The sequence below is a fragment of the Microvirga sp. GN3 genome (genome assembly GCF_055792825.1).
The window spans coordinates 113,788-227,790 of record NZ_JBVVAK010000001.1 but is presented as its reverse complement, the minus strand read 5'-3'; the positions used below and the strand labels follow the sequence as shown (position 1 = coordinate 227,790).

The following is a 114,003-nucleotide window of genomic DNA, read 5'->3' as shown; positions in this document are numbered from 1 at the left end:
CGTCGGCGGAGTTGGAGAAGATGGCATCCCGGCAGCATCCGGATCACGATTGAGGCGCTGCTCTCCAACCGTCATCCCGGGGCCGCGTAGCGGAGCCCGGGATCCATAACCGCTGACGATGCAAGGAAAGCGAAGCGGATACCGCTGTGCAATTCCTCTGAATGTCGTGGTTATGGATCCCCGCCTGCGCGGGGATGACAGTGTTGAGTGTCTGACGCCTATTCTGCCGACGATCCCGGATCGGCTTTCGCCGTCCGGGATAACAGGTGGTCTCAAGCAGCCGCCAGCGCCGCCTCGATGGCAGCGAGCGCGGCTTCCGCCTGGGCACCGTCGGGGCCGCCGGCCTGGGCCATGTCGCGACGTCCGCCGCCGCCCTTGCCGCCGAGCTTTTCCGACCCGACGCGCACGAGGGCGACCGCATCGACCTTCGCCGTCAGGTCCTCGGTCACGCCGACGACGATGCCGGCCTTGCCGTCTTCCCCAACGCCGACGATGGCGACGACGCCGGAGCCGAGGCGCTTCTTGCCCTCGTCGGCGAGGCTCTTGAGGTCCTTCATCTCGACGCCGGTGACCGCACGAGCCATGAGCTTGATGCCGGCAATGTCCTTGACCGGATCGTCCCCGCCCGCACTACCGCCGCCCATGGCGAGCTTGCGGCGTGCCTCGGCCAGATCGCGTTCCAGCTTGCGGCGCTCTTCCAGAAGGGCCGTGAGGCGCGCGGAGACTTCGTCCACCGGAGTCTTCAAAAGACCCGCGACCTCGCGCAGCTTGCGGCTTTCCTCGGCGAGGTGACGGCGTGCGGCCTCGCCTGTCATGGCTTCGAGACGGCGCACGCCTGCGGCGACCGCGCTCTCGCCGACGATGGTGACGACGCCGATATCGCCGGTGCGGTTCACATGGGTGCCGCCGCAAAGCTCAATGGAGAAAGCCTTGTTGGTCTCGCCCTTGCCCATGGAGACCACGCGGACCTCGTCGCCGTATTTCTCACCGAAGAGCGCGCGGGCGCCGGACTCGATGGCCTCGTCCACTGCCATGAGCTTGGTGACGACCGGCTCATTCTGCAGCAGCACCTTGTTGGCGATCTCCTCGACCCTGGCCAGTTCCGCATCCTCGATGGGCTTGGGATGGCTGAAATCGAAGCGCAGGCGGTCGGGCGCCACCAGCGAGCCCTTCTGGGCCACATGATCGCCGAGCACCTGGCGCAGCGCCTCGTGCAGGAGATGGGTCGCCGAATGGTTGGAGCGCACGGCGAAGCGGCGCTCGTGATCAACGATCAGCTCCAGTGACTGATTGAGCTTCAGGGAGCCGTGCTCCACGGTGACGCGGTGCACGAAGAGGTCACCGAGCTTCTTCTCGGTGCCGGTCACGAAGACTCGCGCGCCCTCGCCCTGCATCACGCCGGTATCGCCGACCTGACCGCCGGATTCGCCGTAGAATGGCGTCTGGTTAAGGACCACGAGGCCGGTCTCGCCAGCCTTGAGCTCGGTCACCTCCTGGCCGTCCTTCAGGAGCGCCAGGACGATGCCCTCGGCCGTCTCGGTGTCATAGCCGAGGAAGTCGGTGGCACCAGTACGCTCCTTGACGCCGAACCAGACGGTCTCGGTCGCCGCCTCGCCCGAACCGGACCAGGCCGCGCGCGCCTTCTCGCGCTGGCGCTCCATGGCGGCGTTGAAGGCATCCGTGTCGACGCCGATGCCGCGGGGCTTCAGCGCGTCCTGCGTCAGGTCAAGCGGGAAGCCATAGGTGTCGTAGAGGGTGAAGGCCGTGTCGCCGGAGAGGTTCTGCCCCTTCGTGAGCTCACGGGTTTCCTCGTCGAGGATGATGAGGCCGCGCTCCAGGGTCTTGCGGAAGCGGGTCTCTTCCAGCTTCAGGGTCTCGGTGATCAGCGCCTCGGCGCGGATGAGCTCCGGATAGGCCTGTCCCATCTCGCGCACCAAGGCCGGTACGAGGCGGTACATGAGCGGATCCTTGGCGCCCAGAAGCTGCGCATGGCGCATGGCGCGGCGCATGATGCGGCGAAGCACATAGCCGCGACCCTCGTTCGACGGCAGCACGCCGTCGGCCACGAGGAAGCAGGAGGTGCGCAGGTGGTCTGCAATCACCCGGTGCGAGGCCTTGCGGTCACCCTCGGGTGCCACGCCGGTGGCATGGGCCACGGCCTCGATCAGGGTGCGGAACAGGTCCGTGTCATAGTTCGAATGCACGCCCTGCAGGATCGCGGAGACGCGCTCCAGACCCATGCCGGTATCGATGGAGGGCTTGGGCAGGGCAATGCGGTTGCCGGGCTCGATCTGCTCGTATTGCATGAACACGAGGTTCCAGAACTCGAGGAAGCGGTCACCGTCCTCCTCCGGGCTGCCGGGAGGGCCGCCCCAGAGCGCCTCGCCCTGGTCGATAAAGATCTCCGAGCAGGGGCCGCAGGGCCCGGTATCGCCCATCTGCCAGAAATTGTCCGAGGTCGGGATGCGGATGATCTTGGAATCCGAGAAGCCGGCGATCTTCTTCCACAGCTCCGCCGCCTCGTCGTCCGTGTGATAGACGGTGACGAGGAGCTTGTCCTTCGGCAGGTCGAACTCCTTGGTGATCAGGTTCCAGGCGAGCTCGATGGCCCGCTCCTTGAAATAATCCCCGAACGAGAAGTTGCCGAGCATCTCGAAGAAGGTGTGGTGGCGCGCCGTGTAGCCCACATTGTCGAGATCGTTGTGCTTGCCGCCGGCGCGCACGCATTTCTGCGACGTCGTGGCCGTGCTGTAGGGGCGCTTCTCGACACCAGTGAAGACGTTCTTGAACTGCACCATGCCGGCATTCGTGAACATCAGGGTCGGGTCGTTGCGCGGCACGAGGGGGCTCGAGGCTACGACCTCATGGCCGTTCTTGGCAAAGTAATCGAGGAAGGCCGACCGGATTTCGTTGACGCCGCTCATGGGTTTTCAAACTCAGGGATAGGGGCTTTTCAGGCCCGAAAGGTCTTGGTGGTGGCCGGTTTTAGCCGCCCGCGCCCGCCCTGTCGAGGCGGCGCGTCGTCTAATCCCTTGCGTCATCCCGGACGCCGACAGGCGATCCGGGATCGCAAGACGAGTGTGGCACTTGGACTTCAACCTCGTCATCCCCGCGCAGGCGGGGATCCATAACCGCTGACGGCACCGAACTGGTCGAAGATCGTGGTTATGGATCCCGGGCTCCGCTGCGCGGCCCCGGGATGACAGTGCCAAGCTGGTTTGCACGATCCTGGATCTCCGCTGCGCTTCGTCCGGGATGACGTTCAGTCAGGGAAAACAAACGAAAAGACCGCCGCGATCTCTCGCGACGGCCTCTCTTTGCCCTTGAAGGAGAGCAAACTTAATCCGCGGGTCCCTCATCGAGGTCGTCGGCGGTCGGGGTCGCCTGCTCCAGGATGCGATCGGCGAGCAAGCCGGCATTCTGGCGGATGAGGGCCTCGATCTTGCCGGCGATCTCGGGGTTGTCGCGCAGGAATTGCTTGGCGTTCTCGCGACCCTGTCCGAGGCGCTGGCTGTCATAGGAGAACCAGGCGCCGGACTTGTCGACGATGCCGGCCTTGACGCCCAGATCGATGAGCTCGCCCACCTTGGACACGCCCTCGCCGAACATGATGTCGAACTCGACCTGCTTGAAGGGCGGAGCGACCTTGTTCTTGACGACCTTGACGCGCACCTGGTTGCCGATCGGATCGTCGCGATCCTTCAGGGTCGAGACGCGGCGGATGTCGAGGCGCACGGACGCGTAGAACTTCAGCGCGTTGCCGCCCGTCGTGGTCTCCGGCGAACCATACATGACGCCGATCTTCATGCGGATCTGGTTGATGAAGATCACCATTGTGTTCGAGCGCGAGATCGAACCGGTGAGCTTGCGCAGGGCCTGGCTCATCAGCCGAGCCTGGAGGCCCGGCTGAACCTCGCCCATCTCACCATCGAGTTCGGCCTTGGGGGTCAGAGCCGCCACCGAGTCGATGACGAGCACGTCGACCGCGCCGGACCGCACCAGCGTGTCGGCAATCTCGAGCGCCTGCTCACCCGTGTCGGGCTGGGAGATCAGGAGATCGTCTAGATTGACCCCGAGCTTGCGGGCATAGACCGGATCGAGCGCGTGCTCCGCGTCCACGAAAGCGCAGACGCCGCCCTTCTTCTGGGCCTCGGCGATGGTGTGCAGGGCGAGTGTCGTCTTGCCCGACGATTCCGGCCCGTAGATCTCGATGATGCGGCCGCGGGGCAGACCGCCGACGCCGAGCGCGATGTCGAGGCCGAGGGAACCCGTCGAAACGGTCTCGATTTCCACGGGCTGCTGGCCTTTGCCGAGCCGCATGATCGAGCCTTTGCCGAAGGCACGCTCGATCTGGGAGAGCGCCGCGTCGAGAGCTTTCGATTTATCTTTATCCATTGATGAGCTTTCCACCAGTCTCAGAGAGGACTGTGACATGACCGACATCCTTATGGCACGGAGGGGAGTTGAATCTCAACGCGGTGTTGAGGAAATATATGTACTTACTTTGTTCTCTCTCGCAAGTTCTTTTTTTGTTCTCATGGAAAAATTCACAACCCTCTCGCAGGGCACGATGCCGCAGGGTTAAAACTGAGTTAATTCAGGAGCTTATCGCCCCATCACCTGCTTCACGATCTCGACCAACTGGCGCAGGCTGAAGGGCTTGGGCAGGAAGTTGAACTCCTCCCCTTCCGGCAGGTTCTTGCGGAAGGCTTCCTCGGCATAGCCGGAGACGAAAATCACCTTCAGATCGGGATAGAGCTTGCGCAATTCGCCAAGCAGGGTCGGTCCGTCCATCTCCGGCATGACCACGTCGGAGACCACGAGATCGACGGGCGCGCCACGTTCCTGGATGATCTCCAGCGCCTCGATGCCGGAGGCCGCCTCCAGCACCGTGTAGCCGCGGGCGGAGAGCGCTCGGGCATTGACGGCACGAACCGGATCCTCGTCCTCCACGAGGAGGATGGTGCCCTGCCCCGTCATATCCGCGGCTGGCTTCTTCGGCGCGTCGGCCTTCGTTTCTTCGGGAGCTTCCTGAACCTCCGGAATGTGGCGTGGCAGATAGATGCTGAAGGTCGTGCCCTCGCCGGGCTTCGAGTTCACGTCGATATAACCGCCCGACTGCTTGACGATACCGAAGACGGTAGAGAGCCCAAGGCCCGTGCCCTTGCCCACTTCCTTGGTTGTGAAGAAGGGCTCGAAGATCTTTTCCAGAACCTCCGGCGTCATGCCCGAGCCCGTATCGGACACTTCGACGACCACGTAATCGGCCGGCGGCATCGCACTCACATTGAGGCGTGCGGCCTCAGTCGTGGAAATGTTCGCCGTGCGGATCGCGAGCTTGCCGCCATTGGGCATGGCATCGCGCGCATTGACGGCAAGATTCACCACGACCTGCTCGAACTGGTTCACGTCCGCCTTCACAAACCACAGATCGCGGCCGTGGCTGAGATCCAATTCCACACGCTCGCCGAGCAGGCGCTTGAGCAGCATGGAGAGATCGTAGAGCCGGTCATTGAGGTTGAGCACTTCCGGCCGCAGGGTCTGGCGGCGCGAGAAGGCGAGCAGCTGCCGCACCAGGCTCGCGGCCCGGTTCGCGTTCTGCTTGATCTGCATGATGTCCTGGAAGGACGGATCGGTCGGCCGGTGGTTGGCAAGCAGCAGATCGCTGTAGCCGATGATCGCCTGCAGCACGTTATTGAAATCGTGCGCCACGCCGCCGGCGAGCTGACCCACCGCATTCATCTTCTGCGATTGGGCGAGCTGCTCCTCGACTTTACGGAAATCGGTGGTGTCGAGGGCGTAGAGGATCGCCGTCTCGCCCTCCGCGCCCGTATCCCCGACCGGCGTCACCCAGACCCGGACGGAACCGCCATTTTCTCCCGCGGTCTGAAGCTCCAGGGGTGGAATGTCCCCCTTGTTCTCCGCCGCCGCCTTGAGGGCGGCCTCAATGGGACCACGCTCGCGGAACGTGTGGAGAATGGACGTGCCGTTGCCGCCGCTCTCGCCCGGACGCGCCAACGTGCCGAACAGTTTGGAGAAAGGTGCATTGGCGTGGACGATCCGGCCCGCCTGATCGACCGTCGCGATGGCGATAGGCGTGTTGTTGAAGAAGCGAGCGAAGCGCACTTCGGCGGCGCGCTGTCCTTCATCGACCTCTCCACCCGCCGAGCGGTTGAGAACGAGAGTCCGGGAGGCGCCCATCCGGCCGTCCTGTCCGAAGGCGATGCGGTGATAGAGGCGCACGGGAAGGAACTGACCGTTGCGGCGGCGCAGGTCGAGATCGAAGGTCTCCGTGCGCACGCTGCCCGGCTCGCCGGAGAACGACGTCATCATCGCGACGACGTCGCGCGGCACGATGTCGGTAATGTTCAGCCCACCGGAGCCGACCTGGGCAAGATCGTAATCGAGCCATGAGGCGAGGGTCGCGTTGAGATAGATGATCGAGCCTTCGGGATCGACCGACAGGAAGCCCGCCGGGGCGTGATCGAGATAGTCGATGGCGTGCTGGAGCTCCTGGAACACGTTCTCCTGGCGCTCGCGCTCATGCGTCACCTCGCAGATGACCCAGAGCGCCGCCTGCCGTCCGTTGGGGCGCGGCACCGGACGCACGCGCACGCGATACCAGCCGAATTCCTGCGCGCCGTTCAACGAGGGCGACAGGCGGATTTCCTCCGTGCCCGTGCGATGCTCGCGCGCGGCCTGGGCCAGCCTATAGATCGCCTCGGAAACTTCAGGCGCGCCCATGAACAGGCGCTCGACGGGACGCACTTCCCCGCCCTGCAATCCGGCGAAGGAGAGATAAGCCTCATTGGCGTAAGTAATACGCCCGTCTTCCTCAACCACCACAAGGCCATCGGTCGATGTGTCGGCCATGAGCTTGGTGATATCGTTGCGCGCTGTTTGCCCTGAAAACCGCACGACACCGATGGCCATGGCGAAGAGGAAGAAAACTCCGGCCATGGCGAAGAAGGCGAGAAGCCCGAGGATCAGAGGCTGAGCCTGCTCCATGCCGAGGAAACGCAGGCTCAAAGTGGCGCCGACCAGAATGCTGGCCAGAAGCAGGACCCACCCGATATGGCCGTGACGGTCAGAACGGTCGATGGCCGAGCCTTTTGGCGTATCGCCCTCGTAAGCCATGAAATATCAAAATCCTCAACGGAGGCGGGTGTGCCTTACGGCACCGGATGCAACATTGCAGCCAGCCGCTCGATCTTTGTCGTTCATCTTACACGCTAATTGTTGATCGACCTCTAAGGCGGAGCCGCGAGCGGATGCAAGGGCCGAACAGCCCAAGTAACGCCCTTGCGGGACGATTTCGCCATACGAAATCCCCATTTTCCTTGATGAAGGGGCGAACAGACCCATTTTGGTCCCATCGTTGAGGACCTTTCCTCACCCACATGCCCGCTCTCGGAAGCCAGCCCCTGTTAACCATCTGTTAACCTTGCCGCTGGCTTTGACGGTCAATGTGGTACAACCACCACAGAACTGGCCTGCATAGGCCTGCCAACACTTGAGAGTACATCGTGTCATCTCTTTTCGGTCTCGAAGCGTCTCGGGCAGTCCAATTTGCGATTGCATTCGCGATCATTCTGATCCTGCTCGTGCTCTTCGGTGTAGTCTTCCGCAAGCTGACAGGCGCCCGCCTCATGATGCCGGGCAGCGATCGCGGTCGCAGCAGCCGTCAACCGCGCCTCGGCATCGTCGACGTCTATGATCTCGACCGGCAACGGCAACTTCTTCTTCTCCGTCGCGACAACGTCGAGCACCTTCTGCTCATCGGCGGTCCCAACGATGTGGTGATCGAGACCAACATCGTTCGCGTTGCTGGCGCCCGCATTCCCGCCCCGTCCAACGATACGGGTGTCGAACGTTTCGAGCCGACCCTGGATCAGCCTCCCCGTGCTCCGCAGGTCGAAGCCACTGGTCGCCCATCCATCGAGAGCCAGCTCGCGGCTCAGCTCGGCGCCTTCGTGCGGCGCCCCTCGGAAGAGTCCGATATCGACGAGGAGCTCTCCCCAGTCGCCACGGTGAGCGCCCCGGTCCCGGCTCACCCGGAGCCCGTGCTCAAGCCTGACGCCGTTGCGGTCTCGGCCGCTCCCGCCATCCAGGGCCTGCGCGCCGAGGCACGGACATCCTCTTTCCAGAATGTTCCCCAGAGCACTCCATCCGCGCCCGCACCGACTATGGATCGCCCGGAGCCGCGTCCGACCTTTTCGCCGCCGCCGTTCCAATCCCGTGCCACACCGGTTCCGCCTGCCCCTCCGGCGCGGCCGGAACCGGTCCGGGAGCCTGAGCCGGCCCCGGTAGAACAGCCGACCCCGCCTCAGCGCTCGACCCCCGATGCGGGCCTGCTGTCGAATATGGCCAAACAGCTCGAAGAGGCGCTGAAGCGTCCTGCAAGCCCCGTGCCTCCTCCGGTCTCCCCTGTCGCTCCGGTGCCGGTCGCGGCTCCGATAGAGCCTGAGGACATTAGGGATGAGGAAGAGCTCCCCGAGCCAACTTCAGCCGATGCGGACCATGTCGCTGCTCATGACGAACAGCAGGACGAGGAGGATCTCACTGAGGAGCCGGAAGCTACTCCTCCGGTCAAGCCTGCCCCGGCTCCGGAGCCGCTCCGCCCGGTGCCGCCTCCCCCGCCGGTGACGGCGCCTCTGCCGCCCCAGGCCAAGGAAGCGCCTGCGGCAGCCCAGAAGCCGACAGACCCGTTCTCCGTCGAGGATATCGAGGCGGAATTTGCCCGCCTTCTCGGGCGCCCGCTCGATCCGACCAAGAAGGGCTGAGGCCCCTAGGACACGTCAAAGTGAAAACAAAAAGGGCTCCGCAAGCGGAGCCCTTTTAATTTAGTGGCGGAGGATCTCAGTCGTCCCGGTAGACCCGCTCGTTTCTCTCGTGGCGCTCCTGCGCCTCGAGAGAAAGCGTTGCGATGGGGCGAGCCTCCAGGCGCTTGAGGGAGATCGGATCGCCGGTCTCCTCGCAGTAGCCGTAGCTGCCGTCCTCGATCCGCGCGAGCGCGGCATCGATCTTGGCAATGAGCTTGCGCTGGCGATCCCTGGCGCGAAGCTCAATGGCGCGATCCGTTTCCGAGGAAGCGCGATCCGCAAGGTCAGGATGATTCTCGTTCTCGCTCTGCAAGGTGGCGAGAGTTTCCTGAGCCTCTTTGAGGATGTCGTGCTTCCACCGGATCAGCTTGCGCCTGAAATACTCCCTTTGCCGTTCATTCATGAAGGGCTCGTCTTCTGTCGGACGATAACCCTCATCAATCACGATATCTGTCATGTTCAGCCGTTCTTCCCCGATGAACCGTGGCGCCCCTATATAGGCAAGCAGGGTCGGCGACAACGAGATTAAGCGTCATCGATTTGTCTAAGTGGCCAGGGCACCTCTTATGAGCTCTGGAAAAGCCGGCTAAGAACGATTTGCCGCACCTCTTAAGAGGCCGCTGCTTCGGCTCGGCTGATCAGTTCGCCGGCCACGTCGCCGATCTTCGGCATCTCCTCGCGGATGAAGGGGAGCGGCCGGCAGACGGCGATGGCCGCGAGGCCGAAGCGGGCGGTCATGAGCCCATTCAGGACCCCCTCCCCGAGCTTGGCCGAGATTCGCGCCGCGAGACCCAATCCAAGAACCTGCTGCATGAGGCTGTCGCCTACGGCCACGCCTCCCGTCACTGCGAGATGGTTGAAGGCAGCCTTCGCCAGTCGCAGGAATCCGAACAGGCCGGGCCGTCCGCCATAGATTCGCGAGAGCGTTCGCAGGAGCCGTACCGCCACGAAGATCACGAAGGCCACGTCGACGATGGCCCGCGGACTCACTGCCGTAACGAGGGAAACCTGCTTCGCCGCACCGGCGATCGCCCGCTTGGCCTGGATATCGAGCGGGGCGAGAAGCTCACGCTCTGCAATGGCGAGACGGTCGTCCGCATCGATGATCTCGTCGGTCAGCCCGCGCAGGCGTGCGCTCCCTTGAGCCGCCGAGGCCCGGCCTCCGTAAAGGCTGAGGAGATCGGACACGATACCCTTGGCGGCCTTGTGGTCCTTCACCGCAAGTGCATCGACGGCCGCCTCGCGCAGGTGCTCGATCTTCTGCTCACGCCAGATCCCTGCTGCTTCCCGCCCGACGATGGCGAGAAAAGCCAGGACGGCGAGGACGGCGAGCGCCAACGCCACCCAGCCGAGCCAGGGCGCGATGGCATAGAGATCGACGATCAGGTTCTCGACCGCGAGCCCGAGCCCCAGCAGAAGCAGGCCCGACAGCGCGGAGAGCAGGATGGCGAGCCAGGGCGCGCGGCGCTTCTCGCCCATGGGTACCATAACGCCGTCAGCGGCCTCGATGGCATCGAAGGGCTCCTCCGTCACCTGCACGGCGCCGGCCGTGACGTTCGGATCGTCGAGTCGATAGGCGCGAGGTTGGCGGCTCATGCGAAGCGATCCCCCAGCAGGAATTCAAGGGCCCGGTCGAGGCGGATATGGGGCATCTTGGCCATGCGGCCCGCCGCGTCGACCGGTAGTTTCGGCGGACGGAAGCGTGGGAACCGGAAGGAGCCTGGCGGAATGGCACCCTGGAACACGGCCTCCGGCGTCTCCGGCAGCTCGCCCGGGAAGATCGCGGCCTCCGTCTCGCCGTCGAAGATCTCGTCCCCGACCCGCTCACCTGCCTCGGGAACGCCCGCGACCGCGCGCAGGGTTTCGCGGCCCTCACGGATGGTCGTCTCGCGGGTGGCCCGCACCGAGGCGAGCGCCACCGTCCCGACCCTGGCCCCGGCCGCCTCGGTCCGGCGCGAGGCGCGATTCACGAGGAGGCGCAGGATTGCGTCGAGCCGGTCGTGGTCGGTGTGATGGATGTGATCGGCCTTCGTCGCCGCGAACAGGACCCGGTCGGCGCGAGGAGAGAAAAGGCGCGACAGGAGCGTATTGCGGCCGATCCGGAAGGCCATGAGCACCTGATCGAGCGCCTCCTCCAATTCGGCAAGCGCCACCGGCCCGGCGTCGATGGCAGCCAGCACGTCAACGAGGACGATCTGGCGGTCGATGCGCTGAAAATGATCACGGAAGAACGGCCGGACCACATGGGTCTTATAGGCTTCGAACCGGCGTTCCATGAGCGCCGCGAAACTCCCCAGAGCGATGGGCTGTCCACGCGGAAGATCGAGAGGCGCGAAGGTCAGCGCTGGCGAGCCTGCAAGATCGCCCGGCATGAGAAAGCGGCCCGGCGGCGTGGTCGCAACAGCCTCGGAACCGGCGCGCAGGGCGGTGAGATAACCCTTGAAGGCCTCGCTTGCTCTCAACGCGAGCATCTCGTCGGAAGCGCCTGCAGCATCAAGGGTTTTCAAGGTCTCATGCCAGGGCCCCGCAGCGACAACCTGGTCGCGCTTGCGGCTCGCCTCGATGGTCTGGCGGGACCATTCAGCGTAACCGGCATCGAGGAGTGCAAGATCAAGCAGCCATTCGCCGGGATAATCGACGATGTCGAGGGCGAGCGAGGCCGGCCCCGTGCGCCAGCCGGATTTGCGCTCATATTCAACATCCACCCGCAACTCGCTGATCCTGTTGGTGGATTGCGGCCAGCGGCGGCTCTCCGTGAGCGCCGCCATGTGTTCCTCATAGGGAAAGCGCGGCACCGCATCGTCGGGCTGATGTGCCAGATGGGCACGCCGGATCCGCCCCTCGGCGGAGGCGCGGAAGGCAGGCAGGTTCGTGCCGCGCGTGAGATGATGCACGAGAGCCGTGGTGAAGACAGTCTTGCCGGAGCGGGCAAGCCCCGTGACGCCAAGGCGGAGGGAGGGCTGGATCAGCTGGCCGGAGACCTCCCAGAGCGATTGCGCAGCGGACCCGGCGCGGGAGGCAAGATCGGTGATGACGGACACGAAGATGAACCTAATGCTCTCAAGCCAAGCTTGAAGGTGGGGCTTGAAGTCCTAACCTGCAAGGCAGCTTCAACGCTCTATGCTCTGCGCCGGCACCTGAGATAGGTCCGCCTTCCTCTCTTCAGCCTTCACGCCGTCCTTCAATCTTGCGGCGGCCCGCTCGATGGCTTGCTCCACCAGATCGGGGCTGGCGCGCAGAGCCCCCAGCTCGAAGGCCGACATCGCCAGCATCACATGGGTCAGGTTCGGCTGCGGCGCGCCATCCTGGGCAAAAAGCTTGAGGTCGTCGCTCGGACTTAATCCCAAACCTTCGACCATCCGGCTCGCATAATTGCGGTGGCGCTGTTCCTCGGAGGGGCAGGCCGCAGCGACCTGCACCTTCGGGGCAGGCTTCGGCGTCGCCGAGGCAGCACTCATCGATTTGCTGCGAGCGACGATCGGCGGCCGGGATGGCCTTAAGGGTTTCGGCTTCTCGCCCATGCCCTCGGCAATGCTGGGCACGCGATATTGCGGCGTCTTCGGCTTCATCGGGATCACCATGGAGACCCGACCGGGCTTGCCGCCTGCGCTGGCTTTGGCCGTATAGCGAACCGCCCCGCCCTTCTTCCTGCGAGAAGCGAGATATTGCGCCCGCACGGTGCCGCCGATGCCCCTCACCGCCAGCACCGCAATACCGCCGATTCCTGTCGCGACATTGCATTCGGCCGGCGCCCAGCGGCGGACGATGTCGAGGGCGGATTTGCGGTTGAATTCCAGATAATAGCGCCGCAGCAGGATGGCTGCCGCATCCGCTCCGTGATCGGCGGAGGCGAAGCCCACATGGCCCTCGTTGTCGGTGGCCAGTTCACCGTTCCAGCGGGCGCTCTTGATACACCAGTAGTTATTGAGCTTCACGCAGCGAGTCACGAAGGGGCGCTCGGCCTTCAGCAATGCCGCCAGCACCACGACCGGTTTCGGCTCGAGCGCATCCATGGCCTCCCGGCGCCAGTTGCTGACCTCGCGGGTGTCGGGCTGGTACTGCACGGCGAGGGTCCGTGCTTCCTGTTCCGGCTGCGGGAGGTTGTTGTCCGCGACGCGGGTGTCACCGGGGAGAAGTGCACGGGCAGCAAGAGCGAGCGCGAGAAACGTCTGAGGCATCATGATAAGGATCAGCCCCGCTTTGGCCGGAAACTATCGAGAAGGTTTCAGGCAGAACGATGGTAGGGCTGATCGGTTCAGACTCAACGCCTGATGCCTGGCTCTCTTACAGGATTTGAAGTCTGTTGCTCGGACCGTTCAATGGACCGCCACGAATCGCTCACACGCTATCACACCGCAGGAAGCCATGGCCGCCCCTCCTTCAATTCGACTTCTGCACCCGACTGACGCGCAGGCTTATCAAGATCTGAGGCTGGAGGCGCTGCATGGTAGCCCGGAAGCCTTCGGTTCCAGCTATGAGGAAGAGGCGCCGCTCCCGCTCGAGACAATCAAGGCCCGCATTCCATCCGCCGGCCCGAATGCGATCTTCGGCGCCTTCGCAGATGAAGCTCTCGTCGGCATGGCGGGCTTTGCCGTCTATGAGCGGGTGAAGGCTCGGCACAAGGGCTTGATGTGGGGTGTCTTCGTACGGCCGGAATGGCGGAAGCAGCGCGTCGGGAAGGCCCTGGTCCAGCGTGTGATCGGTCACGCCGCCCGGCATGTGATCATGCTCGAAGCGGCTGTCGGCATCACGAACGAGAGCGCCCGGCGCACTTATCACGGCCTCGACTTCAAGCCTTACGGCATCGAGCGCAAGGCGATCCGGGTGGGCGATCAGTTCTATGATGAGGAATTGTTGTACCTGGATCTTCCGGGCGCCTAATCGTCCTCGCCGTTCCCGAGCGATTTCGGCGTCACGAAGCGCTCGAGTCTTCCGGATTTGTGCGCAATATCGGACCAATCGCCCAACGCGAAGTCGATCACGGCGAGACCGGCGGTCGGGTATTTCTGGCCGAGCCGCAAGATCCCATCCATATCGCCCTCCCCGATGAGAAGTTTCGCGAGTTCCTCGAAGCCCGGATTGTGACCGATCATCAGAAGGGTGCGGATCCCAGGTTCCACCTCGCGCAGAACCTGCATGAGCCTGCCGACCGGAGCTTCGTAGATCCGCCCGTCCCGGCGCGCCTCGATTTCGCCAAGGAAAGGCTGGACCCGTTCCCAGGTCTCCTGCGTCCGCCGGGCTGGCGAGACGACGACGAGATCGGGCTCGAGCCGCTCACTCTTCAGGTAATTCCCTATCACGAGGGAAGCCTCCTGCCCCCGTTTGGCAAGAGGCCGGTCGAGATCGAGGGTCCCGGATGGCCAGGCGGACTTGGCATGACGGAGGAGAATGAGACGGAGCATCAGCGACCTTCCCTCCTGGCGATGAAGGCCAGCTTCTCGAAGAGGCTCACATCCTGCTCGTTCTTCAACAGCGCCCCATGGAGCGGCGGAATGAGCTTGCGGGTGTCGCGCTCGCGCAGTCGCTCTGGGCCGATATCCTCGGAGAGCAGGAGCTTGAGCCAGTCGAGCAGTTCCGAGGTAGAGGGCTTCTTGCGCAGGCCCGGCACGTCCCGCACTTCGAAGAAGATTTTCAGGGCCTCCTCGACCAGACGATGCTTGATGCCGGGATAATGCACCTCGACGATCCGGGCCATGGTCTCGGCATCCGGGAACTTGATGTAGTGGAAGAAGCAGCGGCGCAGGAACGCGTCCGGCAGCTCCTTCTCGTTGTTGGAGGTGATGATGACGATGGGGCGCTGCTTGGCCTTGATCGTCTCGGCCGTTTCGTAGACGAAGAACTCCATGCGGTCGAGTTCGAGAAGGAGGTCGTTGGGAAACTCGATATCGGCCTTGTCGATCTCGTCGATCAGCAGCACGGGCCGGGTCTCGGATGCAAAGGCCTCCCATAGCTTGCCGTGTTTGATGTAGTTGCGGATGTCCGAGACCCGGGGATCGCCGAGCTGGCTGTCGCGCAGGCGCGAGACCGCATCGTATTCATAAAGCCCCTGCTGGGCCTTGGTGGTCGACTTGATGTGCCAGGTCAGGAGCGGGGCGTTCAGACTCTTGGCGATCTCCTCCGCCAGAACCGACTTGCCCGTGCCGGGCTCGCCCTTCACCAGGAGCGGGCGCTCCAGAGTGATGGCGGCATTGACCGCTACCGTCAGGTCCTCGGTCGCCACATACGATTCAGTTCCGGCAAAACGCGCCATTCTCACCATTCCTCGAATTCATCCAGACCCTAAGTCGTGTCCCCGCCTTTCGGCAATCGCCTTCATAAGGTAAGCCCATGACAAACAATCCGGAGGACGATGACCTATGGCTTACAACCGCTATCACAAGGACCGCATCGGCAATCACAAGCTGAAGCCCGAGACCCTGATGCTGGGCTACGGCTACGATCCGACCCTGTCGGAAGGCGCCGTGAAGCCCCCGGTCTTCCTGACCTCGACCTTCGTGTTCAACAGCGCCGAGCACGGCAAGGAATTCTTCGATTACGTGGCAGGCCGCCGTGAGCCGCCTAAGGGAGAGGCTGCGGGGCTCGTCTATTCCCGCTTCAATCACCCCAATTCCGAGATCGTCGAGGACCGGCTTGCCATCTTCGAGGAAGCGGAAGCCGGCCTTCTCTTTTCCTCCGGCATGTCGGCCATCGCGACGACGATCCTGGCCTTCGCCCGGCCCGGAGACGTGATTCTCCACTCGCAGCCCCTTTACGGGGGCACGGAGACCCTGATCGCCAAGACGCTCGCCAACATGAACATCGGCGCCGTGGGCTTCGGCGACGGCGTGGACGAGGCCGGTATCCGGGCGGCCGCGAAGGAAGCCCAAGCCAAGGGCCGCGTCTCGGTCATCATGATCGAAACGCCCTCCAACCCGCTCAACACCCTGGTAGATATCGCCCTGATCAAGAGGATCGCGGACGAAATCGGAGCGGCCCAGGGCCATCGCCCGGTCATCGTCTGCGACAACACCCTGCTCGGCCCCCTCTTCCAGAAGCCGCTCAAGGACGGCGCCGACATCTCGGTCTATTCGCTGACGAAATATGTCGGCGGCCATTCGGACCTGATCGCCGGCGCGGCGCTCGGCTCCAAGGAGCTGATGAAGACGGTGCGCCTGCTGCGCTCGGCCATCGGCACGCAGCTCGATCCCCATTCCTGCTGGATGCTCGGCCGCTCGCTCGAAACGCTGGCGCTACGCATGAACGCGGCCAATCGCAACGCGGAAATCGTGGCGCAATTCCTCCACGAGCATCCGAGCATCGTGAAAGTGCACCACCTCGCCTATCTGCCGGAAGGCTCGCGGGCGAAGGAGGTTTACGACGCTCAATCCGACGCCCCCGGCTCTACCTTCTCCTTCGACGTGAAGGGCGGCGAGGCCGAGGCCTTCCGGGTGCTCAATGCGCTGCAGGTGTTCAAGCTGGCGGTGAGCCTGGGCGGCACCGAGTCGCTGATCTCGCATCCGGCCTCCACCACCCATTCGGGCGTGCCCAAAGCCACCCGCGACCGCCTCGGCGTCTCCGACGCCACGATCCGCGTCTCCATCGGCATCGAGCACCCGGATGATCTGGTGGCAGATCTGGCACAGGCGCTGGCGACGTTGGGGTAAGCTAGTTCGTCATCCCGAGGCTGCGCAGCAGAACCCGGGATCGCAAGACGAGAATGGCGCCTTATCCTGATAACGATCCCGGATCGGCTTCGCCGTCCGGGATGACGCGTATGGAGGTCTCGCAGCGGCACCCATGCGTTCTTGTCGCGCCCGCCATTCCGCCTTGCGCGGAATTAACCCCTTGCGCACTTCCTCCCGGTAGAACGACAATACTTTCAACCGGAAGGAAGCAATGGCCGCTGCGATAGACCTGCAGTCCTATCAGGAACCCATTCTTTTTCTGGCAACGGCAGGCATCGTCGTCCCCCTGTTCCACCGGCTCAAGATCAGCCCGGTTCTGGGGTTTCTGGCGGCCGGTGCGTTGCTGGGACCCTATGGGCTTGGGCGATTGGTTCCGGCTTACCCTTGGGTCAACTGGGTCACCTTCACCAATCCGGAGGGCACCTCGCGCCTGGCCGAGTTCGGCGTGGTCTTCCTGCTGTTCACCATCGGCATCGAGCTGTCATGGCAACGCCTTCGCACCCTGCGGCGCCTCGTCTTCGGGTTCGGCTCCCTGCAGGTCTTTCTGGGCGCCTTCATTCTCGGTCTGGCGTTCTACGCGTTCAAAACCGTGAATACGATCACGGCCGCGACCATCGTCGGCCTGGCCCTTGCTCTGTCGTCCACCGCCATCGTGATCCCGGTCCTGGCGGAGCAGAAGCGTCTCAACACGGCAGCCGGACGCGCCAGTTTCTCGGCCCTGCTGTTCCAGGACCTGCTCGTGGCGCCGATCCTGTTCGCCATCGCTGTGCTCGACACGAGCAAGCCCGAGGTGACGCTGTCGTCCTTTGCAGTCCTGCTCCTTCAGGCAGTCATCGCGCTGGCTCTGATCGTCGGCCTCGGCCGCATCATCCTTCGACCCTTCTTTCAGCTCGTCTCAGCCACGAAAAGTCCCGAGCTTTTCATGGCGGCCTGCCTGCTCGTCGTGATGGTGACCAGCGTGATCGCAGCCGTCAGCGGCCTATCGATGGCGCTCGGCGCCTTCATCGCCGGCATCCTTCTGTCCGAGACGGAGTACCGACGTGCCGTCGACGTGACGATCCAGCCCTTCAAGGGATTGCTTTTGGGCGTGTTCTTCGTGTCAGTCGGCATGAGCCTCGACCTGTTCCGCTTCCTTGAAGCGCCACTGCTGATCCTTTCACTCGCGGCCACTGTCGTGATCATCAAAGGAATGACCATCGTCGCGCTCGGACGCCACTTTAGCCTGAATACGGCGGAGGCAGCCGAGACAGGGCTTCTCCTGGGCCCCGGCGGCGAGTTCGCCCTCGTGATCCTGGGCGTCGCGATGATTGCCGGCCTCGTGCCGGGCGGGATCGGCCAGAACCTCCTTCTCGTGACAACCCTCACCATGGTCGCAATCCCGCTCCTGGCCCGCCTAGGGCAGCGCCTGAGCCGTAAGCTCGAAGTGCGCAAATCGCTCGATCCGCTGGCCACCATCGCACCTCCGACAGACGAGGTCGGACGCGTGATCATTGCCGGCTATGGGCGTGTCGGCCAACTCGTCGCGGAGATGCTCGAACGCCACAAGGTACCCTATCTCGCCGTCGACCTGGACCCTGCCCGGGTCGCGACGGAGAGAAAGGCCGGAAAGCCGGTTTATTATGGTGACGGGTCCCACCCGGAGTTCCTGCGGGCCTGCGGCATCGACCGGGCTCTCGCCCTCGTCATTACGCTGGACACCCTCAGCTCCATCGAGGCCGTCGTGTCGGCTGCCCGACAGGAATGTTCCGACCTCACGATCGTGGCTCGGGCCCGCGATGCGCGTCACGCCACCCAGCTCTACGAGCTCGGCGTAGACGATGCGGTGCCGGAAACCATCGAGGCGTCTCTCCAGCTCAGCGAGGCGGTCCTGAGCGATATCGGGGTTCCGATGGGTCTCGTGATCGCATCGATCCACGAGCGGCGGGATGAATTCAGGGAAATTCTCAGGAAAAAGAACCCGAAGCGCGATCCGAGCCGGGTCGTATTTCAGGCGCGTCGGCGTGTCGGCAAGCCGGCTCCTTCGGCGGTAGCCGGACAGGCGACGCAGGTCGATACCTGACCAACTCTCCCCTATTGACCTTCCTAGGGTTTGCCGGACACTGGCGCGATGTTCCTCACCTTCTTCACAGAGCTGCGCGCGGCCAAGGTGCCTGTCTCCTTCCGGGAGTACCTATCTTTGCTGGAGGCGCTTGATCAGGATCTGGCCGACAAGAGCGTCGAGGAATTCTACTATCTCTCCCGCACCTGCCTGGTGAAGGACGAGCGCCATTTCGACAAGTTCGACCAAGTCTTCGCCCATGTGTTCAAGGGCCTTGAGAGCATGGGCCATGCGGTCGACGAGACCGGGATTCCGGAGGAATGGCTACGCAGGCTCGCGGAGCGCTATCTCACGGACGAGGAGAAGAAGCAGATCGAGGCCATGGGCTGGGACAAGCTCTGGGAAAACCTGAAGGAGCGCCTCGAAGAACAGAAGGGCCGCCACCAGGGCGGCAACAAATGGATCGGCACCACCGGTACCTCGCCCTATGGCGCCTACGGCTACAATCCGGAAGGCATCCGCATCGGCCAGGATAAGAACCGCAATTTCCGCGCCGTGAAGGTGTGGGACAAACGCGAATTCAGGGATTTCGACGACAGCGTCGAGCTCGGCGTGCGCAACATGCGCATCGCCCTGCGTCGCCTGCGTCGCTTTGCCCGCACCGGCTCCGCGGAAGAGCTCGACCTCGACGAGACGATCCACGAGACCGCTCACAAAGGCTATCTCGACGTGCGCCTGCGCCCCGAGCGCCGCAATGCCGTGAAGGTGCTGCTTTTTCTCGATGTCGGCGGCTCCATGGACTGGCACATCGAGATTGCCGAGGAACTGTTCTCGGCCGCTCGCCTCGAGTTCAAGCATTTCGAGCACTTCTACTTCCACAACTGCGTCTACGAGAACCTGTGGAAGGAAAACCGCCGCCGCTTCGACGAGGTGATCCCGACCCTCGACGTGATCCGCACCTACCCGTCCGATTATCGTCTGGTCTTCGTCGGCGATGCGTCCATGAGCCCCTATGAAGTCACGCATCCCGGTGGCTCCGTGGAGCACTGGAACGAGGAACCCGGCCAAGCCTGGCTCCGGCGCATCCTCGACCATTTCCCGAAAGCCGTGTGGCTGAACCCGGTGCCGCAGCCGCATTGGGGCTATACCCAATCCATATCCCTGATTAGGCAGCTGTTCGGAGAGCGGATGTATCCGCTCAATCTCGAAGGCATAGACCACGCGATGCGCGAATTGGTGCGGTAGGCACCATCGTTTGCCGAAAAGATGATGCGAAGATAAGAAGCCGCATGACCCAGACCTACACCCACAGCCCCAAGCCCTTCGGCGGGCCGATTTCCTTCACGCTCAAGGATGAGAAACTCACCGTAGATTCCGGCCGCAAGGTGCATGAAGTCCAGCTCGGCGCCGTCAGCACCGTGCGTATGACCTTTGAACCCGGCCGGCTGGCGCAAAAGTCCTTCCGGACGAAAGTGATCATGAAGGACGGCAAATCCTTCACATTCAACTCGCTCGATTGGAAGAGCTTGGTCGAGGCCCAGGAGCTAACGCAGGAATACCGCGCTTTCACCCTAGCCCTCTGCGATGCCATCGCGCGCGCCAATCCGCAGGCGAAGTTCGTGGCCGGAAAGCCCCTAGGGCTCTGGATCCCGACATCCGGGCTTGCCATCGCATCGCTGTTGGCCATGGCCTACCTGATCTGGCAGGCCTTCCAGAGGGGGGCCACGGGCGTCGCCCTGATGGGCGCGCTGTTCGCCATCGTGGGCGTGTGGCAGATCGAACCGATGATCCGCCTCAACAAGCCCCGGCCCTTCCGCGCGGGAGAACTGCCGGCAGAGCTTCTGCCGAAGGCGCCTTGACGTGACATTCCCGGCCGGAGTGTAGCGGAGGAGAAGAAGATCCATGGCGCCGCGCTCGTGAGCGGATCCCCTTCCCAATCCTGCGGACCGCCGGGGATGACACAGTGCACTTCCGCCAACACGGTACTTTCTTCATCGGGATGGCCGGGACAAGCCCGGCCATGACAGGTGAGGAGTGCAACTTAAGCCCGCACCACCAGCACAGAGCACTTGGCGTGGCGCACGATGGTGGCGGCGTTGGAGCCGAGCAGGTAGGTCGCCATGGTCGGCCGGTGTGAACCGACGACGACGAGATCGGCGCCGGTCTTTTCGGCCTCATCCAGCACCTCATTGTAGACCGAACCCAACCGGACCACGGCGGAGACACGCTCGGAGGGAAGCTTCACCTTGGCGGCGAGTTCCGCCAACTTCTTCTCCGCCTCGCCCTGCTGATCCTCGTCGAAGGCCGGCGGCATGAACTCCATATAGGTGACGGGCACGATGGCGCGCACATAGATCAGGCGGAGGGAGCCGGCCGAGATTTTGGCGAGCTCGACCGCCTTATCAATGGCGGACTGAGCCGCTTCCACTTCACCGAGATCGACGGGGACAAGGATCGTCTTGAACATGGCGCTTTCTCCTGATCAGCCTTGGCGGGTGGGAGTGTGAACGACGAGCCCGTCGAGTTCGGGCCGGACGCGGATCTGGCACGAGAGCCGCGAATTGGGACGCACATCATAAGCGAAGTCGAGCATGTCCTCCTCCATCGGCTGAGGCTGGCCCGTCGCGGCCTCCCATTCTTCTGCGACATAGACGTGACAGGTGGCGCAGGAGCAGGCACCGCCGCATTCCGCCTCGATACCTGGAACGCCATTGCGAATGGCGGTTTCCATGACGGTTGCGCCCTCCTCCGCCTCGACGGTGCGGGCAGTCCCTTCGGCATCGATGAACGTAATATTGATCATTGCGGACCTCTGCTTGTCGGCGCATACTTAAGACAGACTGCGCCGGAAGACGAGAGACGGGCGCAATACCTGCCGTCTTTTCGCCGCAATTTCCCCGGTAGAGCAGGTTACTAAGCCGTTAACGACGTTCATAAATGACAGGGGACATCGGGTTTCCTTGTTTCAGATCGGCCGCTAGACTTGCTTGGTAAATGACAGATTACCGTGCGGAAATCCTTGAATGGGGCTCCGTACCGGTTGAAGCCACGCATTCACCTCCTTTTTCAGAGAATGAGGCGGCTTCAACCATCAGCAGTTGCGTCACGAGGGCGGATCATGGCGACCGAGAACAAGAAGATGAAGGACCCGGCCGAGGCAGCCTTGTCGGCTGTCGAGCAGGCGCTCAACCTTGACGAGACATTCGTGATCCACACCCCGGGGCGCGCGGGCAGCAAACCTTATGAAGAGCCCAAGCTGCCGGATATCGACGATCACGACTTCACCAAGGGTCCCTTCGGTCTTGGCTCCGATTCCCTGTCCGCCCAGGCAGACGACCACGACCCCAGGCTCGACGACATGGCCCGTTCCGGCTTCGTCGCGCCCGACCGGAATGCCGTCGCCAACGATGACCGCCAGAATGTCGGCGTGATGCTGCAGGCCCTTCAGATTCGTCCCTCCCGCCGCGCTTACTGGATGGCCGCCCTTGCCTCCCTGCTCTGGCTCGGCGGCGTCGGAGCTCTCGTTTACACGCAGGGCATCACGACTCCCGAGCAATTGCTCACCACCTTCTCGACTTCCCAGCTGGCCCTCGGCGCCGTCGGACTCGTGGCTCCCGTCTTTCTGTTCTTCATCGCCGCGATGATGACCGTTCGCTCGCAGGAGATGAAGATGGTAGCCCGGGCGGTCGGCGAAGTCGCCGTGCGTCTGGCTCAACCGGAAAACTTCTCTACCGATGCGGTTCTCTCCGTCTCGCAGGCCGTGCGCCGTGAGGTGGCTGCCGTCGGCGATGGCGTCGAGCGTGCCCTGGCCCGTGCCGGCGAGCTTGAGACGCTCGTGCGCAGCGAGATCTCCACGCTGGAGCGTGCCTATTCCGACAACGAAATCCGCATCCGCTCGCTCATCGATGAGTTGGTGGCGCAGCGCGAGGCTATCGTGTCGAATGCGGAGCGCGTGCGCGGTTCCATCACTGGCGTGCACCAGAACCTGATCCAGGATCTCGACGGCGCCAGCGAGCGTGTCGTGTCCGCTGTCAGTGGCGCAGGCGACAAGGTCACCGCCTCGCTCGAAAAGCAGGGCGATCACATCACGCAAGCTCTCGGCCGCGCCGGCGAGCGCGTCGTCGAGGAGATGGCGAGCCGCGGCGTCGAGCTGGTCGAGCGCCTCTCGGGCTCCAGCGAAGAGATCAAGAACGGCATCTCGGAGGTGGGCACCACCATTACGAGCACCCTCGAGAGCAAGGCGCAGGACATCACCGGCGCGTTCGAGCGCACCGGCGACCTGCTGACCCGTCACCTGCAGGACGGCGCAAGCCAGGTCACCCGCACACTTGCCGAGACCGGTCGCGGTGTGATCGATGCTCTCGCCGAGCAGGGCAACGACGTGCGCGAGGCCTTCGAGCAGACTGCGCGCAGCCTGGAAGACAGCTTCACGCAGCGCGGAGCCGAGATCACCGAGAAGCTGGCGGCCACCGGCGGCGTGATTGCCGACGACATTTCCGCCCGCACCGCGGAGATGCGCGATCAGATCGCCGCGGCAGGCACCGCCGTGAGCGAAGAGATCACGACCCGCGGCACACAGGTACGCGAGCAGCTCTCCACCACTGGCGCTACGCTCGTTCAGGAGCTCACCGCCAGCAGCAGCGGCCTGCGCGAGGAATTCGCCCTCACCGCCGGCTCTCTCATCGAGGAGTTGTCGACGCGCGGCACGAGCCTGCGCGAGCAGCTCGCGACCACCGGAACGGGCGTCGTCGACGAGATTGTTCTGCGCGGCAACGAATTCCGCGAGCGTCTTGCAACGACAGCCGCCGATGTTACCCGCGAGATAAGCGAGCGCGGCGGCGAAGTGCGCGAGCAGCTCGAAGGCGCCGTGCGTCTTGCCGACGAATCCATCGGCAACCGTGTCGAAGACCTTGCGAACCGCCTCGAGACCGCAAGCCAGCGCGTCAGTGAATCCGTCACCGTCCAGGGCCTGGCCCTGGAGACCAGCCTCGCTCAGGCCGGCGAGCGCGTCTCGACACTCATGGGCAGCCAAATCGAGGAATTCCGCACCGCCTTCGAAACGCGCGGAAAGGATTTCTCCGAGACCCTCTCCCTCCATACCGACGAAGCGCAGACCCGTCTGGCCACCACCGCCAAAGACATCGTTCTTGCCATCGCGGCCCAGGGATCGCGCGTCAACGAGGTGCTCAACCGGACGGCGGAAACCCTGTCCACAACGGTCGATACCCGCAGCCGTGAGATGGAAGAGACCCTCGGATCCCGCCTGACCGCTTTCGAAGGCGTCATGGCCCGCGGCGGCGAGATGGCCGAGCGCATGTCCCGCGACGTGGGCAACCTGACCGAGACGATCAGCAGTCGCGTCGAGGAGATGGACCGCCTCATCTCCGTCCAGGGTCGCACCGTGGCCGAGTCCTTTGCCGAGCGTGCGCGCGAGGCGACCACCGCCATCGAAACCCGGCTCGCCGCTCTCGAGGAGCACGCTTCTCGTCGCAGCTTGGAGATCACGGGCAACTTCGACACCATCGTCGAGCGCGTCGACAGCGTTCTCGGCGCCCGGTCCACGGCCCTCAACGAGGCTTTGGTCATACGCACCGGCGAGATGGCCCGCGTCATGGCCGAGGGCGGACGCGACGTGGCGACCGCGCTTCAAGTGCGTGTGGACGAGATCAGTCAGGCGATCACCGCCAAGACCAATGCGATTGCCGATACCCTGTCCTCCAGGGCCGAGCAGATCGGTGAGTCGCTCGATGGCCGCATCGCCTCGATCAACGAGGTTCTCGGCAGCCGTGCCGACAGAATCACGGAAACCCTCGGCACCCGTGCGTTCGAGATCAACCAGACCCTGGGAACTCGCGCGGAAGAGATTGCCAACGCTCTCAACCAGAGCGTGACGATGCTCGAAGACCGGGTCGTCAACCGCCTGAGCGGCGTGGCCGAAACCATCGACGAGCGCGGACAGGCCGTCCTCAGCTCGCTCACCGGCCGCGTCGGCGAGATTCGCTCGATCTTCGACACCGAAGGCGCGTCCCTCGTCGAGAACCTGGGCAACCGGGGCGACGTCATCGGCCGCGAAGTTGCCGCCATCAGCGAGACGACCCTGCGCAACCTTGAAGAGCGCAGCAGTACCCTGCTCTCCTCTCTCCAGGAGCGCACCATGGAGCTGACCGCCTCCTACATGCAGTCGACCGAGGCCATGCGCAGTGCCATCGACGACGGCACGCAGCAGACTGTCGAAACCCTCACCGGCGCCAACGAGCGTCTGCGCGGCGAACTCACCGACGTTCTCGGCCGCCTGCAGGATGCCAATCGTCTGCTCCAGCAAGTTGCGGCCTCGGCCAGCAGCAATCTCGGCGCCGTCGAGGATGGGTTGGCCGGACGTGTCCAGCACATCGAGTCGCTCCTGTCCGAGATCGCCACGCAGACCGGCCGTGCTTCCGATCAGGTTGCCGATCAGGTCGATGCCCTGCGCAGCGTGTCCTCCGGCGCTATCCAGCAGGCGCTGGAACTGGCCCAGAGCCTTGAGGAGCGTGGCCGTACGCTCACCGACACCACCGGCGAGCAGATGCGTACCCTTACCGAGGCTGCAAACGCACTGGAGCGCGTCGAGGCTCGCATGGGCGAGGCCCTCTCCAGCCGCCAGCAGGCCCTGGACGAACTTCTTGGCCGGATCAACGATCGTTCGCAGGATCTGGTGTCCGTCACCCGCTCCTTCACGACTCTGCTGGAAGGTTCGCTCGAAAGCGCCGACGCCAAGGCACGCCAGCTCGGCTCCGTCCTCGCCGCTGCCGCGCAGACCACGACGAATGCCATCGGCGAGCAGTTCGAGCGCATCCGTGCCACCACGGGCGAGGAAAGCGCACGCACAGCCGCCGCCCTGCGCACCAACTACGAGCAGGCCGCGGCCGAAATGACCGAGGCGCTCAGCAATGCCACCGCGAAATTCCGAGACACGATGGGCGAACTGCGCGGCATGACGGGCCAGATCCAGCGCGAGCTGGAAGCCACCCACGCTGAACTCCGCCGCGGCGTCGTCGAGCTGCCGCAGGAAACGCAGGAAGCGAGCGCCAATATGCGCCGCGTCGTCGCCGACCAGATCAAGGCTCTCAACGAGCTGTCCGCACTGGTCTCGCGCTCCAACCGTCTGGTCGATGCCGCTCCGGCCGCCCAGCCGCGCAAGGCCGCAGTCAACGAGACTCCGGTCGCCGCCACCATGGCTGCTGTTGCAGCCGCGGTCGAGCAGCGGATCGCGCAGACTCCGGCCCCCACCCCTGCTCCGACGGTCGCTCGTCAGGCCGAGCCCAAGCCTGCGCCCGCTCCGGCCCCAGCGCCCACCCCGACGCCCGCTCGCCAGGCTCAACCCGCTGTGGAGCGTCCGGCTCCCCGTCGGGAGGAGGCTCCCCGCGATGCCGGGACTCGTGGCGGCTGGCTGTCGGATCTCCTGAATCGCGCCTCCCGGGACGAGAATGTGGAGCCGACCCGCACGCCGGCCCGCACCGACCGCGCTCGCACCAACAGCCTCGAATCCCTGGATTCGATCTCGGTCGATATCGCCCGCATGATCGACCATGACGCGGCCGTCGAGTTGTGGGACCGCTACCGCCGCGGCGAGAGCAACGTGTTCACCCGTCGCCTCTACACGCTGCAGGGTCAGCAGACCTTCGACGAGATCCGTCGCAAGTACCGCCGCGACGAGGAGTTCCGGCAGACCGTAGATCGTTATGTGGAAGAGTTCGAGCGCCTGCTTGCCGAAGTCTCCCGCGACGATCGCGACTCCATGATGACGAAGACCTACCTCACGTCGGAAACCGGCAAGGTCTACACCATGCTGGCCCACGCGAGCGGCCGGTTCGACTGAGGCGGCAGAGCTTCAACTAAAACATGAAAGCGCGGCTGCCAGGCCGCGTTTTTTGTTGGGGAGCCGGCCTGACAGAAGAGTGTCATTCCCGGCCGGAGCGTCAGCGGAGGGGAAGGGAATCCACCTACAGGCTAAGCATTTGGATCCCCTTCCCTCGCTGTGCTCGCCGGGGATGACACTCTCCGTCATCATGGCCGGCCACGTCCCGGCTATCTTGATCGGAAAAGCGAGACGCCTCGATCAATCGGGATCATCGGCACAAGGCCGGTGATGACGAGGCTTTGGCGCTCAAAATCGGGGTGGCCTTAAAAGACGCCTCAAGCCGGCGGTCGTGTCTCGCCCATGGCGGTGCTCGGGTCGTCCCGCCGTGGCAGATGGCTTCCGCTCACCCAGCGCACGATGTCGAGCATGACCACTGACAGGGCCTCGTCGAGGGCGCGGGCTGCGTTCGGCGCATCGACGGCGCTGGCGGGAACGCTGGCGCGGAAGATGCGGCCGTTGACGATGCGGCCGTTCTGATCGCTGACAATCTTCACGGAGATTTCGGCCACCGCCTCGTTGTCCGGTGTCGCGATCTCGAACCGGCGCAGCTCGGAAATGAGCTGAACATCAGCTACGGTACCGCTGCTCGGCCGGGAGACGCCCCGGAGCTGGGAGGCATTTTCGAAAGTGTTGATCAGGCGAGTCTGGATCAGGCGGGGCAGATTGTCGGCCCACTGCCCCCCTCCGATGAACGACACGGAACCGCTGGCATCCTTCACCAGGATCTGCTGGGTCGAGAGCGGCTGCAGCGCCGCAGGCTCGTTGACCAGCACCTGAACACCGGAAGCCCCCCGGATCCGGGACGTGGGTGCCGAGAGATCATAAGTCGCCGGTGCGGGACCTGACGAGCAGGCGCCGGTCAAGGCGGCCAGAACCAGCACCGGGGCAAAGCGCCAGAGCAGGCAGGCTCGGTCAGTCAGGGAGGGCAACACGGAGGGTCCACGCATACTGGTTACTTAACGGCGTCCACTATACTCGGGGAGGTTTGGACGGCCACCGAAAAGAAACTGCTGTGGATTACGCTCAATGCTGCGAACCGCGCGACTGATATCGCCCAGCGTCCTACGCCCTTCCACGGCCAGAGCCTCGTATTCCCGCAATCCCGATTCCGTGAACCGGTTGACACCGCTCAGAACGCCCTCGGTCCTGGTATTGAGATCATTGGCGAGTTCGCGAACGGCCACAGCTGCCTCGCGAATCTCGTCAAAAGCACTTTTGCCTGCCTCGCCGGAAGCCGAGCCGAGGAATTTCTCGGCACTCGCCAGTACTCCGTCGATCTTATCGGCGGATTTGTTGAGCTTTTCGGTGATCGAACGTGCTTCCTGGATGGCCTTGTCGATGTCCGGGCTGCGCTGGCTCAGGGTCTGAGTGAAGGTATCTACATTGTCGACCGTCCGGCCGATTTTGGCCGGATCGATAGCCTTGGTGATCTCTGCAATCTCGGCCACCGCCGAATCGAGCTTCGGCGCCGTCTCGTTCAACCGGTCGATCAGGCTCGCCGCATCCTTCAGCGCGTCGCTCACGACCTGCCGGTTTTCGCCAAGTGCCGCTGTGAAGTTGTCGACGTTCTCGACGATGCGGGCGACCCGCTGGCGGTCGACGGAACGCACCACCTCATCGACGTTGGTCGCCAGGGTCTCGAGCTTCTCGGCCAGCGGGCCCACTTTTTCGGCCGCCTGTCCGATCTGGGCCAGGAAGCGGTCGATGCCCTCTGCGTTCTCGCCCAGGGCCTGGGAGAAGCGCTCCACGTTCTGGATCGTACGGTTGATGGAGCCTTCGTTGTCGGTGATGACCCGACTGACGCGCTCCAACACGTCGTCGGCCCGCCGGGCGATGTTGCGCGCGGTCTCGATAAGGTCCTGGAAGTCGGAGCGGTCGGCAAAGATCGTCGGCATGGGCTGGCCCGGACCGGCCACCAGCGGCGGGGCACCCGGCTCACCGCCCGACAGGCCGACATTCGCCACGCCGGTCAGGCCCTGGTATTCCAGACGGGCGCGCGTATCGGAACGGATGGGCGTATTGCTGTTGACGGTGGCGATGGCGACCACGCGGCGGGGATCTTCCGGGAGGAGGTCGAGGCTTGATACCTCGCCGACGCGCAGTCCATTGAAAGACACACTCGACCCCTGGGAAAGCCCCGAAACCGAGCCGGAAAACACGATGCGGATGGTCTGGCGCGCCTGTCCCCGCTCACCCCCGGAAAACCAGTAGACGAAGCCGAAGGCGGCCGCGATCACCGCCAGGGTGAATAGGCCGATCAAGGCATAGTTTGCGCGCGTTTCCATCGTTACCCTTACGCGCCGCCGGCCATGACCGCGCGTGCCCGTTTCCCATGAAAATAAGAGCGAAGCCACGGGTGATCCGATTCCAGCATCACCTCGATGGGACCCTCCGCGAGAATTTTTCCCTCGCCCAGAGCCGCTATGCGGTCGCAGACCGAATAGAGGCTGTCCAGATCATGGGTTACCATGAATACGGTCAGGCCTAAAGTCCGCTGTAACGTCGCAATAAGGTCGTCGAACTCGCCGGCGCCGATGGGATCAAGGCCCGAGGTTGGCTCATCAAGGAAAACAATCTCAGGGTCAAGAGCAAGCGCCCGCGCCAGGGCTGCGCGCTTGATCATGCCACCTGACAGCTCGGAGGGAAGCTTGTCGGCCGCATCCGGATTGAGGCCTACCATCTCAATCTTGAGCATGGCCAGCTCATCGAGCAGTCGGTCGGACAGGTGCAGATATTCCCGCATCGGGACCTGAATGTTCTGCTTCACGGTCAGCGCCGAGAAGAGCGCGCCCTGCTGGAACAGCACACCCCAATGACGCTCCAGCTGGCGGCGTTCCTCGGGAGAGAGCTCATCGAGATTCTGGCCCAGCACCTCGATGGTGCCGGCCCGCTTGGGCACAAGCCCGAGGATGGCCCGCGTCAGCACCGACTTGCCCTGGCCCGATCCGCCGACGAAGCCGAGGATCTCGCCGCGATAGACGTCGAGGTCGAGGCCTTTCAGGATCGTTCTGTCTCCGAAGCCGACCTCGACGTCGCGGACGCAGATGATCACGTCGCGGTTCTTGGTCAGGTCAGGGTGGCGCCGTTCGAGCATCATCTCAGTAATTAATCGCTGCAAAGAACATGGCGAAGAGACCATCGAGCACGATGACCATGAAGATGGCTTTCACCACCGAAGACGTCACGTGGCGCCCCAGGGACTCGGCGGAGCCCGCGACCGCCAGACCTTCCAGGGTCGCGATGATGCCGATCACCAGCGCCATGAAGGGCGCCTTGATCATGCCGACGAGGAAGGTGTTCATGCCGACGGCGGCCCGAAGACGGTTCAGGAAGATGTCCGGGCTGATATCACCATAGACCCAGGTCGTCAGGCCACCGCCGACGAGCGCCGCGATGGAAGCGATGAATGTGAGAAGTGGTAGGCCGATCACCAAAGCCATGATGCGAGGAACGATCAGAACCTCGATCGGATCGAGCCCCATGACCCGCAGGGCATCGATCTCCTCGCGCATCTTCATGGAGCCGATCTCAGCCGTGAAGGCCGAGCCCGAGCGGCCCGCCACCATGATCGAGGTCAGCAGCACGCCCAGTTCGCGCAGGACCAGGATGCCGATGAGGTCGATGACGAAGGGCGTCGCGCCGAACTTCACGAGCTGGAAGATGCCCTGCTGCGAGACGATACAGCCGACGAGGAACGAGATCAGAACGATGATCGGCACGCCACGATAGGCGATCTGCTCGAGCTGGTTGATGACAGCCGTGCCACGGAAGCGACGGGGGTGGATAACGACGCGGATTAGCGCCGAGATGAGTTCGCCCAGAAATCCGACGCCGCCGACCATGTCCTTGCCGGCCCCGGCAACGGTCTGGCCTACATCGACGAGAAAATCGACCACGCGGGAATGCCGCGGCTTCGGTGCTCCTTGAAAGTCGCGATAGGCCGCCTCGTCCAAGAGGATCTTCTGCTCCGGCGTCGGATTGACGAAATCCACCTGCCCCTTGGCGGACAGTTCATGCCTCGTGCGATTGAGGGTCCAGGCGCCAAGGGTATCGAGACGTTCGACGCCGCTCAGGTCGAGGGTCAGAGGAAAGCTCTCGGCTTCCGTGGCGATTTCATCGACCAGAGCCTCGACCTTCTGGGCATGCGGCGCCGTCCAGGGACCGGCCAGCCGGACCACCGTCTGCCCCCCGGCACGGTCGATTGTCACTTCCGGCTCTCGAGCCAAGGTGCTCTGCGCCACGATCATCCCTTCGGCATTGATTCCGCTTGGTGATAGCGTGTCATTGCGCCACAAGTCGAGACGAAGTTCAGAAGAGACCTAAGAGAATGCGCAAGCTCACCGTTTCCATCGACCGTTTCCCCATTGCCGGAAAATTCACGATCGCCCGCGGCTCCCGCACCGAGGCGGTGGTGGTCACGGCGACAATCTCAGAGGACGGGGCTGTCGGGCATGGGGAATGCGTACCCTACCCTCGCTATGGCGAGACAGTCGAGGGCGTCGCGGGGGCTATCGAGGCCATTCACCCTCAGATCGAGGCAGGCCTGACCCGTGAGGCGCTGCAGAACCTCATGCCCGCCGGAGCAGCCCGGAACGCCGTTGACTGCGCTCTGTGGGATCTCGACGCCAAACGCTCCGGCATCCGCGCCCACCTGACCGCAGGCCTGACCCGCTGGCCGCCCGCGACCACGGCCTACACGATCAGCCTCGACACGCCTGAAGGCATGGCTGAGGCTGCCGCCAAGGCCGCGGAGAGGCCGATCCTCAAGGTGAAGTTCGGTGCCCCCGATGGCGATATCGAGCGGATCAGGGCCGTTCGTCGGGCCGCCCCGCAGGCAACCCTGATCGCCGACGCGAATGAGGGTTGGACCGAAGAGAACCTGGAACGGCACCTCGCGGCCTGCGCGGATGAGGGCTATGCCCTGGTGGAGCAGCCCCTGCCCGCCAAGGCGGACGATTACTTGAGCCGGATCTCACGCCCCGTCCCGACCCTGGCGGACGAGAGCGTTCATGACCGGGCAAGCCTCGACCGGCTGGTCGGCCTCTACGAAGTCATCAACATCAAGCTCGACAAGACCGGCGGGCTGACGGAAGCTCTGGCGCTCGCCGATGCGGCGGAAGCCAAGGGCTTTTCGCTCATGATCGGCTGCATGGTCGGCACCTCGCTCGCCATGGCGCCGGCCCTGGTGCTCGCCCCCCGCGCCCGCTTCGTCGATCTCGACGGCCCGCTCCTTCTCGCCAAAGACCGGGAGCGCGGCCTGCGCTATGAGGGCAGCATCGTCTATCCGCCGGAGCCTGCCCTCTGGGGCTGATCCTTCTGCAACCTGACGACCACCAGCATCAACACGAAGCCGATGGCTCCCAAGGGGGCCATCGCGGCAAAGACGCCGGCGCCTGCCTCGGCATAGATCATGCCGCTCACGATCGTCGCCCCCGCGATCGTCAGGGCAGCAAGCGAGCCATAGATTCCCTGCGCCCTTCCCCTCGCATTCATGGGCGCCAGCGCCGCAAGCGCCGCCATGGTGCCGATATGGGTGGCAGCGAAGGACAGGCTGTGCATGGTTTGCAGCACGAGCATGATTTCGGTCCCCGGCTGCAGGGACATGATGGTGAAGCGGATGACGGCTGCGGCCGATCCGATCAGGATCAGGCCGACGCCCGAACTGCGGCCGACATGGCGGCCGAGATAGATGAAGACTATGATCTCAGCGATCACCGCAGCGGCCCAGAAATACCCAATGGCCTCGTCCGAAAAGCCAATGGAGCGCCAGTAGATGCTGGAGAAGGCGTTGAGAGCGCCATGGCTCCCTTGGGTGACCGCCCCCGCGATCAGCACGATCCAGAGGATCTTCGACAGCTTCGGCGTCGCCACTTCCTGTTTGGGCGCCTCGTGGATCGCAAGTTCCGAAGCTTCGTGCGGAACCGCGATGAGAGTGGCGGTGAGTCCCAGGATTGGGATGAGGGTCAGGGCGACGATCACGATATCCGCCCCGAAGGCACCGACCAGATAGCCGCCGACAATGTTGGTGATGAAGAACGCCACGGAACCGGCGCCCCTGATCCGGCCATAGTTCAGGCCGGGATGTTTCTGGACCGCGTTGGTAGACACGAGATCGTTGCCGGGAATGACGCAGGATTGCACGACGGCGATGAGCGCCACCAGGGCCATGATGGCCCAGGGACTATCGACCAGCAGGAAGAGAGGAAAGCCGATCAGCTGCCCCAAATGGCTCGCCAGAAGCAGCCGGCGGGCCCCGAACGACCGGTCCGCCAAGCTCATGAGCGGTGCGGTCGCGAGGATCCGCACGATGATCGGGATGGCAATCACGAGCCCGATCAGGGTCGGCGACAGCGCCTTGCTCTGCAGCCAGAGCGGGAAGAACGGAAGATACATCCCGTGGCTGGTGAAGCTGGCGGCCTGTAATGCACCCAGGCGAAATTCGAGAGCTTTGAGCGGATGCATCAGGAATAAGGTCTTCTCAAATCGAGAATTGGAGCCAATGGTGCAAGAACGCAGTGCATGACCACTCCTGAAAGCCTTACAGGGGTTGAGCTTGCGAGCGCTTTGCACACATCTGTTGGAGACAGGAATCAAACCCGGCAGAGATGGATTTTGTCACCATGCCCGATGAAGAGACCAACGTCACGTTCGGCGACCTGGATTTCGACACCATCGAAGCGGCGGTCATGGAGACAGTTCGCGGCCGCTGGTTCCTGAAGGAATACGCCCGTCGCAATCGCAATGCGGACACCCAGGCCGTTCTCGAAGCCGTGGATCGTCTGAAGGAGCCGGGCCTCGACGGGGCGACCCTCGCGCATCTCAAAGCCGAGCTCCAGGAGATGACTGCAGCCATCCGGCAAACGAAGGAAGCGATCCGCTCCCTCCCCATGGCAGATTCCGATGGCGCTTCGAGCAACGTGTCCGAAGCGGAGCTTCAGGCCGCCGCCGAACAGCGCATCCGGCAAATGATCCGGACCTTCCTCTACCTGGAAAGTCATATCAACGACATGCTCGCCCTCTGCGTCGCAGAGGCTGATCGGAAAGACGGCTCCTCAGGAGCCGGCCCTTTCGAGGGTGAGAAAGCCCAGCATCTCCACCCGCACCCGGCCTTCCTGATGTAGGACAGGCTATTTCTCGGAATGGGCTTTCTCGATATTGGAGAAGAACTGCCTGGCACTTTCGTGCCAGGTGAAAGTCTCGCCATAAGCCCGGCAGCGATCCCTCGGAATATCGAGTGCCGCGAGTGCGGCTTCCCGCAGATCAACGTCGAGAACGCCGCAGCCTGAGGCGCCGATTACGTCCAGCGGACCTGTGACCGGAAAAGCCGCAATCGGCAGGCCGGAGGCCAGCGCCTCGATCAGCACGATGCCGAAGGTATCGGTCAGGCTCGGGAAGACGAAGGCATCCGAGGAGGCATAGACCCGCGCCAGATCCTCGCCCGTGAGAGAGCCGAGAAAGCGGGCTTCCGGGTATTTCCGCTCAAGGTCGATACGTGAGGGGCCGTCGCCGACCACGACCTTGGTCCCCGGAAGATCGAGGCTCAAGAAAGCGTCCAGGTTCTTCTCGACGGCCACTCGCCCGACATAGAGGAAGATGGGCGCAGCCGCGTCCAGGATTCGCTCGTTTCGCGGCCGGAACAGAGTGGTGTCGACACCGCGGGTCCAGCGCATGATGTTCTTGAAGCCACGCCCCGTCAGCTCGCGCTCTAGAGAAGGGGTGCTGACCATCATGGCGCGAGATGCCCGGTGGAATCGCCTGAGCGCCCCATAGGACCATGCCTCGGGGATCTTGGTTCGCGCAGCCACGTATTCCGGAAAACGGGTGTGGTAGCTCGTGGTGAATGCTCGCCCTTGGCGTGCACAGGTCAAGCGCGTGGCGAGCCCGATAGGGCCTTCCGTGGCGATGTGGACATGGGTCGGCCGGATCTCCTCAAGGATTGCGGACAATGACCCGGGCGCGACTAAAGACAGACGGATTTCAGGATAGGTCGGCATGGGAACGGAGCGGAAGCGCTCGGGCGTCAGGAAAACCACCTCCGCGCCAAACCGCGGAGCCTCCTCTGCCATGTGTTCTAAGGATCGCACCACCCCATTGACCTGGGGCCGCCAGGCATCGGTCACGATCAGCAGGCGCATCAGGCCGCCCTCTCGCTGATCTTCGCAGAGACCAGGTTCTGCTCGCTGATCTTTGCCAGCTGAACCTCGGCCCAACGGATCAATTGGAAAGAGCCGTCGTAATGCTCGACCACAGCAGTGCAGGACTCGACCCAATCGCCTGTATTCACATAAGCCACGCCGAACTGATCGTGAATGACGGCGTGGTGGATATGCCCGCAAATCACGCCGTCGGCCTGCTGACGCTGAGCCTCTGCGGCAAGAAGCTCCTCGAACCGGCTAATGAAATTCACCGCATTCTTAACCTTCAGCTTGGCCCAGGATGAGAGCGACCAATAGGTCAGACCAAGCCGCCGGCGCACCATGTTGAGGTAGGTGTTGACGAAGAGGGCTGCCGAGTAAGCGCCGTCGCCCAGAAGAGCCAGCCACCGGGCATGCCGGACCACGAGATCGAACTGATCGCCATGGATCACGAGATAGCGCTTACCATTGGCAGCCTCGTGGACGGCGTAGTCAGCCAGTTCGATGCCACCGAGATTGACACCGATATAGTCGCGCAGGAACTCGTCGTGATTGCCGGGAAGGTAGATGAGGCGGGCCCCCTTTCGGACCTTGCGCAGAAGCTTCTGCACCACATCGTTATGGGCCTGGGGCCAGTACCAACCCGACTTCAGCTTCCAGCCATCGACGATATCGCCGACGAGGTAGATGGTATCCGCGTCATAGACCTTGAGGAATTCCAGCAGAGCGCCAGCCTGGCATCCCTTGGTGCCAAGGTGGAGATCAGACAGGAACAATGTCCGCACCCGAATAGCATTCATGTCCTGAGCCATGGGTCTCCTCGACGAGCTTACCATTCCAGCCAAACCGGATTCGCATCTCGTCCCCATGACGGTTTTTCTGCAGTTTTGTGACCTTGGCAGTAGCCCTTCATTCCTCAGATCAGGCAAAAAGCCCGATTCTAAGACGGATCGATTTGCCACGGCGCATCTTGCACCCCCCAAGAGCCACGCCAGTGAAAAGTAGACCCGGTTTTACGCTCCAAACCATGCGCCAGCGTAAAGAATGATCATCGAATTGATCCCAAGTATGGATTCCACTTTTGGGTTCGATGCTCTAGAGGCTCTGCATCGGATCGGGCGGAGATCGTCGATGAACGTACCTGATTTAGTTGGACTGATCGGAGTTGCAGCCTACCTATCGGCGTATGGGCTGTTGCAATTAGGCACCCTGAAAGTCGAGGATAATCGTTATGCGCTTCTCAATGCATTAGGCGCAGTGCTGATTCTCTATTCATTGCTGTTCGACTTCAATTTAGCGTCCTTCGTGACCCAATCCGCATGGCTGATGCTGACTGCAATCGGCTACATACGCTCTCACATCAAGCGCTCGCGGGCAGTCCAACCCTAAACCTATGCGTCCGACGCGGGGGTTTTCGCACCGATTAGGGGTTCACGGGGCGGCTCGTCCGTGATTGGTTGCGTACCTTCCTTCAAGCGACGCCACCCGTGAAAACCCTCGTCCCGTGAAACCTCTTCTGGGGATCTCCCTCAAAGTCCTCTCCGCCGTCGTCTTCACGATGATGTCGGCGACCCTCAAGACGCTCGCCGCCCGCTATCCCGTCGGAGAGATCGTCTTCTTCCGCTCGGCCTTTGCGCTACTGCCGCTGCTGCTGTGGCTGAAATGGCAGGGGGACCTCATCAACGCCGTGCGGACCAAAAATGTCGTCGGACATTTCAAGCGCGGCTTCATCGGCACGAGCGCCATGTATCTGGGCTTTGCCGCCCTCTCCTACCTCCCTCTCCATGATGCCATCGCCATCGGCTATGCCTCGCCCCTGATCGCCGTGATCCTGGCGGCGCTTCTCCTCAAGGAGACGGTACGCGCCTATCGGTGGACGGCGGTCGGCATCGGCTTCGTCGGCGTCCTGATCATGCTGTCGCCCTACCTGAAGGCCAGCACTTTCGGCGGAGACCTGAATGCAGGACCGACACTCGGCGCCATGCTGGCCTTCGCCGGAGCGTTCTGCTCGGCGGGCGCCATGATCCAGGTAAGGCGCCTGACCCAGACCGAGAAGACCGGCGCCATCGTCTTCTATTTCTTCATCATGGCATCCGGTCTTTCCCTCTGTACCATCGCCCTGGGCTGGCGCATGCCGGATGCCATGGACCTTGCCCTCTTCATTCTCATCGGCATCCTGGGCGGCGTCGGACAAATCCTCGTCACTCAGTCTTACCGCTACGCAGATACCTCGGTGATCGCGCCGTTCGAATACACCACCATGATCTGGGCGCTTCTGTTCGGCTGGTTCATGTTCGACGATCTGCCCACCATGACCGTACTGATCGGCGCGATCATCGTCGCCGCAACGGGCCTCTTCATCGTCTGGCGCGAGCATCGACTCGGGCTCCTGCGAACGAAGGAGCTTCAGGCCACCCCCCAAAGACCAGGGGTCTGAGCCGAAAAGAAAAGGCCGTGGCGTCTCAGGTGCTTGACCCATAGGGTCGATTACCCCACAACCGTTTTGAGGAACGAACGTTCTCTTTTTCAGCACAGAGGCAGTCATGGGCGTCGAGGGCAAAGAACGGAGCCGGGACCTGGAAGCAGGCGCACAGGTTCTCTCCGGTAACATGGGCAAGACGATCCAGCGGCTTCGCAAGGCCTACAACCTCTCCCTATCGGAACTCGCGGAGCAGTCCGGCGTCGCCAAGTCGATCATCAGCCAGATCGAGCGCAACGAGACCAACCCGACGCTCGCCACCATCTGGCGGCTGAGCCAGGCCCTGGACGTCTCGATCGAGCGGGTTCTCGCCTCCGGCGACGAGGAACCCTTCATCGAGAAATCCTCCAAGGCGGACACCCCGATCCTCGTTTCCGAAGATGGCAAGATGCGTCTGGCCATCATCGGCTGGCTCAAAACCATCGAATGGCTGCAATGGTACGATGTGCAGTCCGAGCCGGGCGGCGTGCTCGATTCCGACAGCCACCAGCGCGGCTCGGTGGAGTGCCTGTCCGTCCTGGAGGGAGAGTTCGAGGTCGAGGTCGGCGGCGTGATCCAACAGGCGAAGGCAGGAGAAAGCCTGCGCTACCGCTGCGACCGTCCCCATTCGGTGCGCTGCATCGGCGATGCGCCCGGCCGCGCTACCATGGTCTGCATCCTGAAAGCCGCGGTGATGGATTGAGGCCTGTCCTCAATCCATCCCCAACCTATTCAGGCTTCTTGAAGCCTTGCCGTGGCGGCAGAGCCAGCAGGTACTCAGCCATGGCCTGCCGATCCGCATCGGGAAGCTGCGCCGTATTGGCCACGACAGCCCCCATCGGTCCGCCCACCGTGTCGAAATTCGGTGTCTCGCCAGTTTTCAGCAACGTCGTGAGGTCATCCGCCGTCCACCCCCCGATACCGCTTGGATGAGGGGTGATGTTGGGAACGGTGCTCCTGCCGCCCTCCGGATCGGGCCCGCCGGCGAAGCGCCGATCCTCGATGATGGACCCTGCGGCGTTACGCTCGCTGTGGCACTCGGCGCAATGCCCCGGCCCGTTCACCAGATAGGCTCCCCGATTCAAGCTCGCGGACTGAGATGGGTCCGGCCGGAAGACCTGCCCGTCCAAGAAAGCGAGCTTCCAGAGGCCGAGACCGCGGCGAATATTATAGGGGAAAGGCAGCTCGTGATCGGGAGCGCGCCCATCGACAGGCGCCAGCGTCATGATGAACGCGAAGAGATCTGCAAGATCTTCGGGGCTCATTCGCTGATAGCTCGTATAGGGGAAAGCCGGATAGTAATGGCGGCCATTGGGCGAAACACCCTCGCGCATGGCGCGGACGAAATCAGCCGTGGTCCAGGAGCCGATGCCGTCCTGCTTATGGGGCGAGATATTCGGAATGTGGAATGTGCCGAAGGGAGATTTCAAGGCATACCCGCCGCCGAGCCGCAGCTTATCGGCCTGATTGGGCACCGCATGGCAGGAGGTGCAGCCTCCGGCGAAGAACAAGGTGCGGCCGTTCTCCAGGTTGGGCTGACGTGTCGAACCGGCCGACGTCGCAGGAGAGACCTGGCTGCTGCCGCGGATGAGGGCATAGGCCGCCGGGGAGGTCAGACCCCAGAAGGCCAGCGCCCCAATGATGGCCAGAACCAAAAGACCCACGATCGCCTTACGCATCGCCTCTTCTCCAAATGAAACGGGCGGCCCAGAGGCCGCCCATTCTGAGCCGATTGCCCTTAAGAGCTCTTCTTCCGGAAATCGTTGTGGCAGGCGCCGCAATTCTGAAGCACCTTCGGCAATTCCGTCTTGAAGGAAGCCTCGTCCTTGATCGCTGCTATCGCCGTCTGGGCATCCGTACGGAGCTTTGTCAGGACCGCATCGAACTTCGCCTTGTTTTCCCAGATGGCCGGGAGAGCTTCGGTCTTCTCGGCGCTCTTGGAGCTCTCGGGGAAGAGCGGGGCGGCTTTCTCGGCATTCGCCGCAAGGACCTTAAGGCCAGCCTGGGCCTTAGCCAGGTCGAATGGCTCCTGGCCACGCAGCATGCCGCCAAGTGGACGCGTCTGCGCCCCCATCTCCTTCATGAGACCCTGGCGCTGCTCGACGACATTGCTTTGTGCAATAGCGGCCGTCACTCCGAGCGCCAGAAGGCTGGCGACAAAAATTGTACGCTTCATATTTTCTTTCCCCTCCTGGGTGCGACCGATGGTGTCCCTACGAACCATCGTCAGCGGGCCGGCATTAGCGCACATCTCTTCAAGCTTGAGCACTACACTTTAGAACAAATCTATGTGAGGTGCCCGTGTCGCCCGTTTACTCCACAGGCTCTCCAGCAGCGGCCCAATCCTTGAAACCGCCCTTGTAATGTTCGCGAATGCCCCGACCGGATGCCTGTGCGAATTCGAGGGCTCTCACCGACCGAACGCCGGCCGCGCAGGAAAAGACGATTCGCTTCCCTTCGGGCAGAGCAGACGGATCGAAGGACGAAAGCGGGTGCGAGACGGCCCCCGGAATGTGCCCAGCAGCGAACTCGTGGGGCTCGCGAACGTCGACCAGCACAAACGCCCCTTCGCGAAGCCCCTGCTTGATGGCGTCTCGGTCGAGGTCGATGACTCTTGGCGCTTCACTCATGTAAATCCCTCCCTGCGATGAGGCACTCATACCGGCTTCGCAGGGAGGAGCGCAATCGTATCGCCTCTCAGGCGAGCGGCGGAATCCGCAGCACCCAACCCGGCTGGATCAGATCGGGGTCCTTGACCGGCGGGGAGTTGGCCTTGACGATTTCGGTATATTTCGCGCCCTTACCCTTGCCGTAATGCTTCTCGGCAATCTCCCAGAGGGTGTCGCCTTTCTGGACCGTGTACATGGTCGAGACTGTAGAGGGCTGCTGGACCTTGAGTTCCGAAGTGTCGACCTCGGCCACGCCATAGGTGTTGCCAAGAGAGAGAATGATCTTCTCGGCCTCCTCCTGATTGGCGGCTTGGCCCGAGAGTTTCACCTTGTCGCCTTCGACCTGAATTCCGAGCTTGGTCGCGTCGAACCCGTGGCCCTTGACCTCCTCCTGCAGCTTTTCCGGAGTCGCGGCCGCTGCACTTCCACCAAAGATCTTGGCGCCTGCCTCCTTAATGAATTTGAACAGACCCATGTCATCCTCCTGGTGCTCTGCCTGGCTCACGATGGCCAAGCTGAGATGAAGACGCGCGGTCGTTCCAAGGGTTCCGGTCAGGCCAGGCTTGAGAACACATCGGCCAGTGACGGCAGGCGATCCTTGAGCCGGAGCAGCGCGATCAGCTCGATCTGTTCGATGGCCGTTTCGAATTCTATGTCCTGCTCATGATCCAGCCGCTCCTCGAACGCGGCGAGGATCTCGTCCTTCGAGCGGCCCTTCACCGCCATGATGAAGGGGAAGCCGAATTTTTGCTTGTAGGCATCGTTCAACTTCAGGAAGCGGTCGCGCTCAGCCTCCGTCAGGCTGTCGAGACCCGCGGAGGATTGCTCGTTGCGGGAATCCGCCGTGAGATCGGCAAGCTTCAAGCGCCCGGCGAGATCGGGGTGGGCGTTGATCAGCGCCAGCTTCTGTTCGCGGGTCGCCTCCGAGAGCACCTGGACCATGGCGGCATGTAGCCCCTCCGCCGTGTCCTGCCCTGTCGTCAGCCCGGCATCGAAAGTGCGTTCGGCAATCCAGGGCGAATGCTCGAAGATGTCTCCGAACAGTTCGACGAACGATATCCGGCTCATGCGGCTCGGCTTCAAATCGGCCGGACGATGATGGCGGATCCAGTGGCGCGCAATGTCGATGCGCCTTGCGACCCAGACGTTCTCGTGTGAGGCAACATAATCCAGGAAGCGAGCGAGGGCCGCGGCCCGTCCCGGACGGCCGACGAGGCGGCAATGGAGGCCGACCGACATCATCTTCGGCGCGGTTTCGCCTTCCGCATAGAGCGTGTCGAAGCTGTCCTTCAGATAGGCGAAGAACTGATCGCCCGCATTGAAACCCTGCGGGGTCGCAAAGCGCATGTCATTGGCGTCGAGCGTATAGGGCACGATCAGTTGTTGCCGCTCACTGTGCTGCTCCCAATACGGCATCTCGTCCGCATAAGAGTCGGCGCTATAGAGAAAACCGCCCTCCTCCGCCACGAGGCGGTTGGTATGCTCCGAGGTGCGCCCCGTGTACCAGCCGAGAGGCCGCTCGCCCGTCACTGCCGTGTGGATGCGGATTGCCTCCTTCATGTGCGCCCGCTCCTCTTCCGCCGAGAAGTCCCGGTAGTCGATCCACTTGAGCCCGTGGCTCGCGATCTCCCAATCGGCCTCCTTCATGGCAGCGACTGCCTCTGGATTGCGCATGAGGGCCGTGGCGACGCCATAGACAGTCACAGGCAGGTTGCGCTCCGTGAACATCCGCCACAGGCGCCAGAAGCCGGCGCGGGAGCCGTATTCATAGATCGATTCCATACTCATGTGCCGCTGGCCGAGCCAGGGTTGTGCGCCCACGATCTCCGACAGGAATGCCTCGGATGCCCGGTCGCCATGGAGGATGTTGTTCTCGCCGCCCTCTTCGTAGTTGATCACGAACTGGACGCAGATCCGGGCCCCGTTCGGCCAGCGCGGATGGGGCGGATTGCGGCCATAGCCGACGAGGTCGCGGGGATAGGATGTCTCAGGCAAGGTCAGCTTCCTCGATAGGTGGAATAGCTCCAGGGCGAAACGAGGAGCGGAACGTGATAATGCCCGTCGGGCTCTGCGATTGTGAAACGGATCGGTACGACATCCAGAAATGGCGGATCGGCCGTCGCCGTGCCGAGGGCTCTGAAATAGGCCCCGACCGCGAAGACAAGCTCGTAGGTTCCTGTGTGGAACGCTTCATTGATCATCAAAGGCGCGTCCGTGCGTCCGTCGGCATTGGTTGTCGTCTGCAGGATCGAACGGCGCTGCTCGCCCTCGATGGCGAAAAGCTCAATGGCGATGCCGCGTGCGGGCTTGCCGTTGGCGGTATCCAGAACGTGGGTGGACAGGCGTCCCATGAAACCTCGCGGGTGGAGAACAGCTTCGTTGGCCTTCGGAAATCTTTCGGGCCCGTGTCATGGCGTCAAGCCGCATCCATAAGTCTAGTTGCGGAAATGCCGGTTTTCCGGAACAGGGATCCTGTTGAAAAAGCCCGCAACCGGGCCTTTCGCAAACGGGATCGCGGCCCTAGGGTTACCCATTCCTTCAGCGCTCAAGGGCCTGCATGATCGACCCGCAAATTTCCGAATGGATCAGCCAGATCATCCGCTGGATCCATGTGATTACGGCGATTGCCTGGATCGGCTCGTCTTTTTACTTCATCCATCTGGATCTCAGCCTGAAGAAGCGGGAGGGACTGCCCGAGGGCGTCGGCGGCGAGGCGTGGCAGGTCCATGGCGGCGGGTTCTACAACATGCGCAAGTATCTCGTTGCGCCACCCGAACTGCCCAAGGAACTGACGTGGTTCAAGTGGGAGAGCTATTCCACCTGGATCAGCGGGTTCTTCCTGATCGTCTGGGTTTATTACCTCCACGCCGATCTCTACACCATCGACCCGGCTGTGCGCGCCCTCGCATCCTGGCAGGCGCCCGCCATCGGCATCGGCGGCATCGTGGTGAGCTGGTTCGTCTATGAGGGCCTCTGCCGCTCTCCCTTGGGCAAGAACGGCGTCGTCCTCGGCGTTGCGCTCTTTGTCTACATCCTGCTGGCTGCTTTCGCCTTCACCCAGGTGTTCAACGGCCGCGCCGCCTTTCTCCATACGGGCGCGATGATCGCCACCTGGATGTCGGCAAGCGTTTTCTTCATCATCATCCCGAACCAGAAGAAGGTGGTGGCCGAACTCCGGGCCGGCCGCTCGCCGGATCCGAAGCTCGGCAAGGAAGCCAAACTGCGTTCGACGCACAACAACTACCTGACCCTGCCGGTCATCTTCCTGATGCTGTCGAACCACTACCCGCTGGCGTGGTCGTCGCACTACGCGGTCGCCATCATCGGGCTGATCGTCATCGCGGGCGCGGTCATCAGACACTTCTTCAACTCGCAGCATGCGGGCAAGGGCTCACCCTGGTGGACCTGGGGCGTCGCCGCGGCTTCCGTCGCTCTCGCAATCTGGCTTTCGATCCTTGGCAAACCCGGCAACGCCAACTTGGCGACATCTCCCGCGGATGCGACGCCTCCGGCCGTTACGGCATCCTTCGATGAAGCCGTGCTCGCGATCCAGTCCCGCTGCTCCATGTGCCATGCGGCCGAGCCCGTCTGGGATGGCATCGCCACGGCGCCGAAAGGCGTGCGTCTCGACACGCCGGAGGAGATCGCCCGCCATGCGGAGATCATCCGCATCCAGAGTGTGCTGACCCACGCCATGCCGCCCAACAACATCACCGAGATGACCCTGGACGAGCGCAAGGCTGTGGCAACCTGGCTCGCGGCCAAGGAAACGGCCACTCGCTAAATCCGTGCAGACCGCACCAACAATGACAACCAATGGAGGAATCGAGTGACCGAACTCACCCTTGAAACGGCCCAGAAAATTGCCACCGCCACCCTCAAGACCGCGCGGGAAAAGTCCTTCAAGCCACTTTCCATCGTCGTCTATGACGCCCGCGGCGCCCTCAAGGCGCTCCTGTCGGAGGACGGCACCAGCCTGAAACGGGCCGAGATCGCCATGGGCAAGGCCTATGGTGCCCTGGCGCTCGGGGTCGGCTCCCGCGCTCTTCACAAAATGGCTACCGACCGCCCCTATTTCGTGGCCTCGGCGACCCATGCGGTCGGCGGGCAGCTCGTCCCGGTTCCGGGCGGCGTCCTGATCAAGGATGTCCAAGGCCAAGTTCTCGGGTCCGTGGGCGTCTCCGGGGATACCTCCGACAACGATGAAATCGCCGCGGCCGGCGGGATCGAAGCAGCAGGACTGGTGTTCGATACAGGAGCCTGAGGCTTCTCCACACGACCAAAGTCTTGCTTTTCTTCAAGTTTTATTGTTGCAAGGGATAGTACTGGACATAAACAGTTGATTGATCAACAAATAGGGCAAGGTCACTGCCCTACCGGCTCTGACCGAGATAATTCCAAATACCCTAAGAGAAAACCAGAAAGGGAACGCGTCCAATGTCATCATGGATCAAACGCACGGCTCTCGCTGCCGTCGCCACGGCTGCCCTCATGGGCGCCGCGTCGGCTCAAGTCGTCTACAACCGCGCCAATTCGGGCGAGCCTGAGACGCTCGACACCCACAAGACCTCGACTGTCCAGGAAGCACACATCCTGCGCGACATGCTCGAGGGTCTCGTGACCTATAGCGCCAAGGGTGAAGCCGTCCCCGGCCAGGCCGAGAAGTGGGAAATCAGCGACGACGGCAAGACCTATCGCTTTACGCTTCGTAATGGCCTGAAATGGTCGAACGGCGATCCGGTTACGGCGGAAGACTTCGTCTATTCTTACCGCCGCATCATGGATCCGGCGACCGGCGCGAAATACGCCAATATCCTGTATCCCATCAAGAATGCCGAAAAGATCAACAAGGGCCAGGGCAAGCCCGAGGAACTGGGCGTGAAGGCCGTCGATGCCAAAACCGTCGAGATCACCCTCGAGTCACCGACTCCTTACTTCATCGAGCTGTTGACCCACCAGACCAGCCTGCCCGTCCACAAGGCCTCCGTCGAGAAGTTCGGCAAGGACTTCGTGAAGCCAGGCAACATGGTGACGAACGGCGCTTACAAGCTCGTCGAGTTCGTGCCGAACTCCCACATCAAGCTCGCCAAGAACGAGAACTACTACGACGCCAAGAACGTCCAGATCGACACGGTCAACTACTTCCCGACCCCGGACTTCGCCGCGATGGTCCGTCGCTATGAAGCCGGCGAGCTCGACACCACCGACGACGTGCCGGCCGACCAGATGAAGTCGCTCAAGGAGCGCTTCAAGGATCAGGTCCGCCTCGGCCCGTATCTCGGCACCTGGTACATGGTCGTGAACTCCAATAAGGCTCCGTTCAACGACGTGAAGGTGCGTCAGGCCCTCTCCATGCTGGTTGATCGCGAGTTCATCGCCGAGCAGATCTGGGGCCAGACCATGCAGCCGGGCTACTCGTTCATGCCTCCGGGCGTGGGCAATTACGGTGATCCGGCCTACATGAGCTACAAGGACCAGTCGCCGATCGACCGCGAGGACGCCGCCAAGAAGCTCCTCACCGAGGCTGGCTTCGGCCCCGGCAAGCCGCTGAAGGTCGAGATCCGTTACAACACGACGGACAACAACCGGAACACGGTCATCGCCATCTCCGAGCAGTGGAAGCAGGCCGGCATCGAGACCTCCTTCATCAACACGGACGGCAAGACCCACTTCGCCCACCTGCGTGACGGCGGCGACTTCGACATCGCCCGCTACGGCTGGATCGCCGACTACTCGGATCCGAACAACTTCCTGTTCCTCCTCAAGAGCGACAACAGGGGCTTCAACTACGGCAAGTACAACAATCCGGAGTTCGACAAGCTGCTCGACAGCGCGGCCAAGGAGCTGGATCTGAAGAAGCGCGCCGATATGCTGAAGCAGGCCGAGACGATCCTCATGAAGGACATGCCCTGGATCCCGATCATGTACTACGGCAAAAGCAACCTGATCTCGCCGAAGATCAAGGGCTTCGTGCAGAACACCAGGGGCGTCTATCCGACGCGGTATCTGTCGAAGACACAGTAAAAATAATTCTGATAAAGGGGGCGGTCTGCTTGTCAGGCCGCCCTATTCTTTTACTGTTATGCTGTAGCAGCAGGAGGAGCTTTCCGTGCTCTCCTTCATCTTTCGCCGTTTCCTGTCGGCCATCCCGACCCTCTTCATCATCATCACGATCTCGTTCTTCCTGATCAGGCTCGCCCCAGGCGGCCCATTCGATCTAGAGCGTCCTCTCGAGGCCAAGGTGATGGAGAATCTCAACCGGATCTATCAGCTCGATAAGCCGCTGATCCAGCAATACTGGCTCTATCTGAGCGCCGTCATGCACGGCGATTTCGGTCCGTCCTTCATCTTGCGCGACTTCACCGTCGGAGAGCTCTTTGCGCGCGGCCTGCCGATTTCGATGACGCTCGGCGCGCTAGCCCTCTCCTTCGCGATCATCGTCGGCGGCACCCTCGGTGCCATCGCGGCCTTGCGCCAGAACAGCACGATTGACTACCTGGTCACCGGTATGGGAGCGCTTGGCCTGACCATTCCGAACTTCGTGGTCGCGCCGATCTTCCAGATCGTCTTCGGCTTGACCCTCGCGTGGCTACCCATAGCCGGTTGGGCCAATGGGAACATTCGCAATCTCATTCTCCCGGTGCTGGTGCTGGCCCTACCGCAGATCGCCGTCGTCGCGCGCATGACCCGCGCCGCCATGATCGAGAACCTGCGCTCCAACCATATCCGGACCCTGCGTTCGCTCGGCCTGCCCACGAGGGTGGTCGTCGTTCACGCCCTGCGCGGAGCCGCTCTGCCCGTGGTGTCCTATCTCGGACCCGCAGCAGCAGCTCTGCTCACCGGCTCGGTGGTGGTGGAAACCATCTTCGGTCTGCCGGGCATCGGTCGCTACTTCGTCGAAGGCGCCCTCAACCGTGACTACACGCTCGTCATGGGTACGGTCGTGGTGGTCGCCGTCTTCGTTCTGCTCTTCAACCTCGTGGTCGATATTCTCTACGCCCTTATCGATCCGCGCATTCGCTACGAGTGAGATCTCCCATGGCTGAAGGCGCCGTTCTTCCTGTCGAGACCATGACAGGTCCCATCACCGGACGCTCCCTCTGGGCCGAGGCCCGCGGGCGTCTCATCCGCAACCGCGCTGCGCTGACCAGCATCATCGTGCTGGGCTTGATCGCGCTCGCCTGCATCTTCGGACCGTTCCTTACGGGCCATCCCTTCGACCGGGTCTACCCGGACTATGTGAAGGTGCCCGCAAGCCTTGAGGCCTATCCGAAGGCCGATCAGATCGAGCCGAATATCGAGCGCATCGGTGCCCGCGTCCGCGCGAAGGCCGAGAACATCACCATCGACAACGATGTCGTTCACATGACGCTCGTGAGCTCCAGCAGCCGACCGATCGACGAGCGGCTGCTCGCCTATTTCGAGCGTTCGGACCTGTTCGGCCCTGCCAAGGTCGTCGAGAAACAGCAGGACGGCCAACGGCTCGTCGTCGATGTGCCTCTGAAGCGGCAGTACTTCTTCTTCGGCACCGACACCAATGGACGCGATCTTCTGACACGCACCATGAAGGCGGGTCAGGTTTCGCTCGCCATCGGCTTGCTCGCGACCTTCGTGGCGATCCTCATCGGCGTGATCTATGGCGCGACCTCCGGCTATCTCGGCGGACGCGTCGACCTCGTGATGATGCGCGTCGTCGATATTCTCTACTCGCTGCCCTTCATCTTCTTCGTGATCATGCTGGTCGTGTTCTTCGGCCGCAACTTCGTGCTGATGTTCATTGCGGTCGGCGCGGTCGAGTGGCTCGACATGGCCCGCATCGTTCGTGGACAGACGCTCTCCATCAAGCGGCAGGAATACGTCCAGGCCGCTGAGGCATTGGGCGTCGAAACGAAGGGCATCATTCGTCGCCACGTGATCCCCAATACACTGGGGCCTGTGGTCGTCTATATGACGCTTCTCGTGCCGAAGGTGATCCTTCTGGAGAGCTTCCTCTCCTTCCTCGGCCTCGGCGTCCAGGAGCCGAACACCAGCCTCGGCGTCCTGATTTCCGAAGGCGCCAAGAACATCCAGGGCGCCACCTGGATGCTGATCTATCCCTCCATCACGCTCGTCACGATCCTTTTCTGCCTGAACTTCATCGGCGACGGCTTGCGCGATGCTCTCGACCCGAAGGATCGCTGACATGGCCGAACCCGTTCTTTCCGTCCGCAACCTTCACGTCCGGTTCCGCACCGGCGACGGCATCCTTCATGCGGTGAAGGGCATCGACCTCGATATCAATCCGGGCGAGACCGTCGCCATCGTTGGCGAGTCCGGATCGGGCAAGAGCCAGACCATGATGTCTGTCATGGGACTCCTCGCTTCGAACGGCTGGGCCGAGGGCTCGGTCAAGTATCGCGGCGCAGAGCTTGTGGGTCTCTCTCCCGACAAGCTCAACAACTATCGCGGCTCCAAGCTCACCATGATCTTCCAGGAGCCGATGACCTCGCTCGATCCGCTCTACCGGATCGGGGATCAGCTTGCTCTACCGCTTACCACCCATGGCGGCTTGAGCAAGGCCGAGGCGCGCAAGCGCGCCATCGAGCTTCTGGAGCTCGTCCGCATCCCAGATCCCGCGCGGCGCATCGATGCCTATCCGCACGAGATGTCCGGTGGCCAGCGCCAGCGTGTCATGATCGCCATGGCGCTCGCCAACAATCCGGACGTGCTGATCGCCGACGAGCCGACGACGGCTCTCGACGTGACGGTCCAGGCCCGCATCCTGGAGCTTCTGGCGGATCTGCAGAAGCGGCTCGGCATGTCGATCGTTTTCATCACGCACGATCTCGGCGTCGTGCGCCGCTTTGCCGACCGCACCTATGTGATGAAGCGCGGCGAGGTGGTCGAAAGCGGGGACACAGACGCCATCTTCGCGGCGCCGAAGCACCCCTACACGCAGATGCTCATCGATGCGGAGCCGACCGGCCGCAAGGAGCCTGTCGCAACCACGGCCCCGCTGGTGCTTGATGCGAAGAACATTGCGGTCCAGTTTACGCTCGAAAAGAGCTTCTTCGGCAAGGCAACCCACGTGCTCAAGGCCGTCGACGATGTGAGCCTGAGAGTTCGCGCCGGCGAGACGGTGGGGGTCGTGGGCGAATCCGGCTCCGGCAAATCGACGCTCGGCCGCGCCATCCTGCGCCTGCAGCCGGCCTCCGGTATGGTGCGCTTCGAAGACCGCAACCTCATGCCGCTCGACCGGGGTGGCATGCGCCCCTTGCGACGGCACCTTCAGCTCGTCTTCCAGGATCCTTTCGGCTCCCTCTCGCCGCGCATGACGGCGGGCGAGATCGTGACCGAGGGTCTCCTCGTCCATGAGCCCAGCATCTCCCGCAAGGAGCGCGACCGGCGCGCAGCCCAGGCCTTCGAGGAGGTCCAGCTCGATCAGGCTTGGCGCAACCGCTTCCCGCACGAGTTCTCCGGCGGCCAGCGCCAGCGCATCGCCATTGCCCGTGCCATGATCCTGCATCCGAAGCTCGTGGTTCTCGACGAGCCGACCTCGGCGTTGGATCGGTCGGTTCAGAAGGAAATCGTCGAGCTGCTGCGCAACCTGCAGAAGGCCCACGGCCTCGCCTACATCTTCATCAGCCACGACCTCGCCGTCGTGCGAGCCCTCTCCGACGAGATCATGGTGATGAAGAGCGGCAAGGTGATGGAGCGCGGCACGGCCGAGGAGATCTTCGACCGGCCTCAGGAGGAATATACCCGCGACCTGATCGCAGCGGCCTTCCTGACGGAGCGCAACAAGGCCGAGGCAGCAACCCAGCCCCTCGCCTCATAAGGCTGGAACCAGATTGCCGGGCGTGGATTTGACTCCACGTCATGGCAAAGCTCGCAGCCTATCGCGCCAAGCGCGACTTCACCAAAACCTCCGAGCCGGCGGGCAAGGCCTCCCGCCGGCGGGGAGCGTCCTTCGTTATCCAGAAGCACGACGCCTCGCGCCTGCACTACGATTTCCGTCTGGAGCTCGACGGTGTCCTGAAGAGCTGGGCGGTGGCGAAGGGCCCGAGCCTCGTCAAAGGCGAGAAGCGCCTTGCCGTCCATGTCGAGGATCATCCACTCGATTATGGAGACTTCGAAGGCATCATCCCGGAGGGCCAATATGGCGGCGGTACCGTTCTGCTGTGGGACTGGGGGACATGGGAGCCGGAGGGTGATGCCCGTGAGGGCTACGAGAAGGGCCGCCTCACCTTCCATCTCGATGGCGAGAAGCTGCATGGGACGTGGCATCTCGTCCGCATGGGCAAGCGCCCCCACGAAAGGCAGGAATCCTGGCTTCTGATCAAAGCAGACGATGCCTATGCCCGCATCGAGGACGATCCGGATATACTAGATGAAGCGCCTCTGTCGGTGAAAACCGGACGCTCTCTGGAGGAGATTGCACCGGGCCGCATGGCCAAGAGCTCTGCGAAGCGGAAAGCGCCGACGAAGAAGGCGGCATCGGCCAAACCTGAAAAACCTTCGAAGCGAGGCTCCTCAAAGTCCCAGACATCGGACGGCCGTTCGGCCGACGTGGCCGGTGTGACCCTAACTCATCCGGATCGTGTGCTGTGGGAGGATCAGGGTCTCACCAAGCAGGAACTGGCGGAGTTCTATGTCGGCATCCAGGATTGGCTGTTGCCGCATCTGATCGATCGCCCTCTCACGCTCATCCGCTGTCCCGGAGGAGCGGAAAAGAAATGCTTCGTCCAACGTCACTCCTGGGCGGGCATGAGTTCCTTCATCCACCCGGAGATGGTGCCGGACGGAAAAAGCAAGCTGGAAGTGCTGACCGTTCGCGACATCCAGGGCGTTGTCGCGCTCGTGCAATCGGGCGTGCTGGAAATGCATGTCTGGGGCGCGACGCTGGCCGACCTGGAACGGCCCGACCGGCTTATCTTCGACTTCGATCCCGGAGAAGGCGTGGAATGGCCGCGCGTGATCGAGGGCGCGCTCGCTCTCCGTGAGCGTCTGAAGGGATTGCAGCTGGAAGGCTTCGTGAAGACGACCGGCGGCAAGGGTCTGCATGTGGTTGTGCCGATCAAGCCAAAAGCACCTTGGAAGGATGCCAATGCCTTCACGCGGGAGATCGCCGAGGCCATGGAGGCCGACGAGCCTGATCGCTACACGACCACGTCCGTCAAGCAGGAGCGCGAGGGTCGCATCTTCATCGATTATCTACGCAACAACCGGGAGGCCTCGGCAATCGCGCCCTATTCGTCTCGCTCACGACCCGGCGCTCCCGTGGCGACGCCGGTAGCCTGGGAAGAGCTGTCGTCCGATCTCAAACCCAACGGCTTCACCGTCGAGAATTTGAGCAAGCGCCTTACCGCGCTGAAGCGAGATCCCTGGGCGGGGATGAACAAGGTCGATCAGGTGCTACCCGAGCGCCGCACTGCGAAGCGAACATCGCGAAAAAGGTAAGACTCAGAAGATCGGAGCCTTGATCCCTTCCATCTCGAGCGCCTTCTGCACGGCGGGTCGTGCCAGCACACGCTCGGCGAGGGTGTTCAGGTTCGGAATGCTGCGTGGCGGGCGCGGCATGCCTCGGCCCCAGCGGATCAGCATGAACAGGAAGAGGTCCGCGGCGGAGAAGCGTTCGCCGAGAAGCCATGTCCTGTCGCCGAGCTGTCCAGAGATCACGTCGAACATGCGATTGAGGCGCTGCTCCGCTGCCTGCTTCACGACGGGCGCAGCCGCCTCGTCAGTCACATGCTCATGTGGATAGAACCAGGCGCGATACTCCGCCTGCGGCGTATTCGTGAGATGAATCATCCACTTGTAGAACTCAGCCCGCTCCGCCGTTCCGACGGCGGGGGCGAGGCCCGCATCTGGGAACTTGTCGGCAAGGTGCAAGGCGACAGCCGCCGTTTCGAACAGAACCAAGTCGCCGTCGATCAGAACCGGAATGCGTCCGCTGGGATTGAGCTTGAGATAATCAGGGCTTTTCTGGGCGTTCTGCCCCCGGTCCACGAGACGCAGCTCGAAATCGGCGCCGATTTCCCGCAGCATCATGTGCGGCAGCAGGCTGGCATTGCCGGGATAGTAGTAGAGTGAAAGCATCGTGGCAGCCTCTTCCATTTGGGCTGGTAAAACTCTGGTAAGTCCTGTCAGGACAACCGTAAAGAGTGCATCGGCAACGATCCAAACCTTCCTTTCCCGCCGCTATGCCCTATCGTCCTGAAGGAATGGAGGGTCGGGAATGCCAGATCAGGAAAAGTCCTTATTGGAAAAGCTCTGGGTCGAGCCCGGCGAGAAGTTCCGGCTGAAGGATCGCAACCCGCGGGACAAGTCCCTCTTCGGCGACGAGCTGGAGACGAAGGCCGCCACGGCCGCTCTTGCGAAGGACATCGATACCCTGCAGGACCGGCTCTATGCGGAAGGCTCCCGGGCTCTGCTCGTGATCCTTCAAGGCACGGATACGTCGGGCAAGGACGGCACGATCCGCGGCGTGTTCAATGCGACCGGACCTTTGGGCGTGTCGGTCCACGCCTTCGGTCCGCCCTCGCGACTTGAACTGGCGCACGACTATCTCTGGCGCGTCCATGATGCCTGTCCGAGACGTGGCACCATCGGCATTTTCAACCGGTCCCATTATGAGGACGTTCTGATCGGCAAAGTGCACAAGCTTGCACCGGATAAGATCATCGAGCAGCGCTACGAACAGATCAACGCCTTCGAGAAGATGCTGGTGGAAACCGGCACCACGATCCTCAAGTTCATGCTGCACATTTCAAAGGATGAGCAGGAGGAGAGGCTTCAGGAGCGTCTCGACGATCCGACGAAGCATTGGAAATTTAACCCGGGCGACCTGGAGGACCGGGAGCACTGGGACGATTACCAGGAGGCCTATGAGGTCATGCTCAACCGCTGTTCGACCAGATGGGCCCCCTGGTATGTCATCCCCGCCGACCGGAAATGGGTCCGCAACGCGGCTATCGCGACCATCGTCAAGGCGACCCTCGAGGAGATGGACCCGCAATATCCGAAAGTCTCCTGGAAACCAGAAGACTTCAAGATCGAGTAGACCGCTATTGCTGGATACCCGGATAAGCCCATAGCCCTGAGACCCGCATGAGATCGCGGTAGATCACCATCCTCTCGTCCTTCGAGACTTTGGCGGCCTCCTCAATCGACGGTGCGTCGAGCGCGACAACGGGAAGGATCGGCGCACTGATGTCGTATTGCCGGAAGGCATCCTCAAGCAAAGTGCGAGCGCGGCGCATGTGGCTGGAGCTTGTTACCAGGATGACCGCATCGGCCGTGTGGCGCTTCAGCAGATTGGCGACGTTCAGCACGTTCCCGACCGTATCCTTCGATTTGTCCTCGATCAGGATGCGATCGCGGTCGACGCCTTTTTCGACGAGCCACTTGGTCATGACATCACCCTCCGTGACGCCGGCTTGAGGCTGACCGCCGGTGACCATGATGCGCGCCGTCGGGTTGGCATTGGCGGCCTTCAAGGTGACGTCCAGGCGATCGAGGAGGGGCTTTTCCGCCGTTCCATCCTTGGCCAACGCATAGCCGAGAGCGACGATCATCACGCGGCCCGGAACCGTCGGCGCATCCACGTTCGGACGCTCGGCCATGATAGCCTCGGCGCGGGCGAAGAGCTGGCGATAGGTCTCGGCTCGCGCGCGGTCGAGAGCGGCAAGAGCCTGATCCGTCAAAGCCGCTTCATCGGCCTTGCCCTCGATGCGGGCGAGCGCCGCGAGCCAGGCCTGGGCATCGAAGGAAGACGGGTTCTTGGCGAGGATATCCTCATAGGTCGCGCGAGCACCGGCAAGATTCTTCTGCAGAATCTGGGACGAAGCGACGGCAAAGCGGAAATCGAGACGCTCTGGCGCAAGCGAAGAGGCCTCCGCGAAGGCTTTTTCCACCACATCGTAACGGCCATGCAGGGTGATGCCCTTGAAGACCTCGGCTTCCGCCTTCTTCACGTCCCCACCGGACCAGTAGTATTGCATACCGGTATCAACGAGCGTCTTGATCCGGCCCGTATTGCCCGGGTCGAAGGCATAGGCCGTCACCGACACGGACAATGCGAGGAGAGTGGTTGCGCTGATGGTTGCGAACTGACGCATCTTGAGGGCCTCCATGATTTGGCAGGGCATTCAAGCTGGAGCCGACGACAATCGGATGTCAAACCCAATCCCATCCACAGCCAGGGTGAACTTTCGGATGGTCTTGCCGAGCGGGGGTTTAAGCGCGACAATAATCCTCATGAAAAGCATCCTTATCCCGATTGAAGATCACGGTATCGTCGAGCCTCAGCTGCAGGCGGCCCTGCAACTCGGCCGATTGTTCGACAGCTATATCGAGGGGATTGCCATCACCCCCGATTACCCGGTCGTGCTGCCGGTGGACATCGCCATCGGCGTGCCCTCCCCCATCACCCCGGAGAACCGCCTCGAAATGGCCCGCGCCTGCCGCGAGCGGTTCGAGGCCTTCATGACGACGCAGCAGATTGCGCGCGCCTCCGCGGGCCTTCCAGGACTGAGTTCCGGCTGGCGGCAGGATGGCCTGATGGAAGACGCGTTCCTCGGCGCCTATGGTCGGGTTTTCGATCTCATCGTGGTCGGGCGGCCGGATGGATCGAACGGTCAGACGCGTCTCTCCACCGTGGAGGCGGCCCTGTTCGAGACCGGCCGTCCCGTTCTCGTAGCACCGCCAGATGCGCCCCGGACCTTCGCCGAAACCGCCGTAATCGCCTGGAACCGGAGCACGGAAACGGCCCGCGCTGTCCTGGGATCGATGCCGCTGCTCAAGCAGGCACGGCGCATCGTGGTTCTCGAACTCGACGATTGGGGCGTGCCCGGCCCGTCCGGATCGGAACTTGCAAGGCATTTGAGGATGCACGATCTGCCGGCGGAGGCGATCACGGCGCCGGACCCGTCGAACAAGCCCGGTGAGACCATTCTCTCGAAAGCCGCTGCTCTCGGATGCGATCTTCTTGTGAAGGGCGCCTATACACAGAGCCGCCTGAGGCAGATGTTCTTCGGTGGCGCCACCAGCCACATCTTGAGCAACGCCACCATGCCCGTTCTGATGGCTCACTGACAGGACATATCTTTCTCCATGTTCAGAGATGTCGCCGTTGTTCTTGACGATCGCTTCCAGCACTTGGTCAAAGGATCAGCGCGCCTGGAAAAACTGGCGGAAGGCTGCCGTTGGGCGGAGGGCCCGGCCTATTTCCCGGCCGGCCGCTATCTTGTCTGGAGCGATATCCCCAACGACCGAATGATGCGCTTCGACGAGACATCGGGCGCCGTCAGCGTCTTTCGTCATCCGGCCGGGTATTCCAATGGCAACACGGTCGACCGGCAGGGCCGCCTCGTCACCTGCGAGCATGGCAACCGACGCGTGACGCGTACGGAGCATGACGGCTCCATCACGGTGCTCGCCAGCCACCACCAGGGTAAGCGCTTCAACAGTCCCAACGATGCGGTGGTGAAGTCCGACGGCTCGATCTGGTTCACGGATCCTGCCTATGGCATCGATTCCGATTACGAAGGACACAAGGCGGACAGCGAGGTCGGCGCCTGCCATGTGTACCGCATCGATCCTCAGACGGGTAATACAGGCATCGTCGGCGACGATTTCGTCCGCCCGAACGGGATCGCCTTCTCGCCCGACGAAACACGCCTCTACGTGGCCGATACCGGCGCGACCCACGTCAAGGACGGGCCGCGCCATATCCGCGTCTTCGATGTGAACGCCGATGGCAGCCTCTCGGGCAGCAAGGTCTTCGCCACCTGCACGCAGGGCCTGTTCGACGGCTTCCGGCTGGACGAGGCAGGGCGGATCTGGACCAGCGCCGGAGACGGTGTCCATTGCTATGATCCTGACGGCACGCTGATCGGCAAGATCCTGGTGCCGGAAGGCGTGGCGAACGTGGTCTTTGGCGGACCGAAACGGAACCGCCTTTACATCTGCGCCACCACCTCGCTCTACGCAATCATGCTGCCCGTGAACGGGGCGAAGACGTTTTAATCACTCACACCCTCACGCCCCTCCACCGTCATGAGCGTCGCGGTGAGCAGGGCGATGTGCTTCTCGACGTCCTCACGGATAGCGAAGACGTCGGTCTGCGCGAGGGTGAGCGTCCGTCCCGCCTTGATGACCCTGCCCCGGGCGATCATGCGTTCGCCGATCCCCGGTGCCAGGAGGTTGATCTTGAACTCAGTGGTGAGCACGCCGGCGCCGGGCGGCATCAGGGTCAGGGCGGCATAGCCGGCGGCGGAATCCGCAATACTGGCCAAAGCTCCCGCGTGAACGAAGCCGTGCTGCTGCGACACTGCCTTGGAGGCAGGCAGCGAGATCTCGACCTGACCGGGCGATACGCGCACTAGAGAGGCACCCAGCGTCACCATCAATCCTTGAGCCCCAAAGCTCGCTCGAACGCGGGCTTCGTACTCAGGATCTTTGGGCGTCGGCTCACTCATTTCGCTGTCTCCAGGGGCTTTCAACCTAAGTCAGACGTCAAAAGCCTTGGAATCAAGTTATTTTTCCCTCATTGATCCGGCCCATGAGTCACTCCGCTTCGTCTTCCGCGCCGAAAGTGCGCTCGGGCACGCTTGTCGGCATCGGCCTGATGCTGCTCGGCGTCTTTATGTTCGCCATGAACGACGTCATGGGAAAGTGGCTCGTCGCCACCTATTCCGTCGGCCAGGTCCTGCTCCTGCGTAGTGTTGCGGCCCTGGCGGTTTTGCTGCCTCTGATGCGGCAGCGAAAGGTGCCCTTCGCCATTCCGCCGCAACCGGGCCTGCACGCGGTGCGGATCATCCTCTCGACGCTTGAAGTCGCCTGCTTCTATTGGGCGGTCACTTACCTGCCCCTGGCGGACGTGATGACCTATTATCTGGCCGGGCCGATCTATGTGGCGGCTTTTGCAGCTTTCTGGCTCGGTGAGAAGATCGACAAGCCGCGCATCCTTGCCATCGGGGTCGGCTTCGTCGGCATTCTCATCGCTCTACGTCCGTCCCCTGCCACCCTGTCCCTGCCCGCTCTCATCGCGCTCGCGGGAAGCCTGTTCTACTCGCTCCTGATGATCACGACCCGCAAATTACGGGAAACAGACGATGCGACGCTCGTCTTCGGACAGATTCTCGGCACGCTGATCTTCGGCATCGTTGCAGCCCCTCTCGCCTGGGTGACGCCCGGTCCGCTCGATCTCGCAGGTCTGTTCCTGCTCGGCATCGTCTCCATGGCGGCCCATGTCTGCGTCAACCGCTCGCTGAAGATTGCACCGGCCTCGGTCGTCGCGCCCTATCAGTACACGCTGATCGTGTGGGCCATCATACTGGGCTACCTGTTCTTCGGCGACGTCGTCGGATTCTGGACACTCGTCGGCGCCGCCGTGATCTGCGGCGCCGGAGTGGTTCTGATCCTCTTGGAACGCGAAGCCGCACGGCGCGGTCGCGAGGCGAAGGATATCGAAACGCCGGTGTTGCCAGAGGCCTGATCCGGCCCGGCAACCTTGTGTCATTTTCCCTGCGGATGGTCCGAGAGTCGAACTTGACACTTAGCTTGGCGACGCAGTCAATGACCCCATAAAACATGGGGAGTTCGATGCGCCTGAAGCTTACATTCGCTGCCGCTGCGGCAGGCATTCTTTTTGCGTCCGCGGCCTTCGCGCAAGACATCAAGATCGCGCTGATCGCCGGCAAGACGGGTCCGCTTGAGGCTTATGCCAAGCAGACCGAAGCCGGCTTCATGATGGGCCTGGAATATCTCACGAAGGGCACGATGGCGGTCAACGGCCGCAAGATCAACGTGATCGTGAAGGACGACCAGCTCAAGGCCGATCTCGCCAAGACCCTGCTGGAGCAGGCCTATAACGACGACGATGTCGATCTCGCGGTCGGCACCACGTCGTCCGCGGCGGCTCTCGCGATGCTGCCGGTAGCCGAGGAAAACGGCAAGGTGCTGATCGTGGAGCCCGCCGTGGCGGACGCGATCACCGGCGAGAAGTGGAACCGCTTCATCTTCCGCACCGCGCGCAACTCGACCCAGGACGCCTATGGCGCTGCAGCCGCCGTTCCAGCAAGCGGTGACGTCTCGATCGCGACCCTCGCGCAGGATTACGCCTTCGGCAAGGACGGCGTTGCAGCTCTCAAGAACGCGCTCGCCGAGATCCGTCCGAATGCGAAAGTAGTGTTCGAGGAATATGCACCGCAGAACGCCACGGACTTCACCGCTTCCGCCCAGCGCATCTTCGACGCGCTCAAGGACAAGCCGGGCAAGAAGATCATCAACATCATCTGGGCCGGACAGCACCCGCTGCCGAAGATCGCCGATCTGAAGCCGGAGCGCTTCGGCATCGAGATTGCGCCCGGCGGCAACATCCTGCCGGCCATGCAGATCTACAGGAACTATCCCGGCATGGAAGGCGCGGTGTATTACTATTATGCCTTCCCGAAGAACGCGATGAACGACTGGCTCGTGGCCGAGCACCAGAAGCGCTACAACGCGCCGCCGGACTTCTTCACCGCAGGCGGCTTCGCCGCGGCCTCCGCTGCCGTCACGGCGATCCAGAAGGCAGGCGGCACCGATACCGAGAAACTGATCGCGGCGATGGAAGGCATGACCTTCGAAACGCCGAAGGGTCCCATGACCTTCCGCAAGGAAGACCATCAGGCCCTGCAGGAGATGTATCACTTCAAGGTCAAGGCCAATGGCAAGGATGCGAACGACCTGCTCGATCTCGTCGGTGTCATCCCAGCCGATAAGATGCCGGTCCCGGTTCGCAACAAGCGCTAAGCCCACGTGACCTTATCGGCGACAACGACGCCCGCGCTCGAAACGCGCGGGCTTACCATTCGTTTCGGCGGCCATGTGGCCGTCAACGATGTGTCGTGCCGGTTCACGCCCGGTACGCTCACGGCGATTGTTGGTCCGAACGGCGCCGGCAAGACGACCTATTTCAATCTCATCTCCGGCCAGCTGCGCGCCACCTCCGGACAGGTCATCGTCGAGGGCGAGGACATCACGGGATTGCCGCCCTCCACGCGGACCCGGCGCGGACTCGGGCGCGCGTTTCAGCTCACCAACCTGTTCCCACAATTGACGGCGCTTGAGAATGTCCGCCTCGCCGTGCAGAGCCGCGCCGATGCGGGCTGGGCCCTGTTCAACGTGTGGAACACGCGCCGCGATCTGATCGAGAAGGCGGAAAGCATCCTGGAAAGGGTGCGCCTTACCGACAAGCGCCACATCGCCCCGAAGGCTCTCTCGCATGGCGATCAGCGCAAACTCGAAGTGGCGCTTCTGATCGCCATGGAACCGAAGGTCTTCATGTTCGACGAGCCGACCGCCGGCATGAGCGTCGACGAGGTGCCGACCGTGTTGGAGCTCATTCACGACATCAAGCAGCGCGGGGATGCCACGGTGCTTCTCGTGGAGCACAAGATGGACGTGGTGCGCTCACTCTCCGACCGCATCATCGTGCTGCACAACGGCACGCTCGTCGCCGACGGCGAGCCTGCGGAGGTCATTGCCTCGCCGGTGGTGCAGGAAGCCTATCTCGGCGTGGAGACCACCCGTGACTGAGCCCCTCCTCCAGCTGAGCGATGTGCATACGCATATCGGCCCCTATCACATCCTCCACGGCGTGGACTTCGCCGTGCCCGCCGGCGAGCTGACGATGCTGCTCGGCCGCAACGGCGCCGGCAAGACCACGACGTTGCGCACCATCATGGGCCTGTGGCAGGCCTCCTCCGGCCGCATCCGTTTCGACGGCCGCGACATCTCCACGGCTTCCACGCCGGACATCGCGCGTTCGGGCATCGCCTATGTGCCAGAGGCCATGGGCATCTTCACCGACCTGACCGTGCGCGAGAACATCGTGCTCGCCGCGCGCAGCGGGCCGGTCGACAAATCCCGGCTCGACTGGATCCTCGGGCTGTTTCCCGCCCTCAAGCGCTTCTGGAACCTGCCGGCGGGAAATCTCTCCGGCGGCCAGAAGCAGATGCTCGCCATCGCCCGCGCCATCGCGGAGCCGCGCCGTCTTCTGCTCATCGACGAGCCGACCAAGGGCCTGGCGCCCGTGATGGTGCGATCCATGATCGAGGCGTTCAAGGCGCTGAAAGCGGAGGGCGAGACGATCCTGCTCGTGGAGCAGAATTTCTATGCCGCCTCGGCGCTCGGCGACAACGTGGTCGTCATGGATGACGGGCGCATCGTGCATACCGGCGCCATGCGCGAGCTGGTCGAGGACAAATCCCTGCAGCAGCGCCTGCTCGGCCTCTCTCTGGATGCGCACCAATGAGCGACATGACCGCTGAAACATCGGCCCCGACCGAGTTGCCGCGCGCCAAGACGGACTGGCTGCCCCTCCTCCTGATCCCGGCCCTCGCCCTCCTGGCGCTGCCCTTCGTCGGCAGCCCTTCGACCTGGGTGACGCTCACGGTGGCGGGCCTTGCCATGGGCATGATGATCTTTCTCATGGCCTCGGGCCTCACCCTCGTCTTCGGCCTGATGGACATCATCAATTTCGGTCACGGCGTCTTCATCTCGCTAGGTGCCTACGCCACGCTCCTCGTGCTCGGGCCGCTCGCCGGCTGGGCGACGGCGGATTCCATCGGGCTAAACCTCGCGCTGCTGCTCCTGTGCATCCTGTGCGCCATGGCGGTAACCGGCGTGGTCGGCGCCGTGTTCGAGCGCGTCATCGTGCGCCCGGTCTATGGCAGCCACCTGAAGCAGATCCTCGTCACCATGGGAGGGTTGATCGTGACCGAGCAGGCGATCCATGCGATCTGGGGCGCCTCGCCGATCCCGATCCCGCTGCCACAGTCGCTGCGCGGCGCCTTCGTGTTCGGCGACATCGTCATGGAGCGTTACCGCGTCGTGGCGGTCGTCATCGGGCTCGTGGTCTTCCTCGGCATGCAGCTTCTGCTCAACCGCACCCGCATCGGCCTTTTGATCCGGGCCGGCGTCGAGAACCCCGAGATGGTCGAGGCTCTCGGCTACCGCATCCGCCGCCTCTTCGTCAGTGTCTTTATCGCGGGCTCCGCGCTCGCCGGGCTCGGCGGCGTCATGTGGGCGTTCTATCGCCAGACGCTGACCGCCGGCATGGGCATGGAAGTGATGGTGCTGGTCTTCATCGTCATCATCATCGGCGGCCTCGGCTCCGTCGGCGGCTGCTTCGTCGGCTCGCTCCTCGTCGCGCTCGTCGTCAATTATGTAGGCTTCATCGAGCCCAAGCTCGCCCTGATCTCCAACATCCTCGTCATGGCCCTCGTCCTGATCTGGCGTCCGCAGGGCCTGTTTCCGGTGGCCCGCCGATGAGCACCTCCCCCACCCTCGCCCTTCCCTTCGACGAGACGCGCCGACGCGGCGGTTTCTTAAGCGCGATCCTGTCCTCGGACATGCCGCGCTCGCGGGTGCTCAGCGCCATCCTCATCGCCATCCTGCTGGTTCTCGCCGCGACGCCGTTCCTGTTCTCCGGCAGTCAGCCGGTCGGCACGGCGGCGAAGATCTGCGTCTTCATCGTGCTGGTCGCGAGCTATGACCTTCTACTCGGCTATTCCGGCATCGTGTCCTTCGCCCACACCATGTTCTTCGGAATCGGCGGCTACGGCATCGCCATTGCGCTCGAGCGCTCGGGCCCGACCTGGGGTTCGGCCGCCATCGGGCTCATATCGGCCCTCGCCCTGTCCGCCGTGCTGGCCGTCGCCATCGGTCTCCTGTCGCTGCGGGTGCGCGCCATCTTCTTCTCGATGATCACCCTTGCAGTCGCCTCGGCAGCAGCCGTTTTCGCCTCGCAGATGTCGAACATCACCGGTGGTGAAGATGGATTGTCGTTCCAGCTGCCGCAGGCGCTGCGCCCCGCCTTCCGGCTCCTGTCCGAGCCGTTGTTCGGCACGGCAATCAACGGGCGGCTCCTCGCCTATTATCTCGTCTTCTTCGTCTCGCTCGCCGTCTTTCTCACACTCCTGCGCATCGTGAACTCTCCCTTCGGGCGCGTGCTCCAGGCGATCCGTGAGAACGAGTTCCGGGCGGAGGCGCTCGGCTATCGCGTCGTCGCCTATCGCACGGCAGCCTCCGTGATCTCGGCGCTCGCCGCGACCATCGCCGGCGCGCTCATGGCCCTGTGGCTCCGTTATAACGGGCCCGACACCACCCTTTCCTTCTCGATCATGGTCGACATCCTGCTCATGGTCGTGATCGGCGGCATGGGCACCATGTACGGCGCAGTCATTGGCGCCGCGCTGTTCGTCCTGGCCCAGAGCTATCTGCAGGTGCTGATGGGCGCCGGGAGCGCGGCCCTGGCGGGCATCCCGCTCCTGCCCAACCTCATCCACCCGGATCGCTGGCTCCTGTGGCTCGGAGCGCTGTTCATCATCAGCGTCTATGCCTTCCCGGGCGGCATCGTCGGGCGTCTGCGGCAAGCCAAGCAATAAAGGTTAGGTCGGGAAACCTTCGGCAACCTCGAACCGTTTCCTCTGCAAAGAGCGGAGGAGACGTAATGAGCCGTGCCTTTGTTCGCGAAATCGAGGGTGGAGAGGCCTTCGAGGACCTTCCGGACCGGATGATCAGTCCGCATCATCTCGTCACACCCTCGGGTCTGGCCCAGATGGATGCGGAAATCGAGGCCTTGCATCAGCGCCTCGACGAAGCTCAATCCGCTGATGACAAGGCCGAAGTGGCGCGCCTCAACCGTGACCTGCGCTATTGGTCCGCCCGCCGGGCATCCTCGGAGGTGGTGCCGCCTCCCACGGACACCGCTCATGTCCGCTTCGGCGCGCGCGTCACCTTCGAGCGCGAGGACGGACGGCGCCAGACCTACCGGATCGTCGGTGAGGACGAAGCCGACCCGGCCAAAGGGAGCCTGTCCTACGTTTCGCCCCTGGCGCAGGAACTCATGGGCAAGGAGATCGGCGACGTGGTGCCGATTGGACAGACAACGGCTAAAATCGTCGAGATCGGTTTGTGAGAACTTCCTTATTCCCGCCCGTCATCACCGGCCTTGTGCCGGTGATTTCGAGAGGACTGCCGCAATGTCATTCCCGGCCGAAGCGGAGGGGAAGGGAATCCACCCACAGACTCTCCCTCTCCGCGCCATGGATCCCCTTCCCGGTCCTGCGGACCGCCGGGGATGACACGGAAGCGTTACTCCGCGGCGGCCGCGTAATAGGCGCGCTTGGCCTCGTACATCAGAAGATCGGCGCGCTTGACGACGGTTTCCAGCCTTTCGCCCGGTTGGCTCGTCGCAGCGCCCATGGCGAAATTGAGTGGCAGACCAGTGTAGAACTGGTTGTTCACCTCAAGCAGGTTCTCGATACTCTCCATCACGACCTTGCCGTCGCGTTCATCGGTTCCCGGCAACAGCAGGGCGAACTCGTCGCCGCCGATACGCGCGGCATAGGATGGCTTGTCGACCGCCTTGTTCAGCACCTCGCCGGCACGGCGCAGCAATGCGTCGCCTGCGCCGTGGCCAAGCTGATCGTTCGCGGCCTTCAGGCCGTTGAGATCGATAATGACGACGGTGACCGGAAACGGCCCCTTGCGCTCCAGGCGGTTGAGTTCGTCGACATAGAAGGAGCGATTGTAAAGCTTGGTCAGAACGTCGTGCTTACCGAGATATTCAAGATAGGCCTCGGCACGCTTGCGCGCGGTGATATCGGTCAGCGCCACCTGGACCAGCGACCAATCCTTCTCGTAGCCGGGCAGCACGGAAAACTGCAGATGAAGGTGCAGCTCGTCTCCCGACAAGGAATAATTGACGACCTCGCGCTGCTGGAAAGCTTTTCCGTTCCAGAGATCGATCAGCTGCTCCTTGAAATGCTCCCGCATCTCGTCGCGGAAGACGTCGCCGAGGCGCAGCAGCAGGGTCTGCTTGTCGGGCGCGGAGAAGAGCTCGAGCGTATGCCGGTTGACGTCGATCACGCGGATCTCGCTCATGCAGCGGGTGACGAATTCCGGATGAACATCCGTGAACACGCGAAAATCGGTGATTCCCTGCCGGCGCACGTCGTCGAGTAGCCGCTTGACCGAACTGAAATCCTCCACCCAGAGCGACACGGGCGAGTGCTCGAACAGGCCCCGGGCATAAGTCTCGCTCGTCGCCAGCTGCCGGCGAGCTGTCTCACGCTCGGTCACGTTCTCGATGGCAATCAGAACCCGGTCCCACCGTTCGTCGTGCCCAGGCAGAACGCTGCCCTTGAGCTGGATGTCGAGTCTCTTTCCCGACAGGGTGTAATTCACCGTGTTGCTGAAAAATTCCGTCTGACCGTCCCAGAGCTGCACCAGCTCCTCGATGTGGGTTTTCAGCATGTCATTGCGGAAAATCCGGCCGAGATTGTCGACCAGCTGCGGCAGGCCTTCGGCTTCATACAAGCTGAGGGTCTTGCGGTTCACCTTGATGACACGGATCAGACTAGAGCAGGACTCCACACGGGTCGTGTCCTCCAAGAGATAGTCCCGCAGCGAGGTTACGCCTTCCGCACGCCAGCGTTCGAAAAGCGCCTTGAGGCCACTGTAATCTTCGAGCCAGAGGGAAACGGGCGCCAGCTCAAACATCTCGGCATCATCGGCGAGTTCGCCTGCCGGCTGAACACTGAAACGGTCGGCTTTGGAGGACAGCATGGAAGGCCTGAAGATAAACCTGATCTCAGGCGCAATTCAGCTCAGACCCGCAATGTAATACTAGGTCAAATACGACGTTTTTCCAGGCATGATGAAAAGATGTGCAAGAAGCAGGCATTCTTGCAACACTGCCGTTTTGTCGCAGCGACTTCGGTTATCGGTGAAATTCTGCCCTCTTCCTTAATTGCTCTTTGCTAACCTTTACTCGGAACGACAGCCGTCGCTTCGATCTCGATCCGCGCAGCCTTCTCCACGAGCCGCACGACCTGAACGAGAGCCATGGCGGGGTAATGGGTGCCGAACACGTCCCGATAGGCACGGCCCAGCTCACGGAGATTGGCGAGGTACTCGTCGATATCGACCACATACCAGGTCAAGCGCACGAGATGCCGGGGTTCTGCTCCTCCTTCGGCCAGGATGGCACGAATGCTCTCGAAGATCTGACGGGCCTGCGCGACGAATCCATCGGCGAAGGCTTCCTTCTCATCCCAGCCGACGATGCCGCCCGTGACGACGATCCTGCCCTCGGCCATCATGCCGTTGGCATAGCCCTTGGGCGTCGGCCAGTGTTTCGGATTGAGGACTTCTGGTCCATCGTCGATGCCAGGCATGGGAGTGCCTTCCAGAGCGGCTGTCATTGTTGTTCCTCCCTTTATTGACCGGACACGGTGCCACGATCGCTGGAGCGCTGTGCCTCCAGCATCTTCACGAGCTCGCGCGCGATCACGACCTTCTGAACCTCGGTGGCGCCCTCATAAATGCGAAGGGCGCGGATTTCCCGATAAAGCTCTTCGACCTTCACGCCCTTGGTGACGCCGAGACCGCCGAAAATCTGCACGGCCTTGTCGATCACGCCCTGCGCCGTTTCCGTCGCGTACATCTTCGCCATGGCCGCTTCGCGTGTCACGCGCGGCGCTCCCTGATCCTTGGTCCAGGCCGCGCGATAGACGAGCAGCGCAGCACTGTCCACGCCAGTCGCCATATCGGCGAGAGCTCCTTGAGTCATCTGCAAGTCGCTGAGAGGCGCACCGAAGAGCTTGCGCGAGGATGCATGCTGCAGTGCCTCGGCCAGAGCGCGGCGCGCTAGTCCGAGCGCCGCGGCTCCGACCGTCGAGCGAAACACGTCGAGCGTCGCCATGGCGACCTTGAAACCTTCTCCCGGACCGCCGATGCGCTTCGCAAGCGGCAAACGACAGCCCTCGAACCGCAGGGTGGCAAGCGGATGCGGCGCGATGACATCGATGCGGCTCTCGATGCTCAATCCAGGCGTTCGCGCATCGACCACATAGGCGGACAGGCCCTTCGCGCCGGGCGCCTCGCCGGAACGGGCGAAGACCACATAATGATCCGCGATCCCGCCGTTGGAGATCCAGGTCTTCACGCCATCGATCCGCACATGACCGGGGCCATCCGGCGTGGCCGTGGTGCTCATGGCCGCCACATCCGATCCGGCCTCGGGCTCCGAGAGCGCAAAGGCCGCGATGGCATCTCCCCGCGCGACCGGCGGCAGATACTGCTCCTTGAGCGCATCCGAACCGAACAGGGTGATCGGTCCCGTGCCGAGGCCCTGCATGGCAAAGGCGAAATCCGCCAGGCCTTCGTGAGCTGCAAGAGTTTCCCGTGCCAGGCACAAGGTGCGCACATCGAAAGATGGATACAGGCCGCCATAGGCCTGCGGCACCACAGCCTTGAGCCATCCGCCTTCGCCCAAGCGGCGCACGATGCGGCGGCACGAGACATCCACGTCGTGATGATCGACGAGCGGTTTGATCTCCCTGGGAGCCCACGCGTTCAGGTCACCGGCAAACTGCCGGTGGCGGTCTTCGAAGAATGGCAAGGAGAGAAAGCTCGCATCGATCACGTCAATCTCCCTTGAAGACGGGCTTATCTTTCGCCGCGAAGGCGCGATAGGCGCGGGCGAAATCCTCCGTCGTCATGCACAAGGCCTGCGCCACGGCTTCGGCCTCGATCGCTTCCTCCACGGACATCGCCCATTCCATCGCGAGCATGCGCTTCGTCATAGTATTGGCATAGGTTGGCCCGGTGCCGATCGTGTGGGCCAGCGCCTGAGCCTCCTCGACAAGGCCGCCGGCTTCCACGAGACGACTGAAGAAGCCCCAACGCTCCCCCTCCTCCGCGTTCATGAAGCGCCCGGTATAGAGCAGTTCCGACGCACGCCCCTGGCCGATGATGCGCGGAAGAATGGCACAGGCACCCATGTCGCAGCCCGCAAGGCCGACCTTGTTGAACAAAAACGCCACCTTGGCTCCCGGTGCCGCAAGACGCAGATCCGACGCCATCGCCACGATGGCACCGGCTCCCGCGCAGATACCTTCGACCGCTGCGACGATGGGTTGCGGCGCGGCGCGCATGGCCTTCACCAACTCCCCCGTCATCCGCGTGAAGGCGGTGAGTCCCTTGGTATCCATTGCGACGAGCGGACCGATGATTTCGAACACATCGCCGCCGGACGAGAAATTGCCGCCCGCTCCCGTGATGACCACAGCCTTGACGTCATCGTCCTTGGCGCAGGCATGGAAGAAATCGGTCAGCTCGCGATAACTTTCGAAGGTGAGCGGGTTTTTCTTGTCCGGGCGGTTGAGGGTGACCGTCGCAACCGGCCCATCGACCGACAGAAGAAAATGACGTGGCTCGTAACCTGAGAGCGGCAAGGTGACGGAATTGGCAAACTGCGTCACTGGTCGTCTCCCATGATGGCGCGCCGGGCCGACAGCTTGGTCTTCGCGAGAAGTCGCATGAGATCGTTGCGTTCCTTCGCGCTGAGATCGCCGAAGAGATCGGCAATCCAATGCTCATGCTCACCTGCCATCGCCCGGAACTCGGCGCGGCCCTCCTCGGTCAGGCTGATCACCATGGCCCGCCTGTCCGTCGGCGACACGGTTCGGGCCACATGGCCGGACGCAACAAGCCGGTCGACGAGGCCGGTGAGATTGCCGTTAGAAACCATCATCCGCTTTGAAAGATCGGACAGCGTCATGCCATCCGGCGCCTTGTCGAGTTGCGCCATCAGATCGAAGCGGGGAAGCGTCACGTCGAAGCGCTCGCGCAGGCGGCGGCGCACCTCGCCTTCGATTAGGGTCGAGCAGGTGAGAAGCCGCAGCCACAGGCGCAGCTCCTCCCTGTGATCCTCGGGCATCTCGACCGCCTTCGTCTCGGCGTCGAGGGGAATTGCATGGTCGTCCATCTCTAGATTTCTCCACCGGCCACCACGATGGCCTGCCCCGTCACGGAGCACGCGCCCTCGCCGCACAGCCAGAGCACGGTATCGGCGATCTCCGAGGGATCGATCAACCGCCCCTGCGGATTGTGCTTCACGAGTTCGCCAAGCGCCTCGTCACGGGTTCTGTTCGTTTTCGCCATGATCCGATCAAGGCTCTCGGCCACGAGATCGGTATCGGTAAATCCAGGGCACACGGCATTGACCGTGACACCGCTCTTCGCCGTCTCAAGCGCGAGTGCGCGGACAAAGCCGATGACCGCATGCTTGGCGGCGCAATAGGCGCTCACATACGGATAGCCCTTGAGACCCGCAGTGGAGGCCACGGCGACGATGCGCCCGAAGCCGCGCTCCGTCATGGCACCCAGCACCGCCTGCGCCATGTTGGTGACGCCGAGCAGGTTCACGTCCAGCATCTGCCGGAAAATGTCAGGTCCCGATTTCATGAACGGCGCTGAGACAGCCGATCCCGCATTAGCGATCATCAGATCGACAGGGCCATAGCGCGTCACCGCCTCTTGAACGGCTCTCCGCACGGCATCGATATCCGTCACATCGGCAATGGCAGCGGCATGGGCGTCACCCCGCACGATCGCCTGTTCGAGCGATGCGGGAGAGCGCCCGACGATGGTGACGGTCGCCCCGGCCTGCACGAGCGATGCCGCGATGGCGCGGCCGATCCCGCGGCCGCCGCCCGTGACCAATGCATGCCGGCGCTTGAGAGATGTCATGGTCATATCATTCCGCCGCGAGAGGCTTCTCGCCGGCCTCCATCTTCAACTCCGCCCGGGTCTTCGGCTTCGCCTTCACCTTGAGCTCCTCGAGATCCTGCCGGTCGCGGACCGAGTTGCGGAAGATCTGATCCTTGCCGGCGAGATATTGCGGCGGGCAATGAATGTCCTTGGCGCCATACCAGGCGGCCGCCTTCATGGTGAAGAACGGATCGACCAGATGCGGCCGTCCGAGCGCGACGAGATCCGCACGGCCTGCCGCCAGGATCGTGTTCACCTGATCGGCCGCCGTGATATTGCCGACGCACATGGTGGCGACCTGCGCCTCATTGCGCACCTGATCGGAGAATGGCGTCTGGAACATGCGCCCGTAGATCGGCCGCGCCTCGCGCACGGTCTGGCCCGTCGAGACATCGACAAGGTCGACGCCATGTTCGGTGAAAGCACGCGCTATCTCCACCGCATCGTCACCCGTCACGCCACCCTCCGCCCAATCGGTCGCGGAGATACGCACCGACATGGGCTTGTGCGCGGGCCAGACCTCGCGCATGGCGTCGAACACCTCAAGCGGGAACCGCAACCGGTTTTCGAGAGAACCGCCATACTCGTCCGTACGCTGATTCGTAAGCGGCGACAGGAAGCTCGCCATCAGGTAGCCATGGGCGCAATGCAGTTCGAGCATGTCGAACCCGGCCCGCTCGCCGCGCTTGGCCGCTTCGACGAACTGCGTCTTGATGAGATCCATGTCGGCGCGCGTCGTCTCGCGCGGTACCTGGCTGTCCGGGAAATAGGGGATCGGCGACGCGGAGCAGATGTCCCAGGCACCCTCCTCAAGCGGCCGATCCATACCCTCCCACATGAGCTTGGTTGCGCCTTTGCGACCTGAATGTCCGAGCTGCAGGCAGAACTTGGCCCCCGAATTGGCATGGATGAAATCGACGATCCGCTTCCAGGCCGCTTCCTGCTCGTCGTTCCACAGACCCGTGCAGCCAAGCGTGATGCGCGCCTCCGGCGACACGCAGGTCATTTCCGTGAAGACCAGCCCCGCACCGCCCGAGGCGCGCGAACCGTAATGGACGAGATGGAAATCGCCAGGCACTCCTTCCTTCGCCGAATACATGTCCATCGGCGAGACCACGACGCGGTTGGCGACTGTCATCTCCCGCAGACGGAAGGGCTGGAACATGGGCGCGCTCGGGTTCTCGACCGAGACGTCGAAGCCTTGCTTTCGCACTTGCCGCGCAAAGGTCTGATCTACCGCGGCGACGAAATCCGGCGCGCGCAGACGCAGGTTGTCGTAGGTGATCGCCTTGGCGCGGGTCATGACGCCGAAGGCGAACTGCACCGGATCGAAATCCCAGAAGCGCGCTACGTGCTCGAACCAGACCAGGGAGACATCGGCCGCATGCTGCGTCTTCTCGACCTCCTCGCGCCGCCCGGTCTCGTAGAGAGACAGCGCACCCTCGACGCTCGGATCGCGACGGAAGGCCTCGAACAGCGCGATGGCGTCCTCCATGGCGAGCTTCGTGCCCGAGCCGATGGAGAAATGCGCCGAGGCCTTGGCATCGCCCAAAAGCACCTTGTTGCCCATGACCCAGCGCTTGCTGCGGATCATCGGGAAATTGCGCCAGATCGAGCGGTTGGTAAGGACGCGGTGGCCGCCAAGGAACCAGCCGAAGATCTTTTCCATGAGCGCCGCCGACTCGGTCTCGCTCTTGTCCTTCAACCCTGCCCGCTCGAAGGTCTCGGGATCGGTCTCGAACACCCAGGTCGAGCGGTTCGCCTCATATTGATAGGCGTGGGCAATGAAGGGGCCCCATTCCGTTTCCTGGAAGATGAAGGTGAAGGCATCGAGCGGTTTGGTGGAGCCCATCCAGGTGAACTTGTTGGGCCGCAAATCCACCTCCGGCTGGAAGTGGTCCGCATAGCGCTCGCGGAAACGGCTGTTGATGCCATCTGACACGACCACGAGATCCGCATCCGAGAACAGGCTCTCGTCATCCACGTCGACTTCGTAGCGCAGTCGGATACCAAGCTCTTCCGCACGATCCTGCAGGACGAGGAGCAATGTGCGGCGCGAGCAGCCGCAGAAGCCATTGCCGCCGATCCGGTGCTCGGTGCCGCGAAAATGGATCGCGATGTCGTCCCAATAGGCGAATTCCCGGACGATCCGCTGATAGCTCGGCAGATCGTACTTCTCGAAATTGTCGAGGGTGGCATCGGAAAACACGACGCCGAATCCGAACGTCTCGTCGGCGCGGTTGCGCTCATAGATCGTGATGTCCGATTCCGGCCGAAGCTTCTTCAGCAGGATCGCGAAATAAAGCCCCGCCGGGCCGCCGCCGATGATCGCCGTCTTCATGAGAATCCTACCCGAGAATTTGCATTTATTATTTTAAGCTTAAAATAATTTTTGATCAACTGGTGCGATCCGGTTGGTGACGCGTTCAGGCGCTCATCGCCTCGTGGTGACCTTCGGCCTCCTGGGCGATCCGGCGCAACTCGAAACGTTGCAGCTTGCCGGTCTGGGTGCGCGGCAGAGCCTCGACGAATTCGATGAGGCGCGGATACTTATAAGGCGCGATCTCCGCCTTAACGTGATCCTGCAGCACCTTCGTCAATTCGGGTCCCGGGACATGGCCGGGACGCAGGACCACATAGGCCTTGACCACCGTTCCGCGCCCATCGTCGGGAGCCCCCACTACGCCGCATTCGGCAACGGCCGGATGCGTGAGGAGCGCGGCCTCGACCTCCGGACCGGCGATGTTGTAGCCCGCGGAAATGATCATGTCGTCGGAGCGGGCCTGGTACCAGAAGTACCCGTCCTCATCCAGGAGGTAGGTGTCGCCAGTGATGTTCCAGCCGTCCTGCACGTATTTACGCTGCCGCTCGTCGGCGAGATAGCGGCATCCGGTTGGCCCGCGCACGGCCAGGTGGCCGATGCTGCCGGGCGGAAGGTCGCGCCCCTCGTCGTCGACGACTTTCGCCTCGTAGCCTGGAACGGGCTTTCCCGTCGCGCCGGGACGGATCTCGTCCTCGGTCGCGGCGATGAAGATGTGCAGCATCTCGGTGGCGCCGATCCCATCCATGAGGCTGATGCCGGTCGCCGCCTTCCAGGCCTCGAAGGTGCCCTTCGGCAGCGACTCGCCAGCGGAGACGCATTTGCGCAAGGACGAGATGTCGCGTCCTTCCAGCTTCGACAGCATAGCGCGATAGGCGGTCGGCGCCGTGAAGCAGATGGTCGCCCGATACTGCATGATGGCCGGCAGAAGGTCGTCAGGCCCGGCCTTCTCCAGCAGCACCGTCGAAGCGCCGACACGCATGGGGAACAGCACGATGCCGCCGAGGCCGAAGGTGAAGGCGAGCGGTGGAGAGCCGATGAAACGGTCGCCCGGCCCCGGCCGCAGCACATTCTTGGCATAGCCGTCACAGATAGCCAGCATGTCGCGGTGGAAATGCATGGTGCCCTTCGGCTCGCCGGTCGTGCCAGAGGTAAAGCCGATCAGGCAGACATCGTCCGCCGCCGTATCGACGGCTTCGAAATCCGGCGAGGCTTCGGCGAGCAGGGCCTCGAGGCTGTCGGGCTTGCCCGATCCCCAATAGACCACATGCTGCAAGCTGGGCGCCATCGTCCTGGCGCGCTCCATTTCCTCCGCGAGGCGATGATCGCAGAGAGCGATGGTGATCTCGGCCTTCCTCAGCGGATAAGCGATCTCCTTGGCGCGCAAGAGCGGCATGGTCGCCACGACGACGCCACCAGCCTTCAGGACTGCCAGATAGGCTGCCACTATCATCGGGGTGTTGGCAGAGCGCAGCAGAACGCGATTGCCCGGCACGAAGCCGAGCCTGTGGATCAGCACGTTACAGATCCGATTCACGCGCTCCTGAAGCGCGCGGTAGGTGAGCGTCTCGGTCGGGCTGATGAGGCAAGGTTCGTCCCCCCTCCCCTCATTGACCCATCGGTCGAGAAAGGCCACCGCGCAGTTGAGCCGCTCGGGATATTGGAGCTCGGGGCGGGTGAACTGGAAGGTCGGCCACTGATCCCGAGGCGGAAGATTATCCCTCGCGAAGGTATCCACATGCGCCGTGTCCGCCATCGTCCGCTCCTCTGTCTTATTATGCGGCAGGAGAACGGAGCTCGCTAAGCTTGGCTGGTTTGGGGCGCTCATATTTGGAGCCGCGCGCCGCGGCGAACTCCGTATCGCTGCCCATTACCGCCAATCACGCGCTCGTCATTTCGCCTGCTTTCCCCTGCGGAACAATCCGCTTGAAGAACCTGAAAAATATTTTAATCTTAAAATAATCCTTGGCAATCCCAAAGATTGAGGAAAGACTGGGGACGCCGGGGGAAAAGCTCCGACAAAGGGAGTGTTCGGCAGAAAAGTTTTGCGGCAGAGTATCGCCGACTTGTCCGTCGAGGCGTCTCACGTCCCGTCGGGAACAATCACGCAGCACAGCAAATGTGCGCAGGGAACAGCCACTCGGGAGACTATGATGAACGTGACGATCAAAACCCTTGGCCTTGCAGCGGCTTTTGGCCTGGCTGCCGCACCGGCCATGGCGCAGGAGAAGCTGAAGGTCGGACTGCTTTTGACCCTCTCCGGCCCGTCGGCCGTGCTCGGCCAGCAGGCCCGTGACGGTTTCCAGCTTGCGGTGAAGGACCTCGGCGGCAAGCTCGGCGGGCGTGATGTCGAAGTGATCGTCGTCGACGACGAGTTGAAGCCCGACGTGGCCGTAACGAAGGTCAAGGGTCTCCTGGAGCGCGATAAGGTGGACTTCGTCGTCGGCCCGATCTTCTCGAACGTGGCTGTTGCCGTCCACAAGCCCATCGTGGACGCGAACACATTCTATATCAGCACCAATGCGGGCCCCTCGAACCTCGCAGGCAAGAGCTGCAACCCGTACTTCTTCGCGACATCCTACCAGAACGACCAGAACCACGAGGTTCTCGGCAAGGTGGCGCAGGACCGCGGCTACAAGAAGGTCTATCTGCTGGCACCGAACTATCAGGCCGGCAAGGATGCGCTCGCCGGCTTCAAGCGCCACTACAAGGGCGAGATCGTCGAGGAATCCTACGTTCCTCTCAACACCCTCGATTTCCAGTCCGAGCTTGCTAAGATCGCCTCCATGCAGCCTGACGCGATCTTCACCTTCATGCCGGGCGGCATGGGCGTGAACCTCGTCAAGCAATACCGCGCCGCGGGCCTCGCCGACCGCATCCCCTTCCTGTCCGCCTTCACGGTCGATGAATCGACCCTGCCTGCGCAGCAGGATGCCGCCATCGGCATGTTCGGTGGCTCGAACTGGGCTCCGAACCTCGACACCCCGCAGAACAAGAAGTTCGTTGCGGCCTACGAGGCGGCCTACAATTCCGTGCCCGGTTCCTATTCCATGCACGCCTATGACGCAGCCCTGCTGATCGACAGCGCGCTCAAGGCGACCGGCGGTAAGATGGACAAGGACGCCGTGCGCGCTGCCATCAAGAAGGCGGATTTCAAGTCCCTGCGCGGCGACTTCAAGTTCGGCACCAACGGCTTTCCGATCCAGGACTTCTATCTGGTGAAGGCCGCCAAGCGCCCGGATGGCAAATTCCAGACCGAGATCGTGGAAAAGGTGTTCGACGATTATACGGATGCTTATGCCAAGGAATGCACTCCGACGAACTGAGATGCACTGACGAGGACCGATCTGCCTTGGCAGCGCTTGGGTAGATCGGTTTCCATCTGCAAACGATGAAGATGCTCTCGTGCAGGGAGTATCCGAGCGGAGGCTCGACTGATGAAGGCCTTCCGCAAGTGACGTGTCGATGACCGCAACACTCCTCTTCGTCCAGGCTCTGAACGGCCTTCAGTTCGGCCTCATCCTCTTTCTCATTGCCGCCGGACTGACTCTGGTGTTCGGGGTGATGGATTTCATCAACCTCGCGCACGGCGTGCAATACATGGTCGGCGCCTATCTGGTGGCGGCGTTCAGTGCCTGGACCGGGAGCTTCGGCTGGGCTTTGCTTCTCGCCCTCCCCTCGGCGCTCGCCTTCGGTCTTCTGCTCGAAGTGCTGGTGTTCCGGCATCTCTACGATCGCGACCATCTCGATCAGGTGCTCGCCACGTTCGGCGTGATCCTGTTCCTGAACCAGGGTGTGAAATTCGTCTGGGGCGCGGCACCTTTGAGCGTTCCCGTTCCAGAACTGCTTTCAGGCTCCGTCGAGATCGCAACCGGCCTGCTCTATCCGGTCTATCGCCTAGCGATCATCGCGGCAGGCCTCGTGGTTGCCGCCCTGCTCTATGTGCTCGTCAACCATACGCGAGTCGGCATGCTGGTGCGCGCCGGGGCCAGCAACGCTTCCATGGTGTCGGCGCTTGGCGTCAACATCCAGCGGCTGTTCATGATCGTGTTCGGCTTCGGCGCCATGCTCGCGGGCTTTGCTGGCGCGATGGTGGCCCCAATCCTCTCGGTCGAGCCTGGCATGGGCGACAACATTCTGATCCTCGCCTTCGTGGTCATCGTGATCGGCGGCATCGGCTCGATCCGCGGCGCGTTTCTGGCAGCCCTTCTGATCGGGCTCGTGGATACGGTCGGACGCACTTTCGCGCCGAACCTGCTGCGCCTTTTCCTCGACCCTGCGGCGGCGAGCCAGACCGGTCGGGCCCTCGCCCCGATGCTGATCTATATTTTCATGGCTGCGGTGCTGTTCTTCCGCCCCTCCGGCCTGTTTCCCGTGAAGCGCTAGGGTGCGATGATGACTGAACTCGCAGAAACGCGCTCCGCTCCCATGCCGTCGCTCACCACACGGTTCGAGATCGTCCCCATTGTCCTCTTCGCCGCCTTTGCGGCAGCGCCGCTCTTCGCCGTGTTCTCCGGCGCAGAGGGTTATGTCCTGTCCCTGCTGACCCGGGTGATGATCTTCGGCATCGCCGCCATGGCGCTCGACCTCATTCTCGGCTACGGCGCGCTCGTGAGCTTCGGCCACGCGGCCTTCCTGGGGATCGGCGGCTACGCGGTCGGCATTCTCGCCAGCCACGGAATCGAGGATGCCTTCATCCAGATTCCCGTGGCGCTCGCAGCCTCCGCCATCTTCGCTCTGATCACAGGAGCGATCTCATTGCGCACCAAGGGTGTCTATTTCATCATGATCACCCTCGCCTTCGGGCAGATGCTGTATTTCCTCGCCACGTCGCTGGCGGCCTATGGCGGCGACGACGGCATGACGTTGGCATCGCGCAGCCTCGTGGCCGGCTCCGGCATTCTGGAGAATGACTTCGCCTTCTACTGGGCCTGCCTGCTCTGCCTTCTTGGAACCTATGCGTTCGCCCGCTCCGTCGTCGCGTCCAGGTTCGGTCGTGTTCTGCGCGGAACGCGGGAAAACGCCCTTCGCATGCAAGCCATCGGCTTCCAGCCCTTCCGCTTTCAGCTCGCGGCCTATGTGCTCAGCGGCATGATGGCGGGGCTTGCCGGATGCCTGCTCGCGAACCAGGCGGAATTCGTGAGCCCCGCCTTCATGACCTGGCAGCGCTCCGGCGAACTGATCTTCATGGTCGTGCTCGGCGGGCTCGGCTCTCTGCATGGTGCCATCATCGGCGCCGCCGCCTTCCTGTTGCTGGAGGAGTTCCTGCCGGAAATCCTGCATGCGTTGAGCTTCTTCCTGAGCGAAGAGACCCGCGCCCATATCGCCGAGAACTGGAAGATGGTGTTCGGTCCCCTTCTCATCCTGATCGTGCTGTTCGTCAGAGGCGGGATCATGGGCCTGCTGCGGAGGCCTCACCATGGCTGAGCCCCTGCTCGAACTTCGCCACCTGCGCAAAGCCTATGGCGCTCTCGTCGTCACCGACGATGTCAGCCTCTCCGTCAAGCCGGGCGAGCTGCATGCCATCATCGGCCCCAATGGCGCAGGCAAGACGACGCTGATCCACCAGATCTCGGGCACGCTGTCTTCGGATTCGGGATCGATCCTGTTCGCGGGGGAGGACGTCACCTCTCTCTCGATGCCGCAACGCGTCGGACGCGGGCTTGCGCGCTCATTCCAGATCACGTCGATCCTGCCCGGCTTCACGGCCCTTGAGAATGTGGCTCTGGCGGTGCAGGCGCGCTCCGGATCGAGCTTCCGCTTCTTCGGCAATGCCTCGCAGGAGAAGGTCCTGAACGAGCCTGCCATGGAGTGCCTGACACAGGTCGGGCTTGCCGCTCGCGCGCACATCCCGGCGGGTCTGTTGTCCCACGGCGAGAAGCGTCAGCTCGAACTCGCCATCGGCCTTGCGACGGAGCCGAAGCTTCTCCTTCTCGATGAGCCGCTTGCCGGCACCGGTCACGATGAATCCCAGCGCGTGGTCGAGACCCTGCGGCGTCTGAAGAGCCGCCTCACCATCGTGCTGATCGAGCACGACATGGATGCCGTGTTCTCACTCGCGGACCGCGTCTCCGTTCTCGTCTACGGCCGCGTGATTGCCACGGACACGCCGGAGCGGATCAGAGCCAATCCGGAGGTCCGCGCAGCCTATCTCGGCGAAGAGGAGCTGGTCTGATGCTCTCCGTCCGACAATTGCAGGCGTCCTATGGCGCCGCGCAGGTCCTCTTCGACATTTCGCTTGAGGTCAATGCCGGCGAAGTGGTGACGTTGCTCGGCCGCAACGGCATGGGCAAGACGACCACTATACGCTCGATCATGGGCCTGCTCCGTCCCCGCGGCGGCGAAGTGCGCTTCGATGGTGCTGCGGTGACGGGCCTTGCCCCCTATCGCATCGCGCAGACCGGCATAGGGCTCGTGCCGGAAGGCCGGCAGATTTTTCCGACGCTGACGGTGGAAGAGAATCTCGTCGCGACCGCTTCGGCCAGAACGGGTTCCCGTCGCTGGACGCTCGATGCGGTCTATGACCTCTTCCCGCGCCTGAAGGAACGCCGGAGCAACCTGGGCACGCAGCTCTCAGGCGGCGAGCAGCAGATGCTGGCCATCGGCCGCGCGCTCATGACCAACCCGAAACTGCTCATTCTCGATGAGGCCACCGAAGGACTGGCGCCGTTGATCCGTGCCGAGATCTGGGCCTGCCTCAAGCGCCTCAAGGGCGAGCGTCAGTCGATCCTGGTCATCGACAAGAATATCGGCGCACTGGCGAGCTTCGCCGACCGTCACGTGATCATCGAGAAGGGTCGCTCGGTCTGGACCGGAACGAGCGACGAGCTCATGACCGATACCAACCTCAAGGACCGATATCTCCACGTTTGAGGACAATCGCGATGGCAGCCGCAGAACTCGACCTGGAGGCCGAGTACAACAACCGGGCCCGCGTCCCCGAACACCCAGTTCACATCGCGGGCTGGCAGCGGGATTCTGCAGCCTATCGCGAAGTTGCACGTTGCGAGCTCGATCTCGCCTATGGCGCCGGCGAGCGGCATCGGCTCGACCTCTTCTATCCGCAAAACGGCGATGCCGGCGGCCCGGTCGTGCTGTTCATCCATGGCGGCTATTGGCAGGCGCTCGACAAATCCACGTCGAGCCATCTGGCACGCGGTGCCAACGAGCGTGGTCTGACGGTTGCGATCCCGAGCTATACGCTCGCCCCGGCGGCAAAACTGGCCGACATCATTTCCGAAATCGAGGCCGCCGCCAATTTTGTCATCCAACGCACAGGCCGCCCTCTCGTCGTAAGCGGACACTCGGCGGGCGGGCATCTGACGGCATGTCTCATGGCACGCCCGGGCGCGTTGCAGAGGCCCGTCCGCGCCGCCATGCCAATCTCCGGCCTGTTCGACCTGCCTCCACTGGTCCCGACCTCGATCAACAAGGCCCTTGGCCTCACCACTGAAGAGGCGCATCGCCTGAGTCCGCTGGAATGGGATCCCCCCACAAACGGACGCCTCGTCGCGGTGGTCGGGGGAGCGGAGAGCGGCGAATTCCTGCGCCAGTCCCGTGCCATCGTCGACCGGTGGGGTCAAGCGGGCATAGCGACCCGGTATCACGAGGTGCCGGGGGCTCATCATTTCGATGTCATCGCCGGGCTTGCCGTCCCAAGTGATCCACTCGTGGATAGGCTTGTGGGCCTCGCAGAGGCCGCGTGAGCGCGACGATCCGTTTCTAGGAACCTGTACCTTTATCCGGCGTTGCGTTTCTCGGTGGGCGGACATTTCTGGAAGAATACCGGGTCCCGGATCGGAGGTGACGCATGCCTCTCGCATTGGCCCTCCTGTTCCTGCTGGCAATGGCCTGGCCTCAGACTCTTCACGCCTCTGAGGAGGCATGGCAGGCTTTACAGCAAGGTAGCGCGATTGCCCTATTCCGACATGCCCGTGCTCCAGGAACGGGCGATCCTGCCAACTTCCGGCTCGAAGATTGCGCGACGCAGCGCAACCTCTCGGCTGAGGGTCGGCGGCAGGCGCAGGCCATCGGAGAACAGTTCAGAGCCCGGCAGATCCCGGTCGAGCGGGTGCTCTCGAGCCGCTGGTGCCGCGCGCTCGACACCGCCCGCTTGGCCTTCGGCAACCTGACGGAGTCCTTCCCGCCACTGGATTCATTCTTCTCAGGCCGAGACCAGGAACCGGCTCAAACGCGGGCTGTGCGTCAGATCGTTCAGGACTGGCGTTCCAGCGGCGTCCTCGTGCTCGTCACGCACCAAGTCAACATCACGGCCCTCACCGGTATCTTTCCCGACGAGGGAGAAATGCTCGTGCTCAGGCCGAAGCCAGGTGCCGACTTCGATCTTGTCGGAAGAATTAAACTATAGAAATCAACGATCAGCCCTGAGCTGCTCGACCACGCCCTGGCTCATATAGGGGTGCCCTGCCTCGTTGAGAGCCCGGTCCAAGGCTTCGATGGCCATAAGAATTTTTGTCAGCTCCTCTGCCATCTCGACAGAAGGGAGGGGCGCCTCGGAAATCTGCCGCGCCATCTCCCTGCGCCGTTTCACAAGGTTTTCGCGTGCAGCGTTTAGTTCCTTGATCTCCTCGGACGTCATGGGCTCCTCACCATCTGGCTAAGTTTTAGAGTTAAGTCCTCGTGGCCGAATACGTTCATTATCGGCGCTCGGGGCAGCCGCCCGCTACAGCATTTTGTAAACTATCATCGCCCATAGTTTCGGACATGACTTATGGGAATGCAAAACGTCTCTGCCTCGGATTGGCTCTGCTCTCGTGCTCCGCCTTCGGGACTCCTCTGGATGCCTTGGCGGCACCCGAAAATATTGCGCCAACTTCTCCAGTGCAGGTGTTACCGAGCATTCCGGCACCTCCGGCAGCAGGGACGAACCTGCGACTGAAAGCTGCACCGACGGCAGCCAAATCGGCCGAGAAAGTCGCCGCTCCCGCACCCGTCATCTCGATTTCGCAGGATCCCCGCCCTACTCTGGACGCGAGCACCTTCATCAACACGATGCGGGCCGCCTGGACCTATAAGCGCATTGCAGAGGCGGGAGGATGGCCGACCCTGCCCGCAGGCGCGGTTCTGAAGGCTGGCGACAAGGGCTCGCTCGTCGTGACCCTTCGGCAACGCCTTGCCTCGGAGGGCGATCTTTCGGCTGATCTCGCCACAAATCCAACCTTCGACGCTGAACTGACCAATGCAGTCAAACGGTTCCAGGCTCGTCACGGTCTGCCGGAATCGGGCGCTGTGCGCGCACGGACCCTGGAAGCGCTGAACGTTCCGGCGCTCACGCGTCACCGCCAACTCACAGCCTCCGCACAACGGTTGGCCGGATCCACCTTTTCCTTCGGCGAACGCTATGTGGTCGTGAACATTCCCTCGGCCGCCGTGGAAGCGGTCGAGCGCGGACAGGTAGCCCGCCGCTTCGTCGCCATTGCCGGTAAGGTGGACCGCCCTTCGCCCACTGTCGAAACCCGCGTCACGGCCGTCAATCTCAATCCCACGTGGACGGCGCCGGTCTCCCTGATCAAGAAGGACATCATTCCCCATGTCCGCAAGGATCCCAATTATCTGGAGAAGATGAGGATCCGTATTCTCGATGCGAAGGGCCAGGAAGTCGATCCGAAGTCCCTCGACTGGTCGACACAGAATGCGGTGAACTACACGTTGCGTCAGGATCCCGGGGCGATCAATTCGCTCGGGCAGATTCGCATCGACATGCCGAACAAGCACGCCGTGTACATGCACGATACACCGAAGAAACAGCTCTTCGCACAGGATGCCCGCTTCCATTCTTCAGGCTGCATTCGCGTAGCCGACGTCACCGACTTTGCCGAATGGCTGCTGCGCGGTACCAATGGCCAGGCAGGCGTATGGACGACGGAAGGGATCAACACCGCCATCGCCGGCGCTGCACGGCAGGATATTCGTCTCGAGAAGTCCGTTCCCGTCGCCTGGGTCTATCTGACAGGCTATGCGACGGCAGACGGTGCGGTGCATTTCCGCGAGGATGTCTATGGACTCGATACACCGAAGGCTGATCCGCTGATCGAGCCCCAGATGGTTGATGTTCCCGCGACAGCGTCGATCAAGCCCAAGCGACTGTGACACAACTTGAGACGACCAAAGAATCAGAGACTCTTCCTGCGCAGTAACCGGCCGGACGACGGACGAATGGTGCGGGCCTTGCGCCATTCGAAGGCAGCGTCCTGAAACAGATCGACGGCTGCGACAGCCTGGGCCCGCGATGCTGCGATCAGTGCGGGATCGCGCTGCGCGAAGCGGTCTGCCGCCTGTGTCAGCTGTCGACACCGCTCCTCGACCACGCGCCGCGCTTCCTTCAACCGGGAGTTCGGCTCATCCGCGTCCGTTACCTCGTCACAGATGCGCAGGACGTCGCTGGTGAGATTCTCGCCCGAATAGAGTCCGGAATAATGGTCAATCAGGCCGCGGACAAAACCGAGAGAATGACGGATTTCCTGCCTTAGAAGTGTCTCGCTGCTCATCGCGTCTTTCCCGGAAAAGGAGCCGCATTCCCGTCGCGTCTCGGCGACGACGTGATATGAACCGGAGAATTCTAAAAAGGCGTTAGCCCGGTCCCCCGGCATTGGCTTGGACGGGGGGAGTCGGCGGAACAGGGCTGGGGATGGTGGCATTCTGGGTGACGGTGGTCGGGCGGGACGACCAGATCCTTTCAAGGAGTGGACCTGCAACAATTCCTGCAACGAATGCGAACGCTGTCACGATCAGGCCTATACGGCCGCAAAGGCTGAGCACATCCTTGAATGCCATTGACTCGCCTCCCGTTTGCTTCGTTAACCAGGATCTTAGGGGAGCACTTCCGACCCGCCAATAGACCAACACGCGAAAGCGCAGCTACACAACGGCGATGCGCTTGAGCATTCAAGCCGAACATCAGGAAAAACCTGACGTTTTTAACAAAGCTTTCACCATGAATTATTTTTCAACAACCTCGGCCGGAGCGGTCAAAGCGTCGTTTATCGCAACATTGCAACTCGATCGTCGTAGCTCAACTTTGTCCAATTCGTGGCAAAACGAAAGGTCTTCAAGCACCGTCATCCGGCCCATGCTTGACCCGCCCGGATCCCTCTGAACATTTCGGTGGTGCTAGGAATTGAACACGAGTTCATGGGATACCGTACATGCCCACCTCCGCCGCTTATCGCGCCTCGACACGCCATCAGGAACTCGGTTCGGATTTCTATGACATCGTCCGGCCAGCAGAATTCCCGCACCATATTCTGCGCTACCGCAACCAGCGCTGGGCCGAGCGCGTGGGCCTCGGTTCGCTTACCAACGAGGAATGGATCGTTCATTTCGGGCGCTTCGCGCCACTTCCCGGCAGTTTGGAACAGCCTCTTGCCCTGCGCTACCATGGCCATCAGTTCCGAACCTACAATCCACATCTCGGGGATGGGCGCGGCTTTCTCTTTGCTCAACTTCATGATGTGGCGGATGGGCGGCTTCTGGACCTCGGCACAAAAGGCAGCGGGCAAACGCCGTGGTCACGCCACGCGGATGGCCGCCTGACCCTGAAGGGCGGCGTGCGGGAGATCCTCGCAACGGAAATGCTCGAGGCCCTCGGCGTCGAGACATCCAAGTCCTTCAGCCTGATCGAGACAGGCGAGGAACTCGAGCGTGGTGACGAACCCTCCCCGACCCGCTCGTCGGTCCTGGTGCGTCTCAGCCATTCACACATCCGCATCGGAACATTCCAGCGTCTGTTGTACCTGGACGAGACCGACAACATCCGAAAGCTGCTCGACTACACCATCCCAACCTACATGCCGGAGACTTGGCGCGACGGTGAAGCGGAACGCGCAACAGCCTTTCTAGAGGAAGTTTGCCGACGCGTGGCTCGCATGGGCGCACAATGGATGGCGGCAGGATTCGTGCATGGCGTGCTCAACACCGACAACATCAACGTCACGGGAGAAAGCTTCGATTATGGCCCATGGCGTTTTCTACCCGTCTACGAGCCAGGATTCACGGCCGCCTATTTCGACGAGACAGGACTTTACGCCTTCGGCCGCCAGCCCGACACCCTTTTGTGGAATCTGTTTCGTCTCGCAGAGTGCCTGCTTCCCCTAGCCCCGCAGAGCAGCCTCGAACAGGCACTCACAACATTCGAGCCAGCTCTCCATCGGGAGTTCCCGTATGCCCTTCTACGCCGCCTGGGCCTGCAATCGAAAGGGTTCGAGCAGGATGGAGTACTCGCCAAAGCCTTATGGACATTCCTGCACGAGAGCAAAGCTCCGTTCGAACAAACCTTTTTCGATTGGTATGGCGGGCGCCTGAGTGAGGAACGCGCAGAGAGAAGCCCCTCTGCAAATCTATACGCACAACCGTCGTTCGAACCCGTTCGCGCGGCGCTTGGCGCCTTCGACTCTGTCGCTCGGGCGAAGCTCGATCATTCCTATTTTGCACGTGCTACACCGTGCACAATGCTGATCGATGAGGTAGAGGCGCTCTGGGCCCCGATCGTTGCCGAGGATGACTGGTCGGCCTTCGACACCAAGTTGGTAGAGATCCGCAGCATGGCCGAGGCCTATGGTGCGGATCCCGTTGCATAGAGCATTACGGCAATGCGTCAGCCAAATGCGATGACGATCCCGGACATGGTCACAACCGCTCCGGTAAGCCGCATGACAGTGGTAGAGCCAGAGGTGAGAAGTCCGGCAGAAATTCCAACGCCATGCAGCATGGCCGTCGCGAGAGCAAATCCCAGACTGTAGAGAGCCGCATCGGACCCGACCGGGATCTCCGCGCCGTGAGCATAACCGTGAAACAGGGCGAAGACGCCGACGAGCGTGACTGCCGCCGGGATCGGCCATTGCCGCCCCCACGTCACAATGGCGCCCAAAACGACAATGGACATCGCGATGCCGAATTCAACGGCCGGGACCTCGATGCCGCTCAGGCCGAGAATTCCACCAACCAGCATCATGCCCACGAAGCTTGCGGGAAGCGCCCACAGAGCCCATCCTCCGAGCAAGGCCGCGAAGAGGCCGACGCTCACCATCGCAAGAACATGGTCGAGGCCTCCTAGGGGATGCGAGAACCCGGAGAGAAAGCCTGACACCACATCATGTCCTGTATGGGCCAGGGCGGGAGTGGCGACCGCTAACAACATGGCGGCAAGAACCGAGCGCTTGAACATCATGAGATCCCCCTTAGGCCGCTGAAGACAGGCCACCGGCCTGTTCGATGAATTTGGCGATGACATCGACCCCGACACCATCGCGGATATTGCTGAACACATAGGGACGCTGGCCGCGCATGCGCTTCGTGTCTTCCTCCATGATCGCAAGGTCGGCGCCCACATAAGGCGCAAGGTCGATCTTGTTGACTACGAGGAGATCCGAACGCGTGATGCCGGGACCGCCCTTGCGCGGAATCTTCTCGCCGCCAGCGACATCGATGACGTAGATCGTCAGATCCGCGAGCTCGGGCGAGAAGGTCGCAGCGAGATTGTCGCCACCGGATTCCACCAGCACGATGTCGAGCGCCGGAAAGCGCTTGCGCATCGTCGCGATGGCGGCAAGGTTGATGGAGGCGTCCTCGCGGATCGCCGTATGCGGGCAGCCGCCGGTCTCGACGCCCATGATGCGCTCGACCGGCAAGGCGCCGGCGACCGTCAGAAGACGCGCATCCTCCTTGGTGTAGATGTCGTTGGTGATCGCGCAGATGTCATAGTGCTCGCGAAAAGCCTTGCAGAGCGCTTCCATCAGCGCCGTCTTGCCGGAGCCGACCGGCCCGCCGATGCCGACGCGAAGAGGTCCCGTGTGAGAAGTCATGAGCGGAAGAGCCTCGTATATTGATTTTCGTGATGGAAGGAGCCGAGATCGGCGCGGAAGGTCGCCCCGCCGATATCGTCGAGGGAAAGCGTCATCCCCTGCCCCGCGAGGTCGCGCACAGTGCTCGCGAGCGCAGCCACGACGCGGATGCCCGCGGTCTGCCCGATGGGCGCGAGACGGATCGCGGCGGAGACCAGGGTCTGCACGAGGCCGAACAGGTAGGCCTCGGCGGTGACGCCAAGCGGAATGTCATGCGCCGCGGCAGCCATGCCGATCGCGACAGGAAACGCCACGTCGCCGTCAAGGAGGACCAGGCGCGGCGAAGGCCAGGCTGCCAGCGTCGCGTCGAGAAAGCTGCGTCCCTGCTGACTTGTTTCCAGGTAGAGCTCCGAGGACGGCGACAGGGCGAGCGCCAGTTCGTTGATCTCTTCGAGAGCTACCCGGTCTCCACCAAGCACAGCACGATAGGCGCAGCTCAGGAGAATGGCGTCGTTGCGCCCGAAACCCAAAGTGAGCAAATCAACGAGCCAGGACACCAGCGTCGCCTCATCTGTCACATCGCCTGCCTCCACCGCCCATTCGAGCGTGTGCGAATAGGCATAGCAGCCGACGGGATAACACGGTGACAGCCACGCGAAGAGCGGCAGGATCGCAGACGATCTCCCGTTCATCAGCGGATTTGCCGAGGCGTCATCCATGACCGTGCCCGTGATGGTGCCCGCCATACTCGTGATGGTGGTAGGCCCCGCGCACGGGGCGGAACGGCCGCTCGACGGTCTCGACCTTGGCACCGAGACCGATCAGCATGTCGACGAGCACATGATCATAGGCGATATAGATCGCCTCGCGCGTGATCTCTGCCGGCACGTGACGATTGCCGATATGCCAGGCAAGGGTCAGGAGATCGAGCGGGTCATCGGTGCGGATCTCGACGAGACGCTCGGGCGCCGCCTTCACCTCGACGAGCCAGCCGCTGTCGAGCCGGATCGCATCGCCGTCCTCGAGCACAGCGGCCTTGTCGAGATCGAGAAGGAAGGCGGTGCCGCCATCGGCGTTGAGCAGGATGCGGCGGCGGTGGCGATCGCCGTGGTCGAGGGTGATCACATCGACGATGCGATCCTGCTCGACCTCGTTTCGGCGAATGATGGATGTGGCGCGGATCATGTCAGAACAGGAAATAGCGTTGGGCCATGGGAAGGACTTTTGCGGGCTCGCAGACCAGTAGTTCGCCGTCTGCGCGCACGTCGTAAGTTTCGGGATCGACTTCAATCACGGGCGTGGCATCGTTGAGGATCATGTCCTTCTTGCCGATGCCGCTGCGCACGTTCTCGACGGCGACGAGCGGCTTTCGAACTCCGAGCTTCGCGGCAAGCCCGTTCTCCGTCGCCACCTTCGACACGAAGGTGAGCGACGTGGAGGCGAGAGCCTTGCCGTAAGCTCCGAACATCGGCCGATAGTGGACCGGCTGCGGCGTCGGGATCGAGGCATTGGGATCGCCCATCAGGGCTGCTGCGATGGCGCCGCCCTTGAAGACGAGGTCGGGCTTTACGCCGAAGAAGGCGGGCGTCCAGACGACGAGGTCCGCGAGCTTTCCGACCTCGACAGAACCGATATGCCTCGACACGCCGTGCGCGATGGCCGGGTTGATCGTGTATTTCGCCACGTAGCGGCGGGCGCGGAAATTGTCGTTGTCGCCGGTCTCGCCGGGAAGCGCGCCGCGCTGGACCTTCATCTTGTGCGCGGTCTGCCAGGTGCGGATGATGACCTCGCCCACGCGCCCCATGGCCTGGCTGTCGGAGGACATCATCGAAAGGGCGCCGATATCGTGCAGGATATCCTCCGCCGCGATGGTCTCCTTGCGGATGCGGCTCTCGGCGAAGGCAAGGTCCTCCGGGATCGACGGTGACAGGTGGTGGCAGACCATGAGCATGTCGAGATGCTCGTCGATGGTGTTCACCGTATAGGGCCGCGTCGGGTTGGTGGAGGACGGCAGCACGTTGGGAAGCCCCGCCACCTTGATGATGTCCGGCGCATGACCGCCGCCTGCGCCCTCCGTGTGGAAGGCATGGATTGTGCGGCCCTTGAAGGCCGCAATTGTGTCCTCGACGAAGCCGGATTCATTGAGCGTGTCGGTGTGGATCATCACCTGCACGTCATAAGCATCGGCAACCGACAGGCAGCAATCGATGGCGGCGGGCGTCGTGCCCCAATCCTCGTGCAGCTTGAGCGCGCAGGCGCCCGCCTGGATCATCTCCTCGAGAGCGCCGGGCTTCGAGGCGTTGCCCTTGCCGGTGAAGGCGAGGTTCATCGGAAAGGCGTCCGCGGCCTCGATCATGCGCGCGATGTGCCAGGGGCCGGGCGTGCAGGTGGTGGCGAAGGTGCCGGTCGCCGGCCCCGTGCCGCCGCCGAGCATGGTGGTGACGCCCGACATCAGCGCCTCTTCGATCTGCTGCGGGCAGATGAAGTGGATATGCGAGTCGAAGCCGCCGGCGGTGATGATCTTGCCTTCGCCGGCGATGATCTCCGTGCCGGGCCCGATGATGATGTCGACATTGGGCTGCACATCCGGATTGCCGGCCTTGCCGATGGCCGCGATCCGGCCGCTCCTGATGCCGATATCGGCCTTCACGATGCCCCAATGATCGAGAATGACCGCGTTGGTGATGACAGTGTCGACGGCGCCTTCCGCGCGCGTCGTCTGCGCCTGCCCCATGCCGTCGCGAATCACCTTGCCGCCGCCGAACTTCACCTCTTCGCCATAGGTGGTGAAATCCTTCTCCACCTCGATCACGAGGGACGTATCGGCAAGGCGGATGCGGTCGCCATTGGTCGGGCCAAACATGTCCGCATAGCCGGAGCGCGGCAGCGAAGCGGGCTTTCTTGCATTCGACATCAGAGCGCTCCCATCACGCCTTGGCGGAACCCGTAGACCTCGCGCTTGCCGGAGAGCGGCACCAACACCACCTCGCGCGTGGAGCCCGGCTCGAAGCGCACCGCCGTGCCGGGCGCGATGTCAAGCCGCATGCCGCGCGCCTTCTCCCGCTCGAAGGACAGGGCAGGATTGGTCTCGAAGAAATGGTAGTGGCTGCCGACCTGGATCGGCCGGTCGCCTGTGTTGGCGACTGTCAGCACGGTGCGCTCCGCGCCCATGTTGAAGACGATCTCGCCCTCCTGCGCGATCACCTCGCCAGGCACATCCTTCGAGGCCGCCCCGCGGATCGGGTGATGCACGGTGACGAGCTTGGTGCCATCCGGGAAAGTAGCCTCCACCTGCACATCATGGATCATCTCGGCGACGCCTTCCATCACCTGATCGGCGCTGACCACATGCGCGCCCGCTTCCATCAGCTCCGCAACCGAGCGACCGTCGCGCGCACCTTCCACGACCGTGTCGGTGATCAGTGCGATCGCCTCCGGATGGTTGAGCTTCACGCCGCGCTCCAGCCGGCGGCGCGCCACCATGGCGGCCATGGCAATCAGGAGCTTGTCTTTTTCACGGGGTGTGAGTTGCATGGTTCGACCCTAGCTGAGCCAGACACGCGGCAGAGGTTCGCCGCGAAAGGCAACAAGGAAAGGAATGGCCGCGGCGCGCAGCGCCTCGATCTTCGTGGCGCAGAAGCGCACGGCGAGAAGGCCGTTCCAGGCACTGGCCGCAGCATCGCAGCCTTCGATTGCCGAAAGACTGTCACGCACGGATTCGAGCCGCGCCTCCGCATCCGGCGCCACATGGATGAGAGTCGCGAAGGCGCGCGCACCCTTGCCGATGCTTGGCTTCTGCAGCAACTCCGCGATGGGGCCGTCGAGCCGCAGCCTATCGGCATAGATGAGGCGGCCGTTGCGACGGATGCGCCAGCGGTCCTCGAATAATCCGTCGGCGATACGCTCGGCCCTCGCCTCGCGCCCGAAGACGACCGCTTCGAACAACGTCAGGCGCGCATGCTCCGGCATATCGGCCGTGAGGCTCCGACGAAGGCGCGCTTTGTCGAACAGGATCGTTTCCTGCGGCAGCCAGTCGAGTCTGGCCCTGTCGTGCAACGTCAGGCTGACGTTCAATTCCGCAACCGGACCGTCCGAGCGGTACACCTTTTCCGCAGCCGGAGTCGCGACCGTCACCGAGGCGCCGGCCTGTGCCTCGATCGCCACGGAGAAGCGGTCGCCGCAGGCGATGCCGCCGGCCGTGTTGACGAGAATGGCGTCGATCCCGCTCCCCTCGCCTTTCGGGAGCCTGATCCGCATGGATCCGCTCTCCTCGATGCGAGCCGGACGCGTGCGACCACCGAGTTCCGCTGCACTGAATGCAACACGACCGACGGCTCGCTGGCGTTGTGGAGACGGGATCTGGGAGGCGCCATCAAATGGCCAAGCGCTGACGTACATCATCTCCCTCAAGAGCTGAGCGGTCGCCGTGCTGGACGATCTCGCCGCGCTCCATCACCACGAAACGGTCGGCCAGATCGCGGGCGAAGTCGAAATATTGCTCGACCAGGAGGATGGCCATATCCTTCCGTTCGCGCAAGTAAGTAATCGCCCGCCCGATATCCTTGATGATCGAGGGCTGGATGCCCTCCGTCGGCTCGTCGAGCACGAGAAGGCGCGGCCGCGTGACGAGCGCCCGCCCGATGGCAAGCTGCTGCTGCTGCCCGCCCGACAGATCGCCGCCGCGCCGGCCAAGCATGGATTTCAGCACCGGGAAGAGCTCGAAGACTTCCGCCGGAATCGTCCTCTCGCCACGCTTCAGCGGAGCAAAGCCGGTTTCCAGATTTTCCTTCACGGTGAGCAGCGGAAATATCTCGCGGCCCTGCGGCACATAGGCGATACCGAGCGCCGCCCGCTCGAAAGGCTTCAGCCGCGCGATGTCGCGGCCTTCGAAGAGGATGTTTCCGCTCGATATCGGGCGGTGCCCAGCAATGGCGCGCAGAAGCGACGTCTTGCCGACGCCGTTGCGGCCCAGCACGCAGGTGACTTCGCCGAGGGAGGCGGATACCGACACGCCGCGCAGGGCGGGAGCCGCGCCGTAATGCAGGGACAGGTTTTCGACCGCAAGCATCGTCATCGTCCCAGATAAACCTCCACCACGCGCTCGTTGGCGCTGACCGCATCGAGCGTTCCCTCTGCGAGTACCGAGCCTTCGTGAAGGCATGTGACCTTCACGTCGAGATCGCGCACGAAGGTCATGTCGTGCTCCACCACGATCACAGCCTGGGTCCTGGCGATGTCGCGCAGGAGATCGGCCGTGTCGGCGGTTTCCTGATCCGTCATGCCGGCGGCCGGCTCGTCGATCAGCAGGAGCTTCGGCTGCTGCGCCAGCAGCATGCCGATCTCGAGCCATTGCTTCTGGCCATGGGATAGTTCGCCCGCCTTGCGATGACGATGGCTCGTGAGCCGGACCCGCTCCAGCAGCGCATCGATCCGCTCGCGCTCCTGTGCCGTCCGCCGCGAGAGCAGGGTCGCGAAGGGCGAGCGGTTCTCTTTGAGGGCGAGAAGAATGTTGTCTTCTACCGTATGCATGTCGAACACGGTCGGCGTCTGGAACTTGCGGCCGATGCCGAGTTCGGCAATGGCCGCCTCGTCGAGTGCGGTCAGATCGTGCGATCCCTCGAACAGAGCGGTGCCCTCGTTCGGCCGCGTCTTGCCGGTGATCACGTCCATCATCGTCGTCTTGCCGGCACCGTTCGGCCCGATGATGGCGCGCATCTCGGCGTGATCGACGGCGAGAGACAGCGCATTCAAGGCGCGAAAGCCGTCGAACGACACAGAGACATTGTCGAGATAGAGCAATGCGGGTGTGACGGGTGCGCTCATGACTTACTCCGCCGCCTGTGAGACAGGTTCGGGCGAACCGGAGGACTTCAACCGCTGTCCAGCTTTCTCCCAGATGTCCTTCGCGGCACCGAGAATACCGCGCGGCATGAGCAGCGTGACGAACACGAAAAGACCGCCCAGTGCGAAGAGCCAGAACTCCGGCAGCATACCGGTGAACCAAGTCTTGCCCGCATTGACCAGCAGCGCGCCGATGATCGGGCCGGCGAGCGTGCCGCGTCCGCCCACCGCCACCCAGATCACGACCTCGATGGAATTGGTCGGTGCGAACTCGCTCGGATTGATGATGCCGACTTGCGGCACATAGAGCGCGCCGGCAACACCCGCCAGCATGGCCGAGAGGGTGAAGACGGCGAGCTTGTAATGCTCGACCCGGTAGCCGAGGAAGCGGGTGCGGCTTTCTGCATCGCGAACTGCCACGAGCACCTTGCCGAACTTCGACGTCACCACCCAGCGGCAGAGCAGGTAGCCGCCGGCGAGCGCCACCACTGAGAGCACGAAGAGGACGATGCGGGTGGATGACGACTGGATCGGGAAGCCCAGGATGTCCTTGAAATCGGTGAGACCGTTATTGCCGCCGAATCCCATGTCATTACGGAAGAACGCCAGCATCAGCGCGAAGGTCATGGCCTGCGTGATGATGGAGAGATAGACGCCCGTGACCCGCGAGCGGAAGGCAAACCAGCCGAATACGAAGGCGAGGATTCCCGGAACGAGCAGCACCATGAGCATGGCGAAGGGAAACCAGTCGAAGCCTTGCCAGAACCAGGGCAGTTCCTTCCAGTTCAGGAACACCATGAAATCCGGAAGGACCGGGTCGGAATAGACGCCGCGCGGCCCGATCTGGCGCATGAGATACATGCCCATGGCATAGCCGCCGAGGGCGAAGAAGGCCCCATGCCCGAGAGAAAGAATGCCGCAGAACCCCCAGATGAGATCGACCGATAGGGCGAGCAGCGCGAAAGAGATGTATTTTCCCAGAAGCGGCACCAGATGGTCCGAAAGGTGGGCCGGCGACCCCGGAGCGACGGCGACGTTGAGAACCGGAACAAGGATGGCCGCAACTGCCAGCAGGCAGAGGACAGCGATGCTCTGACGGTCGAGCACAGTTTGCTTTGTCATGCTTCGACCGCCCTGCCTTTGAGCGCGAAGAGACCGCGCGGACGCCTTTGGATGAAGAGGATGATCGCGATGAGCAGCACGATCTTGCCGAGCACGGCACCGGCATAGGGCTCGAGCAGCTTGTTCGCGATGCCGAGCGTCATGGCGCCGACGAGCGTTCCCCAGAGATTGCCGACCCCGCCGAACACGACAATCATGAAGCTGTCGATGATGTAGCCCTGCCCGAGATTGGGACTGACATTGTCGATCTGCGACAGGGCAACGCCTGCAATGCCGGCGACGCCCGAGCCGAGGCCGAAGGCGAGCGCGTCGATCCGATTGGTGCGAATGCCCATGGAGCCCGCCATGCGCCGGTTCTGCGTGACCGCGCGCACGAACAGGCCGAGCGACGTATAGCGCAGCACGAGGAGCAGGATGGCGAAGACGGAAAAGGCGAAGATCACGATGGCGATGCGGTTATAGGTGAGGCTCAGCCCCCCGATCTCCAGCGCGCCGCTCATCCAGGCCGGCGTCCCAACCTCGCGGTTGGTGGGGCCGAAGATCGTGCGCACGCCCTGCTGCAGAATGAGAGAAATGCCCCAGGTGGCAAGAAGCGTCTCGAGAGGTCGCCCATACAGGAATCGGATGACCGTGCGCTCGATCAGGATGCCGATCAGGCCGGCAATGAGGAAGGCCAGCGGCAAGGCGATGAAGAGCGAGGCGCCGAACAGGTAAGGCGCCTGCGTGCGGATCAATTCCTGCACGATGAAGGTCGTATAGGCTCCGATCATCACCATTTCTCCATGCGCCATGTTGATGACGCCCATGGTGCCGAAGGTGATCGAGAGACCGATGGCCGCAAGCAGGAGGACCGAGCCGAGGGAGACACCGTACCAGACATTCTGGACGGCATTCCAAAGAGCGAGCCTGCTGCGGATGCCTTCCGCTGCTTTCGCCGCCGCTTCGCTGATATCGGCCGGCGTGCCGCTCGGCAGGTTCGAAAGAAGCGCCAGGGCGTCCTGATTGCCGTGGGCCTTCAAGGTTTCGATAGCGGAAAGCTTCTCTGGAGTGGAAGCGTCTGCTTTGTTGAGAAGAATTGCGGCGCGCGCGTTTTCGAGCGCTCCCTTCACATTGCCGTCTCCTTCCTTCGCAATGGCCTGCTCGAGCGTCGGCAGGGCAGCGGCATCGCGCGAGCGGAAGACGGCGCGGGCCGCATCGAGGCGGGTTCCCGCATCCGGGCTGAGCAGGGTCATGCTGCCGAGCGCGGCTTCGATGGCGCGACGGACGCGGTTGTTGAGGCGCACGGGCTTGGTGCCTGCGGCAGGTTCGGCGGCCTGGCCGATTGCTGCATCGACGGACTCGCCGTCGGCATCGCGGATATAGACCTTCCCGCCAGCGACCATCAGCCGCCCGTCGCGCAGAGCCTCGACAAGCTTCAGGGACAGGGGATGACCACTGCCGGCGACAGCGCCGATGGCGGCCTCAGTATCGGAATAGCTGTCGGCGGTAAGTTTCGGCAATGCGTCTTCGTAGGGTCCGGCCACAGCGGCGGACGCCATGCCGACCAGCAGAACGAATGCCTGCAGAATGCTGCGCAAGCGTGCCATGCAATCAACTTCGAACGGAGGAGAAGGCGAGGACGGCTTCTTGAGCCGCCCTCGTTTTCGTCAGGCGATCAGGCGCCGCACTTCTTCGTGACGGTGTTGTAGTTGCCGCACTTGAGGTCCTTCCAGTCGGCAATCAGGTCTTTCGAACCGTCGAGATACTTGGACCAGGCATCGCCGGGAACGAGCGCGTCGGTCTGCGACACGGTCTCGAACTGCCCGTCGTCCTTGATCTCGCCGATGAGAACCGGCTTGGTGATGTGGTGATTGGCGAGCATTTTCGAAGTGCCGCCGGTCAGGTTCGGAACCTCGACGCCGACGATGGCATCGATCACCTTGTCAGGATCGGTCGAGCCTGCCTTCTCCACGGCCTTCACCCACATGTTGAAGCCGATCACGTGCGCTTCCATGGGATCGTTGGTGACGCGCTTCGGGTTCTTTGTGAAGGTCTTCCACTTCTCGATAAAGGCCTTGTTCTCGGGCGTGTCGACGGACTGGAAGTAGTTCCAGGCAGCCAAGTGGCCGACGAGGGGCTTGGTATCGATGCCGGCGAGCTCTTCCTCACCGACCGAGAAGGCCACGACAGGAATATCCGTCGCTTTCACGCCCTGGTTGGCAAGCTCCTTGTAGAAGGGAACGTTGGCGTCGCCGTTGATGGTGGAGACCACGGCGGTCTTCTTGCCGGAGGCTCCAAACTTCTTGATGTCGGCCACGATCGTCTGCCAGTCGGAATGACCGAACGGCGTATAGTTGATCATGATGTCCTCGGCCTTCACGCCTTTTGCCTTGAGATAGGCCTCGAGGATCTTGTTGGTCGTGCGCGGATAGACGTAGTCGGTGCCGGCGAGAACCCAGCGCTCGACCTTCTCTTCCTTGGCGAGATATTCGACGGCCGGAATGGCCTGCTGATTCGGCGCCGCGCCCGTATAGAACACATTGCGCTCGCTCTCCTCGCCCTCATATTGGACGGGATAGAAGAGAACGCTGTTGAGTTCCTTGAACACCGGCAGCACGGACTTGCGCGACACGGATGTCCAACAGCCGAAAACGGCGGAAACCTTGTTCTGGCTGATCAGCTCGCGCGCCTTCTCGGCGAAGAGCGGCCAGTTGGAGGCCGGATCGACCACAACGGCTTCGAGCTTCTTGCCGAGCAGGCCGCCCTTCTTGTTCTGCTCCTCGATGAGCATCAGCATGACGTCCTTCAGCGTCGTCTCGCTGATTGCCATCGTGCCCGACAGGGAGTGCAAAACGCCGATCTTGATCGTCTCCTGCGCTTGCGCCGTTCCCATCACAGCGCCGGAAACGAGCGCGGCAGAGGCCAGCGCCATCAGGTGTCTGCGGGTCATCTTCAACATCGATATAAGTCCTCTCCCTTGGCTGCCCTGTTTCAGGTGCAACGTCAGGGCATTAAGCAAGAACCATGCCAGTTGGGATCAGCCCTTTGGTGTCAGATCGCGGGGAATTTCATGCAAGCCGTGACAGGAATACGGTCACATGACATTTGCCCGAAAAAGCAGCACAGGCTTAAGAATAAGGCTGCGACATTGTGGCGACGGCGTCCATTCATCGGGCGCTTTGGACGAAAAATGAGCTGCAGATCGTCCAGCCCATTCTTAGGAAGCAATTATGCGAGAGCCGTCCGACAAGCGCGTTCGTAGACCTCCTGATAACGGGACGCAGATCGACCCCAACCCTGAGGCCTGCTCATGGCGGCCTTTCGCATCGCTGTGAGACGGGATCGCGAGTGGAAGGTATCGAGACCTCTTCGAATGGCATCCATGAAGCGGTTGAGCGAGGGTTCGCCGAACAGGAAACCGTTGACACCATCCTCGATCGTATCCGCAAGCCCGCCCGTCCTGTGCGCAATCGGCAGCGAACCGAAGCGCTGCGCATACATCTGGCTCAGGCCACAGGGTTCGAAGCGCGAGGGCATGAGCAGGAAATCGCTGCCCGCATACATGCGTCGCGCGGCTCCCTCGTCATAACCGATCTTCACGCCGACGGAACCGGGATATCGGTTTGCGAGCACCTGCAGCTCGGCTTCGAAGCGAGGTTCGCCCTGGCCGATGACGGCGATCTGCCCGCCCTGCGAAACAATGGTCTCTGCGGCCGAGATGGCAAGGTCGACACCCTTTTGATGGACAAGGCGGGACACCACGGCAAAAAGAGGCCCCTTCGATAGTGCAAGCCCGAAATTCTTGCGCACATTGTCGGCGTTGGCGCGCTTGCCCCGGCAATTCTTCGCAGAGAATGGGCTGACCAGATAGGGATCTGTGGTCGGATCCCAACTCTCGTCGATGCCGTTGATAATGCCGTCAAGGCGCCCCTGTTCTGCACGAGTTCGGAGCAGGCCATCGAGACCGCAGCCATATTCGGGGCGCGTGATCTCGCGGGCATAGGTCGAACTGACCGTCGTGATATGGGACGAGTAGTAGATCCCTGCTTTCAGGAAGGAGAGCTTTTCATGAAATTCGACGCCATTGATCTGGAAAGCAGAATCGGGAATTCCGAGAAGAGACAGGCGGTTGCGGTCGAAGATCCCCTGATAGGCAAGGTTATGAATGGTCAGGATGGTCGGGACAGGCTGCCCGCGCCAGGCAAGATAAGCCGATGCGAGCCCTGACGGCCAATCGTTAAGATGAAGAAGATCGGCGCGCCACAGATCATCACCATGGCCGCAGGCGATATCGGCGGCTGCAAGTCCGAGACGCGCGAAGCGGATGTCATTGTCGCTCCAATCCACACCGAAGCGGTCGACATAAGGCGAACCGTCGCGGTCATACAGCTCGGGACATAGCAGAACGTAAACCGTCAGGCCATCATGCGTCGTGCTGCGGCCCAAGCCACAGGCCGGAATACCGAAGGAGGCAGGTAGCCGTGCGATCTCTTCCATGGGGCCGATCTGCGACAGCACCTGACGATAGCCCGGGATGAGAACACGCACATCATAATAGCGGCGCAGCTCCCGCGGAAGCGCAGCAGAAACCTCACCAAGGCCACCGGCCTTGATGTAATCGGCAATCTCGGATGTGACGAAAAGGATGGACTGTCGTCGCTTGGCGGAAAAGGACGGCCGGCTTGTGTCCTGCAATTCGGCACGCATCACCGTCGGGAAAGCCGCACTGGCTTCCAGGCAAGATGTTTCCAGCATGTTCGCTCAGCGGCGCGATCCCCAGCGACCCCCAGCGCCATAGGCAGTCGGGCTTACAACTCTCTGCCCCCTGAACCGGTTCCGCGGCAATTTCAGAAAATTAGCGATTACCTCAAACTGCCTATGCGATCGAACTCCGGTGACATGGATAGCGTTGCAGAAAATCCGAGCTTGGCAGTTTTTTTGATCTGAGCCGGAACCTTGCATTAACATGTCCGTTCGCAAGAGCTTTCCTCGATCTTCCGGAGATCTGATGCGGCGCGTTCACTCCATGCCCTTTGGGGCAGAGATAACCTCCGAAGGCGTTCGCTTTGCCCTATGGGCGCCGACGGCGCGCGAGGTGCGTCTGGTGCTTGATGGTATAGAGCGTCCGCTGAAGGCAGATGGTGACGGATGGTATCGTCATGTCTCAGAGGACGCGCATGCCGGAAGCCACTATGGCTACAAGATCGATGGCAACCTTATTGTGCCCGATCCGGCGTCCCGCTTCCAACCCGACGACGTTCACGGACTCAGTCTCGTGGTCGATCCGCAATCCTTCGAATGGTCAGAGACTTCGTGGGAGGGCCGGCCATGGGAGGAAGCCGTCCTGTACGAGGTCCATGTGGGCACGGCCACGCCGGAAGGCACCTATGCAGGCTTGATGAGCAAGCTTGCTCGCTTACGCGACCTTGGCATTACGGCGATCGAGCTCATGCCGATCGGCGAGTTTCCGGGTCGACGCAACTGGGGCTATGACGGGGTCCTGCCCTATGCGCCGGACGCAGCCTATGGAAGCCCGGAGGATCTCAAGCGTCTCATCAAGCGTGCGCACGAGCTTGGCCTCATGGTTTTCCTCGATGTGGTGTACAACCATTTCGGCCCGTCGGGAAACTATCTCCACGCCTATGCCAAGACGTTCTTCACGGAGCGCCATCCGACGCCGTGGGGCGCCGGCATCAATGTGGACGGCGAAGGTAGCCGCGTGGTGCGCGACTTCTTCATCCATAACGCGCTCTACTGGCTGCAGGAGTACCACTTCGACGGCCTGCGCTTCGATGCAGTCCATGCCATCACCGATGATGGCAAGCCGCACTTCATCGAGGAACTGGCGAACCGCATCCGGCAGGCGATCCCTGACCGTCATGTTCACCTGGTACTTGAGAACGAGGCCAACCAGGCGCGCTGGCTCAATCGTGACGACCGCCGGAGGCCGAAGCTTCACACGGCACAATGGGCGGACGACATCCACAACTCCTGGCACGCCCTCCTGACCGGCGAGAACGAGGGCTATTACGAGGACTATGCCGACAAGCCGCTCCAGCACCTCGGGCGCGCCTTGGCAGAAGGTCTCGCCTATCAGGGCGATCCGTCCCCGCACAAGGATGGCGTCATTCGCGGTGAGCCCTCAGGACATCTGCCGCCGTCGGCGTTCGTAGCCTTCCTTCAGAATCACGATCAGGTCGGGAACCGCGCCTTCGGTGAACGCCTGTCACATCTGATCCCGCCGGAGCGCTTCGCTCTCACTCACGCGATCTTTCTCCTTTCTCCACAGATCCCGCTTCTGTTCATGGGTGAGGAATGGGCGGCGTCAACACCGTTCCAGTTCTTCGTCGATTTCGAAAATGAACCGGATCTTGCCAGGGCCGTCCGTGATGGACGGCGGAGCGAATTCCGACGCTTCAAGGCTTTTACGGATCCGGAGATGTCTCAGAAGATTCCCGACCCGACGGATCGAAAGACCTGCGAGAACTCCAGGATCGACTGGTCAGAGACCGAGCGGTCGCCGCATCGGGAAGTTCTGTCACAGACCCGTCATCTGCTCGATCTGAGGCGGACTGAGATCGTTCCTCTACTCAAGAGCGAATATCGCGGCTCTCATTACAAGGTCTCACCGGAAAGCATGCTCGACGTGACCTGGACCTTCGCCGACGACAAACTCCACCTTCTCGCGAATTTTGGCGACAATCCCATGAATGGGAACATTGAGGAAAATGCTCGCGTGCTGTGGTCGAGCCAAGGCATCGATGCGAAAGGAAAAAGTCTTCAACTCCCACCCTGGTCCGGAATCGTCGTGAAAGGGCAATCGGCATGAGCAAGCTGGACGCTCTCTTGGAGCGCATGGCCGCCCTTGTCGGTATCGCCCCTGACTACACCGATGCCTTCGGCAAAAGCGTCCAGACCGGTTCGGCAACGCGGCAAGCGTTGCTAGCCGCCCTCGGGCTCGACGTCACATCTGAGTCCGACGCACAGGAGAGCCTCGCCCGGCTGGAACGCTTGAAGAATGGTCTGCTTCCAGCAGTCGTCACGATCAATGCGGAAAATCCCTCGACAATCGAATTTCATATTTCGCCCGGGCAGCAGGCATGGATTCTGATCGAAGAGAATGGCGCGGTCCATGAGGGATGGCTCGCCAAGGATAACGACGCTTTGGACCTTCCTGCCTTGCCGATGGGCTATCACCGCCTTCGGTTGGGTGACAAGGAGACGACCGTCATCGCCGCACCACCCCGATGCTGGGAACCCGAGGCCTTCCAAGGCGACGCAAAACTGTGGGGCGCGACGGCTCAGATCTACTCGCTACGCTCGGAACGCGATTTCGGCATCGGGACCTATTCCGATGTGGCGCTCCTCGCCGAGAACATCAGTCGCCTCGGCGGCGCGTTCCTCGGACTCAGTCCCGTTCATGCGCTCTTCGCATCGGATCGCTCCAAGATATCGCCCTACTCTCCATCCTCGCGCCTCTTCATTGAGTCCATCTATATCGACCCAACCGCAGCCGAAGGCTTCGTCGAGAGCGGCGCTCAAGCGCTTCTCGAGGATCCGAAAATGCAGGAGCGACTAGCACGGCTGCGAAGCGCTCACCTCATCGACTATGCCGAGGTCTGGTCCACCAAGCGCCCGCTTCTCGATGCCCTCTGGACATATTTCCAGAAGTCCGGCGCCTCCCCCGCCTTCGAGGCGTTCCGGCGCACAGGCGGTGAAGCATTGGAAGCGCACGCGACTTTCGAGGCGCTCTCCGAGCACCTTAAGGAACAGGGCCAGTTCTGGGTTGGCGAGTGGCCTGAGGAGTATCGCTCGGTCCATTCCGTGGCCGTGAGGCGCTTTCGTTTGCATCACACGGAGCGTGTGGCCTTCCATGCGTGGCTGCAATGGCTGGCGGACACTCAGCTTCACCAGGCGGCGGAACGGACCCGTACCGCAGGGCTGCCGATCGGCCTTTACCGCGATCTCGCCGTGGGCGCGGATGGCGGCGGGTCCGAGATCTGGGCGGCACCGGAGCGCTACGCTCCAAAGCTGTCCATCGGCGCGCCTCCGGATCCGCTTGGCCCACAAGGCCAGGATTGGGGGTTGCCGCCCTTCAATCCGCTCATCCTGGAGGAGCAGGGCCTCGCGGCTTTCCGCGAGCTCGTCTCGGCCAATATGCGCCATGCCGGCGCCATTCGCATCGACCACGCCTTCCAGCTCCAGCGCCTATTCCTGATCCCTGCCGGTGCTCCGGCCTCTCAGGGCGCATATGTGGATTATCCGTTCGAGGCCATGCTGGCGGTGCTACGCGTCGAGAGCCACCGCGCTTGCTGCCTCGTGATTGCGGAGGATCTCGGCACGGCGCCGAAGGGTTTCTCCGATGCCATCATGGAATCCGCCGTCCTCAGCTACCGGGTGCTGCCTTTCGAGAGGGAGGGATCGGCCTTCAAGAGGCCGCAGCAATATCCTCGCTCTGCTCTGGCCGTCATCTCCACGCATGATTTGCCGACCTTCACCGGCTGGTGGCGCGGCCTCGACATTGACCTGCGCCAGACATTTGGCATCTTCGAGCTGACACAGGCTGCCAGTGAGCGCATCGCGAGGGCTGCCGACAAACAGCGCCTGACAAGAGCCCTTGCAGAGGAAGGTCTCCTCCCCTCGTTTCAGATTCCGGAGATGGCCCCGCTTGAAGAAACGGTCCGTTATCTCGCCCGCACGTCCTCAGTTCTCATGGCTCTGCAGATCGAGGATGGCTCGGGCGAGCTGAACCAGCCCAACCTGCCGGGCATGGATGTGGGGCACCCCAATTGGCGCCGGCGCCTGTCGAATACGATCGAAGCCATCACCTCGCCCGGAAATCTGATGCCTAAGCTCGCGGTCGCTCTGGCGGAGGACGGACGAGACGTCCGTTCCCGTCGAAACATCGTCGCTTCGCCTCCGCCGCGGGCTACCTATCGCCTGCAGTTTCACAAGGACTTCACCTTCGACGATGCGGTGACGATCATGCCGTATCTGGCGAAGCTCGGCATCAGCCACGTCTATTCCTCGCCGATCCAGACGGCCGCACCCGGATCTACCCATGGCTATGACATCGTCGATCACTCGACCATCAATCCGGAGCTCGGCGGAGAGGACGGATTCCGCCGCCTCTCGGAAGCGTTGAAGGAGCACGGCCTTAAGCTCCTGCTCGATATCGTGCCGAACCATATGGGTGTGGGCGGGAAGGATAACGGCTGGTGGCTATCGGTGCTGGAATGGGGCCAGTTCTCGCCGGTAGCCCACGCCTTCGACATCGATTGGGAGCGACCCGGCGCCGACGGCAAACTGATCGTTCCATCCCTGAGTGGGCTCTATGGGGACGTCTTGGAGAAAGGCGAACTCCAGCTGAAATTCGACCCAGTTGAAGGCTCGTTCAGCGTCTGGCACTGGGAGCATCGCTTCCCGATCTGCCCGACGACCTATCCGGTCGTGCTCGACCATGCGCTAGTCGCTCTCAACGATCAGGCGAAGGCTGGTGAATTGCGCATCCTCACCGAGCGCTTTCGGGTGTTGAACGGTCGAACCTCGCAGAAAGATTGTGTCTCCCTGCCGGAAGTAGCTGAAACGGCGAAGCGCGCACTCGCTCAGACGGTCGCAGCCTCACCAGCGATCAGAAAGGCTATCGACGGCGCCATTGCGGCCATCAATGGCGTTTCCGGCCATCCCGAAAGCTTCAATCCCCTGCATCGCCTCCTGGAGGCCCAGATCTACCGCCTGTCTTACTGGCGTGTGGCATCGAGCGATATCAACTATCGCCGCTTCTTCGACATCAACACGCTGGCAGGCATTCGGGTCGAGATCCCGGAGATTTTCGACAAGACGCACGAGCTCATATTCCGTCTCGTGAATGAGAGCCTCGTCGACGGTCTTCGGATCGACCATATCGACGGTCTCGCTGATCCTGAGGGCTATTGCCGCACTCTTCAACGGAAGGTGGGGCCGGGCTTCTATGTAGCGGTCGAGAAGATTCTGGAGCCGGGCGAGGAGCTGCGTCCCTGGCCCGTCGCCGGAACATCGGGCTACGAGGTACTCAACCTCATCGACGGCGTGCTGGTGAATGCTGAGGCAGGCGCCACGTTCGAGCGCATCTATCGAAAAGCCTCGGGCCTTCAAGACTCCTATGACGAACTGCTGAGACAGGCCAAGACCGATATCACCGAGAAGAACTTCGCCAGCGAGCTGGAGGTTCTGGTCTCGGACATCAAGACAATCGCTGATGCCAGCCGCCGTACCCGCGACTACACGGCATTTACCCTGCGCCAAGCCCTTGTCGAGATCATCGCGGCCTTTCCGGTTTATCGCAGCTATCTCCGCGATGCAGACCCATCGGCTGGAGATGCGCGGCTGATCGAGGCGACGATCCGGACGGCGCAACAATCCAGCACCCTGGCGGATCGCAGTGTGCACGATTTCATCGCCACTGCCCTTCTAGGCAAAGCAGTCGCAGATCCGGCCGATATCCGCCGCTTCCGGCGACGGTTCCAGCAGCTGACAGGCCCCGTCATGGCAAAGAGCCTGGAGGACACCCTGTTCTATCGCTATGGCCGCCTGATCGCGCTCAATGAAGTCGGCGGCGATCCGGGTCATTTCGGCCTCTCTCCGGAAGCCTTTCACCAAGCCAATGCAGACCGCGTCCGCAATTGGCCACATGCGATGATCGCCACCGCGACGCATGACACCAAACGCGGCGAGGACGCGCGGGCACGCCTGCTCGCTCTCTCGGAGATGCCAGAAGGATGGGTGCAGGCTCTCGATCTCTGGCGAGAAATTGCAACTCCTAACCTGTCTGAGGTGAATGCTGCACCAGCGCCGGACGCCAACGATCAGGTGATCCTGCTTCAAGTCCTCCTCGGTGCTTGGCCCTTGGAGCTTATGGAAGGAATCGACAGCAAGCAGCTAGCCACGTTCCGGGGACGCATGGAGGAATATCTCATCAAGGGTCTTCGGGAAGCCAAGTGGCACACAAGCTGGGTCGCGCCGAACGAAGCTTATGAGGGAGCAGCCCTCAAGCTTCTGCGGGCTCTGCTCGACCCTCGTAATTCCTTCATCGAGCATTTTAAGCCTCTTGCCCGGCGTCTCTCTCTTCTTGGCATGCTGAATGGTCTCTCACGAATCGTCCTGAAAATGACGTTGCCGGGCGTGCCCGACATCTATCAGGGTACCGAGTTCTGGGACTTTTCCCTCGTAGACCCGGACAACCGGCGGCCTGTGAACTACAAAACCCGCATTCAAGCTCTAGATGAGAACGAGCCATTCACGGCTCTGATGAAAAACTGGTCCGACGGACGAATTAAGCAGCGCATCCTCGCCCGGCTGCTTCATGATCGTGCAGCCTCTCCAGACCTGTATGCCGAGGGTAACTACAGGCCTTTGACGACCAACGGCGAACGGGCGTCTCACCTGCTTGCCTATATCAGGCGGCACGGCGAGACGGCACTCGCCGTGATCGTGCCTCGCCTCGGAAGCGAACTAATGAGCAAGGAAGACCTCTTCCCCGATCCGGCCGTCTGGAGAGGTACGACAATTGCCCTGTCCCGCGGGCGCTGGCGAAACGTGCTGACAGGAGACGATATTCTCATCGACACGGATCAACACGAGGTCTCGTCGCTCATGGGTTCTCTCCCCTTTGCGGTCCTCAAGCGCGAGGATGATAAGAACGATCCGCATTAACAAAGAGCGTCGGCATGTCCGCCACTTGGCCTCACTGCTTCTGGTCCGAAGCGGGACCTGCTCCATAATGAAATCTTCAAAGGCAGCGAAGGAACAAGCCGCTTCGGTGGTGTCTATGGAACAGCATATGAAGGGGAATATCCGGATGGATCAGCATCGTGGAGGATCCCAGAGCGCACCAAAGCGCCGGGCCGAACCGCCATCAGTTGCCGAGATCATCAATTCGGGCGACCCCTTCTCCGTCCTCGGTCCTCATGAGATTTCACCCGGCCAATGGGAAATCCGTGCTATCCTGCCGGATGCCGATGCCGTGACGGTGCTGGATAGGGATGGACAGACCGTTCTCAGCACAATGGAGCGGATGCCTCCGGATGGCCTGCTCGTCGCTTCGCTCCGCGCCTCCGGCCGACCTGACTACAGGCTGCGGATCGGGCGGCAGGGTTATACCGAAATCCGACATGATGCCTACAGCTTCGGCGCATTTCTTTCCCATGACGACCTCATGCGGATCAGCGATCCTACAAGCGATACGGTCTACACAAAGCTCGGCGCACATTTTCTCGATCTCGGAGGAATCCAGGGCTTTCTCTTCACGGTCTGGGCGCCAAATGCCCGTCGGGTGAGCGTTGTCGGCGACTTCAATTCCTGGGACGGGCGCTGCCATCCCATGCGCCGCCGCCATGAACATGGGGTCTGGGAGCTGTTCATCCCGGATGTCACGCCGGATCAGCGCTACAAGTTCGAGATCATTGGCCTTCACGGAAATCTTCTTGCCCTCAAGGCCGACCCCATCGCCTTTGCCGCGGAGCACCCGCCAGCAACCGCTTCCGTTCTCAAAGGCGCACCGAGCTTCGACTGGCAGGACGCGGATTGGATGGCCTCGCGATCCGCGCAGAACCACCGCAAGGCGCCGATGTCGATTTACGAATGCCACCTCGGCTCGTGGGCCCGCGTGCCGGAGGAAGGCAATCGTTATCTCACCTATCGCGAATTGGCTGTACGGCTCATCCCTTACGTGAAAAATCTCGGCTTCACGCATATCGAGCTTCTGCCGATCACTGAATATCCCTTCGATGGCTCATGGGGTTATCAGCCGATCTCGCTTTATGCGCCGACGAGCCGCTTCGGTATCCCAGAGGATTTCGCGGCATTCGTGGAGGCAGCGCATGCCGCCGGGATCGGTGTGATCCTCGATTGGGTGCCGGCGCACTTCCCGAACGACCCGCACGGATTGTCCTATTTCGACGGCACGCATCTTTATGAACATGCCGATCCGCGCTTGGGCTTCCACCAGGATTGGGGCACCTACATCTACAATTTCGAACGCCAGGAGGTGATGAGCTTCCTCATAGCGAATGCCCGTTTCTGGCTTGAGCGCTATCACCTCGACGGATTGCGGGTCGATGCTGTCGCCTCCATGCTCTACCTCGATTACTCGCGCAAGCCAGGAGAATGGATCCCCAATCGCTACGGGGGTAACGAGAATCTCGGCGCCATCGACTTCATCCGTAAGATGAACGAGGTCGCCTATGCCACTTCGCCGGGTGCCGTCACCATTGCAGAAGAATCCACAGCCTGGCCGGGCGTTTCGCAGCCAACCTACACGGGGGGTCTCGGCTTCGGGTTCAAATGGAACATGGGCTGGATGCACGATACCTTGCGTTACATCAGCAAGGATCCCGTATTCCGCCAGTATCATCATCACGATCTGACCTTTGGCCTGCTCTACGCCTTCTCCGAAAACTTCATCCTGCCCTTGAGCCATGATGAGGTCGTGCACGGCAAGGGATCTCTCCTCGGCAAGATGCCGGGCGATCAATGGCAGCGTTTTGCCAATCTTCGCACCTATTTCGGCTTCATGTGGGGGCATCCCGGCAAGAAGCTTCTGTTCATGGGCGGAGAATTCGCGCAGGAGCGGGAATGGAACCACGACGAGAGCCTCGATTGGCATCTCCTTGACAACTCTTACCACAAGGGTGTGCAGACTCTCATCGGAGACCTGAACCGCGCCTACCGCTCCATTCCTGCCCTGCATGAGCGCGACTGCGAGGCGAAGGGATTCGAGTGGCTCGTGGCCGATGACCGTGACAACAGCGTCATCGCATGGGCGCGGCGTGGCGATCACGATAAATCCCTTGCCATTGTCGTGTCGAACTTCACGCCCGTTCCGCGTGAAGCATATCGCATCGGCGTCCCGCTGCCGGGCTTCTATCGCGAGGCAGTCAACACGGACGCTGGCCTCTATGGCGGCAGCAACATGGGCAATCTCGGCGGGGTCCTGGCCGAGAATACTCCGAGCCACGGCCAGCCATGCTCGCTCACCCTGACAATCCCGCCTCTGGCGACACTCATCCTCGTACTGGACGATGAGAGCTCCAGAGTGAACATATAGTTCCGCTTGCGCGGGACTTAACCCGAGGCTCGTGCGTTGATGACATGAAGGTTTTTCTCCGTCTGGCTTTTTGAGATTCCCGAATGAATGACAAGGTCGATACCAATGAGCTCTCGGCAGCTCAGATCGTTGCTCCCAACATGAGGCGCACATCCCGCGTGCGCGAAGGTTTACCCTACCCGCTTGGGGCGACCTGGGATGGACTGGGTGTCAACTTCGCGATCTTTTCTGCCAATGCCACCAAGGTCGAGCTCTGCCTGTTCGATCTGGAAGGCCTCAACGAACTGGAGCGGGTCGAGCTGCCGGAATACACGGATGAGGTCTGGCACGGCTACCTGCCGGATGCGCGTCCTGGGACGACATACGGCTACCGTGTTTACGGCCCTTATGAGCCTAAGGAGGGTCACCGCTTCAATCCGAACAAGCTCCTTCTCGATCCCTATGCACGGCAGCTTGTGGGCGACCTTATCTGGAACCCTGCGCTGTTCGGCTACATCATCGGATCATCGGATGCCGATCTGTCCTTCGACAAGCGAGACAGCGCGCGCTTCATGCCCAAATGCCGCGTCGTTGAATCGGCCTTCACCTGGGGACGTGTGCGCCGGCCGCAAATTCCGTGGGAACGTACGATCGTTTACGAAACGCATCTGCGCGGCTTCACCATGCAGCACCCGGCCGTTCCCAGGGAACTGCGCGGCACCTTCTCGGGCCTGATGCAGCATGAAGTGATCGAGTACATCAAGAACCTCGGCGTCACCGCCGTCGAGTTGCTTCCCATCCACGCCTTCGTGGATGACAGTTATCTCATTGAGAAGGGTTTGCGGAACTACTGGGGCTACAACACCATCGGATACTTCGCGCCGCAGCCGCGCTATCTTGCAACGCCCTTCGTGAACGAAGTGAAGGAGATGGTGAGCCATCTTCACGATGCCGGGATCGAGGTCATTCTGGATGTGGTCTATAATCACACGGCCGAGGGTAACGAGCTTGGGCCGACCCTGTCCTTCAAAGGGATCGACAACGCATCCTATTACAGGCTTGCTCCCGACAAGCGCTACTACATTAACGACACCGGTACCGGGAACACGGTCAATCTCAGCCATTCCCGCGTCCTGCAGATGGTCACGGACTCTTTACGCTACTGGGCGCAGGAGGTGCAGATAGACGGCTTTCGATTCGATCTCGCGACCATTCTCGGCCGCGAGCCGCATGGCTTCGATGAGGACGGACGTTTCCTCGATACTTGCCGTCAGGATCCCGCGCTCAGCCAGGTCAAGCTCATTGCCGAGCCATGGGATTGCGGCCCCGGTGGCTACCAGGTCGGCCGTTTCTCACCCGGATGGGCGGAATGGAACGACCGTTACCGCGACACGGTACGAGCCTATTGGAAAGGCGATGAAGGGAAGCTTCCGGAACTCGCCTCGCGCCTTACTGCGTCGGCGGATATTTTCAGCAAGCGTGGACGCAGACCCTGGGCTTCCGTCAACTTCATCACCGCCCATGATGGCTTCACGCTGAACGATCTCGTGTCCCACAATGAGAAGCACAACGAGGCGAATGGCGAGGACAACAAGGACGGACACGATCACAACCTGTCCTTCAACAATGGTGTCGAAGGACCAACGGACGATCCGAAGATCCATACACTGCGCCTGCGTCAGATGCGCAACATGCTCGCCACCCTGCTCTTCTCACAGGGAACACCCATGCTGCTTGCGGGCGACGAATTTATGCGAACTCAACAGGGCAACAATAATGCCTATTGCCAGGATAACGAGATCTCCTGGATCGATTGGGAGGGGATCGATGAGAATGGCATCGAGCTTCTTGAATTCACCCGCAAGCTCATCCGGCTGCGCCAGGACCTTCCCATCCTGCGAAGAGGCCGGTTCCTGTCCGGCGTCTACAATGAGGAACTCGACGTCAAGGATGTGACGTGGCTCACGCCCGCCGGAGACGAGATGACGCCAGAGCACTGGCAAGACCCAAATGCCCGCTGCATCAGCATCCTGCTCGATGGTCGCGCCCAGCCGACAGGCATCCGCCGGCGAGGCACGGACGTGACCCTGCTGCTGATTCTGAATGCGCATCATGATGTGGTGAAGTGCATATTACCGGAGGTGATAGGCGGAGAGGCCTGGATGTGCCACATCGATACCAATCAACCCGATCTGGACGCACCTACCGAATTCAGGTTCCGCAAGGAATATACCGTGACCGCTCATTCCCTGCTTCTCTTCCAGCTCAAGCCGGAGAAGCAACGCAAGCCGGAGAGGAAAAAGAAAGGCTCTTGATCGGGCGCCTTTCTCTCATGCTCGAAGATACGAGCGGTAGAGGCTGACATATTGCCTTGCAGGGCGATGCCAGCTCACATCGGCTCCCATGCCGTTCACCTGCAGACGCTGCCACGCGCTCTTGTCGCGCCATAAGCTTTTCGCCCGGTCGAAGGCATCCAAGGCTCCGCCAAGATTGACAGGCCCGAACTGGAATCCGGTTGCGGCACCGGCGGCGACGGCCATCTCGTTGGCATCAATGATCGTGTCAGCCAGCCCGCCCACGCGTGAGACGATGGGGATGCTTCCATAGCGCATGGCACAGAGCTGCGTCAGTCCGCAGGGCTCGAACCGCGACGGGACGAGAAGCGCGTCGCTCCCGCCTTGAATCTGATGAGCCAACGCTTCGTCATAGCCGATAAAGCATCCGACCTGGCCAGAATAAACGATACGTGCAGTCTGGAAACTGTCCTCCAACGCTTTGTCGCCTGCTCCCAAAAGGGCTAATTGCGCCCCGTCCGCGAGCAGCCGCGAGAGGCCCGCGAGGACGAGGTCGAGACCTTTCTGTTCCGACAGGCGGCTGACGACACCGAACAGGAGTGCATCGGGATCAGGCTTCAGCCCGAGCCGTTCCTGCAGGGCTCTCTTGTTGACGATCCGTGCCTCAAGGCTGTTGCGGTCATATGGGCGTGCGAGGTGCGCATCCGTCGAGGGATCCCACACCTTGTCATCGATACCGTTGAGAATACCGGACACGATATTCGCGCGGGAACGCAGCAATCCGTCGAGCCCCATGCCACCCTCAGGCGTCTGGATTTCCTTGGCATAGGTAGGAGACACGGTCGTGATACGGTCGGCGAGCTGGAGTCCCGCCTTCAGAAAACCGATCTGCCCGTAATATTCGACCCCATCCACCGTGAAGACGCTGGTGGGCAGGCCAAGCTCGAAGAGAAGATCGGCCGGAAAGATGCCCTGAAAAGCAATGTTGTGAATGGTGATGACCGTGCCGGGGCGCGGGCTGTCGGTGAGGCTCAGATAGACCGGCACGAGGCCGGCCTGCCAGTCATGGGCATGGATGACATCGGGAACAAATCCCGGTGTTAGCCCCTGCCCGATATCGGCCGCCACCCGCGACAGCGCTGCAAAACGCCTCGCATTGTCCGGCCAGTCCCGTCCATTCGGCGCGAGATAGGGTGAACCGGGGCGCTCGAAGAGATGGGGAGCTTCGATCACGAAAAGGTCGAGTCCGCCTGCCCTGCCCGACAGAAGACGACCATATCCGCCGAAGAAGCTTGGATAAGCGTGCAGGGACTCAAAGTGCTCCAGCGCTTTCAGCACTGCCGGATAGCCGGGAACGAGCGTGATGACCGTCACGCCTTCTTCTGCAAGCGCGGATGGCAAGGCGCCGACCACATCGGCCAGTCCGCCTGTCTTGATGATGGGAAAGACCTCTGACGCAACCGACAGAACGTTCAGAGGCTTCATCCGGTCAATCTCTCGATCATCGGCTTGGTGATGAGGCAGATACCCTTTTCGGTGCGGCGGAAGCGCTGCGCATCCAACTCGGGATCTTCGCCCACCACCAGCCCATCGGGAATGCGCACGCCACGATCGATGACCACGTTCTTCAGCCGAGCCCCGCGGCCGATCTCGACGTAAGGGAGAATGACGGCGCCGTCCACATCGGCATAGGAATGCAGATGTACGGCCGTGAAGACAAGTGACCGGCGCAGAGCCGCACCGGAGACGATGCAGCCACTCGAAACCAGTGAGTTGATAGCATTTCCGCGCCTGCCATCCTCATCGTGAACGAATTTTGCTGGCGGCCATGTCTCGGAGAATGTCGAAATCGGCCAGTCGCGATCATAAAGGTCGAGAGACGGGACGATAGCGGTCAGATCGATATTGGCCTCCCAATAGGCATCGACCGTGCCCACGTCGCGCCAATAGGCCTCCGCATCACTGCCGCCGGCTTCGGCACCCGAGCGAACGCAGGAGCGTGTGAAGCGGTGCGCTACTGCTTTTCCGTGCTGAACCAGATAAGGGATGATGTCCTTGCCGAAGTCCCGGTTCGAACCCGGTGTGGCGGCATCGCGCTGCAATTGCTCGAACAGAAACTGGGTATTGAAGACGTAGATGCCCATGCTTGCCAGCGCCATGTCCGGCTTGTCGGGCATGCCTGGCGGATCTGCGGGCTTTTCGAGGAACGAGACGATGCGGTCCGTGGCGTCGACGGCCATCACGCCGAATCCGGTCGCCTCCATGCGCGGCACCTCGAGACAGCCGACGGTCACATCGGCTCCCGAGTCGACATGCTGGCGCAGCATGATCTCGTAATCCATCTTGTAGATATGATCACCGGCCAGGATGATGATGTATTCTGGGCCATTGCTCGCAATGATGTCGATGTTCTGATACACCGCGTCGGCCGTTCCCTCGTACCACATGGTCTCGGACACCCGCTGGCTGGCCGGCAAGATATCGAAGCTCTCGTTGCGTTCAGCCCGGAAGAAGTTCCAGCCGCGCTGGAGGTGACGGATGAGGCTATGCGCCTTGTACTGCGTCGCCACCCCGATGCGCCGGATGCCGGAATTCAGTGCATTCGACAGCGCAAAGTCGATGATCCGTGTGTTTCCACCGAAATAAACGGCGGGCTTGGCGCGGATATCGGTCAGTTCCATCAATCGACTGCCGCGTCCACCGGCGAGAATGTATGCCATCGCATGGCGGGCGAGAGGGGCGTAGGAAACGCTGGAATTAGGCAAGACCGGGTCCTCACATCAACGGCAGCCACCTGCCCGCTCTGTAGACGCTGAAGCCGATCACAAGTTCTTAGCGCGTGTTCCGGTTTCAGTTTTACTCCTGCCCCCTGGGCCTCCGGCCGCACAGGTCGAAGGCTCATGTCATCTCTTTCATTCAAGTCACTCGGGTCGTGCGCTTGCGCTTCGGTGGCACGACGGGCGTCTCGCCTTCTGCAACAGGAGCGGCCGCAGGGCTGCGCTTCTTGCGAGTTTTCGGCGCCGCCGGGGCGGGAAGTTCTTCATCCGCCGTCGCGCTCGTCATACCAAGAGGTGCCGGGTCGATGATGGGCGCCTTCGTGCCCCCCACCTCATCGCCCTCGCCGAGAATTTCCTGCTCTGCCTGATACCAATATTCATCAGCGCGGCCATGAATGCTCCCGTGCCGCATCCAAAGCTCGTATGCCCGTTCACGGATTCTTTCTTCGAGGTTCTTGTCCATGATCGCCCTACATCCTGATGCGTGCCTCGCCCTGACGACGCGCCAAGCGAACTGGTCTCTCTCCAGCCACAAGATTACGCGTTCATCGGAAATGAACTATGTAAATTATTAGGCAGCTCCCGCGAATGGCAACGGCTGCACGCTCAATCTGCGGCAAATGTTTGCCCAGCGCATCGTGCGAAAAGGTGGGTCCACTTTTGGGTCCGATGCTCATCATCAAAGCTGGCGCATCGTTGGACCCAATCCGAGGGGCCGCACGATGCGCTAGGAATGAAACGGCATCAGCTGAAGATTTCATCCATCTCTCGACCGGATCGGGACATGTGCAGCCTTACAATTTCCAAAGATTTGCCTCGAGACCAACCGTCAGACGACAGATCACTAGCGGATGCAGATCTGAGCAACAGGGATGCAAATCCGGGATTGGGCGGTCGGAACCTTGGCTTCAGTCCCGAGTTGGCAAGATATTCCGCCCAAAAACGTGGCTGACGTGCAACTTTTGGAAGAAACGACGAGCAGGCAGGCACTCGACATCGCCCGCGAGGCCACACAGGTCCCGGCAGGTCCGATCCTGCGTCCGGGGCAGAATTGCTGGCGCGTGGCTCAGGCCGACAGGGCCAGCGTTCTGATCGACGGGGCTCCTTATTTCGCTCATCTCGAATCTGCATTGCGGAAAGCTCAACGGTCGATCCTCATTATTGGGTGGGATTTCGATGGCAGCATCCGCCTTCGCCCGGATGCCAGTGCCGAGGTTTCTCCGCCGCTCGGCCCGTTCCTCCGATCGCTTGTCGAGGAACGGCCCGATCTGGAAGTTAGGATTCTCGTCTGGAGCATTGCCGTCGTCCATGCGCCAGGCGCGCCAGGCCCGCTGATCTTCGGCGCAGACTGGCAAAACCATACGCGGCTACAGGTCAAGCTCGACACGCATCATCCGCTCTATGCAGCCCATCACCAGAAGATCGTCTGCATCGACGACACTCTGGCGTTCGTCGGAGGCATGGACCTGACCGTCGAGCGCTGGGACACCTGCCGCCATGCCTGTGACGATCCGATTAGGCTGAAAGACGACGGAAGCATCTACGAACCGGTTCACGATCTCCAAATGGCTGTGGACGGCGACGCTGCGCGGTCTATCGCCGAAATCGGTTATGAGCGCTGGAAGTTTGCGACCGGCGAAGAGTGTACGCCGTCTACGAACGGATCCGCCCCTTGGCCATCCGACCTCGTGCCCGATTTTCGCAATGCGCCAATTGCCATCGCCCGAACCTATCCGGCTTGGGGCGAGCAGCCGGCCGCCGGCGAGGCCGCGGCACTGACCCTGGACGCCCTTTCGGCTGCGAAGAAGATGATCTACATCGAAGCACAGTACATGACGGCGCCATATGTCGGCGACGTTCTCGAGCGGCATCTCGCCGATCCTGACGGCCCTGAAATCGTCGTCATCCAGACCCACGAGTCTCACGGCTGGGCCGAGGAGTTGGTCATGGGCACCAACCGCGACCGATTGATCCGCCGCCTGCGCAAATGCGACCATCACGACCGGCTGCGAGTCTATTACCCTGTCACCCCCGATGGCGAGGGCGGGGAATGCCAGATCCTGATCCACTCCAAGCTCATCATCATCGATGACGTGCTTTTGCGCGTCGGATCCTCGAACCTGAACAACCGGTCGATCGGTCTCGACAGCGAATGCGATGCCGCCGTCGAGGCGACGACGGAGGAGATGCGCCAGACCATCGTCCGGCTGCGGAACCGCCTGCTCGCGGAGCATCTGGAGGTCGATCTGGAGATCTTCGCCCGGACCCTTGAGTGCGGGGGAGGATCCGTCATCAAAGCCATCGAGCAGCTCAATACAGGTGAACGCGGCCTTCGGGCCTTCACGGCCATGTCGGATAACGGTCCAGACGTGCCGGCGACAGGCACCGGACTCCTGGATCCACTCGAGCCCTTCGAGCCTCTGTCCCTGTTCAGGCGGCGTAAGGAATAGGGATCAAGCCTTCGCCCCGATCCCGGTGTCAGCCCCGTAAACACGGCCTCTGTGACGGTAGAACAATTCCGTCACCGCAAACAGAATGCTTCCCAAGACGAGCGGCACGAGGAAATAGACGAACCGGAACACCAGGAGCGACCCGATCAGGTCATTCTGCGGCAGCAGATACATGACCACGCTCTCGATGACGCCGAGCCCCCCGGGAACATGGCTGACGAGGGCTGTCGCATTGGCGATCACATAGACGGACGCCACACCAAGATAAGCCACCTCGGCAACAGCCGCGAGCGCCTGATGCAGACAGGCCGCCACGAAGGCAAAGTTGATGGAGCCGACCAGGACCTGCCCGATGGCAAGCTTGAGCGGCGGGATCTCAAGAGTCCAGCGTCTGATCCGCAGCGGCCTTCGCAAGATGGCGGAGAGGATCAGGTACACCGCAGGCAGCGCAAGGCAGCCGATGCTGAGAGCAATGACGACCGGCTGCGTGAGCCCTGTAATCTCCATCGCCAGTCGGGAGCGCAATAGGAGCGCCGCGCCGCCTAAGACCATGAGGCCAAGTCCGACCGTGATGCCACAGAAGATGATCACCTTGGCGACCTCTCCGGTCCTCAAGCCCCAACGGCTGTAGAAGCGGAAGCGGACTGCACCGCTGCTCAAGGCGGCCAAACCGATATTGTGACCGAGGGACAAGGCCATGAAGGAGGCTAGAGCCACTTTCGGATAGGGCAGCGGCCGCCTCACGTAGTGCAGGGCCAGATAGTCGAAGAAGGTCAGAGACAGATAGCTCGCGGCGGCGAACCCGGCCGCGCCCAGGAGCCTTGGCACGGGCACGGCCGCAACGGCGGCGATCAGCTGGTCCAGGCTGTAGCGGCTGAGCGTGCGGTAGAGCAGGAAGGCTGCGAGGCCGATGGCTGCCGCAGCAATCACATATTTCCAGTTCCGCATTCGCTCTCCTTAGCGTCGTAGGCCCGTTCACCGCGGACGGCACCACTCCAAGGGCTCAACGCGATGAGGCGATGTGCGATCCGTAACGTTGCGGGGAACCCACCTATTCCTGCGCATAAGCGAAGCTCGGCTTGTGCC

General features: G+C 62.3%; 100 protein-coding genes and 1 pseudogene (2 of these 101 cut by a window edge). 45 read left to right on the top strand and 56 right to left on the bottom strand.

Annotated elements, in window-relative coordinates; translation table 11 throughout:
- Positions 1 to 53, top strand: partial view of a GFA family protein gene (locus tag ACS5Q1_RS01000; protein ID WP_473096441.1) — the 3' portion only. The gene continues 412 nt to the left of window position 1, outside the view; 53 of the gene's 465 nt are visible here — the last part of the coding sequence; its start codon lies off the left edge, out of view; the stop codon is at positions 51 to 53.
- Between the two features lie 219 nt (positions 54 to 272).
- Here ACS5Q1_RS01000 and alaS read toward each other — a convergent pair whose 3' ends face one another.
- The 3 genes from alaS to cckA all read right to left on the bottom strand — a co-directional run bounded on the left by alaS (position 273) and on the right by cckA (position 7,137).
- Positions 273 to 2,924, bottom strand: a complete 2,652-nt coding sequence (gene alaS / locus ACS5Q1_RS00995) for an alanine--tRNA ligase (RefSeq protein ID WP_473096440.1) — start codon at positions 2,922 to 2,924, stop codon at positions 273 to 275.
- Between the two features lie 415 nt (positions 2,925 to 3,339).
- The gene (gene recA, locus ACS5Q1_RS00990) at positions 3,340 to 4,434 is read right to left on the bottom strand and encodes a recombinase RecA (protein WP_473096439.1); all 1,095 of its coding nucleotides are present in this window, start codon (positions 4,432 to 4,434) and stop codon (positions 3,340 to 3,342) included.
- A 171-nt stretch (positions 4,435 to 4,605) separates the two neighbouring features.
- Complete coding sequence (cckA, locus tag ACS5Q1_RS00985) at positions 4,606 to 7,137, bottom strand: cell cycle histidine kinase CckA (protein WP_473096438.1); 2,532 nt, start codon at positions 7,135 to 7,137, stop codon at positions 4,606 to 4,608.
- A 389-nt stretch (positions 7,138 to 7,526) separates the two neighbouring features.
- Between cckA and ACS5Q1_RS00980 the strand changes: the two genes are divergently transcribed.
- Entirely contained in the window at positions 7,527 to 8,783 is a 1,257-nt protein-coding gene (locus tag ACS5Q1_RS00980; protein WP_473096437.1) for a hypothetical protein, read from the top strand.
- Between the two features lie 76 nt (positions 8,784 to 8,859).
- On the opposite strand, the gene dksA is transcribed toward ACS5Q1_RS00980, so the two are convergent.
- The 4 genes from dksA to ACS5Q1_RS00960 all read right to left on the bottom strand — a co-directional run bounded on the left by dksA (position 8,860) and on the right by ACS5Q1_RS00960 (position 13,003).
- Positions 8,860 to 9,279: an RNA polymerase-binding protein DksA gene (dksA, locus tag ACS5Q1_RS00975; RefSeq protein ID WP_009489488.1), complete on the bottom strand. Its 420-nt coding sequence runs from the start codon at positions 9,277 to 9,279 to the stop codon at positions 8,860 to 8,862.
- A gap of 152 nt (positions 9,280 to 9,431) precedes the next feature.
- On the bottom strand, positions 9,432 to 10,418 hold the full coding sequence (locus ACS5Q1_RS00970) for a YcjF family protein (RefSeq protein ID WP_473096436.1): 987 nt from the start codon (positions 10,416 to 10,418) through the stop codon (positions 9,432 to 9,434).
- The gene (locus tag ACS5Q1_RS00965) at positions 10,415 to 11,863 is read right to left on the bottom strand and encodes a YcjX family GTP-binding protein (protein WP_473096435.1); all 1,449 of its coding nucleotides are present in this window, start codon (positions 11,861 to 11,863) and stop codon (positions 10,415 to 10,417) included. The genes ACS5Q1_RS00970 and ACS5Q1_RS00965 overlap by 4 nt, the downstream gene beginning before the upstream one ends.
- Positions 11,864 to 11,932: 69 nt before the next feature.
- Entirely contained in the window at positions 11,933 to 13,003 is a 1,071-nt protein-coding gene (locus ACS5Q1_RS00960) for a hypothetical protein (protein ID WP_473096434.1), read from the bottom strand.
- Between the two features lie 184 nt (positions 13,004 to 13,187).
- Here ACS5Q1_RS00960 and ACS5Q1_RS00955 point away from each other — a divergent pair, with 184 nt between their 5' ends.
- Positions 13,188 to 13,703 carry a GNAT family N-acetyltransferase gene (locus tag ACS5Q1_RS00955; protein ID WP_473096433.1) on the top strand — a complete coding sequence of 172 codons (516 nt, stop codon included), beginning with the start codon at positions 13,188 to 13,190 and terminating at the stop codon, positions 13,701 to 13,703.
- Here the strand turns inward: ACS5Q1_RS00955 and ACS5Q1_RS00950 are convergent.
- Positions 13,700 to 14,224 (bottom strand): SixA phosphatase family protein, encoded by a 525-nt coding sequence (locus ACS5Q1_RS00950; protein ID WP_473096432.1) that lies wholly within the window; start codon positions 14,222 to 14,224, stop codon positions 13,700 to 13,702. The genes ACS5Q1_RS00955 and ACS5Q1_RS00950 overlap by 4 nt on opposite strands.
- Positions 14,224 to 15,072 carry an AAA family ATPase gene (locus ACS5Q1_RS00945; protein ID WP_203443281.1) on the bottom strand — a complete coding sequence of 283 codons (849 nt, stop codon included), beginning with the start codon at positions 15,070 to 15,072 and terminating at the stop codon, positions 14,224 to 14,226. The genes ACS5Q1_RS00950 and ACS5Q1_RS00945 overlap by 1 nt, the downstream gene beginning before the upstream one ends.
- 106 nt (positions 15,073 to 15,178) lie before the next feature.
- On the opposite strand from ACS5Q1_RS00945, the gene ACS5Q1_RS00940 reads away from it, so the two are divergent.
- From ACS5Q1_RS00940 to ACS5Q1_RS00925, 4 genes are all read left to right on the top strand, one after another.
- Positions 15,179 to 16,465, top strand: a complete 1,287-nt coding sequence (locus ACS5Q1_RS00940; protein ID WP_473096431.1) for a cystathionine gamma-synthase family protein — start codon at positions 15,179 to 15,181, stop codon at positions 16,463 to 16,465.
- Between the two features lie 232 nt (positions 16,466 to 16,697).
- Positions 16,698 to 18,545, top strand: coding sequence for a cation:proton antiporter domain-containing protein (locus ACS5Q1_RS00935; protein WP_473096430.1), 1,848 nt, complete (start codon positions 16,698 to 16,700; stop codon positions 18,543 to 18,545).
- Positions 18,546 to 18,593: 48 nt separating this feature from the next.
- On the top strand, positions 18,594 to 19,769 hold the full coding sequence (locus tag ACS5Q1_RS00930; protein ID WP_473096429.1) for a vWA domain-containing protein: 1,176 nt from the start codon (positions 18,594 to 18,596) through the stop codon (positions 19,767 to 19,769).
- Between the two features lie 44 nt (positions 19,770 to 19,813).
- Positions 19,814 to 20,383, top strand: coding sequence for a hypothetical protein (locus ACS5Q1_RS00925; protein ID WP_473096428.1), 570 nt, complete (start codon positions 19,814 to 19,816; stop codon positions 20,381 to 20,383).
- A gap of 182 nt (positions 20,384 to 20,565) precedes the next feature.
- On the opposite strand, the gene ACS5Q1_RS00920 is transcribed toward ACS5Q1_RS00925, so the two are convergent.
- Together ACS5Q1_RS00920 and ACS5Q1_RS00915 are read right to left on the bottom strand one after the other, a co-directional pair.
- Positions 20,566 to 20,991, bottom strand: a complete 426-nt coding sequence (locus ACS5Q1_RS00920; protein ID WP_473096427.1) for a universal stress protein — start codon at positions 20,989 to 20,991, stop codon at positions 20,566 to 20,568.
- Between the two features lie 15 nt (positions 20,992 to 21,006).
- Positions 21,007 to 21,327 (bottom strand): 2Fe-2S iron-sulfur cluster-binding protein, encoded by a 321-nt coding sequence (locus ACS5Q1_RS00915; RefSeq protein WP_203443275.1) that lies wholly within the window; start codon positions 21,325 to 21,327, stop codon positions 21,007 to 21,009.
- Between the two features lie 315 nt (positions 21,328 to 21,642).
- Here ACS5Q1_RS00915 and ACS5Q1_RS00910 point away from each other — a divergent pair, with 315 nt between their 5' ends.
- Positions 21,643 to 26,379 (top strand): apolipoprotein A-IV repeat region-like domain-containing protein, encoded by a 4,737-nt coding sequence (locus ACS5Q1_RS00910; RefSeq protein ID WP_473096426.1) that lies wholly within the window; start codon positions 21,643 to 21,645, stop codon positions 26,377 to 26,379.
- Positions 26,380 to 26,696: 317 nt separating this feature from the next.
- Here the strand turns inward: ACS5Q1_RS00910 and ACS5Q1_RS00905 are convergent, their stop codons facing one another.
- The 4 genes from ACS5Q1_RS00905 to ACS5Q1_RS00890 are packed head-to-tail and all read right to left on the bottom strand — an operon-like array spanning position 26,697 to position 30,668.
- The gene (locus ACS5Q1_RS00905) at positions 26,697 to 27,368 is read right to left on the bottom strand and encodes an ABC-type transport auxiliary lipoprotein family protein (protein WP_473096425.1); all 672 of its coding nucleotides are present in this window, start codon (positions 27,366 to 27,368) and stop codon (positions 26,697 to 26,699) included.
- Positions 27,369 to 27,377: 9 nt separating this feature from the next.
- The gene (locus ACS5Q1_RS00900; protein WP_473096424.1) at positions 27,378 to 28,706 is read right to left on the bottom strand and encodes an MlaD family protein; all 1,329 of its coding nucleotides are present in this window, start codon (positions 28,704 to 28,706) and stop codon (positions 27,378 to 27,380) included.
- An 8-nt stretch (positions 28,707 to 28,714) separates the two neighbouring features.
- Complete coding sequence (locus tag ACS5Q1_RS00895; protein WP_473096447.1) at positions 28,715 to 29,515, bottom strand: ABC transporter ATP-binding protein; 801 nt, start codon at positions 29,513 to 29,515, stop codon at positions 28,715 to 28,717.
- A gap of 4 nt (positions 29,516 to 29,519) precedes the next feature.
- The gene (locus ACS5Q1_RS00890) at positions 29,520 to 30,668 is read right to left on the bottom strand and encodes an ABC transporter permease (RefSeq protein WP_203443271.1); all 1,149 of its coding nucleotides are present in this window, start codon (positions 30,666 to 30,668) and stop codon (positions 29,520 to 29,522) included.
- Between the two features lie 80 nt (positions 30,669 to 30,748).
- On the opposite strand from ACS5Q1_RS00890, the gene dgcA reads away from it, so the two are divergent.
- The gene (gene dgcA, locus ACS5Q1_RS00885; protein ID WP_473096423.1) at positions 30,749 to 31,732 is read left to right on the top strand and encodes an N-acetyl-D-Glu racemase DgcA; all 984 of its coding nucleotides are present in this window, start codon (positions 30,749 to 30,751) and stop codon (positions 31,730 to 31,732) included.
- Here dgcA and ACS5Q1_RS00880 read toward each other — a convergent pair.
- Positions 31,702 to 32,883, bottom strand: coding sequence for an MFS transporter (locus tag ACS5Q1_RS00880; protein WP_473096422.1), 1,182 nt, complete (start codon positions 32,881 to 32,883; stop codon positions 31,702 to 31,704). The two genes, dgcA and ACS5Q1_RS00880, sit on opposite strands and share 31 nt — an antisense overlap.
- A gap of 143 nt (positions 32,884 to 33,026) precedes the next feature.
- On the opposite strand from ACS5Q1_RS00880, the gene ACS5Q1_RS00875 reads away from it, so the two are divergent.
- Positions 33,027 to 33,542 carry a hypothetical protein gene (locus ACS5Q1_RS00875; protein ID WP_473096421.1) on the top strand — a complete coding sequence of 172 codons (516 nt, stop codon included), beginning with the start codon at positions 33,027 to 33,029 and terminating at the stop codon, positions 33,540 to 33,542.
- Between the two features lie 6 nt (positions 33,543 to 33,548).
- Here ACS5Q1_RS00875 and ACS5Q1_RS00870 read toward each other — a convergent pair whose 3' ends face one another.
- Together ACS5Q1_RS00870 and ACS5Q1_RS00865 are read right to left on the bottom strand one after the other, a co-directional pair.
- Positions 33,549 to 34,556, bottom strand: a complete 1,008-nt coding sequence (locus ACS5Q1_RS00870) for a glycosyltransferase family 4 protein (protein WP_473096420.1) — start codon at positions 34,554 to 34,556, stop codon at positions 33,549 to 33,551.
- The gene (locus ACS5Q1_RS00865; RefSeq protein WP_473096419.1) at positions 34,556 to 35,368 is read right to left on the bottom strand and encodes a UDP-2,3-diacylglucosamine diphosphatase; all 813 of its coding nucleotides are present in this window, start codon (positions 35,366 to 35,368) and stop codon (positions 34,556 to 34,558) included. The genes ACS5Q1_RS00870 and ACS5Q1_RS00865 overlap by 1 nt, the downstream gene beginning before the upstream one ends.
- A gap of 319 nt (positions 35,369 to 35,687) precedes the next feature.
- Here ACS5Q1_RS00865 and ACS5Q1_RS00860 point away from each other — a divergent pair, with 319 nt between their 5' ends.
- The 3 genes from ACS5Q1_RS00860 (at position 35,688) to ACS5Q1_RS00850 (ending at position 37,717) form a co-directional block, all read left to right on the top strand.
- A complete protein-coding gene (locus ACS5Q1_RS00860; RefSeq protein WP_203443265.1) occupies positions 35,688 to 35,945 on the top strand; it encodes a CBU_0592 family membrane protein in 258 nt (85 codons plus the stop codon).
- A 115-nt stretch (positions 35,946 to 36,060) separates the two neighbouring features.
- A complete protein-coding gene (locus tag ACS5Q1_RS00855; RefSeq protein WP_473096418.1) occupies positions 36,061 to 36,993 on the top strand; it encodes a DMT family transporter in 933 nt (310 codons plus the stop codon).
- A gap of 106 nt (positions 36,994 to 37,099) precedes the next feature.
- Positions 37,100 to 37,717 (top strand): helix-turn-helix domain-containing protein, encoded by a 618-nt coding sequence (locus tag ACS5Q1_RS00850; RefSeq protein WP_473096417.1) that lies wholly within the window; start codon positions 37,100 to 37,102, stop codon positions 37,715 to 37,717.
- Positions 37,718 to 37,742: 25 nt separating this feature from the next.
- Here the strand turns inward: ACS5Q1_RS00850 and ACS5Q1_RS00845 are convergent, their stop codons facing one another.
- From ACS5Q1_RS00845 to uraH, 6 genes are all read right to left on the bottom strand, one after another.
- The gene (locus ACS5Q1_RS00845; protein ID WP_473096416.1) at positions 37,743 to 38,693 is read right to left on the bottom strand and encodes a c-type cytochrome; all 951 of its coding nucleotides are present in this window, start codon (positions 38,691 to 38,693) and stop codon (positions 37,743 to 37,745) included.
- 59 nt (positions 38,694 to 38,752) lie between these two features.
- Positions 38,753 to 39,190 (bottom strand): c-type cytochrome, encoded by a 438-nt coding sequence (locus tag ACS5Q1_RS00840; protein ID WP_203443261.1) that lies wholly within the window; start codon positions 39,188 to 39,190, stop codon positions 38,753 to 38,755.
- A 136-nt stretch (positions 39,191 to 39,326) separates the two neighbouring features.
- Entirely contained in the window at positions 39,327 to 39,644 is a 318-nt protein-coding gene (locus tag ACS5Q1_RS00835) for a rhodanese-like domain-containing protein (protein WP_473096415.1), read from the bottom strand.
- Positions 39,645 to 39,711: 67 nt separating this feature from the next.
- The gene (gene lysM / locus ACS5Q1_RS00830) at positions 39,712 to 40,158 is read right to left on the bottom strand and encodes a peptidoglycan-binding protein LysM (RefSeq protein ID WP_473096414.1); all 447 of its coding nucleotides are present in this window, start codon (positions 40,156 to 40,158) and stop codon (positions 39,712 to 39,714) included.
- Between the two features lie 77 nt (positions 40,159 to 40,235).
- Positions 40,236 to 41,678: an allantoinase PuuE gene (puuE, locus tag ACS5Q1_RS00825; RefSeq protein WP_473096413.1), complete on the bottom strand. Its 1,443-nt coding sequence runs from the start codon at positions 41,676 to 41,678 to the stop codon at positions 40,236 to 40,238.
- A 2-nt stretch (positions 41,679 to 41,680) separates the two neighbouring features.
- On the bottom strand, positions 41,681 to 42,034 hold the full coding sequence (gene uraH / locus ACS5Q1_RS00820; RefSeq protein ID WP_473096412.1) for a hydroxyisourate hydrolase: 354 nt from the start codon (positions 42,032 to 42,034) through the stop codon (positions 41,681 to 41,683).
- Positions 42,035 to 42,240: 206 nt separating this feature from the next.
- Between uraH and ACS5Q1_RS00815 the strand changes: the two genes are divergently transcribed.
- From ACS5Q1_RS00815 to ligD, 8 genes and pseudogenes are all read left to right on the top strand, one after another.
- Positions 42,241 to 43,467 (top strand): urate hydroxylase PuuD, encoded by a 1,227-nt coding sequence (locus ACS5Q1_RS00815; RefSeq protein WP_473096411.1) that lies wholly within the window; start codon positions 42,241 to 42,243, stop codon positions 43,465 to 43,467.
- Between the two features lie 45 nt (positions 43,468 to 43,512).
- On the top strand, positions 43,513 to 43,947 hold the full coding sequence (locus tag ACS5Q1_RS00810) for a GlcG/HbpS family heme-binding protein (RefSeq protein WP_473096410.1): 435 nt from the start codon (positions 43,513 to 43,515) through the stop codon (positions 43,945 to 43,947).
- A gap of 173 nt (positions 43,948 to 44,120) precedes the next feature.
- A complete protein-coding gene (locus ACS5Q1_RS00805; protein WP_473096409.1) occupies positions 44,121 to 45,707 on the top strand; it encodes a peptide ABC transporter substrate-binding protein in 1,587 nt (528 codons plus the stop codon).
- An 85-nt stretch (positions 45,708 to 45,792) separates the two neighbouring features.
- A complete protein-coding gene (locus ACS5Q1_RS00800; protein WP_473096408.1) occupies positions 45,793 to 46,713 on the top strand; it encodes an ABC transporter permease subunit in 921 nt (306 codons plus the stop codon).
- 8 nt (positions 46,714 to 46,721) lie between these two features.
- Entirely contained in the window at positions 46,722 to 47,864 is a 1,143-nt protein-coding gene (locus ACS5Q1_RS00795) for an ABC transporter permease subunit (RefSeq protein ID WP_473096407.1), read from the top strand.
- A gap of 1 nt (position 47,865) precedes the next feature.
- Positions 47,866 to 49,500 carry an ABC transporter ATP-binding protein gene (locus tag ACS5Q1_RS00790; protein ID WP_473096406.1) on the top strand — a complete coding sequence of 545 codons (1,635 nt, stop codon included), beginning with the start codon at positions 47,866 to 47,868 and terminating at the stop codon, positions 49,498 to 49,500.
- A 41-nt stretch (positions 49,501 to 49,541) separates the two neighbouring features.
- Positions 49,542 to 50,180: pseudogene (locus tag ACS5Q1_RS00785) on the top strand (DNA polymerase ligase N-terminal domain-containing protein); the annotation flags it as partial.
- 51 nt (positions 50,181 to 50,231) lie between these two features.
- A complete protein-coding gene (gene ligD / locus ACS5Q1_RS00780) occupies positions 50,232 to 51,122 on the top strand; it encodes a non-homologous end-joining DNA ligase (protein WP_473096446.1) in 891 nt (296 codons plus the stop codon).
- A gap of 3 nt (positions 51,123 to 51,125) precedes the next feature.
- Here the strand turns inward: ligD and ACS5Q1_RS00775 are convergent, their stop codons facing one another.
- On the bottom strand, positions 51,126 to 51,761 hold the full coding sequence (locus tag ACS5Q1_RS00775; RefSeq protein WP_473096405.1) for a glutathione S-transferase family protein: 636 nt from the start codon (positions 51,759 to 51,761) through the stop codon (positions 51,126 to 51,128).
- 139 nt (positions 51,762 to 51,900) lie between these two features.
- Here ACS5Q1_RS00775 and ACS5Q1_RS00770 point away from each other — a divergent pair, with 139 nt between their 5' ends.
- On the top strand, positions 51,901 to 52,725 hold the full coding sequence (locus ACS5Q1_RS00770; protein ID WP_473096404.1) for a polyphosphate kinase 2 family protein: 825 nt from the start codon (positions 51,901 to 51,903) through the stop codon (positions 52,723 to 52,725).
- Between the two features lie 4 nt (positions 52,726 to 52,729).
- Here ACS5Q1_RS00770 and ACS5Q1_RS00765 read toward each other — a convergent pair whose 3' ends face one another.
- Positions 52,730 to 53,782, bottom strand: a complete 1,053-nt coding sequence (locus ACS5Q1_RS00765; protein ID WP_473096403.1) for an ElyC/SanA/YdcF family protein — start codon at positions 53,780 to 53,782, stop codon at positions 52,730 to 52,732.
- A gap of 139 nt (positions 53,783 to 53,921) precedes the next feature.
- Between ACS5Q1_RS00765 and ACS5Q1_RS00760 the strand changes: the two genes are divergently transcribed.
- The gene (locus tag ACS5Q1_RS00760; protein ID WP_473096402.1) at positions 53,922 to 54,758 is read left to right on the top strand and encodes a universal stress protein; all 837 of its coding nucleotides are present in this window, start codon (positions 53,922 to 53,924) and stop codon (positions 54,756 to 54,758) included.
- 18 nt (positions 54,759 to 54,776) lie between these two features.
- Positions 54,777 to 55,691 (top strand): SMP-30/gluconolactonase/LRE family protein, encoded by a 915-nt coding sequence (locus tag ACS5Q1_RS00755; protein WP_473096401.1) that lies wholly within the window; start codon positions 54,777 to 54,779, stop codon positions 55,689 to 55,691.
- Here the strand turns inward: ACS5Q1_RS00755 and ACS5Q1_RS00750 are convergent.
- The gene (locus ACS5Q1_RS00750; protein WP_203443245.1) at positions 55,688 to 56,143 is read right to left on the bottom strand and encodes a PaaI family thioesterase; all 456 of its coding nucleotides are present in this window, start codon (positions 56,141 to 56,143) and stop codon (positions 55,688 to 55,690) included. The two genes, ACS5Q1_RS00755 and ACS5Q1_RS00750, sit on opposite strands and share 4 nt — an antisense overlap.
- Before the next feature lie 83 nt (positions 56,144 to 56,226).
- Between ACS5Q1_RS00750 and ACS5Q1_RS00745 the strand changes: the two genes are divergently transcribed.
- From ACS5Q1_RS00745 to greA, 7 genes are all read left to right on the top strand, one after another.
- On the top strand, positions 56,227 to 57,162 hold the full coding sequence (locus ACS5Q1_RS00745; RefSeq protein WP_473096400.1) for a DMT family transporter: 936 nt from the start codon (positions 56,227 to 56,229) through the stop codon (positions 57,160 to 57,162).
- 107 nt (positions 57,163 to 57,269) lie between these two features.
- Positions 57,270 to 58,460, top strand: coding sequence for a substrate-binding domain-containing protein (locus ACS5Q1_RS00740; RefSeq protein WP_473096399.1), 1,191 nt, complete (start codon positions 57,270 to 57,272; stop codon positions 58,458 to 58,460).
- A gap of 6 nt (positions 58,461 to 58,466) precedes the next feature.
- Positions 58,467 to 59,246, top strand: a complete 780-nt coding sequence (locus ACS5Q1_RS00735; protein ID WP_473096398.1) for an ABC transporter ATP-binding protein — start codon at positions 58,467 to 58,469, stop codon at positions 59,244 to 59,246.
- Complete coding sequence (locus tag ACS5Q1_RS00730) at positions 59,239 to 59,964, top strand: ABC transporter ATP-binding protein (protein ID WP_473096397.1); 726 nt, start codon at positions 59,239 to 59,241, stop codon at positions 59,962 to 59,964. The genes ACS5Q1_RS00735 and ACS5Q1_RS00730 overlap by 8 nt, the downstream gene beginning before the upstream one ends.
- The gene (locus ACS5Q1_RS00725; protein WP_473096396.1) at positions 59,961 to 60,983 is read left to right on the top strand and encodes a branched-chain amino acid ABC transporter permease; all 1,023 of its coding nucleotides are present in this window, start codon (positions 59,961 to 59,963) and stop codon (positions 60,981 to 60,983) included. Before ACS5Q1_RS00730 ends, ACS5Q1_RS00725 begins: the two co-directional genes overlap by 4 nt.
- Complete coding sequence (locus ACS5Q1_RS00720; protein WP_473096395.1) at positions 60,980 to 62,098, top strand: branched-chain amino acid ABC transporter permease; 1,119 nt, start codon at positions 60,980 to 60,982, stop codon at positions 62,096 to 62,098. Before ACS5Q1_RS00725 ends, ACS5Q1_RS00720 begins: the two co-directional genes overlap by 4 nt.
- A 65-nt stretch (positions 62,099 to 62,163) precedes the next feature.
- Positions 62,164 to 62,631 carry a transcription elongation factor GreA gene (gene greA / locus ACS5Q1_RS00715; RefSeq protein WP_203443239.1) on the top strand — a complete coding sequence of 156 codons (468 nt, stop codon included), beginning with the start codon at positions 62,164 to 62,166 and terminating at the stop codon, positions 62,629 to 62,631.
- 176 nt (positions 62,632 to 62,807) lie between these two features.
- On the opposite strand, the gene ACS5Q1_RS00710 is transcribed toward greA, so the two are convergent.
- From ACS5Q1_RS00710 to ACS5Q1_RS00675, 8 genes are all read right to left on the bottom strand, one after another.
- Positions 62,808 to 64,283, bottom strand: coding sequence for a sensor domain-containing diguanylate cyclase (locus tag ACS5Q1_RS00710; protein ID WP_473096394.1), 1,476 nt, complete (start codon positions 64,281 to 64,283; stop codon positions 62,808 to 62,810).
- A gap of 194 nt (positions 64,284 to 64,477) precedes the next feature.
- Positions 64,478 to 64,921, bottom strand: a complete 444-nt coding sequence (locus ACS5Q1_RS00705) for a RidA family protein (protein WP_473096393.1) — start codon at positions 64,919 to 64,921, stop codon at positions 64,478 to 64,480.
- Positions 64,922 to 64,935: 14 nt separating this feature from the next.
- Complete coding sequence (locus ACS5Q1_RS00700) at positions 64,936 to 66,144, bottom strand: acyl-CoA dehydrogenase family protein (protein WP_473096392.1); 1,209 nt, start codon at positions 66,142 to 66,144, stop codon at positions 64,936 to 64,938.
- A gap of 1 nt (position 66,145) precedes the next feature.
- Positions 66,146 to 66,982 carry an enoyl-CoA hydratase family protein gene (locus tag ACS5Q1_RS00695; protein WP_473096391.1) on the bottom strand — a complete coding sequence of 279 codons (837 nt, stop codon included), beginning with the start codon at positions 66,980 to 66,982 and terminating at the stop codon, positions 66,146 to 66,148.
- Complete coding sequence (locus ACS5Q1_RS00690) at positions 66,979 to 67,488, bottom strand: MarR family winged helix-turn-helix transcriptional regulator (RefSeq protein ID WP_473096390.1); 510 nt, start codon at positions 67,486 to 67,488, stop codon at positions 66,979 to 66,981. Before ACS5Q1_RS00690 ends, ACS5Q1_RS00695 begins: the two co-directional genes overlap by 4 nt.
- 2 nt (positions 67,489 to 67,490) lie before the next feature.
- Positions 67,491 to 68,258, bottom strand: a complete 768-nt coding sequence (locus ACS5Q1_RS00685; protein ID WP_473096389.1) for an SDR family NAD(P)-dependent oxidoreductase — start codon at positions 68,256 to 68,258, stop codon at positions 67,491 to 67,493.
- A 1-nt stretch (position 68,259) separates the two neighbouring features.
- The gene (locus ACS5Q1_RS00680) at positions 68,260 to 70,614 is read right to left on the bottom strand and encodes a bifunctional salicylyl-CoA 5-hydroxylase/oxidoreductase (RefSeq protein WP_473096388.1); all 2,355 of its coding nucleotides are present in this window, start codon (positions 70,612 to 70,614) and stop codon (positions 68,260 to 68,262) included.
- 85 nt (positions 70,615 to 70,699) lie between these two features.
- The gene (locus ACS5Q1_RS00675; protein WP_473096387.1) at positions 70,700 to 72,349 is read right to left on the bottom strand and encodes a benzoate-CoA ligase family protein; all 1,650 of its coding nucleotides are present in this window, start codon (positions 72,347 to 72,349) and stop codon (positions 70,700 to 70,702) included.
- Positions 72,350 to 72,746: 397 nt separating this feature from the next.
- Between ACS5Q1_RS00675 and ACS5Q1_RS00670 the strand changes: the two genes are divergently transcribed.
- From ACS5Q1_RS00670 to ACS5Q1_RS00640, 7 genes are all read left to right on the top strand, one after another.
- Complete coding sequence (locus ACS5Q1_RS00670; RefSeq protein ID WP_203444110.1) at positions 72,747 to 73,919, top strand: ABC transporter substrate-binding protein; 1,173 nt, start codon at positions 72,747 to 72,749, stop codon at positions 73,917 to 73,919.
- A gap of 139 nt (positions 73,920 to 74,058) precedes the next feature.
- On the top strand, positions 74,059 to 74,979 hold the full coding sequence (locus tag ACS5Q1_RS00665; protein WP_473096386.1) for a branched-chain amino acid ABC transporter permease: 921 nt from the start codon (positions 74,059 to 74,061) through the stop codon (positions 74,977 to 74,979).
- Positions 74,980 to 74,988: 9 nt separating this feature from the next.
- Entirely contained in the window at positions 74,989 to 76,020 is a 1,032-nt protein-coding gene (locus ACS5Q1_RS00660) for a branched-chain amino acid ABC transporter permease (RefSeq protein ID WP_203444109.1), read from the top strand.
- Positions 76,013 to 76,768, top strand: a complete 756-nt coding sequence (locus ACS5Q1_RS00655) for an ABC transporter ATP-binding protein (protein ID WP_473096385.1) — start codon at positions 76,013 to 76,015, stop codon at positions 76,766 to 76,768. Before ACS5Q1_RS00660 ends, ACS5Q1_RS00655 begins: the two co-directional genes overlap by 8 nt.
- The gene (locus ACS5Q1_RS00650) at positions 76,768 to 77,466 is read left to right on the top strand and encodes an ABC transporter ATP-binding protein (protein ID WP_473096384.1); all 699 of its coding nucleotides are present in this window, start codon (positions 76,768 to 76,770) and stop codon (positions 77,464 to 77,466) included. The genes ACS5Q1_RS00655 and ACS5Q1_RS00650 overlap by 1 nt, the downstream gene beginning before the upstream one ends.
- An 11-nt stretch (positions 77,467 to 77,477) precedes the next feature.
- The gene (locus ACS5Q1_RS00645) at positions 77,478 to 78,299 is read left to right on the top strand and encodes an alpha/beta hydrolase (protein WP_473096383.1); all 822 of its coding nucleotides are present in this window, start codon (positions 77,478 to 77,480) and stop codon (positions 78,297 to 78,299) included.
- 104 nt (positions 78,300 to 78,403) lie between these two features.
- A complete protein-coding gene (locus ACS5Q1_RS00640; protein ID WP_473096382.1) occupies positions 78,404 to 78,961 on the top strand; it encodes a histidine phosphatase family protein in 558 nt (185 codons plus the stop codon).
- A 3-nt stretch (positions 78,962 to 78,964) separates the two neighbouring features.
- On the opposite strand, the gene ACS5Q1_RS00635 is transcribed toward ACS5Q1_RS00640, so the two are convergent.
- Positions 78,965 to 79,192 (bottom strand): hypothetical protein, encoded by a 228-nt coding sequence (locus tag ACS5Q1_RS00635; RefSeq protein ID WP_203443225.1) that lies wholly within the window; start codon positions 79,190 to 79,192, stop codon positions 78,965 to 78,967.
- 206 nt (positions 79,193 to 79,398) lie between these two features.
- On the opposite strand from ACS5Q1_RS00635, the gene ACS5Q1_RS00630 reads away from it, so the two are divergent.
- Positions 79,399 to 80,703: a L,D-transpeptidase family protein gene (locus ACS5Q1_RS00630; RefSeq protein WP_473096381.1), complete on the top strand. Its 1,305-nt coding sequence runs from the start codon at positions 79,399 to 79,401 to the stop codon at positions 80,701 to 80,703.
- 23 nt (positions 80,704 to 80,726) lie between these two features.
- Here ACS5Q1_RS00630 and ACS5Q1_RS00625 read toward each other — a convergent pair whose 3' ends face one another.
- A complete protein-coding gene (locus ACS5Q1_RS00625) occupies positions 80,727 to 81,101 on the bottom strand; it encodes a hypothetical protein (protein ID WP_473096380.1) in 375 nt (124 codons plus the stop codon).
- A gap of 82 nt (positions 81,102 to 81,183) precedes the next feature.
- Positions 81,184 to 81,387: a hypothetical protein gene (locus ACS5Q1_RS00620; protein WP_473096379.1), complete on the bottom strand. Its 204-nt coding sequence runs from the start codon at positions 81,385 to 81,387 to the stop codon at positions 81,184 to 81,186.
- 371 nt (positions 81,388 to 81,758) lie between these two features.
- Here ACS5Q1_RS00620 and ACS5Q1_RS00615 point away from each other — a divergent pair, with 371 nt between their 5' ends.
- The gene (locus ACS5Q1_RS00615) at positions 81,759 to 83,189 is read left to right on the top strand and encodes a protein adenylyltransferase SelO (RefSeq protein WP_473096378.1); all 1,431 of its coding nucleotides are present in this window, start codon (positions 81,759 to 81,761) and stop codon (positions 83,187 to 83,189) included.
- 17 nt (positions 83,190 to 83,206) lie between these two features.
- Here ACS5Q1_RS00615 and ACS5Q1_RS00610 read toward each other — a convergent pair whose 3' ends face one another.
- From ACS5Q1_RS00610 to glgA (ACS5Q1_RS00550), 13 genes are all read right to left on the bottom strand, one after another.
- The gene (locus ACS5Q1_RS00610; protein ID WP_473096377.1) at positions 83,207 to 83,779 is read right to left on the bottom strand and encodes a HupE/UreJ family protein; all 573 of its coding nucleotides are present in this window, start codon (positions 83,777 to 83,779) and stop codon (positions 83,207 to 83,209) included.
- A 10-nt stretch (positions 83,780 to 83,789) separates the two neighbouring features.
- Positions 83,790 to 84,413: an urease accessory protein UreG gene (gene ureG, locus ACS5Q1_RS00605; protein ID WP_473096376.1), complete on the bottom strand. Its 624-nt coding sequence runs from the start codon at positions 84,411 to 84,413 to the stop codon at positions 83,790 to 83,792.
- Positions 84,410 to 85,138 (bottom strand): urease accessory protein UreF, encoded by a 729-nt coding sequence (locus ACS5Q1_RS00600; protein WP_473096375.1) that lies wholly within the window; start codon positions 85,136 to 85,138, stop codon positions 84,410 to 84,412. Before ACS5Q1_RS00600 ends, ureG begins: the two co-directional genes overlap by 4 nt.
- Positions 85,104 to 85,577 carry an urease accessory protein UreE gene (locus ACS5Q1_RS00595; protein ID WP_473096374.1) on the bottom strand — a complete coding sequence of 158 codons (474 nt, stop codon included), beginning with the start codon at positions 85,575 to 85,577 and terminating at the stop codon, positions 85,104 to 85,106. The genes ACS5Q1_RS00600 and ACS5Q1_RS00595 overlap by 35 nt, the downstream gene beginning before the upstream one ends.
- Position 85,578: 1 nt before the next feature.
- Positions 85,579 to 87,306: an urease subunit alpha gene (ureC, locus tag ACS5Q1_RS00590; protein WP_473096373.1), complete on the bottom strand. Its 1,728-nt coding sequence runs from the start codon at positions 87,304 to 87,306 to the stop codon at positions 85,579 to 85,581.
- On the bottom strand, positions 87,306 to 87,926 hold the full coding sequence (locus ACS5Q1_RS00585) for an urease subunit gamma (protein WP_473096372.1): 621 nt from the start codon (positions 87,924 to 87,926) through the stop codon (positions 87,306 to 87,308). Before ACS5Q1_RS00585 ends, ureC begins: the two co-directional genes overlap by 1 nt.
- Before the next feature lie 9 nt (positions 87,927 to 87,935).
- The gene (locus ACS5Q1_RS00580; protein ID WP_473096371.1) at positions 87,936 to 88,649 is read right to left on the bottom strand and encodes an urease accessory protein UreD; all 714 of its coding nucleotides are present in this window, start codon (positions 88,647 to 88,649) and stop codon (positions 87,936 to 87,938) included.
- A 115-nt stretch (positions 88,650 to 88,764) separates the two neighbouring features.
- On the bottom strand, positions 88,765 to 89,460 hold the full coding sequence (gene urtE, locus ACS5Q1_RS00575) for an urea ABC transporter ATP-binding subunit UrtE (RefSeq protein WP_473096445.1): 696 nt from the start codon (positions 89,458 to 89,460) through the stop codon (positions 88,765 to 88,767).
- Between the two features lie 2 nt (positions 89,461 to 89,462).
- Positions 89,463 to 90,215 (bottom strand): urea ABC transporter ATP-binding protein UrtD, encoded by a 753-nt coding sequence (gene urtD / locus ACS5Q1_RS00570; RefSeq protein ID WP_473096370.1) that lies wholly within the window; start codon positions 90,213 to 90,215, stop codon positions 89,463 to 89,465.
- Between the two features lie 3 nt (positions 90,216 to 90,218).
- Entirely contained in the window at positions 90,219 to 91,355 is a 1,137-nt protein-coding gene (gene urtC / locus ACS5Q1_RS00565) for an urea ABC transporter permease subunit UrtC (RefSeq protein WP_473096369.1), read from the bottom strand.
- On the bottom strand, positions 91,352 to 92,941 hold the full coding sequence (urtB, locus tag ACS5Q1_RS00560; protein ID WP_473096368.1) for an urea ABC transporter permease subunit UrtB: 1,590 nt from the start codon (positions 92,939 to 92,941) through the stop codon (positions 91,352 to 91,354). Before urtB ends, urtC begins: the two co-directional genes overlap by 4 nt.
- A 68-nt stretch (positions 92,942 to 93,009) precedes the next feature.
- On the bottom strand, positions 93,010 to 94,266 hold the full coding sequence (gene urtA / locus ACS5Q1_RS00555) for an urea ABC transporter substrate-binding protein (protein ID WP_473096444.1): 1,257 nt from the start codon (positions 94,264 to 94,266) through the stop codon (positions 93,010 to 93,012).
- Between the two features lie 296 nt (positions 94,267 to 94,562).
- On the bottom strand, positions 94,563 to 96,089 hold the full coding sequence (gene glgA, locus ACS5Q1_RS00550; RefSeq protein WP_473096367.1) for a glycogen synthase GlgA: 1,527 nt from the start codon (positions 96,087 to 96,089) through the stop codon (positions 94,563 to 94,565).
- A gap of 253 nt (positions 96,090 to 96,342) precedes the next feature.
- Between glgA (ACS5Q1_RS00550) and treZ the strand changes: the two genes are divergently transcribed.
- The 4 genes from treZ to glgX all read left to right on the top strand — a co-directional run bounded on the left by treZ (position 96,343) and on the right by glgX (position 107,711).
- Complete coding sequence (gene treZ, locus ACS5Q1_RS00545; RefSeq protein WP_473096366.1) at positions 96,343 to 98,163, top strand: malto-oligosyltrehalose trehalohydrolase; 1,821 nt, start codon at positions 96,343 to 96,345, stop codon at positions 98,161 to 98,163.
- Complete coding sequence (locus ACS5Q1_RS00540) at positions 98,160 to 103,025, top strand: malto-oligosyltrehalose synthase (protein WP_473096365.1); 4,866 nt, start codon at positions 98,160 to 98,162, stop codon at positions 103,023 to 103,025. Before treZ ends, ACS5Q1_RS00540 begins: the two co-directional genes overlap by 4 nt.
- Before the next feature lie 145 nt (positions 103,026 to 103,170).
- Positions 103,171 to 105,417 (top strand): 1,4-alpha-glucan branching protein GlgB, encoded by a 2,247-nt coding sequence (gene glgB, locus ACS5Q1_RS00535; protein ID WP_473096364.1) that lies wholly within the window; start codon positions 103,171 to 103,173, stop codon positions 105,415 to 105,417.
- Between the two features lie 83 nt (positions 105,418 to 105,500).
- The gene (gene glgX, locus ACS5Q1_RS00530; RefSeq protein WP_473096363.1) at positions 105,501 to 107,711 is read left to right on the top strand and encodes a glycogen debranching protein GlgX; all 2,211 of its coding nucleotides are present in this window, start codon (positions 105,501 to 105,503) and stop codon (positions 107,709 to 107,711) included.
- Between the two features lie 15 nt (positions 107,712 to 107,726).
- On the opposite strand, the gene glgA (ACS5Q1_RS00525) is transcribed toward glgX, so the two are convergent.
- From glgA (ACS5Q1_RS00525) to ACS5Q1_RS00515, 3 genes are all read right to left on the bottom strand, one after another.
- Positions 107,727 to 109,175 (bottom strand): glycogen synthase GlgA, encoded by a 1,449-nt coding sequence (gene glgA, locus ACS5Q1_RS00525; RefSeq protein WP_473096362.1) that lies wholly within the window; start codon positions 109,173 to 109,175, stop codon positions 107,727 to 107,729.
- Positions 109,172 to 110,455 (bottom strand): glucose-1-phosphate adenylyltransferase, encoded by a 1,284-nt coding sequence (gene glgC, locus ACS5Q1_RS00520; protein ID WP_473096361.1) that lies wholly within the window; start codon positions 110,453 to 110,455, stop codon positions 109,172 to 109,174. Before glgC ends, glgA (ACS5Q1_RS00525) begins: the two co-directional genes overlap by 4 nt.
- A gap of 151 nt (positions 110,456 to 110,606) precedes the next feature.
- Positions 110,607 to 110,930, bottom strand: a complete 324-nt coding sequence (locus ACS5Q1_RS00515; RefSeq protein WP_473096360.1) for a DUF2934 domain-containing protein — start codon at positions 110,928 to 110,930, stop codon at positions 110,607 to 110,609.
- A 481-nt stretch (positions 110,931 to 111,411) separates the two neighbouring features.
- Between ACS5Q1_RS00515 and ACS5Q1_RS00510 the strand changes: the two genes are divergently transcribed.
- A complete protein-coding gene (locus tag ACS5Q1_RS00510; RefSeq protein ID WP_473096358.1) occupies positions 111,412 to 112,917 on the top strand; it encodes a phospholipase D-like domain-containing protein in 1,506 nt (501 codons plus the stop codon).
- 3 nt (positions 112,918 to 112,920) lie between these two features.
- On the opposite strand, the gene ACS5Q1_RS00505 is transcribed toward ACS5Q1_RS00510, so the two are convergent.
- Positions 112,921 to 113,865, bottom strand: coding sequence for a lysylphosphatidylglycerol synthase domain-containing protein (locus tag ACS5Q1_RS00505; protein ID WP_473096356.1), 945 nt, complete (start codon positions 113,863 to 113,865; stop codon positions 112,921 to 112,923).
- A gap of 103 nt (positions 113,866 to 113,968) precedes the next feature.
- Positions 113,969 to 114,003 carry the final stretch of an endonuclease/exonuclease/phosphatase family protein gene (locus tag ACS5Q1_RS00500; RefSeq protein ID WP_473096355.1) on the bottom strand. Its footprint extends 739 nt past the window's final position, so the window shows 35 of its 774 coding nt (coding positions 740–774); the start codon falls outside the window, past its right edge; the stop codon is at positions 113,969 to 113,971.

What these genes read in the sequence shown, in the direction of transcription:
- alaS (WP_473096440.1), bottom strand. Translation starts at nt 2,924, where the DNA reads ATGAGCGGCGTCAACGAAATCCGGTCGGCCTTCCTCGATTACTTTGCC.
- recA (WP_473096439.1), bottom strand. Translation starts at nt 4,434, where the DNA reads ATGTCACAGTCCTCTCTGAGACTGGTGGAAAGCTCATCAATGGATAAA.
- cckA (WP_473096438.1), bottom strand. Translation starts at nt 7,137, where the DNA reads ATGGCTTACGAGGGCGATACGCCAAAAGGCTCGGCCATCGACCGTTCT.
- dksA (WP_009489488.1), bottom strand. Translation starts at nt 9,279, where the DNA reads ATGACAGATATCGTGATTGATGAGGGTTATCGTCCGACAGAAGACGAG.
- ACS5Q1_RS00970 (WP_473096436.1), bottom strand. Translation starts at nt 10,418, where the DNA reads ATGAGCCGCCAACCTCGCGCCTATCGACTCGACGATCCGAACGTCACG.
- ACS5Q1_RS00960 (WP_473096434.1), bottom strand. Translation starts at nt 13,003, where the DNA reads ATGATGCCTCAGACGTTTCTCGCGCTCGCTCTTGCTGCCCGTGCACTT.
- ACS5Q1_RS00955 (WP_473096433.1), top strand. Translation starts at nt 13,188, where the DNA reads ATGGCCGCCCCTCCTTCAATTCGACTTCTGCACCCGACTGACGCGCAG.
- ACS5Q1_RS00950 (WP_473096432.1), bottom strand. Translation starts at nt 14,224, where the DNA reads ATGCTCCGTCTCATTCTCCTCCGTCATGCCAAGTCCGCCTGGCCATCC.
- ACS5Q1_RS00945 (WP_203443281.1), bottom strand. Translation starts at nt 15,072, where the DNA reads ATGGCGCGTTTTGCCGGAACTGAATCGTATGTGGCGACCGAGGACCTG.
- ACS5Q1_RS00940 (WP_473096431.1), top strand. Translation starts at nt 15,179, where the DNA reads ATGGCTTACAACCGCTATCACAAGGACCGCATCGGCAATCACAAGCTG.
- ACS5Q1_RS00935 (WP_473096430.1), top strand. Translation starts at nt 16,698, where the DNA reads ATGGCCGCTGCGATAGACCTGCAGTCCTATCAGGAACCCATTCTTTTT.
- ACS5Q1_RS00930 (WP_473096429.1), top strand. Translation starts at nt 18,594, where the DNA reads ATGTTCCTCACCTTCTTCACAGAGCTGCGCGCGGCCAAGGTGCCTGTC.
- ACS5Q1_RS00925 (WP_473096428.1), top strand. Translation starts at nt 19,814, where the DNA reads ATGACCCAGACCTACACCCACAGCCCCAAGCCCTTCGGCGGGCCGATT.
- ACS5Q1_RS00920 (WP_473096427.1), bottom strand. Translation starts at nt 20,991, where the DNA reads ATGTTCAAGACGATCCTTGTCCCCGTCGATCTCGGTGAAGTGGAAGCG.
- ACS5Q1_RS00915 (WP_203443275.1), bottom strand. Translation starts at nt 21,327, where the DNA reads ATGATCAATATTACGTTCATCGATGCCGAAGGGACTGCCCGCACCGTC.
- ACS5Q1_RS00910 (WP_473096426.1), top strand. Translation starts at nt 21,643, where the DNA reads ATGGCGACCGAGAACAAGAAGATGAAGGACCCGGCCGAGGCAGCCTTG.
- ACS5Q1_RS00905 (WP_473096425.1), bottom strand. Translation starts at nt 27,368, where the DNA reads ATGCGTGGACCCTCCGTGTTGCCCTCCCTGACTGACCGAGCCTGCCTG.
- ACS5Q1_RS00900 (WP_473096424.1), bottom strand. Translation starts at nt 28,706, where the DNA reads ATGGAAACGCGCGCAAACTATGCCTTGATCGGCCTATTCACCCTGGCG.
- ACS5Q1_RS00895 (WP_473096447.1), bottom strand. Translation starts at nt 29,515, where the DNA reads ATGCTCGAACGGCGCCACCCTGACCTGACCAAGAACCGCGACGTGATC.
- ACS5Q1_RS00890 (WP_203443271.1), bottom strand. Translation starts at nt 30,668, where the DNA reads ATGATCGTGGCGCAGAGCACCTTGGCTCGAGAGCCGGAAGTGACAATC.
- dgcA (WP_473096423.1), top strand. Translation starts at nt 30,749, where the DNA reads ATGCGCAAGCTCACCGTTTCCATCGACCGTTTCCCCATTGCCGGAAAA.
- ACS5Q1_RS00880 (WP_473096422.1), bottom strand. Translation starts at nt 32,883, where the DNA reads ATGCATCCGCTCAAAGCTCTCGAATTTCGCCTGGGTGCATTACAGGCC.
- ACS5Q1_RS00875 (WP_473096421.1), top strand. Translation starts at nt 33,027, where the DNA reads ATGGATTTTGTCACCATGCCCGATGAAGAGACCAACGTCACGTTCGGC.
- ACS5Q1_RS00870 (WP_473096420.1), bottom strand. Translation starts at nt 34,556, where the DNA reads ATGCGCCTGCTGATCGTGACCGATGCCTGGCGGCCCCAGGTCAATGGG.
- ACS5Q1_RS00865 (WP_473096419.1), bottom strand. Translation starts at nt 35,368, where the DNA reads ATGGCTCAGGACATGAATGCTATTCGGGTGCGGACATTGTTCCTGTCT.
- ACS5Q1_RS00860 (WP_203443265.1), top strand. Translation starts at nt 35,688, where the DNA reads ATGAACGTACCTGATTTAGTTGGACTGATCGGAGTTGCAGCCTACCTA.
- ACS5Q1_RS00850 (WP_473096417.1), top strand. Translation starts at nt 37,100, where the DNA reads ATGGGCGTCGAGGGCAAAGAACGGAGCCGGGACCTGGAAGCAGGCGCA.
- ACS5Q1_RS00845 (WP_473096416.1), bottom strand. Translation starts at nt 38,693, where the DNA reads ATGCGTAAGGCGATCGTGGGTCTTTTGGTTCTGGCCATCATTGGGGCG.
- ACS5Q1_RS00840 (WP_203443261.1), bottom strand. Translation starts at nt 39,190, where the DNA reads ATGAAGCGTACAATTTTTGTCGCCAGCCTTCTGGCGCTCGGAGTGACG.
- ACS5Q1_RS00835 (WP_473096415.1), bottom strand. Translation starts at nt 39,644, where the DNA reads ATGAGTGAAGCGCCAAGAGTCATCGACCTCGACCGAGACGCCATCAAG.
- lysM (WP_473096414.1), bottom strand. Translation starts at nt 40,158, where the DNA reads ATGGGTCTGTTCAAATTCATTAAGGAGGCAGGCGCCAAGATCTTTGGT.
- uraH (WP_473096412.1), bottom strand. Translation starts at nt 42,034, where the DNA reads ATGGGACGCCTGTCCACCCACGTTCTGGATACCGCCAACGGCAAGCCC.
- ACS5Q1_RS00815 (WP_473096411.1), top strand. Translation starts at nt 42,241, where the DNA reads ATGATCGACCCGCAAATTTCCGAATGGATCAGCCAGATCATCCGCTGG.
- ACS5Q1_RS00805 (WP_473096409.1), top strand. Translation starts at nt 44,121, where the DNA reads ATGTCATCATGGATCAAACGCACGGCTCTCGCTGCCGTCGCCACGGCT.
- ACS5Q1_RS00795 (WP_473096407.1), top strand. Translation starts at nt 46,722, where the DNA reads ATGGCTGAAGGCGCCGTTCTTCCTGTCGAGACCATGACAGGTCCCATC.
- ACS5Q1_RS00790 (WP_473096406.1), top strand. Translation starts at nt 47,866, where the DNA reads ATGGCCGAACCCGTTCTTTCCGTCCGCAACCTTCACGTCCGGTTCCGC.
- ACS5Q1_RS00775 (WP_473096405.1), bottom strand. Translation starts at nt 51,761, where the DNA reads ATGCTTTCACTCTACTACTATCCCGGCAATGCCAGCCTGCTGCCGCAC.
- ACS5Q1_RS00770 (WP_473096404.1), top strand. Translation starts at nt 51,901, where the DNA reads ATGCCAGATCAGGAAAAGTCCTTATTGGAAAAGCTCTGGGTCGAGCCC.
- ACS5Q1_RS00765 (WP_473096403.1), bottom strand. Translation starts at nt 53,782, where the DNA reads ATGCGTCAGTTCGCAACCATCAGCGCAACCACTCTCCTCGCATTGTCC.
- ACS5Q1_RS00760 (WP_473096402.1), top strand. Translation starts at nt 53,922, where the DNA reads ATGAAAAGCATCCTTATCCCGATTGAAGATCACGGTATCGTCGAGCCT.
- ACS5Q1_RS00755 (WP_473096401.1), top strand. Translation starts at nt 54,777, where the DNA reads ATGTTCAGAGATGTCGCCGTTGTTCTTGACGATCGCTTCCAGCACTTG.
- ACS5Q1_RS00750 (WP_203443245.1), bottom strand. Translation starts at nt 56,143, where the DNA reads ATGAGTGAGCCGACGCCCAAAGATCCTGAGTACGAAGCCCGCGTTCGA.
- ACS5Q1_RS00745 (WP_473096400.1), top strand. Translation starts at nt 56,227, where the DNA reads ATGAGTCACTCCGCTTCGTCTTCCGCGCCGAAAGTGCGCTCGGGCACG.
- ACS5Q1_RS00740 (WP_473096399.1), top strand. Translation starts at nt 57,270, where the DNA reads ATGCGCCTGAAGCTTACATTCGCTGCCGCTGCGGCAGGCATTCTTTTT.
- ACS5Q1_RS00725 (WP_473096396.1), top strand. Translation starts at nt 59,961, where the DNA reads ATGAGCGACATGACCGCTGAAACATCGGCCCCGACCGAGTTGCCGCGC.
- ACS5Q1_RS00720 (WP_473096395.1), top strand. Translation starts at nt 60,980, where the DNA reads ATGAGCACCTCCCCCACCCTCGCCCTTCCCTTCGACGAGACGCGCCGA.
- greA (WP_203443239.1), top strand. Translation starts at nt 62,164, where the DNA reads ATGAGCCGTGCCTTTGTTCGCGAAATCGAGGGTGGAGAGGCCTTCGAG.
- ACS5Q1_RS00710 (WP_473096394.1), bottom strand. Translation starts at nt 64,283, where the DNA reads ATGCTGTCCTCCAAAGCCGACCGTTTCAGTGTTCAGCCGGCAGGCGAA.
- ACS5Q1_RS00705 (WP_473096393.1), bottom strand. Translation starts at nt 64,921, where the DNA reads ATGACAGCCGCTCTGGAAGGCACTCCCATGCCTGGCATCGACGATGGA.
- ACS5Q1_RS00690 (WP_473096390.1), bottom strand. Translation starts at nt 67,488, where the DNA reads ATGGACGACCATGCAATTCCCCTCGACGCCGAGACGAAGGCGGTCGAG.
- ACS5Q1_RS00685 (WP_473096389.1), bottom strand. Translation starts at nt 68,258, where the DNA reads ATGACCATGACATCTCTCAAGCGCCGGCATGCATTGGTCACGGGCGGC.
- ACS5Q1_RS00680 (WP_473096388.1), bottom strand. Translation starts at nt 70,614, where the DNA reads ATGAAGACGGCGATCATCGGCGGCGGCCCGGCGGGGCTTTATTTCGCG.
- ACS5Q1_RS00675 (WP_473096387.1), bottom strand. Translation starts at nt 72,349, where the DNA reads ATGGCGGACACGGCGCATGTGGATACCTTCGCGAGGGATAATCTTCCG.
- ACS5Q1_RS00670 (WP_203444110.1), top strand. Translation starts at nt 72,747, where the DNA reads ATGAACGTGACGATCAAAACCCTTGGCCTTGCAGCGGCTTTTGGCCTG.
- ACS5Q1_RS00665 (WP_473096386.1), top strand. Translation starts at nt 74,059, where the DNA reads ATGACCGCAACACTCCTCTTCGTCCAGGCTCTGAACGGCCTTCAGTTC.
- ACS5Q1_RS00660 (WP_203444109.1), top strand. Translation starts at nt 74,989, where the DNA reads ATGACTGAACTCGCAGAAACGCGCTCCGCTCCCATGCCGTCGCTCACC.
- ACS5Q1_RS00655 (WP_473096385.1), top strand. Translation starts at nt 76,013, where the DNA reads ATGGCTGAGCCCCTGCTCGAACTTCGCCACCTGCGCAAAGCCTATGGC.
- ACS5Q1_RS00650 (WP_473096384.1), top strand. Translation starts at nt 76,768, where the DNA reads ATGCTCTCCGTCCGACAATTGCAGGCGTCCTATGGCGCCGCGCAGGTC.
- ACS5Q1_RS00645 (WP_473096383.1), top strand. Translation starts at nt 77,478, where the DNA reads ATGGCAGCCGCAGAACTCGACCTGGAGGCCGAGTACAACAACCGGGCC.
- ACS5Q1_RS00640 (WP_473096382.1), top strand. Translation starts at nt 78,404, where the DNA reads ATGCCTCTCGCATTGGCCCTCCTGTTCCTGCTGGCAATGGCCTGGCCT.
- ACS5Q1_RS00635 (WP_203443225.1), bottom strand. Translation starts at nt 79,192, where the DNA reads ATGACGTCCGAGGAGATCAAGGAACTAAACGCTGCACGCGAAAACCTT.
- ACS5Q1_RS00625 (WP_473096380.1), bottom strand. Translation starts at nt 81,101, where the DNA reads ATGAGCAGCGAGACACTTCTAAGGCAGGAAATCCGTCATTCTCTCGGT.
- ACS5Q1_RS00620 (WP_473096379.1), bottom strand. Translation starts at nt 81,387, where the DNA reads ATGGCATTCAAGGATGTGCTCAGCCTTTGCGGCCGTATAGGCCTGATC.
- ACS5Q1_RS00615 (WP_473096378.1), top strand. Translation starts at nt 81,759, where the DNA reads ATGCCCACCTCCGCCGCTTATCGCGCCTCGACACGCCATCAGGAACTC.
- ACS5Q1_RS00610 (WP_473096377.1), bottom strand. Translation starts at nt 83,779, where the DNA reads ATGATGTTCAAGCGCTCGGTTCTTGCCGCCATGTTGTTAGCGGTCGCC.
- ureG (WP_473096376.1), bottom strand. Translation starts at nt 84,413, where the DNA reads ATGACTTCTCACACGGGACCTCTTCGCGTCGGCATCGGCGGGCCGGTC.
- ACS5Q1_RS00600 (WP_473096375.1), bottom strand. Translation starts at nt 85,138, where the DNA reads ATGGCGGGCACCATCACGGGCACGGTCATGGATGACGCCTCGGCAAAT.
- ACS5Q1_RS00595 (WP_473096374.1), bottom strand. Translation starts at nt 85,577, where the DNA reads ATGATCCGCGCCACATCCATCATTCGCCGAAACGAGGTCGAGCAGGAT.
- ureC (WP_473096373.1), bottom strand. Translation starts at nt 87,306, where the DNA reads ATGTCGAATGCAAGAAAGCCCGCTTCGCTGCCGCGCTCCGGCTATGCG.
- ACS5Q1_RS00585 (WP_473096372.1), bottom strand. Translation starts at nt 87,926, where the DNA reads ATGCAACTCACACCCCGTGAAAAAGACAAGCTCCTGATTGCCATGGCC.
- ACS5Q1_RS00580 (WP_473096371.1), bottom strand. Translation starts at nt 88,649, where the DNA reads ATGCGGATCAGGCTCCCGAAAGGCGAGGGGAGCGGGATCGACGCCATT.
- urtE (WP_473096445.1), bottom strand. Translation starts at nt 89,460, where the DNA reads ATGCTTGCGGTCGAAAACCTGTCCCTGCATTACGGCGCGGCTCCCGCC.
- urtD (WP_473096370.1), bottom strand. Translation starts at nt 90,215, where the DNA reads ATGAGCGCACCCGTCACACCCGCATTGCTCTATCTCGACAATGTCTCT.
- urtC (WP_473096369.1), bottom strand. Translation starts at nt 91,355, where the DNA reads ATGACAAAGCAAACTGTGCTCGACCGTCAGAGCATCGCTGTCCTCTGC.
- urtB (WP_473096368.1), bottom strand. Translation starts at nt 92,941, where the DNA reads ATGGCACGCTTGCGCAGCATTCTGCAGGCATTCGTTCTGCTGGTCGGC.
- urtA (WP_473096444.1), bottom strand. Translation starts at nt 94,266, where the DNA reads ATGGCGCTGGCCTCTGCCGCGCTCGTTTCCGGCGCTGTGATGGGAACG.
- glgA (WP_473096367.1), bottom strand. Translation starts at nt 96,089, where the DNA reads ATGCTGGAAACATCTTGCCTGGAAGCCAGTGCGGCTTTCCCGACGGTG.
- treZ (WP_473096366.1), top strand. Translation starts at nt 96,343, where the DNA reads ATGCGGCGCGTTCACTCCATGCCCTTTGGGGCAGAGATAACCTCCGAA.
- ACS5Q1_RS00540 (WP_473096365.1), top strand. Translation starts at nt 98,160, where the DNA reads ATGAGCAAGCTGGACGCTCTCTTGGAGCGCATGGCCGCCCTTGTCGGT.
- glgB (WP_473096364.1), top strand. Translation starts at nt 103,171, where the DNA reads ATGGATCAGCATCGTGGAGGATCCCAGAGCGCACCAAAGCGCCGGGCC.
- glgX (WP_473096363.1), top strand. Translation starts at nt 105,501, where the DNA reads ATGAATGACAAGGTCGATACCAATGAGCTCTCGGCAGCTCAGATCGTT.
- glgA (WP_473096362.1), bottom strand. Translation starts at nt 109,175, where the DNA reads ATGAAGCCTCTGAACGTTCTGTCGGTTGCGTCAGAGGTCTTTCCCATC.
- ACS5Q1_RS00515 (WP_473096360.1), bottom strand. Translation starts at nt 110,930, where the DNA reads ATGGACAAGAACCTCGAAGAAAGAATCCGTGAACGGGCATACGAGCTT.
- ACS5Q1_RS00505 (WP_473096356.1), bottom strand. Translation starts at nt 113,865, where the DNA reads ATGCGGAACTGGAAATATGTGATTGCTGCGGCAGCCATCGGCCTCGCA.